The following is a 114,630-nucleotide window of genomic DNA, read 5'->3' as shown; positions in this document are numbered from 1 at the left end:
CTTTAGTTGATGGAAAAACGGCAGATTATGTACAAGGTCTGATTGACGATGCTGTCAACAAAAAGGCAACGGTCGTTTACGGCAATAAGCGTGAAGGAAACTTGCTACATCCGACGTTACTCGATCACGTGACGACAGAGATGCGTGTCGCATGGGAAGAACCGTTCGGTCCAGTCCTTCCGATTATCCGCGTGAAATCACTCGACGAGATGATTACACTCACGAACGAATCGGAATTCGGTCTCCAGGCAAGTGTCTTCACACAGAATGTAAATAGCGCCTTCACGGTCGCGGACAAGTTAGAAGTCGGTACGGTCCAAGTGAACGGACGCACGGAACGCGGTCCAGACCACTTCCCGTTCATCGGTGTGAAACAGTCGGGACTCGGCGTTCAAGGAATCGGGCGTAGCCTCGAGACAATGACGCGCGACAAAGTGACGGTTATCAACTTATAATATTCACCATTCGTGAGGGGGAGATATCCCCCTCTTTTTTGTTTGATTGAAAACGCGTCTTTCAGACAGGTATAATGGAGAAAGACAGGAAGAAGGGGTGGTGATGACGTGGCGGACTGGATTTCTAGCCAACTGGCAAGACTCGATATCCCGACACCGTTCGAAGTGGGGAACGTGAACGTATATATCGTTGAACATATGAATCGCTTTTTCATGGTCGACTGTGGACCAGATACGGAAGAGGCGTGGACCTCGTTGAATCGGCAACTTGAAGAGCTTGAACTCTCATTGGCGGATATCGACTTTTTATTTTTGACGCATCATCACGCTGACCATGCGGGGCAGGCGTGGCGACTTCGTGATGCCTCGATTCCGGTGTATGGGCACGAGAAGCTCGTTCGATACTTAGAACAAACTCCAAACTTCTTGAAGCGGGGCAACCACTTCTTACATGAACTGGCCGTCTCGTTCGGGGCACCGGCGCATCTCGTTGAAAAATTACCGGACTATCGGGAAGCATTACGCTGGATTGGGCCGACGACTGTCACGATGACGTTTGATGACGGGCAATCGTTGACACCGGACGGGGCGTGGCAAACGATTCATTTACCTGGACATGCGAGTGACCAACTCGGCTTGATTGGACCCGGTGGAGTCTTGATTGCCGGAGACCATCTCATCGACAAAGTCGAACCGAACCCACTCATTGAACAGCCGTACGATGACGAAGGCTTCGCTTCACCGGTCATCCTCTATATCGATTCGCTAAAAAAATTACGTGGGATCGATTTGAAGCTCGTCGTCAGTGGCCATGGTGAACCGATTCATCATCCGGAGGAACTAATTGAGAGCCGGATCCGCCAACGGTATGAGCGCAGTGAACAATTGCTTGCCGAATGGGAAGACGGGCTCAGTGTCTTCGATTGGTCGATGAAGTTATATGGAAGAAAGATGAAACGTGGAATGCCACTCGTCTTCAGTGAGGTGTTCGCACGGCTCAGTTTACTCGAAGAACGTGGTGACATCGAAAGGGTTCGTAATGACCATAAATGGATTTATACAAAGAAAGAAGTGATGTCGTGAAACGGGTAGTCATTACTGGTGCGTCAAGCGGGCTCGGTGCCGCATTGGCGCATTCTTTTTATGAAAAAGGATGTAGCGTGATCCTCATCGGAAGACATGAAGAACGTTTGAAAACCATTGCGTCCACGTGTGAAGGTGAATGGATGCGCGCAGACGTCACGAAGACGGATGCTCTTGTCGATGATGTGATCAAGCAATTTGGGAAGTTTGACGTTTGGGTCAATAATGCAGGCATGGCCGAATTTGATTTTGTGATTGATCAGTCGACCGATGTGATGGAAGAGACGATGCGTGTGAATGCCATCGCGCCGATGCTGTTATCGCGAGATGTTGCTCGCGTAATGGAGCATGATAGCGTCATCGTCAACATCTGTTCGCAAGCAGCGAAAGTGCCAACACCGAAATCGGCCGTTTATGCTGGGTCGAAGGCGGCGCTTTTACAGTTCTCGAACGCGCTCCGACTCGAGTTGAAGCCTCATGGCATTCACGTCATGACGGTCAATCCGGGACCGATTGCCACGCCGTTTTTTGATCGGGCTGACAAAAGTGGTACATATGCGCAAAGTGTTAAAGGAATCATGCTCGATCCGAAACGATTGGCCGATGCGATTGTCAAAGGAAGTTTTACACGCAAACGCGAAATCAATGCCCCGTGGTGGATGAATATCGGGGCGAATGTGTACGCAATCTGCCCAACCATGTTCGAAATGCTCGCAAAACGGGGATTTGAGAAAAAGTAAAAGGGGGAGAACGATGAAGAAATGGAGAGTATTGTTCGCCACGTTCATGCTCACTTTCGTGGCAGCATGTGGGAATGAACAGGCGGTTGAGTTTTCGGACTCATTTGAAGCCGCGGCTGAGTCAGCGAACGGGTCGACCGTCAACCTATATATGTGGGGTGGGGACGAGGGAATCAACAGCTACATTGATGACTACGTGGCACCACGACTCGAGAAATCTTACGATGTCGAATTAAATCGTGTCGCAATGGATACGGCCGAATTCATTCGACAATTATCACTCGATAAAAAAGCGGACAGACAAGTCGGAACAATCGACGTCGTCTGGATCAATGGCGATAATTTCCGAAATGCGAAAGAAGCTGGACTCCTTCGGAATGGACTGACGGAACGTGTCCCGAATGCCACGTTGTTAAACGAAACGGCACAACAATCAGATGCCGGCACCCCGACAGAGGATTTGGAGCTCGCGTGGGGGAATGTACAGTTCATCTTACATTACGATGCAGCGAAAGTAGACAATCCTCCAAAATCGTTTGAGGAATTACGTCGCTGGACCGAAGACAATCCAGGTCGTTTCACGTATCCTGAAGTCACAGATTTCACGGGGAATGCTTTCGTCCGCCATCTTTTATATGAACGATATGGTGACGAGTTGAACCAAAATGTGACCATTGAAGATTCGTTCTGGGACGATTTAAAAACGTGGTCCCCGAACTTATGGAAAGAGGGACAGACGTATCCAAAGACGCTTGAACAACTCGATCAACTCTATGCATCCGGGGATGTTTGGATGACGATGGGATTCAATGAACGTCGAGCCGAAGGGGAAGTGGTGAACGGAATTTTCCCGAAAGAAACACGCGCGCTTCTTTTAGATCACTCGATTGCCTCGACACACTTCTTAGCAGTCCCTTTCAATGCACCAAATCCAGATGGGGCGCTCGTCCTCATTCAAGAACTGTTGTCGCCTGAAGCGCAGCTCGTGAAACAAGGTCCTGAATATTGGGGAGATGGGACATCACTCGATTTGACAAAACTTGATGCCAACGACCAAAACGCCTTCGAAGAGCTTGGAGACGGCGTGACGTATCCAAATTCAGAACAGTTACTCGAACGTTCGATTCCAGATTACGGACCGAACGTGATTGATACCGTACGCGAGGAGTGGCCACGTGTTGCGAAGTAGTGTCGCATTGACCATACTTGTGTCACTTTTCCCGCTTACAGCGCTCTTATTTCTCGGTATAGAGGCAACCGGGACGGATTGGGGAGCACTGTTGACGGACGAAACGTGGCGAGATAGTTTCGTCACGACGCTATATGTCGTTAGCGTGTCGACCATGTTATCGCTGGTATTCGGGACATGGCTTGCACGAACGGTCGTCAAACAAAGATGGCGATTCACATCGACAATCTTGAAAATCCCGATGTTCGTTCCTCATATCGCTGCGGCGTATTTGTTTTGGTTATTATTCAGTGGGGCGAATGGCTTTGGTGGGATCGAGGCGAACGAGCGAGATTATGTGACGGTCATTTTGACCTACATATGGAAAGAAATACCGTTCGTCTTTTTGATGATGCTCGGGACGTATGAACAATTGAATCGGGGTTACGTTGAAACGGCGAAAACGCTCCAACTCTCTCCCTATGCACAATTCAAACATGCAGAATTCCCGTTCTTGATTAAGCCGTTGCTCGATTCGACCTGGATTTTAGTCGCTTTTATCTCATTTGCGTATGAGGTTCCGGCACTGCTCGGTGTGACTTATCCAAAATTACTCGGGGTCCTCGCATACGAACGACTCTCAACGGGGCTCTATTTGGAAGCGACCGCACCGTATGCCGTCGCCCTTATTTGGACATGTCTCGTCGGATTCGGTGTATTCGTGTCTTACTTAATGACTGCATCCTTAAGACGACGGATTGAACGGGGGGTGAGGCGATGATTCGTCAAGGATTCATCCTATGTCTTACGTTACTCCCGTTTATCAGTCTCTTTTTTATCGCCCCGTCAATGGGAATCGAAAATAATGAGGCCATTGTTCATACGGTTGGATTGACGATCATTTTATCCGGGATCAATGTGTGGCTCGCGACGACGTTTGCCTGGTGGCTCTTATGGACAGAATCAAGATGGAAACATGTCTTAGAATGGCTCGTGTTTTTACCATTGTTCATTCCGATGCTTGCCACTCTCTTCGGACTTTACCTCATCTTAGCGGAAGTTGGACTGATTGGGACATATGTCGGCGTCATGCTTGCCTTGCTCGTCGTGACGATTCCATATTCAATCCGTCTCGCTTATAACGGAATGGCGGTCATCGGTCGTCCACTTTTAGAACAGGCACGACTATTGCCCATGAGTCGACGGGTCGTCTACGTCCTATATCCGCTCTTCTCGAGAACGATGCGTACCATCGCATTATTCTCGACCGTCATTTTACTCAGTCAATTCGCACTCATTCAGCTGATTGGTGCAGGGTTGATCCCGACGGTGACGACAGAATTGTATCAATCTTATGCGGGAAACAATAGAAGTCTCGCGCTCTCGAACACATGGATGCTCATTTTATTTCCCGTAGTCATCTATTTCCTACTTTCCGGATGGAATCGGTGGATGGTGCGCATGTTGAAAGGACGTTTGCAATGAGTTTGAATGTAGTAGATTTACGTAAACAATTTGGTTCAAGGCAAATACTAGATGATGTTGATTTTGAGGTCGCACTTCACGATATTCACGCAATCGTCGGGGTGAGCGGCTCAGGGAAGTCGACGATTCTCCGAATCATCGCGGGTCTCGAGACGGCTGATGGAGGAGATGTGCGGTGGAATCATCGCTCCTTAAACAAAATTCCTGCTCATAAACGTCGCGTGACGATGCTATCGCAGACTGCGTTGTTGTTTCCACATTTGACGGTAGGAGAGAACGTCACACTCGCGACACGTAAGCGTTCACGTAAACAAGCAGAACATTGGTTACAAGTCGTTCGCCTCGGTGACCGTTACGATGCTGAAATACATGAACTATCGGGTGGCGAACAGCAACGCGTGAGTCTTGCCCGGGCTTTAGCGGCAGAACCGGAACTTCTGTTATTGGATGAACCGTTCACAAACCTGGACCCAAAACTAAAACTTGATTTGCAACGCTTCATCCGGGACTTAGTGAAAGAGCTCAACCTAACGGCAGTATTGGTCACCCATGACCGAGAAGAGGCGATGCTCATGGCAGATCGAGTGACACTGCTTGAAGCTGGCAAAGTGACACGGACAGGAACGGTAGAGGAATTGTATGACTCTGAACCTGGATTTGGGGACTTTGTCATGATTGATGGCGAACTTCGACCATTGTCCGAGGTGGAAATATCCGAAACGATTGGCGAACCGGTACAACTGATGAAAAAGATTTATCGGTTTGGTCAGTGTTTCGGCGAATATCATTTTGAAGATGGAAGGTCGATCATGTTACCGACACATGAATGGTTCCAAATCGGAATGATGTATCGAATGAAACGAAAGGAGGAATACCATGCTTGATACGTATGGGAGTCGTTACGTCCAACCCGTCATCGAACGAGTGGCGAATCGACTGCTCAAATGGAACTTCACACCGAATGAGGTAACCATTTTAGGCGGAATCATAGGGGTTTCGACAGGAATCTTTATTTATAATGACATGCACTGGACGGCCGTCATCTTATTGTGGCTATCCGGCTTGTTTGATGTTTTAGATGGGACGATGGCACGTAAATCCAAAAGGACTGGGTTTGGAACGGTGCTCGACCTCGTCCTCGACCGATTTGTTGAATTATCGGTCGTGATTGCCCTCGCACTCCGATACCCGGAATATATGCCGGTTTTTCTCGTTTTGATTGCCTCGTTTGTCATTGCGATGACATTATTTTTAGCTGTCGGAGCGAGTAGTTCAAGGCGATCAGAGAAGACGTTTTATTATCAGCCTGGAATCATTGAACGGACTGAGTGTTTCATCTTGTTCACAATGATGATTCTCTTCCCGAACTGGGTCGGCGGGATTGCCCTCATCTTTTTAGTACTTGAAGTGATGACAATCACGCAACGATTCATCGAAGCACGGAGAATTTTGCGATGAAACCACGATTGGTGTTGGTAGGACTCGGTCATGGTCAGCTTGAAATTCTTGATCGTTTAGAGGAGATTCGAGAGCATTACGACGTTCAATTCATTGGAGGGAACCAGACGGTGTATACCGGTGCGTTTCCTCAAGTGATTGCCAAACTCATGAATTCCGCAACAGTGCAACTGCCCCAACTTGAACCGGTCGCAGAACGCGTGCTATCAATTGATCCCCGTCAACAGACCATACAAACGGAACGGGGATTGTTTCACTACGACCAACTCGTGCTGGCCACTGGTGCAAAAAGCCGAGGGATTGGGACGCCGCTCAAACCGATGTCACAAGCTTTACTTGACCACATCGATTCGAGTCCAGTAGTGACAATCGTCGGTGGGGGCAAGGCCGGCGTGGAATTGGCGTTCACGTGTGCAAGGACGAAAGACGTGACGCTTTATGCGAAAACAATTTTGCCAGACGTGCCACTCCATAGACAGAAGCAAATCGAACGTCTTTTAGTCAAATCAGGCATTATGGTCGTGAAGCAACAGTTTCAAGAGGATGGATCAGAGGGCCTCTTGTTAGATGCGACGGGCGTTGTTCCCGTAGCATGGTGGGCTGAATCTGGGCTGACAAAACCTGACCGTTTTATTGAAACGGATGAATATTTACGTCATCATCAGTTTACAAATATTTATGTAACTGGGGATATGGCATCCTGCTTAAATGGTGGTGTCGATGCTGTCAGGTCGGGACGCTATGTCGCCAAGCGGTTACTCGGTGAGACGAGTCAACCATTTCGAAGACGTCAATCGATGAATATATTACTGACGACACCAGGTCGTGCCATGCTGACATTTGGACAGCTCACGTGGCATGGACGACTTCCATACTACATGAAGCGATTCATTGACTCACGGTATGTACGTCATTATCATTAAAAAATTCCTGCAGCCGATTGGTCTGCAGGAATCAGGTTATGCTTGAATCGTATCGAGGAATGAACGAATTTGCATCTCCGTCTTGGCGTTTGCCGAGTGGAGGTGTTCTTGTTTTACCCCGTCTTTATAGTAAAGAAGTGAAGGGATGCCGCGAACTTCTTGAGCATCCGATAAATCTGGGAGTTCGTCGCGGTCGACGACATGCCAGTTAAATTGTGGATAGTCCTTGACGAGCTCGTCGACATACATGTCGAGACGTTTGCAGTCTGGGCACCATGATGTAGTGAAGACCACCATTCCATGATCTTTTGTGGCTTCGTCAAATTGTTGTGATGAATGAATCGGTTGCATAGACAACTCTCCTTTCTTCTATCTATTTTGTCGGGTTTTACACGAGTCGTCAACAGATTGGCATTCATAAATCCACAGAAGAATGTGATACACTTATAAAAATAGCATGATAAGGAAAAGGTGATGGATATGGCGTTACGTCACGCATTGCTCGGGTTATTGACCCATCAGCCTGCGACCGGGTATGCCCTGAACGCAACGTTCAAGGTGCAGATGATTCATTTTTGGAACGCACATCATACACAGATTTATCGGGAACTGTTAAAGATGGAAGAAGATGACCTTGTCTCAGCGGAGCATATTTCGCAACAGGAGTTGCCAGATAAGAAAATCTACTCGATCACGGACCAAGGACGTGAGGAGTTGATCAACTGGCTACGTCAACCGACAACGTTTCAACCAAAAATGAAAGATGAGAACCTATTGCGAGTCAGTTTGCTTCAATTGCTTCCGGTCGAAGAAGCGGTCCGATATATTGAAGAGACAAAAGCCCATCACGAACAAGTTGCGCAACAAATTCGGATGTTTCAAGAAGAACATCAATCAGATGAAGATACGCTCGGTTATTTATTGACGAGTGAGTATGCAATTCGGATGATGGAAAACTATGCCGGATGGGCAGACTGGGCAATCGAACAGATTAAAGCGCGTAATGAAAAACACGTGACCTGAAACCGTTCAGGTCACGTATTTTGTATATGGATGGATTGGCAGACGGGCAAGTAGTCGGTCTAGCGCTTCTTCATCCACTTCACTCTCAAACGCTCGAATCGTTTCATTTAACTGAGTGACAGAAGATGTACCCGGTAAGACGACGTCACATAACCGTTTCGCGGCAGCGAGCGCGTAGGCTTGAATTGGCTGAGGCATCATCGTGAGCTCACTTGAGAGTTTGTCGTTCGACCACGCCTCAAATCCTTTATCCCCGAGACGCTTCTCCCATTCATCCGTTAATAGTCCTTTGGCAAGAACACCTCGACCAACAATAGGAATTGAAACGTCAAGCGTCTCTGGTCGTCGATCAAGAAGCGAATACGGCGTCATAAGCACATCGAGAGCTCCGGAAGCGGCCCAATGTTTGATGACGTTCGGTCGAATCGACGAAAGTCCGATTTGTCGGATGAGACCTTCACGTTTTTGTGTTTTCGCCCATTCAATCGTTGCATCGAGGTCGTCCTCGAGCGTACCGCCGTGAATATAATACAAATCCAGATATTCGGTCTGCAATCGCTCAAGAGATCCGTGTAACGCTTCCTCTAAATAGGACGGATCAGGATTCCAACGCATCCCGTCCTCAGTCAATTCATTCCCGCCTTTACTCGCCAAAAAGAGCTGTTTTCGTTCCTGACCTAACGTTTCACCGATGATACGCTCGACAGCTTGTCGCGCATAGACGTCTGCTGTATCGATATGGCGAATCCCAGATTGAACGGCTGTCTCTAGGATCTTCTTCGCCTCAACCTCTCCATGTTTCAAAATCGTCATCGTTCCGAGTCCGAGTTCACTCATATAGATTCCTCCTTGTTCGAAATGTTGGTTTGACTCATAATCAGAGTATATCGAAAAGTGAGGGGTAATCATATGGAAGAAAAAACGATTGAGCGGGAAGTTATCTATCAAGGAAAAATCTTCGATGTGGAAAAGCATGTCGTTTCCCTTCCGAATGGAAACACATCGGTACGTGAACTTGTCTACCATAACGGAGCGGTTGCTGTGCTCGTCATTGATGAATCGGACAAGATTGTCATGGTGGAGCAGTACCGAAAAGCGTTTGAATCGATGTCGCTTGAAATCCCAGCAGGCAAACTTGAAAAAGGCGAAGAACCGGTATCGAGTGCTGAACGTGAGTTAGCTGAAGAGACGGGATATACGGCAGAGTCGCTCGAGAAGATTTTCTCTTTCTACGGAGCCCCAGGTTTTTGCAGTGAGCGAGTCGATGTGTTTGTCGCGAGAGGATTATCTGCCGGCGAGATGAACCTCGATGAAGATGAATTTTTAAACGTGAAGCGATATTCTTTTGACGAGGCGGTCGATTTGCTGAACAGAGGTGTCATCACCGATGCGAAGACGATTATGGCGATTCAATGGTGGCAATTGTCTAGATTGAAATAATTCTAATCTAGAAACTTATATGGTAAACTTACATAGTAATGATTTTAAATTGAAAATTGCGTAAAACTTCGGTATGCTTTGAGTAGTGAACTATGTAAAGAGGGGGCGCCTTATGGAAACGCGAATTGAACGAATTAAACAGCAATTGAGCGCCAAAGGATATAAATTAACACCACAACGTGAATCAACAGTACGCATCTTACTTGAGAATGAGACGGACCATTTGAGTGCAGAGAATGTATTCATGCTCGTCAAGAGCATTGCACCTGAAATTGGACTCGCTACGGTCTATCGTACATTAGAGTTGTTGACAGAACTCGGTGTCGTCGATAAAGTCAACTTCGGTGACGGGGTCGCACGCTTCGACCTGCGACCAGAAGGCGCGAATCATTCGCACCACCACCTCGTCTGTGTCGAATGCGGCTCGGTCGAGGAGATTATGGAAGATTTGCTCGTTGATGTGGAGAAAAAAGTCGAGAGCAAATACGAATTTTTGATTAAGGACCATCGCTTGACGTTTCATGGTATCTGCAAAGTATGCCAAGCAAAAGGCGTCACGCTCGAAGGTCATAAAGCAGTCATCAACGGTTAATGTATAAAGGACAGACGACCTATTCAGGTCATCTGTCCTTTTTCAATGTGTAATATAACGTTCAAGAATCTTCGAAATCCCGTCATCATTGTTTGATGTTGTGACTTCAGTCGCTATGTCGATCAATGCATCGACGGCATTTCCCATGGCAATCCCAATTCCCGCATATTCAATGATTGAACGGTCGTTATGACCATCTCCGAAAGCGATGACCTGGTCACGGTCAATCCCTAATTCCTTGAAGACATGACGTAACGCTTTCGCTTTATCGATGCCTAAATCGGTGAATTCATAATACATCGCCGCTGTGAACATGCTCGTGACCCGCCCTGTGAATGGGGCAGCTAGGGCTGGGGCATTTTCTCGTAAGTATGACGGTTCACCAGCAACCAGAATCTTGTGGACTGGAAAGTCGATGATGTCGATCAGGCTCGGTTCTTCTCGCAATTGGAACTGACCTCCTCTTGATTCATATTCGATGATGTTAATCAATTTTCCATTTACGTCAAGTTGTCCTTCGAATACGTCTCGAACATACATATACGTATCATCGTTAATCATTGGGATGACCTCGTAATTCTCTAAATGCTCTAAAATCGAGCGGACATCATCGATTTGCATCGCTTGTTCAAATAACGTGTCGCCTGTTGAAGCGTCCGTGACACACGCCCCATTTGAGGAGACAATCAGTCCATCGAACTCGTTCAGTTTTAACTCTTCAGCATAGCGAATCATGCCTCGTTTCGGACGTCCTGACGCAAGCACCACTTTCACACCTTGTGCTTGCAATGCTAGTAGCGTACGCTTCGTTTGTTCCGTGATCATTTTATCGTCATTTAAGAGTGTGCCGTCTAAATCAAGTAAAATTGCCTGGATCATGTGTGTTGTCTCCTTTTGATTAAATGGTCAATTCGACAGTGTTACCCTCTGGATCAAGGATGACACTTTCATAATAGCCGTCACCGGTCATCCGTGGACCGTCGACATGTGTGTATCCATCAAGTTGAAAACGTTCCGTCAATGCATCTACCGTTTGCGTACTCCCGAGCGAGAAGGCGATGTGTGCATAGCCAATCGTTTCTTTTGGATGCGATACGAGATTTGGCCGTTGCATTATCTCGAGTCGGCAACGTGAATCTGGAAACGTCAAAAAGTATGATTCAAACTGTTTCTTCTTGTTTTCATATTTATCATTGGACTTTGCGCCAAAATAGACTTCATAAAATCGGCGCATGTTTTCGATGTCGTTCACCCAAATCGCGACATGTTCGATTCTCATATATTCTCCTCCTGTGGTGTGCGTCTAAGGATTAGATTCAATCGTTCTGTATTGAAGAGCATCCCGGTCATAATCAAGATGATCACGACCGGTAAAAAGCGGAGTGAGGTCATAGATACAATCAATCCGAATAGTGGGGGGAGAAACGTACTCCCTGAGTAGGCAAATGCCATTTGAAAACCCATCAATCGCTTCGATTGTGCCGAGCCGAACCGACTCGGCGTATCGTGAAGCATGCTCGGATATATCGGTGCCAATCCAAAACCGATCAACATTAATCCGATTAGCATCGTCGCGGACGTCGGGATGAAGAAAAGGATGCTACCGAAGAGAGCGAGCATTTGTCCCATCCGAATCATCTGTCTGTTCGTGAAACGGAAGGAGAGGAATCCGCTCAGGAATCGTCCGATTGTGATGCTGCCATAGTAGATGGACACCCATGCTGCTGCTGTCGCAATCGAAAACTGTTTCAGCTGAACGAGATAACTACTCGTCCATAACCCAATCAACGCTTCGACCCCGCAGTAAAGTAAAAATGTGACCAACGCATAGGAGACTCCTGTCGGTAGCTTACGATTGAGTGTTGTTACGGCTGTTTCTTGAAGTTGTGAAATGGACGTCTCTTTCTGTTTCCAAAGTGGAAAGGATAACCACAATATGAGAGCTAAGCTGAACTGAACGGCAGCGATGATCAAATAGCCGTCCCGCCATCCATTCTCCGTCAATACACTCGCCATAACGAGTGGCCCTCCGGTAGCGCCAATCCCCCAAAAACAATGTAGCCAGTTCATGTGGTGCGCCTTATAATGTTCCGCCACGTAATGGTTCAGTGCGGCATCGACGGCACCCGCTCCGAGTCCGAGCGGGATGGCGACCACAAATAACCAACCGATTGAAGGCGCGATGTAAAATCCAAATAGACAGATCGCGGTGAGCAACGTTGAACCGAATGTAACTTGTTTCGTGTCGAAACGTTCCAACAGCTTCCCACTTAATAGGCTTGAAAGAATCGTTCCCCCGGCTATCGTCATGAAAATCCATCCGAGCATCGATACAGGTGCTGAGAATTCTCGATGCATAAGTGGCCACCCGACACCGAGCAATGCATCTGGAAGACCAAGGCTGATAAACGCGATATAAATCACGGCCAATAATAAAATCGTCATACGCCACCTCGCTGAATCGTTTCGAGCATCAATTCAATACCAAGTCGTGCTAGTCCAGAAAAATAATCTTCTTCCCATTCCCCTATGTGAAGAACAGGAATATGACGAGAAGGGAGATATCGTTCACATGCACGATTAATGTGAGGCAAATCTTCTAGAACGAGATCGACATCTGAAAAAATGAATGCATGTGGGTTGAGTGTCGCAGCGAACGTAGCGACTAGACGTCCCATTGCATCAATCTCTTCTTCTTTCAGGACGTTCGGTCCATAAGACTTGTTTTTAATTCGGTCATAAAAAGATGCATGATCATAAAGCGGAAGAAACGAAACCTCGCCGCTGAATCCGGATTGTCCCCTGACGACATGTCCATCGACTAAGATGCCGGCACCGGGACCGTTCTTCCCAAGCCCGAGATAGACGATAGACTGATGTGTTGAGGTCTCATCCCGTTTAGAGAATCCGTAGACGGCAGCGTTCATATCATTTTCAATGACGACCGGAAGGCCGGTCCGGTCCATCAACCAATTCTTCAAATCTAAATGAGCCAGAGACGGATATTCTGGGGCGAAAACAATCCGACCCCTATCTACTGCAGCGGCGACGCCGACAGAGATGGCGCCAAGCTTTATGGTGTGTTGATCGAATGCATCAACGAGGGTGCCTAACGTCTCTAAATGAGTTCCCGTGACGAAAGACACGCCTTCCTCTGCAATCTGATTTTGACAGTCAATCAAGCGATAGTGAATCTCGTTCGCTTCGATATATAAGGTCAGGCAATGTCGGAAGGTTGAATTGTAACGATAACTTTTTGCAGGACGTCCACCTTTAGGAGCGTGTTGCCCATGTTCGATGACCTCACCATATTCAATCATGTCATCGATCATTTTTTTTACGGTGGGGAATGAAACGTGTGTGATCTTACTTAACTCAGAGACCGTCGATACGTCGTGGAGGACGATTTGCTTTCGGATGTCGACGAGTAATTCATGTTGTGGATCTTTCATCACAATCAAACTCCAATCTACTTTTTAAAATATTTTAATAAGTCATACGTAGTATATCGCTTCTGTGTTGGATATGCCAGAAAAATAAGAAAATAGAGCTGTAGATTCCTCACGTTTATGTTCACAAAAAATTGAATAAAAAATGAGGTCAGACATCTTCACAACAGTTTACATAAGTGATATGCTGTAAGCGTATTCAGGTGAAACAAGGAAGGAGGAGGGTATGATGCGTTCGCATATTGAGTCATTTCTTCAATACATGACGGTTGAAAAGCGGATGTCCGCAAATACGAGACAAGCGTATGCGAGCGATTTGACGCAATACGCATCGACCTTGACCCAACTTGAGGTGGAAGATTGGAACGAGGTGACACGATCACACATCGTCAAACATATCGAAGAACTGTCACAAGCAGGACGAGCCTCATCGTCGTTGAGACGGGCTGTTAGTTCAATCCGAATGTTCCATCATCATCTCAAACTGACCGGGGTAACGACGACCGATCCGTCTCTATATTTAGAGACACCAAAAGCAGAGAAACAACTTCCCGATACATGGTCACAAGCGGAAGTCGAGCGACTCTTGGACAGCGTGCCGACGTCCGACCCACTCTCGCTTCGAGACCGTGCCATGCTTGAACTGCTATATGGGACGGGAATGCGAGTCAGTGAACTTTTAGGTCTGGATTTGGATGATTTGCAGTTTGAATTGGGGTATCTACAATGTGAAGGGAAAGGTGAGCGCGCCCGAATCATCCCGGTTTCCTCCGTCGCTCAAGGCTTTGTCGAGCGCTATATCCAGCAAGCTCGTAACGGGCTCGGCGGAAGAGAAACAGAGGCGCTCTTTTTAAACGGAAGAGGGGGACGGCTCAGTCGTCAAGGATTTTGGAAGATGATCAAACGACGTGCCAAACTTGCGGGTATCGATAAAGAGATTACTCCGCATGTGCTCCGTCATTCGTTTGCGACACACCTGCTTGAAAATGGGGCGGATTTACGCGCCATTCAACAGATGCTCGGTCACGCGGATTTGGCGACGACACAAGTGTATACGCATGTCAACAAGTCGCGATTACAGGATGTGTATCGCAAGCATCACCCTCGTGCCTAACTATCGAAAAGGAGGATTTTTTTGTGAAAAAATTTAAACGTATTTTCTTAGTGGTCATGGACTCGGTCGGAATCGGTGAAGCACCGGATGCCGAACAGTTCGGTGACAAAGGAGCGGACACGCTCGGGCATATCGCACGTGAACATAACGGATTGAACATGCCGAACATGGGTAAACTCGGACTTTCGAACATCAAGCCGATTCAAGGCATCGATGCATCGGATGCCCCAAGTGCGTATGGTCGTATGGAAGAAATCTCAGCTGGTAAAGATACGATGACGGGACATTGGGAAATCATGGGTCTTCATATCGAGACGCCGTTCCGTGTATTTGAAAAGTTTCCTGACGATTTGATTCACCGCCTCGAAGAGTTCAGTGGCCGTAAGATCATCGGAAACAAACCGGCATCAGGAACTGAAATCTTGGACGAACTCGGTGCAGAACATGTCGAGACGGGCGCCCTTATCGTGTATACATCTGCCGACTCGGTCCTGCAAATCGCAGCACATGAAGACATTGTGCCGATTGATGAGTTATACCGTATTTGCGAATATGCCCGTGAAATCACACGTGAAGATCCGTATATGCTCGGACGCATCATCGCTCGTCCGTTCATCGGGACACCAGGAGCATGGGTCCGTACGGCAAATCGTCACGACTACGCATTGAAACCATTTGGTAAGACGGTCATGAACACGCTCGAGGAATCTGGGAAAGACGTCATCGCATTAGGGAAGATCAGCGATATTTACGATGGTGAAGGTGTGACAAAAGCCGTCCGTACGAAATCGAACATGGACGGCATGGACAAATTGGTCGAGTCGCTCGAGGAAGACTTCGAAGGACTCTGCTTCTTGAACTTGGTTGATTTCGATGCCTTGTTCGGTCATCGCCGTGACCCAGAAGGCTATGCGGTCGCACTTGAAGAGTACGATGCGCGCCTACCGGAAGTGATGGAGCGTCTTCGTGAAGACGACTTACTCATCATCACAGCTGACCACGGAAATGATCCTGTTCATGCCGGTACAGACCACACACGTGAATACGTTCCGCTCATCGTTCATCATAACGGAGCGAAGGCGGTTGATTTGGGCATTCGCGGGACATTCGCAGATATCGGTGCGACCGTTGCTGATAACTTTGACGTCGCGGCACCATCACACGGAAAGAGTTTCTTAAACGAAATTTGAGGAGGCAATATTCATGGTAAATTGGAACGAAACAAAAGCGTTTTTGCAGGAGCGTATGGGTGATACACCAGAAATCGGACTCATTCTCGGGTCAGGTCTTGGAGTCCTTGCGGATGAAATTGAGAACCCGGTAGCCATTCCTTATGAGGAAATCCCACACTTCCCAGTGTCAACCGTCGAAGGACATGCGGGTCAACTCGTGTTCGGAGAACTTGAAGGTAAACGTGTCGTCGCCATGCAAGGACGGTTCCACTTCTATGAAGGATACTCGATGGAACAAGTGACGTTCCCGGTTCGTGTCCTCAAATTGATTGGTGTCGAGACGCTCATCGTGACGAATGCAGCAGGCGCATGTAACGAGTCATTCAACCCAGGGGACTTGATGATTATCACGGATCATATCAATTTCTTCGGAACGAGTCCGCTCATCGGGAAAAATGCGAGTGAGTTCGGGACGCGCTTCCCTGATATGTCAGAAGCGTACGATAAAGAGCTCGTGAAATTGACAGAACGCGTCGCGTCAGACCTTGGACTTTCTGTACAAAAAGGAGTCTATTTCGGGAACACAGGTCCTACGTACGAAACACCAGCTGAAGTCAAAATGGCACGTCTTCTCGGTGGAGACGTCGTCGGTATGTCGACGGTCCCTGAAGTCATCGTCGCACGCCATTCAGATATGCGTGTCCTTGGGATTTCGTGTGTCTCGAACATGGCGGCAGGTATTTTGGACCAACCACTCAACCATGAAGAAGTCATCGAGACGACAGAACGTGTTCGTCAAGACTTCCTTTCACTCGTGCGTGGCACGATTAAAAGCATGTAAGTAACTTAATTTCTAGGAGGACGACAGTTATGCGTATGGTCGATTTGATTTTGAAAAAACGTAACGGTGGAGAATTGAACGAAGAGGAGATTCGCTTCGTCGTCGAAGGATTCACGAACGAATCAATCCCTGACTATCAGATGTCAGCCTTGTCGATGGCCATCTATTTCAATGGGATGACTGAAAAAGAGACGGCTGCCTTGACGATGGAAATGGTGAAGTCGGGCGATACGATCGACCTTTCGAACATTGAAGGGAAAAAAGTCGATAAGCACTCAACGGGCGGTGTCGGTGACAAGATTAGCTTGATTGTTGCACCACTCGTCGCGTCGATCGGAATTCCGGTTGCGAAAATGAGTGGTCGTGGTCTCGGCCACACGGGAGGTACAATCGATAAGCTTGAATCGTTCCCTGGATTCAATGTCGAATTGACGGAAGAACAATTCACGAAACAAGTGAACGATATCAAGATGTCCATCATCGGGCAGACTGGGAACTTGACGCCTGCCGATAAGCGCCTCTATGCGCTCCGTGATGTCACGGCTACGGTCGAATCGATTCCACTCATCGCGAGCTCGATCATGTCGAAGAAAATCGCAGCGGGTGCGGACAGTATCGTCCTCGACGTCAAGACGGGTTCTGGTGCGTTCATGAAGTCGTTCGACGATGCGAAAGCACTCGCGGAAGAAATGGTCGCAATCGGGAAGAACGTCGGACGTAAGACGGTCGCTGTCATCACGGACATGGACCAACCGCTCGGCTTTGAAATCGGGAACGCGAACGAAGTGAAAGAAGCGATTGAAGTCCTTTCAGGTAAAGAAGTTGAAGACTTGAAGACGATCGCACTCACGATCGCTGGACATATGGCTGTCCTTGGTGAGTTCTATCCAACTTTCGACGAAGCATATGCAGACCTTGAAAAACGAATTGCTGACGGTCATGCACTCGAGGTGTTCCGTAAATTCGTTGAAGCCCAAGGTGGCGACGCGTCACTCGTCGATGATGTGACAAAATTACCACAAGCCTCTTACGAGACGACATTCGTCGCGAAAGAAGCAGGTTATGTCGAGTCAATCATCGCAGACGAAGTAGGTGTCGCAGCGATGCTTCTCGGAGCGGGCCGCGCAACGAAAGAAGACAAGATTGATTTCGCGGCAGGCATCACGCTTGAGAAGAAAGTCGGGGACCGTGTCGAAGCGGGCGATGTGATCGCGGTGCTCCGTTCGAACATCGAAGACATGTCTTCAGCCGTTGAACGTTTAGACCATGCCTATACAATTGGTGCAACGAAACCAGAGGCTCGCCCACTCGTTCACGCTGTCATCCAATAAGACAGAACGTCTGTTTCCACAAAAAAAGTGGAGACAGACGTGTTTTTTTGATAAGATGGGTAATGTGAGTGTCAAACAGCAGGATACATACCATAAATAAAGGGGTTGCTTGAAACATGAAAAAAGGTTCTATGAAACTTGAAAATGGCGAAATGATTGAATTTGATTTGTTCCACGGTGAAGCACCGATTACAGTCGAAAACTTCGAAAAACTTGCAAACAGCGGGTTTTACAACGGATTGACGTTCCACCGTGTCATCCCTGGCTTCGTGAGCCAAGGTGGTTGCCCACAAGGAACTGGAATGGGTGGCGCAGGCTACACGATTCCTTGTGAAACATCGACATCTTTCCCACACAAGCATGAAGCGGGCTCACTTTCAATGGCCCACGCAGGTCGCAATACAGGGTCTTCACAGTTCTTCATCGTGCACGAGCCACAACCGCATTTAGATGGCGTCCACACGGTATTCGGTAAAGTGACATCTGGTCTTGAGCATGCCGTCAAACTTCGTCAAGGTACGAAGATGGCAGAAGTGAAGGTTTGGGACGAGAATTGATTTTTGCCTGAAGGTTATGGCACAATGAACCATGTCTCTCACGTGTTCACGTTGTGAAACTTGAATGACAAAAGGTGGTGAACCCAGCGATGCTGGTCAAATATAAACGTTCTTATGAAAAGACGGCGATGGGTCTACTCGCATTCTCATGCAGTGACAAATCTCCGCTCAGCTTGCTTGAACTCGTCCGATCGTATGACGAGGAGGAGTCGAAGTTCCTCTACTTATGGAAAGTCGACGAGGACTTCGTTGGCATCATTGGAATGGAGCAACAAGGAACGACGATGGTCATCGACCATATCGCCTTGTCGCCTTCATTCCGTGGCGAGAAACGTTCTTACGAGCTTCTTGATGAGGTAAGAAACGTCCTTCCACTTGATTTGACGTTAACCGGTACAGGCAAGACAGGCGATTTATTAGATAAATGGAATCAATTAGTCGTCTGATGACAAAAACCCCCGTAATCACGATTGTGATTATGGGGGTTTTACATATTGATAGAGTAAATCACAAACCCGTTAAATGAGGTGGATTCATGAATCGAGTAACAATCGATGAACTGATCAATCGATTGGAGCAAGTGCTCAGGCAAGAACGAACGAGAGAAGAAATCTCTGACTGGGCATATCAGTGGATGGAACAATATGAAAATATAGATGGATTTGATTGGACAGCTTCTGACGAGGTGGTTTGATCCTGCTTACAAACGATAGTTGGCATGGATTTACTTGAAACCCCTTCTGAATATTTACATGATCGGAGCGATCTCGAGAGTTGGGTGATGGCGTTTAAGAAGTTAAAAAATCATCATTGATCATGAAAAGAAGACTTCTTGAATCTTGACGTCAACTTCTTGCACGTTGCCTTTTTAAAAGTGCCAACTCCCGTTCCGTGATCACCTCACTCCGGTCACGGCGCAGATGCTTGTGGACCAATTCCTCGAAAGATAGTTCCGTCGATGGAAACGTCGGTTTCAATGATTCGACCGTCTCACGAACGTTTTGTTGTAATGGGAGCTTCGTTTCTAACGGCCATTTCTCAAGCTGTGCGATGAAGGAGTCGACATCAAGACCAAGTTCGTTTAAATAGGGGGAAGCGACGTCAATCTTTCGACGCAACAGTCGTAAGCTCTTGTTCGCACCGATGAGATTGTCTCGTCGTAGATGGTAGTGAATAACAGCGTATTGGATAAGTGCCGCATAGCCGTGATGTTGTCGTCCACCTTCTTGCCATGCCTCCTCTAATACTTCGTGACATTCAAAATAATCGGCATGACATTCAAAGAGCAACGTATAATGAATAAAAGGGGTCATGAATCAATTTTCTCCTTTCGTGTCCACGGTGTTATAAAACATGTTATACTAAAGCGCAAAAATGTAAAATGGCAGGTGTCTCTATGGAAGCCTATAACGTTAAAATTGATACGTTCGAAGGTCCACTCGACCTGTTGCTCCATTTGATTGGAAAAATGGAGATTGATATCGTCGACATTTCCGTGGCAGAAGTCACTGACCAGTATGTCGGCTATATTCGCACGATGCAAAAATTTGAACTCGATGTGGCCAGTGAGTATCTGGTCATGGCAGCGACGTTGCTCCAATTGAAGAGCAAGCAATTGTTACCTCCGGTGCCAATCGAGGATGAAGAGGTACCAGACTTTAGTGATGAACCGACGCGTGAGGGTCTCATTCGTCAATTGATTGAATACAAAGCCTATAAAGAAGCCGTCGTTTTTATGCGCGAACAGGAAGAGCATCGTCTTGAATTGTATACGCGGCCAGGTGAAGATTTAACGACGTATATGTCTGAAGAAGTGTCGAAGTACGACGGACCACTCAACTTTTCAGATTTACTTCACGCCTATTCGAAGATGATTGAGCGAAAACGTTGGAAAGAGCGACGCAAAAAGACAATCAAGCGAGAAGAACGGACGCTTGAAGAGCAAATGACACGACTTCATGAACACGTTTCTTCTACGCGACAGACATCATTTTTTGCCTTTTTTGTCGAACGTCCGAACGTCTCGGATCTCGTCGTGACATTCATGGCACTTTTGGAGTTGATCAAGTTACGGGTCGTCGAAACGAAACAACTTGACCAAGATATTCAAATCTCGTTCATCGAATCATCAAAGAAAGGGGATGAAGCGGTTGCTGTCCTATGAGACGATTATCGAAGGATTGCTGTTCGTCGTCGGAGACGAAGGAATGGAAGTACGAGCGCTCGCCGAGACGCTCGACATTTCAGAGGCTGCGGCACGAGAACAGCTCAGTAAATTAGAAGCTTCGTTTAAAACATCGAAGCGACCGTTTCAACTCATGGAATCGGCAGGGGTGTATAAGCTTGTGACGGTACCGGACGTCTCTCCGTACATTCAAAAATACGTCGGGACGATGGCTGAGCAGGCTCTTTCACGCGCGGCGATGGAGACGCTTGTCATCATCGCGTACAAACAGCCGGTCACACGAGCGGATATTGAAGAGATTCGAGGAGTCAAAGTCGAACGGGTCATCCATACGTTGTTATCGAAAGGATTGATCGAATCGGCTGGACGTGCGAAGACGATTGGTCGTGCCAAACTATACCGTACGACAGAGCATTTCCTCGACCACTTCGGGTTCAACTCGCTCGAGGAACTGCCGCCATTAACATTTGAAGATGAACTGACAGACGAAGGCGATTTGTTCTTCGGTCAGGAACCATCGAAGCAAGAAGAGAGATTGGAGAAGGATTAATCATATGGAACGTTTGCAAAAAGTAATCGCACAAGCGGGGATCGCCTCGCGCCGGAAAGCGGAAGAAATGATTTTAGATGGTCGCGTTCGCGTCAATGGGAAAGTCGTCCGTGAACTCGGGACGAAAGTCGGACCGAAGTCAGAGATTGAGGTCGATGGCGTCAAAATCGAACAAGAAGAGCATGTCTACTACGTACTCTATAAACCGAGCGGCTATGTGTCGACGGTAGAGGACGATAAAGGACGTAAAGTCATTACGGACCTCGTTCCACCAGGAGCGCGTGTCTTCCCGGTCGGACGTCTTGACTATAACACGACGGGACTCATCATCTTGACGAACGATGGCGAGTTCTCGAACATGATGACACACCCGAAATATAAAATTCAAAAGCGCTACGTGGCAAAAGTGAAGAATATTCCTTCTTACTTGGCCATTAAACAACTAGAGTCAGGCGTTCAGCTTGATGACGGTTTTAAAACGGGAAGTGCGAAAGTGAAAATGAAGTCTGTGGATCAGAAGAAGAACACAGCGATTCTCGAAATCGTTATCTCGGAAGGGCATAATCGCCAAATTCGTCGAATGGTTGAGGCGATCGGTTCCGAGGTCATCAAACTGAAGCGTGAACAGTTCGGTTTCTTGACGCTCGACGGTCTCAATACAGGCGATTGGCGTGAACTTTCACACAAAGAGATTAGTAAACTCCGTGAACTCGCGAATCCGACCGTCCCACCGAAACCACGAGGCAAAAAGAAGAAAAAATAACAATAAAAAATCGTCCTGAAATGGGATGATTTTTTTGATTGTGGAGATTGTGTGACAAAAAAATGAAAAAAGTCTGTTAATGTGCGTTTTTAATGTTTTTTCAGTACAATAGCAACTGAAGGATGGTGTGAAAACGATGACAAAAGATCAACAGAAAGACGATCGGATGGAACAAGCGGTCGCGAAAAAGAAAAAAAGATCCTTTTCGCGATTGATGATTATGACGGTAGTGCTCTTTGCGGGAGCGATCACCCTCATGCAACTATTTGACCAAGCAGGGAACGACGGGCGCATCGAGGCAGGAGACGAGGCACCGAACTTCAAGCTCGTCACACTTGATGGTTCGACACTATATGAACGAGACAACTATGAAGGGAAAGGGATGCTCCTGAACTTCTGGGGGACATTCTGTGAGCCTTGTAAGAAAGAAATGCCGGTCGTACAAGAAAACTATGCGGCACTTCAAGACATGGGCGTCGATTTTTGGGCGGTGAATGTCGGTGAAACGCCGCTTCGCGTCGACAACTTCATCAACGACCTTGGTGTCAAACTTGATTATCCGATTTTGATGGATACGAAGAGTGAGGTCGAAGGAGCCTACGGCATTTATAACTTGCCTGTCACATTCGTCATCGATGGTGAAGGCAACGTAATTGAAAAATATGAAGGTGAACTTTCAAAAGAGAAATTGATGGAGTTAGCCGAGAAGTCATTGTAAGCGAACGGGGGACGCACAGATGCTAGATATGAAATATGATGGCGCTGATTTACGGTCGAAGCGTCGTCCTAGATCGATCATTGACCGCGTATGGAGCTTTTTCGCTTCGGTCAAAGTAGGTTTATGGTTGATTGGTCTGATTATTGTCGGTTCGGCAATCGGAACAATCTTCCCTCAAGAGATGTATATCCCACAACAGTTACCTCCTGAACAGTACTATCTGGAGGAGTATGGAACACCGGGTTCGATTTATTATGCCCTCGGATTCCATAACCTATATACATCGTGGTGGTATATCAGCCTGATTGTCATGTTGACGCTCTCGCTTATCGTTGTATCCATTGACCGAGGTGTCCCGCTCTATAAGGCACTTAAACATCAACCGGTCAGACGTACAGAACGCTTTATGAAAGGGCAACGTCTTTTCGGACAAGGTGAAGCAACTGATGCCCAAATGGATGAGATGGAGGTTGCACTCAAGAAGAAGCGGTATCATGTCAAACGGGACGGAGATGCGCTACTGGCGGAGAAACACCGTTTCGGACGTTGGGGTCCATATGTCAACCACGTCGGACTCGTCATCTTCTTCCTTGGGGCGATGCTCCGCGTATTCCCTGCATTCCATACGGACACGCTCGAATGGGTGCGCGAAGGAGATACGGTTTCGTTAGAAGCGACGGACGGTGAATATTATTTGCGGAACGATCAGTTCATCCTGGAGATGTACGACCCGGAAAACAATGAAGAAGATGCGAAATTTGCAGCAGCCATTGAAAAAGCGGGAGCCGTTCCTAAAAACTATGAGACCGAACTGACATTATTCAAAAAAACGGGAATGAACGAGGACGGATCGCCGCAACTCGAACAAATCGATACTGGTTCGACAAAAGTCAACCACCCGTTTAAATTCGATAAGTTTGAAGTGTATCAGGAGCAATATTCGAGTCGTCCGGAGTTCTTGTCGATGTCGTTCATGCTCGCTGATAAGCAAACAGGTGATGAGTATGGTCCGTTTAAAGTTGATTTGGAGAATCCGGAACAATCGTATGATCTCAATGGAGTCACGGTTTCGCTGAAGGATTTATATCCCGACTTTGAAGTAAAAGACGGACAACCGAACACGAAATCGCCGCGTGCACTTAATCCTGCATTCTTCTTCAATGTCGAAACGCCAGATGGCGCGACAGAATCGAATTTGATTGGAATTCGACTCAATGTAGCCGATGAAGACAACCGCTATGAAGTGAAATTTGCGGGTACCGAGATGGCGAGTACGAGCGGACTTCGAGTGAAGAGTGACTCGACATATCCAATTCTCATCGTCGGTGCAACGATTTTCATGATTGGGATCGTGATGGGAATGTATTGGCCACATCGACGTGTCTGGATTCGTCGTCATGAAAACGATGTGCTCGTTGCGGGCTTCACGAACAAAAACCCGTCCTCGCTCCGTCGGGAGGTTTCACCGTTACTAGAGCAAACAGGACTGCCGATGTGGGAAGACCAGGCAAGGTTCACATCGAAATCTGAGAACGAGTCAATAGATGAAAGAGGGGAATCTTGATGGAATGGATTGAATGGAGCAGCCGTATGCTGTTTATCGCGTTCTTCCTTTACGCAATCTCAACGGTGCTCTTTACCATTGCTGTGAGTGGCATGCGTAAAGAACGGAACGTCAACCGGATTGCTTACGGGAAGTATGCATATATCTTGGCAATTATCGGTTTTATCGCTCAATTGACATATTTCTTTATGCGTTGGGCAGGTGTCGGTTATGCACCGGTATCGAACTTATACGAGTACACGACGTTCTTTGGTATGATGATGGTCGTTGGATTCCTCGTTGTGTACGGAATTTATAAGAATGACGTACTTGGCTTGTTTGCGATGCCGGTGGCGTTACTCGTTATTGCCTTCGCATCAATGTTTTCAAGCGAAGTCGCGCCGCTCATTCCAGCATTGAACAGCGTGTGGTTAAAAATCCACGTTACAACGGCGGCGCTCGGACAAGGGATTTTGGCAATCAGTTTCGCCTCGGGGCTCATTTTCTTATTGAATGAAACATCAATGAAAGAGCAATCGAAATCACGGACGTGGCTCGAAGTGACGATGTTCGTCCTCATGTGTACGCTCGGTTTTATCCTCGTCTCGATGCTCTTTAAAGGGATTGGCGCTGGTGGTGTCGTCGAGTTCACGAACGACCGAGGACAAGCCGAATCGTATGAATACTTTATGCCGATTTTGTTCGTACCGGAGGGTGCTCAGTTATTGTCTGGTGCGAGTGGTTTGTCACTCGAATTGCCGAACTGGATTAACACGCTCAAGTTGAACACACTGATTTGGTCAATCATCGGTGGAATTGTGATTTATGTGCTACTTCGATTCGTCATTTTGCGTAAACGAGTCGCTGAGGCACTTCAACCGCTTGCGAAAAAAGTCGATCTCGACCTTGCTGATGAAATCAGCTATCGTTCGGTTGCGATTGGTTTACCCGTCTTTATTCTCGGTGGTCTCATCTTCGCGATGATTTGGGCGCAGATTGCCTGGAACCGTTTCTGGGGATGGGATCCAAAAGAGGTATGGGCATTGATTACGATGCTCACCTATGTCTACTACTTGCATATGCGGATTCAGCGCGGATGGACAGGTACGAGAGCGGCATGGCTATGTGTCGGTGGATTTGGAATCATCATGTTCAACCTCGTCTTCGTAAACTTGGTCATCGCGGGTCTTCATTCATATGCATGATCCAAAAGAAGTCACAATTGTGACTTCTTTTTCATTTGGTCCACCAAATCATCGTTGTGAAGCGAAATAATAGAGTGGTATAGTTATGGCAGAGAGTGGAATGTTCACAATTGTGCAACATTCACTACAACTCGTAATGGGTCTTAGGAGGGTTTCACATATGGCTGAGAAAACGAAGATTTTAGTAGTTGACGACGAGGAGAGAATTCGTCGACTTTTGAAAATGTACTTAGAACGTGAACAGTATGTGATTGAAGAAGCCATCAACGGCGAAGAGGCACTTGCGCTCGCCCTTGAAAACGAATACGACGTCATCTTACTTGATTTGATGATGCCGAAAATGGACGGAGTCGAAGTATGCACAGAACTTCGGAAAACGAAAGCGACACCGGTCATCATGCTTACAGCGAAAGGTGAAGAAATTGATCGCGTTCAAGGATTTGAAGTCGGAGCGGACGATTACATCGTTAAACCGTTCAGTCCTCGTGAGGTCGTTCTTCGTGTCAAGGCACTCCTTCGTCGTTCTGGCTCGACTAAATTCATGCAAACGAGCGAGAAATCGAAAGACTTGATTGTTTTCCCACATCTGACGATTGATAACGATGCACACCGTGTCACGGTTGACGGAGAAGAGATTGCACTCACACCGAAAGAATACGAATTGTTATTCTTCCTAGCCAAACAGGTGGATAAAGTCTTTTCTCGTGAGCAACTGTTAAAAGAAGTATGGAACTACGAATTTTTCGGAGACCTTCGGACCGTCGATACACACGTGAAACGCCTACGTGAAAAATTGAACCGCGTCTCGCCAGATGCGGCGCACATGATCACGACTGTATGGGGTGTCGGGTACAAGTTCGAAGCTGCTAGTGAATGATGCTTCGTCGAAACAGCATCGTCACGAAACTATGGCTGACGATTCTCGTTTTAGTCAGTGTCATCTTATTCATCGTCTCGGTATTGATGCTCGAATTTTTCAATTCGTTTCACATTGACCAAGAACGAGGACATCTCGCCAAACTTGGAGGACAGGTTCAATCGGTATTATTGAATGAAGGTGACACGTCCCAAACGATTGATCAAATTATCGAAGTTTATGGGGCCAACTACATCTTGGAGAATGGGACCGTTCGTTCCAACTTCGGGAATCAAGTGGATGAGTTGATGGTCGAACTTGGTCGCCAAGATTGGGAAGCGTACCAGGCAGCAGGAGAAACGGCGATCGGCAACTTTTCCTCTTTTGACGATCAGGCGGCTCTTGCTTACCGAACCACATTTACGTTGTCGAGTGGTCAATATACGCTTTACTTACTAGAACCACTCGATGCCATCTCAAGTGCGAACGCGGGGGCACGAACCATTATTCTTTGGACCGTTGCTTCGGCCATCATTGTCACGACCGTCTTCGCGTTCTTCCTATCGACTCGAATCACGGCGCCGCTTCGAGCAATGCGTGATGCTGTCAATAAGACGGGGGAAGGCCAGTTCGATTTACGTCTCGAGACGAAAACACGAGATGAGATTGGCGAACTCGCTGCTTCCTTCAACGCAATGAGCAGTCAGCTGGCGAAGTATGTCGATGCGCTCGACCGGGAACGGTTGCAACTTGCGTCGATTCTTCGTTCGATGGCGGACGGTGTCATCACACTCGATCGTCATGCGAACGTGATTGTCACGAATCCTCAAGCGAGTCCGTTGCTTCATGAGGGGCAACCACATGAAGTCGTCTTGTCACTCTATGAAGAAGTGATGGAGGGGGCATCCGAAAAGACGATTGAAGTGAAGCAGGACGATCGGTACTATACACTCACGGTCACACCGCTCGTCGGTGAAGATGATTTCGAAGGGGCTGTCGTGGTCCTTCGTGATACGTCCGAGAGCCATCGTCTCGATAAGATGCGGACCGACTTCGTGGCGAACATTAGCCACGAACTTCGAACGCCGCTCGTGACGCTACAAGGATATTCAGAAGCCATCATCGATGGAATGACAGAGAGCGACGAGGCGACGAAAGAGTTCGCCTCCATCATCTATGACGAATCGCTCCGTTTGGCACGACTCGTCAATGACTTATTGGATTTGGCACGCATCGAATCGGGTAAAGAGACGATGAAATTCAGTACGTTTGATATCGGTGATTTCTTGCCTCGTGTCATGCGGAAGTTTAATCAAATGGCATCTGAAAAAGAGATTCATTTACAGACGGACGTACCGCACCGTCTCATCGAAGCAGACGGGGACCGTCTCGAACAAGTGTTCACGAACTTGATCGGCAATGCCATCGCCCATACCGACTCTGGTGAGATTCGGATCGTGGCAACGGAAGAAACCGATGGGTTACGGATTCAATTGACTGATACGGGACACGGAATTCCTAAAGAAGACTTACCGTTTGTTTTCGAACGATTCTATAAAGCCGATAAGGCAAGAACGAGTGGTTCGAAGACAGGGACAGGAATCGGCCTTGCCATCGTAAAAAACGTGGTCGATGCCCATCACGGAAAAGTCAGTGTATCAAGTACCCTCGGTGTCGGTACGACCTTCGATATTTACTTACCATTTGAACAACCACACATCTCATAATGGTGACTCGTTTGAGTCACCATTTGTGGCATTTTATGGGGGGAGACGAATGAAACGATATACACGTACCGGTGACACCGGTGAGACCTCATTGATTGGGAGTCGGGTCGAGAAGCATCATCCTCAAATCGAAGCGATGGGTCATCTTGACGAATTGAATAGTCAGATTGGGCTCGCCATCGCTCATCAGGAGGATGCGACACTTCGAGAACAATTGACGAAGATCCAGCATGATTTGTTCGACCTTGGTTCGGAACTGATGTATACGGAAGAACCTCCGAAAACGGTCGATTTATCGATTGTGACGGAGCTCGAACGCTGGATGGATGAGTGGGAAGAGTCTTGTCCAGAACTCGTGCGCTTCATCCTTCCGGGTGGCAGTGTTGCCGCATCTAGCTTACATGTGGCTCGCGCCGTCTGTCGCCGGGTCGAGCGTGACTTAGCGGCTCTCGGTGTCGCTGACCGGCAGTTGCCTTACTTTAACCGCTTGAGTGATTACTTATTTACAGTCGCCCGTTACGCGAATGTCGTGGCAGGGGTGCCGGACCAAGAATATGCACGCGGCGCTGCCGTGTTTCAACCAAAACGAAAAAAGGAGTGATCGGCTGATGAAAGGGATCGTTCAGTTCCAACATCAATTGCACTATTCGGTCTATCCGACCAAAAAATTTAAAACGACGACATGTCTCGTGTCATTCGCCGCACCGTTGTCGGCAGAGACGGTTGCAGATCGGGCATTGCTCCCATTCATCATGGAGAAGTCGACGGCGACGTATCCGTCCATCGAGTTGTTTCACACACCGCTAGAAGATTTGTTTGATACGAATTTGTACGCGGGAGCATCTAAAATCGGTAAAGAACATGTCATCCAATTCCAACTTGAAGTCGTCAACGATCATCTTGTCGGAGAAGATGTGTTGAGTCAGGCAATCAAGTTACTTGAAGACGTGTTGCTTCGTCCAAATGCCTATGATGGAGCATTTCAACCACTGATCGTAGAGCAGGAGCGTCGGTTACAGCGTCAACGCATCGAATCGGTCTATGATGACAAAATGCGCTTCGCCCAACAGCGTTTGCAAGAGATGCTTGGAGGAGAGCTTGCGATTCCGTCACTCGGTACGCTCGAACAACTCGACCACGTAACACCAAAGTCGTTGTATGAGGCTTATGAGTCGATGATTCAAAACGATCGTGTTGACATCTATGTCGTCGGTGACGTCAGCCGTGAGCAAGTCGAACTGGCCTTCGAACCATTAGAACCTCTCGGCACACGTCGCTCGCGTCTGTTACCTGAAGCAAGTCGGGCAGAGTTCAAACGTTTAGAAGAACATCAAGATATTAAACAAAGTAAGCTTCATCTCGCTTATGCCCTTGATGTCGATCCAAGGACCGAAGATGCGATTCGCATGCAGGTCCTGAATGGACTATTCGGCGGATTCCCTCACTCGAAACTGTTCATGAACGTCCGAGAAAAGGAGAGTTTGGCGTACTATGCCGCCTCTCAATACAGCTCCCTAAGTCGGAAATTGTTCGTCTATGCCGGCATCGATGCGTTGAACCAGCAAAAGACCGAACAGATCATCGAGGAACAATTGAAGGCATTACAGGCAGGGGAGTTTGAAGATGAGACGTTACAACAGACGAAAGAAATGTTGTTCCATCAACGTCGTCAACTCGGAGACAGTCCACGTCAATTGATTGGCTGGATGAGTGGGTCAGACATTCGCCCATTCTCTTTAGATGAAGAGATGGCGATCATTGAAAATACGACGCGAGATCAAGTCGTCGCCCTTGCAAAAGAAATTGAGCTCGAAGCCGTGTATTGCTTGAAAGGAGGAGAAGCATGAAATTAGATTTTCCTAATGTCGGGGAGACCTTACATCATCATGTTCTCGAAAATGGCCTCTCCGTTTACTTACTGAAAAAAATCGGATATGAAAAAACGTTTGCGACGTTTACGACCAAATATGGCTCGATTGACCGGCGCTTCAAACTAGAGGACTGGGTAGAGGTTCCCGATGGTATCGCCCATTTCTTAGAACATAAGATGTTCGAGAAGGAGGACGGTGACGTCTTTCAACAATTTGGTCGTCAAGGGGCGTCAGCGAACGCCTTCACTTCCTTCACGCGGACGGCTTACTTGTTCGGTGCCACATCGAATGTCAAAGAGAACGTGCAAACGCTTCTTGACTTCGTCCAGACTCCTTACTTCACGAAAGAGTCAGTGGAGAAAGAAAAAGGAATCATCGGACAAGAGATTCAAATGTATCAAGACAACCCGGGATGGCGATTGTATTTCGGTTTGATTGATGCGATGTACGAGACGCATCCTGTCAAGATTGATATCGCCGGGACAATCGAATCGATCGCTGAAATCACTGCGGAAGATTTATATACTTGTCATCAAGCGTTCTATCATCCGAGCAACATGGTACTGTTCGTTGTCGGGAATATCGGGCCGGATGACATGCTCGAACTCATTCAGAACAATCAGTCCGCCAAATCATTTGACGAACCGACGTTACGTACCCGTGAATCGATTGATGAACCGCTAACGGTTCGTCTGTCAGAACGCATCATCGAAATGGATGTCTCTGTACCGAAAGTCATGATTGGGTATAAAGATGTCCCGCAAGCAGGGGAAGCGGGCCTCAAGCAAGAGTTGACAGTGGAGCTGCTCATGCATGCCCTCTTCGACACGACAGCGCCACTCTATACAGAACTGTACGCGGAAGGCTTGATTGATGATGCCTTCTCGTTCGACTACACGTCAGAAGAAACGTTCGCCTTCGCCGCCTTGTCAATGGAGACACCTGAAGTTGAGACGTTTGTAGGACGGGTGACAGAGGCGTTGGAACGTCCCCTTCAACTCACTCAAGAGACACTGGACCGGAAGAAACGCATGATGCAAGGGCAATTTTTAAAAGCTTTGAATTCACCAGAGTTCATCGCTAATCAATTTTCTCGCTATGCGCTGAATGATGGGAATCTGTTTGATATTCCGAACTTGATCGATGCCATCACACGAGATGAGCTATACGAAGCGTACAGTCGATTGTTCCGTACTGAACAACGAACGGTATGCATCGTCAAAAAACCATGAAGACGTTGATTGTTGGAGCGAGCGGTGCCATTGGTCGCGCCGTCTCGCTCGCTTTTCGTGACGACGAGCTAATCTTACATGCGAATCAAGGTCGTGATCGACTTGCGCGATTGATTGAGACGGAAAAGGTACAAGCCGAACTGATCACCTGCGACCTGTCTGACCGAATCGCCGTTGAGGAATGGGTATCCTCTATCGATATCGTCGATCGCATCGTTTATGTGGCGGGTCACGCACAACATGGTCTAGTTGTTGACCAATCAATCAGTGAACTCGACCTTCTTTATGAAGTACATGTTCGCGCCATGGTGCGACTCATTCAGTCTGTCGTTGCGAAAAAACCGTATGCCCGTCAACTCGACATCGTGATCGTCTCTAGTGTATGGGGAGAAGTTGGAGCGGCGGCTGAGGTGTTTTATTCGACCGTCAAAGCGGCACAGCTTGGCTTTGTCAAATCGTTCGCGCGAGAGGCGGGACCGTTCAATGTTCGAATCAATGCGGTGACCCCAGGGTGGATTGATACGCCGATGAATGATACGGTAGAAGAGACGAAACAAATGGTGACGGATGACATTCCGCTTGGTCGTCTTGGGGATGTTGAGGATGTGGCCAAGACAATCCGATTCTTATGTTCATCAGATGCCTCGTATATGACAGGCGCCGTGTTACGCATCGATGGCGGATGGCAATGATTGTATCCGCACAAACCTGTTCTTTTCAATTCTTCTAAAATAATTTAAAATAGGCTAGGTAGCGAACTCGCTCGAAAGGATGGTTGGGGATGGAACATAAATTCGAAGAGTGGTATCTCGAATATGAATTGTGTCAAAATCGACCGGGTATCCTCGGAGACATCGCGTCTCTCATGGGAATGCTCCAAATCTCCATCGTGACCATCAATGGGGTCGATCTTCAGCGTCGCGGGATGTTGCTTAAAGCTCCGGCTGCTGATCACGTCCATCGTCTCGAGCATATTTTAAAGCGAATGGAAGCCATCGCCGTCATTAAATTGCGCCGTCCGAAGTTGCGGGACAGGATTGCGATTCGGCATGGTCGGTATATCGATCATGACAGTGATGACAAGAAGACGTTCCGCTTCGTCCGAGAGGACCTAGGAATCCTCGTGGATTTCGTCGCAGAACTGATGAAGGAAGAACGTCATTTGTTGATTGGGGTACGCGGTAATCCGCGTGTCGGAAAGACAGAATCGATTGTCGCAGCAAGTGTATGTGCGAACAAACGATGGTTGTTTTTATCCTCGACATTGATGAAACAGACCGTTCGGACCTCCTTGTTTGAAGAGGAGCGGGAAGGCGATCACGTATACATAATCGATGGTGCTGTCTCTACCCGTACGATGGATGAGCGACATCGACAGCTCATCCGTGAAGTCATGCGGTTGCCTGCTGTGAAAGTCATCGAACACCCTGACCTATATGTCCGAAACACCGATTGCGTGTATGAAGACTTTGATTATATTATTGAATTGAGAAACAATCCGGATGAAACGATAATCATCCCACAAGAAACGCATCGTGAGTCAGAATGGTTTGAATAATTATGTGAATGGAAGGTGTGGACCCCTGTGACAGAACTAGGGACTTTTTTGAAACAAAAGCGTGAAGAGAGCGGATTGACGCTCGACCAAATCCAGCAGACGACAAAGATTCAAAAACGCTATATCATCGCGATTGAGGAAGGTGATTACAAAAATCTCCCTGGCTCTTTCTATGCACGGGCGTTCATCAAAACGTATGCGGAGTCGCTCGGTCTTGATGTGGATGAACTGTATGAGACGTATGCTAAAGATTTACCGGTCATCGAGGCACAGCCAACCGTTCAACTTTCTCGGAAGAAGACGTATTCAAAAGCTTCAGAGTCGACGAGTCGAGTCTCGCGTTGGGTCCCGAAAGTGCTTCTCGCCCTCACGGTGTTCTTGCTCATCACGGCCGTTTATTTTGCAGTGAGAAGCATCGATTTTGGTGGTCAGGATGCCAGTCCGGCCGAACCGCCAAGTTCAGGGGTCACGGTCGATCAAAATAAAGATGTCCCGTCAGATGAGCCAGCCGAAGAAGAACCTGCTGAAGAAACACCTGCCGAAGAAGAACCGCCAGCGGAATCTGGTCCGATTGCGGTAACCGAATCGAACGGAGCAGACATCACATATGAACTCGCGACAAGTGATAAACTTTCGACTGAGATTTATGTAAAAGATTCACCTGCTTCCTATGTTGGTGTTCGTGATACGTCGTTAGAAGGGGCTTTCCTTGCACCGGAGTATCCGAACCAGTCGAAACAGAACCCGATCGTCATTGAAGACGCCGAGACGGACACGCTTCGTATTCGAATCGGACTCATTGCAGGCGTTGAGAAAATCGTCGTCAACGGTCGTGAGCTCGAGCTTCAAGAGTCTCCGGTCACACAAAATATTTTTGTAAAGAGAGTCGACGCCGAATAAGTCGACTCTCCTTCTAAGAGGAGGCGTTCTACATGAACCTACCTAACCGATTGACGATGCTACGCGTGGTCTTGATCCCCGTATTCGTCGTCTTACTCGCTGTTGATTTTGATTGGGGAAGCATTGCCTTTTTAGGTGCCGATGTCCCTGTTCACCAATTCATTGCTGGTGTGATTTTTACCATTGCGGCCATTACGGACTGGTTGGACGGTCATTTGGCACGTAAGCATAACTTAGTCACGAACTTTGGTAAATTTATGGACCCGCTCGCAGACAAATTGCTCGTCACGGCAGCACTCGTGTTGCTTGTGGAGATGGATCTCGTCGCAGCGTGGGTCGTCGTCGTGATTTTGTCACGTGAATTCGCGGTCACGGGCTTACGCCTCGTCGCTGCCGATGAAGGAATTGTCGTCGCGGCCGGAAAGTCTGGAAAAGCAAAGACGTGGGTGCAACTTTTTGCGATCATCTTCTTACTGTTCGGTAATCCGATTTTCAGCTATGTCGGCATTCCGTTCGGTGAGTGGGCGATGTGGTTGGCCCTTGCCCTGACAATTTATTCGGGTGCCGAGTATTTCGCACAAAACTATAAAATTATTGTGAAGTCGATGTAAGTCGACAGAGACGAGTTGGTTGATCTAGCTCGTCTTTTTTTTGAAGTCGAGGAGGAATTGAGATGAAACGAGCCGAAATCATTGCGGTAGGAAGCGAGTTGCTCTTAGGGGAAATCGTCAATACGAATGCGAGTTACATATCAGAACAACTGTCGAAGTACGGCGTGCCAGTCTTGTATCATCAAGTTGTCGGGGATAACGCGGCACGAATGAAAGAGATTTTCGATACCGCCCGTCGCCGTTCCGACTTTGTCATTGTCACGGGAGGACTCGGACCGACGGCAGATGACGTCACAAAAACGGTCCTTTCAGACTTACTCGAACGTCCAATCGTAAGGGATATGGAAGCGTATGAAACGATTCAACGATTCCTTCTGTCACGCGACCGGGAGATGAATGACGGGGATGCTCGTCAAGCCGATGTGCTTAGCGGTGCCGATGTGCTACAAAATCCAGTTGGACTTGCTCCGGGGATGTGGATTGACGGGGAGACGACATGGATGCTTTTACCGGGCGTGCCACGAGAGATGAAGGCATTGGTCGAGGCTACGTTTCCAAAGAAACTCTCAGGTGCGACACTCGTCTCGGAATCGTTACGCTTTTATGAGATCGGGGAATCCGCTCTCGACGATGCCGTGAAAGACTTATTGGACGGTTCGAATCCGACCGTCGCCCCTTATGCCGAGACGGGCGAGGCAAGGCTTCGAATTAGTGCCCGTGCGACGGACGAAGCGACCGCACGCCAGATGATTGAAGAAGTGAAGACCGAAATTCTGAGACGGGTCGGCTCGTACTACTTCGGTTCTGACGATGAAACAATCGCATCACATCTCATTCAATCATTGTCACGTTTGAATCAGACGCTCGCTGTTGCCGAGTCGTTGACCGGTGGTGAAGTTCAGTCAATGATTACATCGACACCTGGTGCGTCAGCTGTTTTTCTAGGGGGAGTCGTGACGTATTCGAATGAGCTAAAAAATAGGTATTTAGGGGTCTCTCTTGATACAATTGAACAACATTCGGTCGTCTCAAAAGAAGTAGCCTATGAGATGGTGAGCGGATTGTCCAAGGGGACACATGCCGACTATGCTCTATCTTTTACTGGTGAGGCGGGACCGACATCGAATTCAGGTCGTCCGGTCGGTACGGTCTACATCGGAGTGAAGACACCGGACGGAATTGAGGTCATCGAACGGAATTACCCCCATCAAGAACGGAATATCATCCGCATGCGAGCTGCAAAGGATGGATTATGGACGCTCATTCAACAAATGAAAAAAGGCGAATAAATGTTCGTAAAAAACTTGTGTATCATGAAATGTTCACGTATAATAAGAGTATCAATTAAAGGAGGCTCATTTATCTATGAGTGATCGTAAACAAGCGTTAGAAATGGCATTACGCCAAATTGAGAAACAATTCGGTAAAGGCTCAATCATGCGCCTTGGTGAAAATACAGACCAGCAAGTATCGGTCATCCCTTCAGGGTCAATCGCCCTTGACGTCGCACTCGGAGCAGGTGGATATCCACGTGGTCGTGTCATCGAAGTATACGGACCGGAATCTTCTGGTAAGACAACTGTAGCGCTTCATGCGATTGCGGAAGTTCAAAAGCGTGGCGGTCAAGCAGCATTCGTTGATGCCGAGCATGCGCTCGATCCAAAGTATGCTAAAAACCTTGGAGTCAATATCGACGAGTTGCTTCTTTCACAGCCAGACACTGGGGAACAAGCCCTTGAAATCGCAGAAGCCCTCGTTCGTTCAGGAGCGGTCGATATCCTCGTCGTCGACTCGGTCGCGGCACTCGTACCGAAAGCCGAAATTGAAGGGGAAATGGGAGACTCGCACGTCGGTCTTCAAGCTCGTTTGATGTCACAGGCACTTCGTAAGTTGTCTGGTGCGACGAACAAATCGAAAACGATTGTCATCTTCATCAACCAAATTCGCGAGAAAATCGGGATCATGTTCGGTAACCCAGAAACGACTCCTGGTGGCCGCGCCTTGAAATTCTACTCATCTGTACGTCTTGAAGTTCGTCGTGCGGAGACACTCAAACAAGGTCAAGATATGGTCGGGAACCGTACGAAGATCAAGATTGTAAAAAACAAGATCGCGCCACCGTTCAAAACGGCGGAAGTCGATATCATGTACGGTGAGGGGATCTCACGTGAAGGGGAACTCATCGATATCGGTGCCGACCTCGACATCGTTCAAAAGAGCGGAGCTTGGTACTCGTTCAATGAAGAACGTCTTGGTCAAGGTCGTGAAAACGCCAAGCAATACATGAAAGAAAATCCAGCGATCGCGGCTGAAGTTGAACAACAAATTCGTGATCACTATGGATTGAACGGCGAAAAAACGGTCACGGTTGAAGGTGAAGACGACGAAGTCCTCTCGCTTCTCGATGACGAATAAGCACATCGTCTCACTCGAATTCTTTCGAGTGAGATTTTTTTAGTATAATTTTTTAGGCAATTGGTAGTTCTATCCTGTCCGTGCATTGCATTCTCCCTCTTAAATAAGTACAATAAAGTTATGCGCGGGCTAGCCCGTGTATCTCACTTATTAAAAAAATAAAATAACCTTGCGAAAGGGAGGTGAACATGATGGAATGGCTATACTGGCTTATTCTGATCCTCCTTTTGCCGATAGCTTTTGTTGCAGGTTTTTTTGTGCGTAAATCGATCGCCGAAGCGAAGATTCAAGGTGCCGAGACGGAAGCGACTAAGATTGTAGAGCAAGCAAAACAACAATCGGAAGCGATGCAAAAAGAAGCACGGCTTGAAGTAAAAGAAGAGATGATTCAACTTCGTAATGAGACGGAACAAGAATTACGTGAACGTCGCGAAGACCAGAAAGTAAAAGAGAATCGCCTCGTTCAAAAAGAAGAGCTTCTCGACCGCAAAGCAGACATGCTCGAGCGGAAAGAAGATTCACTAGATGAACAGGAACGAGGACTCGAAAAACGCAAGCGTGAAGCAGAAATGCTCGAAAGCAAAGTGGAGGAGTTATACGAAGAGGCACGCCAAGAACTTGTACGCGTGGCATCCCTCTCGAAAGATGAAGCACGTACCATCATCATGGACGAAGCGAAGCAGGAAGCGCTTCACGATGCTGCTCTCCTTCAAAAAGAAATCGAGCAAAAAGCAAAACAAGAAGCGGATAAAAAAGCGAAACACCTCTTATCTCTCACGATGCAACGATATGCTGCTGAACATGTCGCCGAAACGACGGTATCCGTTGTCAACTTACCGAGTGACGAGATGAAAGGTCGCATTATCGGTCGCGAAGGGCGTAATATCCGGACGCTTGAAACGTTGACTGGGATTGACCTCATCATCGATGACACGCCAGAAGCTGTCATCTTGTCAGGATTTGACCCGGTTCGTCGTGAAATCGCGAAGATGACGCTTGAAAAACTCGTTCAAGACGGTCGAATTCACCCAGCTCGCATTGAAGAGATGGTGGAGAAGTCTCGCCGTGAAGTGGATGAACGAATTCGTGAGTACGGAGAAGAAGCAACGTTTGAAGCCGGCATTCATGGACTCCATCCAGATCTCGTCAAGACACTCGGTCGTATGCGCTACCGTACAAGTTACGGTCAAAACGTCTTGTCTCACTCGGTCGAGGTGGCTCACCTTGCCGGGATGATGGCAGCCGAACTCGGGGAGGACGTCACGCTCGCGAAACGGGCAGGACTCTTACACGACATCGGTAAAGCGATCGACCACGAAGTCGAAGGTAGTCACGTTGAAATCGGTGTAGAACTTGCGACGAAGTACAAAGAACATCCGGTCGTCATCAACTCGATTGCTTCCCACCACGGGGACGTCGAGGCGACATCGACGATTGCTGTCCTTGTGGCGGCGGCTGATGCCCTATCGGCAGCGCGTCCTGGAGCTCGCCAAGAGACGCTTGAAAGCTACATCCGTCGTCTTGAACGTCTCGAATCAATCTGTGAGTCGTTTGAAGGCGTCGAAAAATCGTATGCGATTCAAGCAGGACGAGAAGTCCGAATCATCGTTCGCCCTGATGTCGTCGACGATGTCGTCGCCGGTAAGATGGCACGCGATATTTGTAAGCGAATCGAGGATGAACTCGACTATCCTGGACAAATTAAAGTGACGGTCATTCGTGAAACACGTTCCGTCGATTATGCGAAGTAAACGAAGCGGAGAATTTCTCCGCTTTTTCTGTTTGAGGGAGAATTTTATATGAAAATTTTATTTATCGGTGATGTGGTCGGGAAACCCGGCCGTGATATATTAACGAAACAAATTAGTCGCTTGAAAGACAAATACAACCCGACGTTCATGCTCGTCAATGGCGAGAACGCGGCGAACGGTCGGGGTCTCACGAAAAAAATCTATCAACAATTTTTAGAACTCGGCTTTCACGGGGTGACGATGGGGAACCACACGTGGGACAACCGTGACATCTTTGATTGGATCGACGACGCCGACCGGATTGTCCGTCCGGCTAACTATCCAGACGGGACACCTGGGGTCGGGATGATGAAGTTGAAACAAAACGGAAAGAAATTGGCCGTGATCAACGTCATGGGAAATGTCTTCTTGCCGTCTCTTGATTGCCCATTCCGTACGGTAGACCGTCTCGTCGAAGAAGTACGGGATGAGGTCGATGCGATTTTTGTCGATGTCCACGCCGAGGCGACAAGTGAGAAAATCGCTATGGGCTATCATCTCGACGGACGCGCTCAAGCCGTCGTCGGGACACATACACACGTGCAGACGGCAGACGAGCGTGTCCTACCGAACGGCACTGCCTACATTACAGACGTCGGCATGACCGGTCCACTAGACGGGGTGCTTGGGATGGATGCGTCGACTGTTTTAAAAAAATTTATGACACAACTCCCAGTTCGGTTTGAAGTTGCCGAGGGACGGGAACAACTTAATGGAGTTTTCATTACAATCGATGATCAGACGAAACGAGCGACAAAAATCGAACGAATACACCTAGATGATCAGACCGTCTGGTTTGATTGAACAACCTACCCGAGGGGGAAACAAGAATGGACGTACTCAAAGTTTCGGCAAAATCGAACCCTAACTCCGTTGCGGGTGCTTTAGCGGGTGTGCTACGTGAAAAAGGAACGTGTGAGATACAGGCAATCGGGGCAGGTGCGCTGAATCAGTCCATCAAAGCCGTCGCGATTGCCCGAGGCTTCGTCGCGCCAAGTGGTCTCGATTTGATTTGCATTCCGGCCTTTACTGATATTATGATTGACGGAGAGGAACGTACTGCCATTAAGCTCATCATAGAGCCACGATGAGCGGTCGGGACATAGGTCCTATTCTTGTGAAGAGGAGCCATCGGCGCGGATGGCTCCTCTTTTTAATGTAGAGAGGAAAGGGAGATTAAGATGTTAACGTTGTATGTCGTCAGGCATGGACAAACAGAGTGGAATAAAGCAAGACGTTTACAAGGCCGGCAAAATTCGCCGTTAACAAGCGAGGGTGTCTTGAATGCGGAAAAGTTAGGAAACCGACTTCAAACGATTGCTTTTGAGACCGTGTATGTGAGCCCCAGTGGTAGAGCCATTCAAACTTTAGAAGCGATGGACGTATCATTAGATTCACCGGTACATATCTTAGATGAGTTGGATGAAATTTCATTTGGTGTCTGGGAAGGGAAGGCGGAAGACGAAATCGAACGAATGGATGTATTTGAAACATTTTGGTCAAATCCGAGTCAATATGATCATCGGTTGAATCATGGAGAAGCCATGTTGACATTCACGAATCGGGTTTCATCTGCAATGCAACATATCATTCAAGCGAATATGAGTGGCAATGTTCTGGTTGTGACACACGGAATGGTCATTCAAGCGATCTTACGAGAAATCAGGGAAGCAAATATATCTGAGTTGTGGTTTGATGATGAGATTGAAGGGACGAGCTTGACAGTGATTCAGTATTCGAACAATCAATATAAGGAAGTGGCGATTGGTGATATCTCACATCAGTTAAGTGAGACGTGCTAAGACGAACTCTCAGAAGAATGTCATAAAAAAATCATGATGCATCTTCTCAGTTTCGTCATTTTATGACAAGATGATAAGGAACGTATCGTTCGATCATAAGAGACAAGAGGGGGACGTTTTCAATGGAACAACTTGTGTCAACCAAAGAGACGGAATCAACGACACCAGTAATGAAAGCGATTCAAAAACACACGGCCGGGTTTGGGGCAAAACTGGTCGACGTACCAGTTCCGACACCAGGACCTGGAGAAGTACTCATTCAAGTCAAAGCGACATCGATTTGCGGGACCGATGTCCACATCTATGAATGGGATGAATGGTCACAGAGCCGCGTCAAACCACCATACGTATTTGGTCATGAGTTTTCGGGGGAAGTCGTGGCGCTCGGAGAAGGGACGAAGCGAATCAAAGTCGGACAGATGGTGTCTGCTGAGACGCATATCGTCTGTCATCAGTGTAAACAATGTTTGCGCGGGCAGTACCACATCTGTAAGAACACAAAAATCATCGGTGTGGACACACAAGGTTGCTTCGCAGAATATGTCGTCATGCCTGAAGAAAATCTATGGGTGAACCCGGAGTCGATGCCAGCGAAACTTGCCTCGATTCAAGAACCACTCGGGAATGCGGTCCATACGGTATTGGCAAGTGACGTGTCGGCCAAATCGGTCGCCATCGTCGGTTGTGGACCGATCGGACTCATGGCGGTCGGCGTCGCCAAAGCGGCAGGGGCGAGTCGTGTCTATGCGATTGATGTCAATCCATATCGCTTAAAACTCGCCGAAGAGATGGGGGCAGATGTCGTCATCAACAGTTTAGAGGAGAATCCGCTCGAGTTGATCGAGCGTGAGACCGACGGAGACGGGATCGATGTCGTCTGCGAGATGAGCGGACACCCGATTGCGATCGATCAAGCATTCAAGATGGTCACGGCAGGTGGGGACGTCAACGTCTTGTCACTCCCGGCTCGTCCGGTCGCTATCGACCTCACGCGGGACGTCGTCTTTAAAGGCGTCCGCGTCCAAGGGATCACGGGCCGCAAGATGTATGAAACGTGGAGCCAAGTCTCGACGATGCTTGCGACGGGTCAGTTGAACGTCGAACCGATCATCACGCACGTCTTCAAGCTCGAAGAGTTCGAAAAAGGGTTCGAACTCATGCGGGCAGGGAAATGTGGAAAGGTCGTCTTAATACCTTAAAGGGGGAAACATCATGGCATTTGAACATATTACAGAAGCAATCAATGAGATGAAAGAACAGGGGACGTTCCGTAAGCTCGTCCCGCTCGAATCAGCACAAGGGAATGAAGTGACAATCGATGGGAAGTCACTCGTCCAACTGTCGTCAAACAACTATCTCGGACTCGCGAACCACCCGCGCTTGAAGCAGGCGGCGATTGAAGCGGTCGAAGAGTACGGTGCAGGAACAGGATCGGTCCGTACGATTGCAGGGACGTTCGAGATGCACGAAGCGTTCGAGCGCGAACTCGCGGAGTTCAAACATACGGAAGCCTCACTCGTCTTCCAATCAGGATTCGCGACGAACCTCGGGGTCTTGTCTGCACTTCTCGGACCAGAAGATGTCGTCATCAGTGATGCCCTCAACCATGCATCAATCATCGATGGGATTCGCCTCACGAAAGCGGCACGTCGCATCTATAAGCACGTTGACCTTGAAGATTTGGAGAAGGCGTTGAAAGAGACGCAGGACTATCGCACACGTCTCGTCGTGACGGATGGCGTCTTCTCGATGGATGGGAATATCGCACCGCTTCCTGCCATCGTCGAACTCGCAGAGAAGTATGACGCTGCGGTCATGGTTGATGATGCCCACGCATCCGGCGTCCTCGGGAAGAACGGGCGTGGAACGGTCAACCATTTCGGTCTTGACGGTCGTGTCGCGCTACAGGTCGGGACGCTCTCGAAAGCGATTGGGGTATTAGGTGGCTATGTCGCCTGTTCACAAGACGTACGCGATTACTTGATCCACAAAGGTCGCCCGTTCCTCTTCTCGACATCACATCCACCGGCAGTCGTAGCGGCGAACCGTGAAGCGATCCGTGTCATGAAAGAGGAAGAAGAGTTGTTCGACAAGCTGTGGGCGAACACAGAATTCTTCAAGAACGGTCTTCGTGACCTCGGTTTTGATATCGGACATGCGACGACACCGATCACACCGGTCATGCTCGGTGAAGAGACGCTTGCACATACATTCTCGGACAAGTTGAAGGGACATGGCGTATTCGCACAGAGTATCGCCTTCCCGACGGTCGAGCGCGGGAAAGCCCGTATTCGGACTATCGTTACAGCGGAACATACGCGAGATGACCTCGAACGGGCACTCGAAGCGTTCAAAACGGTCGCGGAAGAGTTGAATGTGACATTACACGCATAAACGAGAACTGCAGACGATCTGTCTGCAGTTTTTTAGTGGATTTGCACGTGAAATCGAGTATATTCAGATAGGACACAGATAGAGTAAATCAAAGTATAACGGATTTTTTAATATTTCAATTACCGTAATTTTGTTTTGTGATTACATATCAGAAATGAGGAAAGGATATGTTTCAGCAAGAGATATTTCAAGTGGGGATGGTGTTAGATCGAAAAACGTTTTCGATTCTGACGATTTCACCACCATTCATTATAAATGTGATCTTTAGTGTCTTGATTGTGATGTATGTCTTGTACTTTCGGAGTGAAGGTTGGAAAGAGAAATTGTGGAATGTTGTACTGATGTGCTACGCGCTCTTATTCATCTCTGTCTATATAGGAGCCTGGTTTGTGAGGCTGAAATACAACCTTACACCGAGTTTCAGTGAGTCGTTCGCCCTCGAATCTTTTCCTGGATGGAAGGTTTTTTTCATGCAATGGATGGAGAACAAGATAGAAGAACCGAATTTGACAGCGAATGCGATTACGTTCGGTGCGTTGCTGTTCTACTTCAGGAAGTTCAAGGGTAAATATACGTGGATATTAAGGCTTTTCGCAGTGATTCCTGTCGGCTTATTTTTCATCATCTATATTCCGAAAGTCTTGAGTTGGTTCTTTCAATAAAAAAGAAGCAAGGCGCAATGCCTTGCTTAGATCGTGACCATTCCTCTAAATCCTCGAGCGGCATAATAAGAATCTGCACCGTTGTGGTAGACGAAGATGTGATCATAACGACGGTCGCAAAACAGGGCGCCACCTTTTTGACGAATAACATCCGGTGTCTGAATCCAACTCGACGTTTTCAAGTCGAATGCCCCGAGCGTTTGTAAGTGACGGTACGTTTCTTCATCGAGAAGGCTGATTCCCATCTGTTCAGATAAGGCGAGCGCGCTTCCGACTGGCTTATTCTTTTTACGTGCTTCGAGCGCCGGCTCATCATAACAGAGGCTTCGGCGACCACTCGGACTCTCGGCTGAACAGTCGCAAAAAGCGAGGTCTCCGTTAGGGAGTCGAATCACGTCTGGTTCTCCGCCGGTCTCTTCCATCAAGGCGAGTGAGGTCAACTTATCCTGATCAATTTGAATACGCTCCGATATGTCTGACCAGACGACGTCAGAATGTCGTTCAACGTTTTCAGTGAAACGAGACTCGAGGGTATTAAGTAATTCGAGGGTTTCTTCGTTTGAAAGCTTCGACATGGGAATCACTCCGATCACTTGTTTCTTTAAGTATATGATATGAAGCGCTATTGTTTGTCTTATTTATTGTGAAAATGGGGAATTTGGAATCATTTAAATAAGGCGCCCTCTCTCTTAGAGAAGGCGCCTCTTGTTTATACAGAAGATGCGGTCAAAATGGACTGTTCGGTCAATCGCCCAATCCAGATCAACGGAAGGGTCAAGAGTGCACCGAGAAGGTATACCGAATCAATCGGTAGCCCATCCGCAAGAAGACCAAACACCAAGCTTCCCACACTGAATGCGAAGGCATAGCCCGTTTGCTGCACACTATATACATAAGGAAGCTGTGCAGTCGGGATTTGTTCTTGAATGACGGTGTTCGTTTGGATGATGCGAATTTGTGTGGCTGCCCCTTGGATCACTAACGCCAAAATTGCGAACGCGAGATGCGCGGTCATACCGAATAAGATGGCGGCGACAATGGATAGGATGGCAGTCGACGGTAGCGAGGGTGCTCTTCGAGACCGATAAAGATAGGCACTCGCCGCAATCATGCTAATCAAAAATGATGCGTTAAGCGTTCCCCACCAGCCTGTATCGACTTGCAGATGTCGCTCGAGATAGACGAGAAGCAACGCTGAAATCCAGAGCGTGCTGACAAATGATTCATACGCCACAAACCAGGTCACACGACGAGCGAATGGTGACGTTCTTACATAAGCGAGGCTAACGCGTAAGGTAATCGATTCATCCGTTCCATCATCAACAATGTCTTCCGTAAGCGATTGATAGAAGTAAATCGACACAATCGTCGAAAGGCTGAACAGGACGAGTGACACGATTAACGCAATGGCGCTCGACGTGAGAGAGACAAGCATCGTCCCGAGCGGCCACATCGCAAGTTGGATGAACTGATTGGAACCTTGAACGAGGCTGTTCGCTTGTTGACGATTCGTCGTCAATCTTGGGATAAATGACGCTTGAATCGGACTCGCGAACCCATCGAGGAATGCAATAATCATGACGAGCGCGAGAACAAGAATCGAATCCGTAAAGAGGACGAGAACTAGGCTGATCGTCTTCATCAGTTGTGACAGGACGAGCGTTTTCCCTAGCGAGTAGCGACTGAGGACACGGGCGAAAAAGAGTCCGCTGAGTGTCATACCGGCAGTCACGGCAATCGGGAAGCTGGCCGCCATGAGAGCGGACCCAGTTTGTTGATACAGCAGGGCAATGAGCGCGACAATGTATAGGACATCGCCAATATTTGCGAGCCATTGGCTAACGAGCAATGTGTAAAACGATTTCATCACAAATCTCCTCCGAATCTATTCAATTGGGTGGGTTGGACGAATCGTTATTACATATTTTCACCTCTTCATAAAATGATATAAAAATAATTATACAAAATTTGATGAATTCTGTAAACTTGTCATATGGGTGAAATTGTCATAACAGGAGGATGGAATGATTCAACAAGCTTTGAAACTAGTAGGTAAGAAGGAATTGGAGTGGGCTGAAACACGAATATCAACTCTTGAGACGGATCAGGTTTTAATTAAAACCATCGCCACTGCCATTAGCATTGGTGCAGAGCTTCCCCAATATGAAGAAACGGATTTGACAGACTCAAGTCCGGTCTACCCTCGTAAAGTGGGATATGAGAGTTATGGGATCATTGTAAATAGAGGGGAAGGTGTGACTTCGCTCAATATCGGAGATCGGGTAATCGCTTTCTATGGACAACAAACATACGGAATTGTCTCTGAACAAAAAGCGTTTTACGTTCCGCCAGAAGTGGATTATAAAACAGCATTGTTAGCGATTTTGTCTTGCGATGCAGCAAAAGGGGTTAGAAAGTTAGCACCATCCTCTAGCGACTCGGTCATTGTGTCTGGTTTGGGGACGATGGGGTTACTTGCCACCTATTATCTACGAACCTATTATGGTGTAACAATGATTGATGCGATTGAGCCAGATTCGAATCGAAAAGAACTAGCTCATACGTTTGGTGTTGGCCGGGTGTATTCCTCGAACGAGATGAAGGAGAGCTTCTATGATTACGGCATTGAATGTTCGGCTCGCAATGATGGATTCATCAACCTTCAACAAGCCGTTAAGCCGAATGGGTCGATCTGTATCTTATCAGACGGCAATCGAGAAGAGTTAGTGCTTCAATCTCAATTTTACGAAAAAGAACTACATATCGTCGGGTCTAGTGATGGTTGGGATTACAGTGAACATTTCAGCTGGTATTTTGAAGCGAGCCGACAAACACCATACGTAAAAAAGGTATTTGAGTTGGACATTGATCAATATAGCTTGATTGATACATTTGAAAAACTAAGCGAACGGACCATTAACCCATTGAAAATTGCAGTAACATATGAAAGTGAATTGAAAAAAATATAAATGATAAGGATGAATCTACATGCTGGAATATAAACTAAATGGCGATATCACACTGAGAATGTTCAATACAGACGATGCGGACGCATTATTCAAGCTGACAATTGCATCGAAGCCATACCTTCGAGAGTGGCTTGGTTGGCTCGATTATATTGAAACAGTTGAAGACTCAAGGAAGAATATTGAAGGACGTATCAAAGGATTGATTGAAACGGGTGGATTTCCGAAGTCTTTCGCATTGATGTATAAAGGTCAACTGGCTGGAACAATTGGATTTAACGAAATCGATCGCGGAATCCAATGTGGCACAATCGGGTATTGGCTCGGACAAGAGTTTCAAGGGAAAGGGATCATGAGTCAAGCACTCGAGACACTCATCGAGTATGGCTTCAAAGATCTTAAACTAAATAAGATTGAGATCCGAGTCGCGACAGAGAATTCGAAGAGTCGAGCACTTCCGGAACGATTCGGTTTTACAGAAGAAGGGGTCATTCGGGATGCGGAATGGCTATATGACCGTTACGTCGATCATGTCGTCTACGGGTTGTTGCGACATGAATATTTGCAGCTAAATCATCACTCTAAAGCTTATGATGAGACTGGGAATCGTATGTAAACAACGACGAGAAAGATACGTATTTTAAAAAGGGGACTACTAGATGACAACTATATACTTTGTCAGGCATGCACATTCTACCTTTACACCAGATGAATTCGCTAGACCGTTATCTGAAAGTGGGATGCGGGATGTTGCTGAAATTACGAATCTCCTAATCGGTGAGGGAATCGATATTGTGACTTCGAGCCCTTACAAACGAGCCGTTCAAACCGTCCAAGGCATCGCGGATTATCTTGAACAAGACATTGTAGTGATGGATGATTTAAGAGAGCGAACCTTGACTTCAGCACCGGCTAAAGATTTTAAAAGTGCCATGGAAACCGTTTGGCAGAACCCGTCGTTCGCATGGGAAGGTGGAGAATCGAACGTTCAGGCTCAAGCTAGAGGAATAGAGGCTCTACAATCACTGCTCCGTATGTACGAAGGGAAAAAAGTGGTGCTCGGCACACATGGAAATATCATGGTTCTCATCTTGAATTACTTTGATGCGCGATATGGATATGAGTTTTGGAAAGAACTCGACATGCCGGACCTCTATAAAGCGACTTTTGAGAACGACACATTGATGAGTGTCGATAAGTTATATAAACCTCAAGGTTAGAAATCTATTGACTACTGATAACTGGTAAGACTAAGATACGTATAACTATATGAAAATGCGTTGAAGAGAAAAGTAAATCGAGTTCGTTTTTATACAGAGAACCTTGTAAGCTGAGAAAAGGTAAAAGACACTCGTTTGAAAATGGTCTCTGAGCTTCGTCCTGAACGTGCGGATTCACAAGTAGGAGGCGACGGGATTTGGCATCCGTTATCCATGTCACGGTATTCGTGTATAGCATGATACACAGTACTTGTAGAGGCATCTGATGTGAATCAGATTGCGAATTAAGGTGGTACCGCGAGAATTCAAACCTCGCCCTTAACTGTTGTAATTGACAGTTGAGGGCGAGGTTTTTTCAATTTTAAGGATGGGAGAGGATTTAAGAATGAGTATATTTATTGGTGGTGCTTGGGTTTATGCAAATGGTTCATTGCATTTAGGGCATATTTCTAGCCTACTTTCAGGTGATATCTTAGCAAGATATTATCGGAGTAAAGGGGAGGACGTTCTATATGTTTCAGGAAGTGATTGTAACGGAACACCAATCACTGTTCGTGCTAAACAAGAAGGTGTATCGGTTACGGAAATTGCTGACCGATACCACGATGAGTTCGTAGCGTGTTATTCATCTTTAGGTTTCTCTTATGATGTGTATGCACGTACCGATCATCCCCAGCATCATGAAGTGGTACAAGACATATTTACTGAACTCTACTCAAAAGGTTTTATTTATAAAAAAGAAGTGGAACAAGCCTATTGTGAAACATGTAAGCAATTCTTACCGGATCGCTATGTTGAAGGTACTTGTCCGGTATGTCATGGTTCCTCTCGTGGCGATCAATGTGATCACTGCTCAACAATTTTGGAACCCTTAGATTTATTGGAACCTCGATGTAAGCATTGCTTGAACAAACCGTCCACGCGCTCAACTGAACATTTTTACTTATCATTGAGTTCGTTTCAAAAATTTCTTGAGAAATATACGGAATATGCGGACCGTCAATCGTTATGGAGAGAGAATGCGATTTCTTTGACGAAGCGTTACTTACAAGAAGGTCTTCACGACCGTGCGGTATCACGTGATTTATCTATCGGTGTGAATGTTCCAATTATTGGATATGAAGAGAAAAAGGTATATGTATGGATTGAGGCGGTTTCAGGATATTTCTCAGCAAGTCGATTGTGGGCACAATCAGTAGGAGCTGATGAGGCTTCTTTCTGGTCCAACTCAACTCGAGCTTATTACGTTCATGGAAAAGATAACATCCCGTTTCATTCCATCATCTGGCCAGCGATTTTAGAGGCTCTTGGAGACAAAGCACTCCCGACTCATATCGTATCTAACGAATATCTGACGCTAGAAAAAAGAAAGCTCTCAACAAGTAAAAATTGGGCAGTGTGGCTTCCTGATATGTTAGAACGATATGATCCAGACTCTATTCGCTATTTCTTAACGATCAATGCACCTGAAAATCGGGATGCAGATTTTTCATGGAAGGAGTTCATATATAGTCACAATGCAGAACTCTTAGGGGCCTACGGGAACTTCGTGAATCGAACATTAAAATTTATCGAGAAATCTTTTGAAAATCTCATTCCGAACGAAAATATTTCAAGTGAGATTGAAGAACGGATTAGCAACTTATATGCAGAAGTAGGTCAGTTAATCGAAGATACGAATTTTAAACAAGCGCTGGAATTGATTTTTGAAGCGATTCGATTTTCGAACAAATATTTTGATCAAACGCAACCATGGAAAACGATTAAGGAAAACCCAGCGGACTGCAGACAAACGTTAGCGAACTGTACGTTTTTAATCGTGAATTTTGGTAATGTATTAAAGCCGTTCTTACCATTTTCGAGTCAAAAAATACGAGATGCAATAGAGGTGGACAAGGAAGGGTGGGAGGTATTGAAAGTGAAATCTTCGATTCTTCAATATGACGGTCCATTATTTACAAGAATCGATACCCGTCAAATTGACGATGAAAGGGAAAGACTATTTCAGCATGCGATAGAAGCCAAATAAAGTAGAATCGGAATAATCATTAATTATTTATGAGTGTCCTTTATGCCAAATTTCGATAACACTTATAAACGGACAAAACAAGACCCGTCCTTCACGAGAGGGCGGGTCTTTCGTCTGACTCGAACAGTTCAGTTCCAAACTCTTCATAAGCCTGTTCGTAACGGCGAAGGGAAGACTCTTTATGCATACAGGTGATATTCATTCGATCGGATGGTGTCATATCTTCCGCATATGTCTTTAACACGTGGGCGTTTCGAAGCATCGATGGAGTGACGGAGCGCGCAAGTCCACTCCGTTCGTTCAATTGCCGCATCATTTTCGTGATCATGACAATCGTCAGTTGCTTCGGTTGATTCTTCGCATATACCCAGCGGAACGTCATTCGGGCGAAATCAAATGAGACGAAGACGGGGTCTTCAGAGTACCAGCGTGGCCGCACCGGAGTCGGGATATCAGCCAAATAATTCATGAGTAACGATTGGTCTTCCTGCGAGAGCTTCAACGTGAACCGGTTTCCGAGACGGTCATACACGTCGAAGGTGTGATCAGCCAGATGCAAGTCGCTCATTCGCAAACGAATGATGTGATGGACGCGCAATCCATATTTATAGAAGAGCGTCACGATCATTTCGTTCCGATTGACGAGATATGGATGCGCTTGCAATTGATTCTCGCTCAGTCCTCTCGTCGAACGAATCGTTTGAACGAGTCGGTCAAATTCAGATTCGAGTGCGACTTGGTCGATTGTCAACGTATGTGCCGGTTGCGAATAGGCAAGCATCTTTTTACGAAGTGGATTTAAAAAGTGGGTCAGGCTATTGATGACCGTGACGATTCGTGCGACGGTCGCCTGTTGATAGTGCTTCTCTTCTATTAAGAAGTCATTCACGAATGTCTTCCACGATTCGAGCGGAACGTCTAACCAGTCTGTCGGTTCGTTCAGTTCGACGTTGTGGTCGTGAAAGTATTTATGCACGTCGATCAAGTCGTAGCGATATCGTTTAAGCGTCGAGGGTTGACGACCGCTGGCGCCGAGATGATAAAGATAGGTTTCAATAAATTCCGGGAGCGGATAGTCTTTTCTACGTTTCGTCATGGTCGAGCCTCCTTCTTCTTTTATCCTACCACAAACGGACGTTCTCTATACGTTGATTCGTGGTAAGATGAAAGGTGAGACTTTATGGAATGAGGGATTACATGATAGAACGTGAAAAAGTTGTCATCGTCGGCTGTCAGTTACCGAATGTCGATGATTGGACATATGAACAGTCGATGGGCGAGCTCGTCGAACTCGTGGATACGGCGCAAGGTGAGGTCGTCGCACGACTCGACCAAAAGCGTCAACAAGTCGACCGTCGTACCTTTATCGGGAAAGGAAAAATTGAAGAGCTCGCGATGCTCGTCGAACAGTTCGAGCCGGACTTGTTAATCTTCAACGCCGAATTGACTCCGGCGCAGTCGAAGAACATTCGCATCGCCTTGAACGACCCGGATGAGATGAAGCTAATCGACCGCACGCAGCTCATCTTGGACATCTTTGCGAGCCGTGCGCAATCGCGTGAAGGGAAATTGCAGGTCGAACTCGCGCAGATGAACTATTTACTACCACGTCTCATCGGACAAGGGACACAGCTCTCGCGACTCGGTGGTGGAATCGGGACGCGTGGACCGGGTGAGACAAAACTTGAGTCGGACCGTCGCCACATCAAGCGTCGTATCGATGAGATATCGAAACAACTTGAAGGAACGGTCGCACACCGGGACCGCTACCGGGAACGTCGGAAAGAAAATCGCGTATTCCAGGTCGCGCTCGTCGGGTATACGAATGCTGGGAAGTCGACAATCTTTAACCGATTGACCGATGCCGACACGTACGAGCAGGATGAACTGTTCGCGACGCTCGACCCGTTGACGCGTGAACTCGAACTTCCACGCGGCGGAAAAATATTGATTACCGATACGGTCGGATTCATCCGTGACTTGCCGACGAAACTCGTTGCAGCCTTCCGTTCGACGTTGGAAGAAGTAGTCGGTGCCGACTTGATCCTTCATGTCATTGATGCGTCGAACCCACATTATTTGAACCAAATCGATACGACGAATGCGGTATTGGAAGAACTCGGTGCGAGTGAGGTGCCTCAGCTCGAGGTATATAATAAGAAAGACCGTCTCACGGAAGACTTCGTCGGCGGGCCGCTGTTGATTTCGGCAATCGCATCGGAAGATATCGTGACGTTGACAGGTGCTCTCGAGGATAAGATTGCGGACATTTTGACAAAAGTCCACGTCATTCTCCCGGTGACGGCTTTTGAACATTACCACCCGGCCAAAGAGGCAATGTATCGTCTTGAAGAGAACTTTTTAGATGACGGATCAGTCGAATTAGTAGGTTACATGAGAGAAGACACGCGTCTATACGCGACGCTAAAACAATTTGAGGTGTAAGTATGTGGCAAGAAAAGATTGAACATTATGATGCACTCGCGCCGTTCGTGAAAAAAGCAGAGGCGCGGGTCAAACCGTTTTTTGAAAAGATAGAAGAAACAGCCGAATTCAACCAGTATCGCGTCCTGGAATCGTTTAAAAAGCATAAAGTATCGGACTTTCATTTTAATCCGACGACGGGATATGGATATGATGATCTCGGTCGGGACACGCTCGAATCGATTTATGCGGACGTGTTCGGAGCAGAGCTCGCATTATGTCGACCGCAAATCATCTCGGGTACCCATGCAATCGGGATTGCCCTGTTCGGTGTCCTGCTACCAGGTGATGAACTGCTCTATATCACAGGGAAACCGTATGACACGCTCGAGGAGATCGTCGGCATCCGAGGCGATGGTCGCGGTTCTCTGAAAGAACTCGGTGTCCTTTACGATACTGTCGAATTAAAAGAGGAACGTGAAATCGACATCGACCGCGTCATCGAACGGATTCGTCCGGAGACGAAACTCGTTGGGATTCAGCGCTCGAAAGGATATGCGAATCGTCGCAGTATTCCAGTAGAAGAAATCAAGATTGCCATCGAACGCATCAAAGCGGCGCATCCGCATGTGTATGTGTTCGTGGACAATTGCTACGGTGAATTTGTCGAGACGATTGAACCGACGCACGTCGGAGCCGACTTGATGGCCGGTTCTCTCATTAAAAATCCGGGTGGTGGATTGGCGAAGACAGGCGGTTATATCGCTGGTACGAAAGAGTTGATTGAACGCTGTTCGTTCCGAATGACGACTCCAGGGATCGGAAGTGAAGCCGGACCATCACTCTATTCGCTTCAAGAGATGTATCAAGGCTTCTATATGGCACCTCATACAGTCGCACAGGCATTAAAAGGGGCGCATTTGACGGCAAGTCTATTGTCGTTGATTGGATTTGAAACTGATCCACACTATTCGACTCCAAGAACGGACTTGATTCAGTCGGTGACGTTCCGTGACCGTGACAAGATGATTGCGTTTTGTCAGAGTATCCAAATGGCATCACCAGTGAATGCCCATGCGTTGCCAGTACCGGCCTATATGCCAGGCTATGAAGATGACGTCATCATGGCGGCTGGGACATTTATTCAAGGGTCTTCCATCGAACTGTCTGCCGACGGTCCGCTTCGGGCACCGTACACAGCTTACGTCCAAGGTGGTCTGACGTATGCTCACGTAAAAGTCGCTCTTATGTTGGCGTTGAGCCAATTACACGGTAAAGGATTGGTCGAATTCAAAGACCAAAATCAGCCGACACATTTGTAACCAATCTGTCATGTTAACTTTCTTAACATCTATTGACAGGATTGTTGTCATATATTATTCTCACATTGTGAGACAGAAAAGGAGGGGTAAGGATGGCCGATCAATTTCGTCGCTCCAACCCGTTGTTTCCGATTGGAATCGTCCAAGATCTGACGCAATTGACAGGTAGGCAGATTCGGTATTACGAAGAACAGGGTCTGATTTCGCCTAGTCGGACGGAATCGAAACGACGACTTTATTCCTTTAATGATGTCGAACGTCTACTCGCAATCAAGGATTACATTGACCAAGGCTTTAATTTGGCGGCGATTCGCCACATGTTAGAGCAAGAAGGTGAAAAAGAAGCGGAAGCATCTGCTCCTGCCGCACCGGTCAATGAAGCACCGAAGGTTTCGGAAAAAGAGTTACATCATTTGTTGAAAACACAGCTTCAAGAAGCCGGTCGTTTCAATAAGACGTCGCTCATTCAAGGTGAGCTTTCACGTTTTTATCGATAACGCCGCACACATCAACCATTACGCAATGTGAGAGGGGACATTTTACCATGGCCAGAAAAACGTTCACAAAAGAAGACATTAAACGCATCGCACAAGAGGAAGACGTACGCTTTATTCGTCTTCAATTCACGGACATCCTCGGAACAATCAAAAACGTCGAGGTGCCGATCAGCCAATTGGACAAAGCACTTGATAACAAGATGATGTTTGACGGATCGTCAATCGAAGGATTCGTCCGCATCGAGGAATCAGACATGTACTTATATCCAGACCTCAACACATGGGTTGTCTTCCCGTGGACAGATGGCAGCGGAAAAGTCGCTCGCTTAATTTGTGATATTTATAACCCAGACGGTACACCATTCAGCGGTGACCCGCGCGGTACTCTCAAGCGCAACCTTGAGAAGATGCAAAAACTTGGCTTCTCAGCGTTCAACGTTGGACCAGAGCCAGAATTCTTCTTGTTCAAGAAAGACGCATCAGGTCGTCCGACACTTGAGCTCAACGACCAAGGTGGATACTTCGACTTGGCGCCAGTTGACCTCGGTGAAAACTGCCGTAAAGAAATCGTCATCGAACTTGAAAACATGGGCTTTGAAATCGAAGCATCACACCACGAAGTTGCACCAGGACAACACGAAATCGACTTCAAATACGCGGATGCTGTCACAACGGCAGATAACATCCAAACGTTCAAGCTCGTCGTCAAGACGATTGCAGCGAAGTATGGTCTTCACGCGACATTCATGCCAAAACCACTCTTTGGTGTAAACGGTTCAGGAATGCACGCGAACATGTCACTCTTCAAAGGTGACTCAAACGTCTTCTACGATCCAAATGGTGACATGGAACTTTCGGACACAGCACGCGCGTTCACGGCTGGTATCTTGGAGCACGCTCGTGCGTTCACAGCAGTATGTAACCCGACTGTGAACTCATACAAGCGTCTCGTACCTGGTTACGAAGCACCTTGCTATGTTGCATGGAGTGCACGCAACCGTTCACCACTCGTACGTGTACCAGCGGCACGTGGTCTCTCGACTCGTATCGAAGTACGTTCGGTTGACCCAGCAGCGAACCCGTACCTTGCACTTGCTGCTCTCTTGGCTTCAGGTCTTGACGGAATCGAAAAAGATTTGAATGCACCTAAACCAATCGACAGCAACATCTACGTGATGGACAAGCCAGAGCGTGTTGCGAACGGAATCGACGATCTTCCAGCAACGCTCTTCGACGCACTCGAAGTCCTTCGTGCGGACAAAGTCGTGATGGAATCACTCGGTGAGCATATCGGCGAACACTTCCTCGAATTGAAAGAAATCGAGTGGGATATGTTCCGTATGCAAGTAACGGAGTGGGAACGCGATCAGTACATGACGCTCTACTAATCTATTAGATTCATCGACTCTTGTCGGACACTTCATTCAGAAGCAGTCGGCAAGAGTTTTTTGGTTAAATGAAAAGTTATAATTGAAAATTAATGAATTGAATCGTATAATTATAAAAAAATATTGTTAAAGTTCTCTAGGGTTCCGCATTTTGAAATGGTTCTGGTCCGAGAGGGAACGTACAGTAGCATATACTGTATACACGGAAGGATAAAAGCCTGGGAGATATCTGATTGAGATATCTCCCAGGCTTATTTTTTTTAAGGAGTGAAAGGGATATGAAGCAATTTGAGAGTGAATCGGTCAAAATCTATCAGAGTGCTCTGTGGAAAACGACGAGCACGATTGTTGAAGGAGAGGATTTTATACTTCTTGTCGATCCGACATGGTTACCGATTGAAATTGAGGAAATAAAAAAAGATATTGAAAAGAGTCGAGCAGGACGAACGCTATACTTGTTGTTCACGCACGGGGATTTCGATCATATTATTGGTTATGGTGCCTTTCCGGATGCGATTGTAATTGGAAGTGAGGGCATGAAACATCATCCGAGAAAGCAATATAAACTCAATCTCATCAAACAATTTGACAATGAATACTATATCGATCGCCCGTATGATATTCAGTTTCCAGAACTTGATTGTGTCATTAGAGAAGACGGTCAACAATTGAAGTTGGGTGAGACGACGATCACGTTCTATTTAGCGCCCGGTCATACGCACGACGGATTGTTTGCAATCATCGAACCTCAAGGGATTTGGATTGCGGGAGATTATTTATCTGATTTTGAGTTGCCATATATATTTGATCAATCATCTGCATACTTGAATACGTTAGATAAAGCCGAAGTGATTATAAAAAATCGCAACATTACACTTCTCATTCCGAGTCACGGTGAATTCACAACTGACACGGGTGCTATGTTGGCTCGACTTGAGATGGCGCGTAGCTATATAAAACGTTTGGTTCGTTCGGTAGAACAAAACGATAATGAGGCAATCATCGCATTAGGAGAAGAGATGAAGTATCCATCGTCATTTACGAGAGAATGTCATGAAGGGAACGTGGATATTGTAAGGCAGGAGTGTCTTGAAAGAGGTGTACAACTATGAAAGTAGTTGATTTGAAAAAGTTAGGGAGATCCCTTGAAATTGATCAAGATTATGAATTAAAGAAAATAGATGCAGGTAGCTTGATTATGATTCATTTGAGAAATCAATCTTATCCATATGAAGTGCATGACTCTAATGAAGAAATCATTATCGCATTTCAGGGTGGTTTTTCAATCGAGACAAAGACCGAGTCTCTGATCGTTCCAGAGGGTCATATGGTGACGATTCCAAAAGGGGTTGAACACCGGTTTGGAGCAGAGAGTAATGCCGTTGTACTAGTGGCGTTCGGATAAACAATGTACGATAAAAGGCGATTTTCTCCGTATGAGGGGAAATCGCCTTTCGATTGTTCAGAATGCTTTTTTTATAAATGTCGATGTATAGTCGAGCATTGTATGCAGCGTTGTCGCAAACACGAGCCCTAAAAAGAAAGACAAGCCATGAATGTCAACCCATGAGCGGATTGCCTCTTCGTATGCCGTGAAGGGCAAGGTCAGCACGAGTGGAAAGCCGATATATGCAATCCGAATCACATCACTCAAACCAGGTAAGTGCGAGAAGAGCGAACGGTGCGGCATAAACTTTACGTAAGGGAGCCAGATCAATTTGAGTGGTCCCCATCGATAATAGGCGTCTGATTTTAAATCAAGGTCCGGGGAGAGCCAGAGTGTACCGATGATGGCACCGATGATTAATGCGAACGGAACATCGATTTCAAGAAAAGGCGTGGCAACCGCAAGTGCGCCGGTTGCCACGAGATTCGTTCGGGTATGGGTCTTGCCACTAGCCATTAATGAATCGTCCGGTATACACCGATAACCTTCCCTAAAATCGAGACGTTGTCAAAATACATCGCTTCTAACTCGTCGTTCTCCGGTTGAAGGCGGACCTTTGAAGCTTCCTTGTAAATCCGTTTCACGGTCGCTTCGCCTTCTTCCGTCATAGCAACGACAATCTCTCCATTGTCGGCCGTGCTCTGCTGGCGGACGAGAACCCGGTCCCCGTCCAAGATGCCTGCGTTGATCATCGAATCCCCAGAGACAGACAACATGTATACATTATCTGAACCGACGATATGTGCCGGGAGCGGGAAGTGTTCTTCCACGTTCTCGATGGCGGTGATCGGTGTCCCGGCAGTGACTTTCCCGATGACCGGTACGTACATGACGGACTCTTGTTCTTCCATTGACGGCATGTCGTCAGTTAAAATTTCAATCGCGCGAGGCTTCGTCTTGTCTCGACGAATCAAACCGCGCTTCTCTAAACGATCTAGGTGACCGTGGACGGTCGAACTAGATGCTAGACCGACGGCTTCACCAATTTCACGAACAGAAGGCGGATAACCTTTTGCCCGTACTTCGTCTTTGATGAAATCAAGAATCTGTTGTTGTCGCGCTGACATTTTCTTCATTATGTTCACCTCGATATAATCGAATAACCTGCAATCGCATCCTATTCTTTATGTGTCTAGTGTAACACAAGAACACATGAGCGTACAAACATTCGTTCGTTTTTTTATGTTGACCGAACACGGGTTCTTGTTTTATGATGAGAACAGATAAACGAACAAACGTTCTAACGAACATATATTCTTATACAGGAGGCAATGCAATCATGAAAGATACACTCAACGGAATCATTTTAGTCGGGATGCTCTTGGTCGGGATGTTCGCCTTTTATTTGGCTGGGGAAATGCGAGGGGAACCAAAGGTTGTCGATCCGGTCGTCACGACAGAGCGGACGATTGAAGAAGAGGTCGCATACGTCGAAGCGGAATCACTCGAAGCACAGATTATGGCTGAGCGCGAAGCGCATAATGAACGAAAAATGAAATGGTATGCCGCTGAGTGATCGTTCTTCATTGCGAACGGTTTACGAACTGTGTATCGTAAGAAATGAATGCGATGAAAGGGAGTGATGCGATGCGAGTCGTCATCTATTGTCGGGTATCGACGAACAAGTCTACCCAAGAGACATCACTCAGTCGGCAAGTCGAAGAATTACAGGAATTGGCTTCTCGATTAGGGGCCGACGTTATTGATGTCATCACTGAGCAAGAAAGTGGCTATGAAGTGAACCGACAAGGGTTACTCGATTTGCTTGACCATGTATCCACTTCGCAACTGGATGCCGTTCTCGTCACGGACGACAGCCGTTTAGGACGAGGCAATGCCAAGATTGCGATTTTGCATACATTAATGAAGCATGACGTTCGATTGCTGACGATGCAGTCGACGTCGGACTATGTCGTTTCCGATGCCGAGAAAATGGTATTGGAGATTGTCAGTGTTGTCGAAGAGTATCAGCGTAAGATTCATAACGCAAAAATTTCTCGTGGGATGCGTCGTGCGGTCGCTAACGGATTCAACCCACAACGTAACATTCAAAGTAATGATCAAGGCGGGCGACATCGAATCGAAGTTCCGATCGAAGAGATTATTCAATTGCGCGAGCGTGGCTTGACGTTCGCTGAGATTGCGGCGACACTTCGAGGATTTGGCTATGAAGTCTCGAAAGCAACGGTCAATCGACGATATCTCGAACACCAGTCAGTTGCTGAAACTTGATTCTTCCTCTCTGATTTTGTAAAGTATAAGAACAAATTCACTAGAGAGGGGGCGAGTCGGATGTTAGCACCAGGACAATTGGAGCGAATCAATTTCCTCGCCAACAAAGCGAAGACAGAAGGACTGTCTCAAGAAGAAATGAACGAACAACAGGACTTGCGTCAAGAATATTTGAAAGCGTTTCGTCAGTCGTTCAAATCACAAATGATGGGGATGAAAGTCGTCGACCCAGATGGAAACGACGTTACCCCAGAGAAGTTGAAAGAAGATCAAAAACGCTATCGCGGTGAGTGATACTGAATGCACATCCTATTTCGTATAGGATGTGCATTTTTGTTATACACGAACACGCATCAGACGAACGGATTACACGCTATTTTATTCAATAGAAGGAAACGATTTCATCAAATGTGTTATACTAATTAATTAGTTGTGACACACGATTGAGTGTGATAAAATATGACGGGTAGAAAACCTTCTTAACACAGAGAGGATGAAATTAGTGGAAACAACTACTAAAGAATTATTAGCGATTAACTCGATTCGGACGCTCTCAATTGATGCGGTCCAAAAAGCGAACTCTGGTCACCCAGGGATGCCGATGGGGGCTGCCCCGATGGCGTTTACACTTTGGACGGATAAAATGCGTCACAACCCGAAAAACCCGAACTGGTTCAACCGTGACCGTTTCGTGCTTTCAGCGGGTCATGGATCGATGCTCTTGTATTCGCTCCTTCACTTGTCTGGCTATGATTTGTCGATGGACGATTTGAAATCATTCCGTCAAATGGACTCGAAGACACCTGGTCACCCTGAATACCGCCACACGGCTGGGGTAGATGCGACAACGGGACCACTTGGACAAGGGATTGCGATGGCTGTCGGGATGGCCATGGCTGAGAAACATTTAGAAGCGACTTACAACCGTGACGAGTTCAACGTCGTTGACCACTATACGTTCGGTATTTGCGGAGACGGAGACTTGATGGAAGGTGTATCTGCTGAGGCGGCTTCACTCGCAGGTCACTTAAAGCTCGGTAAACTCGTCGTTCTTTACGATTCAAACGACATCTCTCTCGATGGCGACCTTCATAAGTCATTCTCTGAAAGCGTAGAAGACCGTTTCAATGCGTACGGATGGCAAGTCATTCGTGTCGAAGATGGAACAGATATTGATTCAATCGCAAAAGCAATCGATGCAGCAAAAGCTGAAACGTCAAAACCGACATTGATCGAAGTGAAAACGGTCATCGGATTCGGTTCACCGAACAAATCAGGTAAATCGGCATCACACGGTGCTCCACTTGGAGATGCTGAAATCGAATTGACGAAACAGTTCTATAAATGGGAAGGCGAGTCATTCTACGTACCAAGCGAAGTATATGACTTGTTTAACGAGAAAGTTGTCGAGCCTGGCGCGAAATATGAGTCAGACTGGAACGAGCTCGTAGAAGCATATAAAGCGGCACACCCAGAACTCGGTGCACAGTTCGAGCGTGCAATGAACAATGAGCTTCCTGAAGGTTGGGATAGCGAGTTGCCGACATTCGAAATCGGTTCGAAAAAAGCAACACGTCAAACGAGCGGTGAAGTGTTGAACGCGATCGCAAAAGCAGTACCGACACTCTTCGGTGGGTCGGCTGACCTTGCCGGGTCGAACAACTCGATGATCAAAGGTGCAGTGGACTTCGATGAAGATCCAGCTGGCCGTAACATCTGGTTCGGGGTTCGTGAGTTCGCGATGGCAGCGGCTGTGAACGGTATGGCCCTTCATGGTGGTGTGCTTCCTTACGGTGCAACGTTCTTCGTCTTCTCAGATTACCTTCGTCCTGCAGTTCGTCTCGCAGCACTTATGGGACTTCCATCAACGTTCATCTTGACGCACGACTCAATCGCAGTCGGTGAAGATGGTCCAACGCACGAGCCGGTCGAGCATTTGATGAGCTTCCGCGCGATGCCGAACCTCTCAGTTCTTCGTCCTGCTGACGGCAAAGAAACGATTGCAGCTTGGAAACAAGCGGTGACATCGAAAACGACTCCTTCACTTCTCGTCTTGACTCGTCAAGCGTTACCAGAACTCGAAGGCACATCTGTTGAAACGGCAGCAAAAGGAGCTTACGTCGTTGCAGGTGAATCGAAAGATGCAGACGTTCTCTTGCTCGGTACAGGTTCAGAAGTACATGTCCTCGTCGAAGCGCGCGAGCAACTCGCGTCAGAAGGCGTGAAAGCGGCAGTCATCTCGATGCCATCATGGGAACTCTTCGAAGCGCAATCTGCAGAATATAAAGAGTCTGTCCTTCCATCTTCAGTGACGAAACGCGTATCGCTTGAAGCGGGTGCGACACTTGGATGGTACAAATATGTAGGATTCGGTGGTAAAGTACTCGGAATCGACAAGTTCGGAGCATCTGCACCGGGAGACCTCCTCATGAAAGAGTACGGCATGTCAGTCGACAACGTCGTCAATGCAGTAAAATCACTTTAATCTCATGTTAGATTGTTGTGACGGCCATTCATTTGGCCGTCACTTTTTTTCTGGACGACTAGCGAAGTTGCGCAATTTAGTGTATAGTAAAAAACGATGTTTCATATGGTAGAGGAGGTAAAGCCTTGAGTACATTATTCTGGATTCTTCTTGTCGTGGCAGCACTCATCGGGGGGATCGCGATCGGATTCTTCATCGCGCGTAAATACATGATGAACTACCTTGAACAGAACCCGCCAATCAATGAAGATATGATTCGTACGTTGATGATGCAGATGGGTCAAAAGCCATCACAGAAGAAAGTCAACCAAGTGATGCGCGCCATGAACGTGCAGATGAAAAACGAAAAGAAATCATAATCAATCACGAAAGCACTTCGGTTCCCGAAGTGCTTTTTTGTTTCCTCTTTTTGTTAGACAATCGAACAAACTTTCGCTACGATTAATGAATAATCTTTATCTAAAGACAAAGGGGGGCGTTTCACATTCGTGTATTTAAACAGTTATCTTGGTTTTTGCGTCTTGAGTGGAAGACCTACGCGCTCGGCATTGTCTTACTGATCTTCGTGGCTGGCCTAGAACTGATTCCACCACGCATTATCGGACGGATCGTCGATGAGATCAACCGTGGTTCGCTATCGTCAAACACGCTTTGGTTGTTACTCGGGGGACTTGCTGCCGTTGGGGTTGGTAATTATATCGCTCGCTTCTTTTGGCGCTATTTTATCTTCGGCGCGTCGATTCGACTAGGAAGAATGCTTCGGAGCCAACTATACCGACATTTCACAGATCTTGATCAACGGTTTTATAAAAAGTCACGGGTCGGGGATTTGATGGCCCACGCGACAAATGATGTACAAGCCGTATCGATGACGGCGGGGGCGGGGATTTTGACGCTCGTCGATAGCGTGACACTCGGGACGTTCGTCATCATCACGATGATTACGACAATCAGTTGGAAGTTGACGCTCGTCGCTTTGCTACCGTTACCAGTCATGGTCGCTTTGACGACGCGGTATGGAAAGATGTTACATAGCCGATTCGGGGTCGCCCAAGCGGCATTTTCAGAATTGAATGACAAAGTACAGGAAAGTGTCAGTGGTGTCCGTGTCTTAAAGTCGACGGGGGAAGTCGACCGGGATGTGGAATCGTTTGAGAACTTATCGAGTGAGGTGATGGCAAAAAACGTACGAGTCGCGAAGATTGACGCCTTATACGATCCGACCATCTTTGGAATTGTCGGACTCTCTTATATCCTCTCGGTTGGGTATGGAGCCGTCCTGATTGAACAAGGTGAATTGACGATTGGACAGATTGTCAGCTTCACAGCTTATTTGGCACTTTTGACGTGGCCGATGTTAGCGTTTGGATGGTTGTTTAACATCGTGGAGCGTGGTCGCGCGTCTTACGACCGGATTGAGCGGATGCTCGCCGTCAAACCTGAGATTCAAGACGACCGCATGGCTGCGACGACCCTTTCTCATTCAGAGGTCGAAGTCGATATTCGAAACTTCGCCTATGACGAGACCGTTGTGCTCCATAATGTCCATTTTCGGATTGAACGTGGAAAAACAATCGGGATTGTCGGCAGGACAGGTGCAGGGAAGACGACGATTGTCCGTCTGTTGACGCGTGAGTATGATGTGAAAGATGGAAAGATTACAATCGGCGGGATCAACATCCGCCAAGTGAAAAAGTCGCTTCTGATGGATAAGATTGCGGTCGTACCACAAGACCACTTTTTATTCTCGGATTCGATTGCGAACAATATCGCGTTCGGAAGACCTGAAGCGAGCATGGAAGAAATCATCGAGGCGGCGAAAGTCGCTGAAGTACATGAAGACATCATTCGACTTCCGGAAGGATATGCGACACTCGTCGGTGAACGCGGGGTCACATTATCAGGTGGTCAGAAACAACGGATTTCTATCGCGCGGGCGCTCATGACAGCGGCTGATGTCTTGATCTTAGATGATGCGTTATCTGCGGTCGATGCGAAAACGGAAGAGTCGATTATCGAGCATTTCCGAGTCGGCAATCCGGACCAGGCGCGCGTCATCGTCGCCCATCGACTTTCCGCCGTGGAACATGCTGACGAGATTCTCGTGATTGAGGACGGAAATATTATTCAACGTGGTCGTCATGAGACATTGCTTCAAGAGACAGGCTGGTATCGAGAGACATATGATCGTCAGCAACTTGAAGCGATTGTAGAAGGGGGTGGACACGATGAAACATGATGTCCAAGAATGGCAAGTCATCAAGCGTCTGCTCAGTTACGCGAAACGTTACGGAAAACCGCTAAGTGTTGCCTTCGTATTTCTCTTGATTGCGACAGGTGCAAAGTTGGCAGGACCGTTTCTAATCAAAGTATTCATCGATGAATTCGTCACACCGGGTGTCTATCCGACGAACTGGGTCATCGCTCTATTCGCCGTCTATATGGTTCTTCATGTATCTGCAATCGTGTTTGATTATCTACAATCGATTTCGTTTCAAAAGATTGCGCTAAAGATTGTCCAAAATATTCGGATGGATATCTTCCGTCATGTCATGGGGATGCGACTCGCCTATTTTGACCGCACACCAGCGGGCGTCCTTGTATCCCGTATTACGAATGATACGGAGGCGGTAAAAGAGCTATACGTAGGGGTAATGAGTACGTTCGTTCAGTCCGCTGTTCAGTTGATCGGGACGTATATCTTCCTCTACATCTTGGAGCCACCGCTCGCGACGATGGGACTCATCCTGTTGCCTCTCTTCTGGCTCATCATTTGGGCGTATCGTCGTTTCTCGACGAAATATTTCGCACAAGTGCGTGATTTGTTGTCACAACTCAACGCCCAGTTGAATGAATCGATCAATGGGATGGGTATCATTCAACAATTTCGTCAAGAAGAGCGCCTCATTCGTCAGTTCGAAGAGACGAATGAGGCACATCAGGAGGCACGATATCGGAACTTAAAACTCGATAGCATGTTGCTCCGCCCGATTATCGAATTGCTTCTCGCCTTCTCCATCATCGGTCTGCTCGGTTATTACGGGGTACTCTCGATGAGTGAACAGGTTCAAGTTGGGGTCGTATATGCGTTTATCAGCTATATTGAACGTATTTTCCGTCCGGTGCTTGATATCATGCAACGTTTGAGCGAATTTCAACAAGCGGTCGTATCGGCAGACCGTGTCTTCAAAATTTTAGATACGGATGAGCCGGCTCCTGGTAAACAGTTGCCTGGTGAAGCGCTCATCACCGAAGGAGAAGTTCGATTCGAAGATGTGACGTTCAGTTACGACGGAGAAGTTGACGTATTAAAACAGATTTCGTTCGTTGCGAGACCTGGAGAGACGGTCGCCCTCGTTGGGCATACGGGGAGTGGAAAAAGTTCAATCATCAATTTGTTGACACGATTTTATCCTTATGAATCAGGTCGCATCACGATTGACGGGCAACCGCTCGAACAGTTCGAGGAGCAAGAGCTTCGTCAACAAGTCGGGCTTGTCCTACAAGACCCATTCTTATTTACCGGAACAATCGAAGAGAATTTGAAATTGTTCAATCCAGACATCGATTCTGAGCGCGCACGGGAAGCTGCTGAATTCGTCCAAGCGCATTCGTTCATTGAGAAGTTGGACGCTGGCTATGGTCATGTCGTCGGAGAGCGTGGAGCGACGTTCTCGAGCGGAGAGCGACAATTGCTCGCCTTTGCCCGTACCGTCGCGCGTAATCCGAAAGTACTTATTCTCGATGAAGCGACGAGTTCCATTGATACCGAAACGGAAGAGCGTGTACAGACCGCGCTCGATCGGATGCGCCGTGGTCGGACGACGATTGCAATCGCCCATCGCCTGTCGACGATTCAAGATGCGGATTTGATTTTGGTTTTGCATCGCGGTGAGATTGTGGAACGGGGCAATCATCAACAGCTATTAAAGCAAGATGGACTGTATAAAAAGATGTATGAATTACAATCCGGTCAACGTCTGATGTCTTGAATTGGAAAGGATGCCTATTCAGGTATCCTTTTTTCCATGGGAAAAGCTCGCCACACAAGGTGACGAGCCGTCAAGTTTCAAGAATGAAGTTGATTTTTTTTATGTTTTGATAGGACATGACGAGTGATTAATGAGTCAAGCTCTTGGCTAACTGAAATGACTTCAGGTGAGGTCCAAGAATGCTTTGACGCGATTTTATACAGTTCATCACGTTTTTGTTCAATGGCCTGGTGTAGAGTATCTGCTGCGGTGACTGCCACGTTCGTTCCCCCATCATGTAAAATAGAATATTGTGAACTAGAATATCCAAATCTTAGCACCTCCGTTTACAGATGACAAGTTTCATTTCCATTTCAAAAATTACAAAATGATGTTGGAGTCTGAAAGAAAAGATGCGAGCAATTTAAATAGGTTTTCGCTATAATGGTCGTGAAAGGTGGAAATCGTCATGGAAGTCACATTATGGCTCGCATTTGGGGCGGGCGTCTTATCGTTTTTGTCACCATGTACGCTCCCGTTATATCCGGTTTTTCTTTCGTATATTACAGGGGTTTCCGTATCTGAATTAAAAAATGAAGGATTGAAACAGCGTACAGCCTGGTTCCACACATTTTCTTTCTTGTTTGGATTCTCAATAGTCTTTCTTGTCCTCGGGTTATCGACCTCATTGATTGCAGACGTCTTTATCCAATATAAGGACAGTCTTCGCATGATCGGCGCCATCTTGATTTTCGTATTTGGTGTCTTTTTAGCAGGTCTATGGCAACCAGAGTTCATGATGCGTGAAAAGAAAATGAATATCGGCGAAAGAAAAAGCGGGTATTTTGGAACTGTATTAATTGGGATTGGATTTGCAGCCGGCTGGACACCTTGTACGGGTCCGATTTTAGCGGGTGTGATTGCACTGGCCGCCACTAACCCGAGTCAAGGTCTTGGTTATATGTTGGCGTACATCATCGGTTTCGCCATTCCCTTCCTTGTAATGGTCGCGTTTGTAGGTAAAATTAAGTACTTAGCGCGAAACAGTGCAAAAGTTGCAAAAGTCGGGGGCTATTTGATGATGGCGTTCGGCGTACTATTATATTTTGACGGTATGAATCGGTTCGCTGCTTGGATGAGCGAACTTGTCGGATTCACCGGATTTTAAGGAGTTGACCGAGATGTCAATGTTGTGGGGATCAACTCTCATCGCGTTATTCATGGGGATCGTGGCAAGCTTCGTACGTGTGAAAGCCTCTGCGAAACCGACCAATGCAAAAAAAATCTTAATCCCACCGCTTGCGATGTCAACGGGAATGATTCAATTTTTGATTCCCGCGTTTCGCCTGACATGGGTGGAGGTCGCTGAGGCACTCGCGGTAGGATTGATTTTCAGCCTGTTCTTAATCAAAACTTCTAATTTTGAAAAACGGGACGGTGAAGTCTATCTGTCACGATCGAAAGCATTCTTCATCGTTGTCTTTGCACTTCTTGCCATTCGTACAGCGATGAAAGTGTGGATTGGACACGATGTCGATCTCTTTTCTACAGGCGGACTGTTTTATTTGATTGCCTGGGGGATGATTGTACCTTGGCGAATCGCCATGTATCAAAAATATAAACGAATCGTTACCGCATAAAAATGGAGTGGCCATGAGCCACTCCATTTTTATTGTTCGGTAGTAACGGCAACTTCTGTCTCGGCATCGATTCCTGTGTTCGCCTTGACGAGTATGCGTTCGTAATTCCCTGAAACTTCATCCGATTTCGAGAGATACGTACCGACTATGGCAGCGATAAAGCCGAGCGGAATTGATACAATCCCAGGATTCGATAATGGGAATAGGGCTTCTCCAACAAAGATGGCTGACCCATCTGGTGCCCAAAGGTTCGGGCTGAGTGCGACTAGAATTAACGAAGAGAATAGACCGACAACCATTCCCCAAATCGCACCACCTGTATTGAAGCGTCTCCAGAAAATTGTGAAGAGAATAACGGGCAAGTTCGCACTCGCTGCAACAGCGAAGGCGAGAGAAACAAGAAATGCCACGTTCATCGATTGAGCGAAGAAGGCAAGCCCCATCGATACGAGTGCGACTGCTACAGATGCAATTCGAGCAGCTTTCACTTGCTCTTTCTCAGTTGCTTCTCCTTTTCGGATAATATGACCGTAAAAGTCATGAGCGAATGCCGAAGCAGCAGATAAGACGAGGCCAGCCACGACAGCAAGAATCGTAGCAAATGCAATAGCGGCAACGAAGGCAAACAAAAGATCACCACCAAGTGCTTGAGCAAGAAGAGGAGCCGCCATATTACCTGCAGGGTTAGCAGCAAGGATGGCATCTCGTCCGACAAATGCGGCAGCACCGAAACCTAAGAAGATTGTGAGGATATAAAATGCACCGATAATCCAAGTTGCATAGACGACTGATTGACGTGCGGTTGGCGCATCTTTGACGGTAAAGAAGCGAATTAGGATATGCGGAAGTCCTGCTGTACCAAGAACGAGTGCCATATTCAAGGAAATCGTATCAAGAGGGAGCTTGAACTTGTTCCCAGGATTTAAGAAGTCACTACCAAGCGGTGTCGCTTTACTGACTTCACTGAACATCGTCGCAATTGAGAAATCGAATCGTGCGAACACTAAAAATGAGATAATGGCCGTTCCAATCATCAGCAACACGGCTTTTGTGATTTGAACCCAAGAGGTGGCCGTCATCCCGCCGAAAACGACATAGACCGTCATTAAGATCCCAACGACGACGACACTTGTCGTATAAGGGATTCCGAGTAACAGCTCAATCAAGGCACCTGCTCCAACCAGTTGAGCGATCATATAAAAGATAGAGATGACAATGGCATTCATCGCGGCGACACCGCGTACCCTTGGCTTGTTGAAACGTGCCGCGATCATATCGGCCATCGTATATTTTCCGAGATTTCGTAACGGCTCAGCAACGAGATAAAGTACGACGAGATACGCTACGAGAAAGCCGATTGAATAAAAGAAGCCGTCGAATCCGGCGAGTGCAATCATGCCCGCGATTCCAAGGAACGATGCGGCGGACATGTAGTCACCTGCAATAGCGAGACCGTTTTGAAAACCGGTCAAACCGCCGTCTGCCGTATAAAAATCACTAGCAGTTTTCGTTTTTCGTGCTGCAAAATATGTAATCACAAGCGTGAGTCCGACAATTGCGGTAAAGAGACCGATGGCTGTCCAATTCATGATTTCACCTCTTCTTTTAATTGTTGGACGAGCGCGTCAAAGCGCCGGGCACGACGACTGTACAGTACACAAAGTGTCCAAGTCATGATGAACTGTGAAAAGGCGAACGCCCAAGCCCAGGTGATGTCTCCAATGAGCGGCGTGTTTAAAATAGTCGTATAGCTTGTCAAAATAGGGAGTGTGAAATAGAACAATAGTGAAAAAATAATGGCTGGGACGATGAAGCGATTTTTTTCACGCATCAGTCGATGAAACGTCTCGTGTTCGGTGATCGAGTGAGCGGAACGGTGGCTCGTCGTCTGTGCTGCTTGTGTGACATCATGCATAATGATTCCTCCTAATCTACAAGATAGACTTATTATGCGGTGTGAAAATAAGGAGAGTCATTCCTTTTTTTTATGTCGAAATGAGAGAAATTATATCAATATTGGTCATACCAATTTATTGTAAGCGTTTTCAATATTGTCTAAAAATTGAACATTATTCTGATATTATAAATAGTGAAATAAAAGGTACTTTTTACCTATTAGGCAAATCGCACAATTCGACAAATAAAAAACTCTATCTGAATGAGATAGAGTCTACTGCTGAAAATAATGTTCATAAGGTGTCCAATCAATCTGTTCTTCAGATAACGCCTTTTTTAAAAATTTGTGGTCTCGCTTTGGTGTTGCGGCAATGTACCCTTTGACGACAAGTTCGGTTGTCATTTTTTTCGCACGCGATTCGAGTGCAAACTGACCAATCTTTCCTGCTATTTTTCGGATGGCGACGTCACGGAACAATTCGGGAACCGGCGAGACGAGCCGATCTAAAAGCGTCCGTGTTTCTGGCGTCCATAGGTGCCGGGTTCTCTCTATATAATCATCTTCAATGTCAAGTAGGGAACGTCCATCTTCTTTCGGCATGCGTTTTAAAAACTTGCGAAACATGAAGTACCCGCCAATCGTCATGAGACCAATCATGACGAATCCCCAGAATACAATGAAATACATCATCCAGTTTTCTGGCATCGTCTTTCCCCCGTTCTATTCTTTCACTTGCTATCAACGTTAGTATACAAAAAAGAATCCATTTGCAAAAGGCGCACGTCTCGTTAGGATAGACGAACTCAATCGATTTCGATAGAATAGATAGCGTTGCTACGAGAATAAGCATGAACTGAGTCGAGAAAGGAAAGGTCTATCTTATATGAGCCAATTGAAACAAGAAGTCGAGAGACGTCGAATATTCGGCATCATCTCTCACCCGGATGCGGGTAAGACGACATTAACAGAGAAATTACTTTTGCACGGTGGTGCGATTCGTGAAGCCGGTACGGTCAAGGCACGCAAAAATTCAAAGCACGCTAAATCAGACTGGATGGAAATTGAGAAACAACGTGGAATCTCGGTTACATCGTCTGTCATGCAATTCATCTATCAAGACAAAGTCGTATCCATTATGGATACACCAGGACACAACGATTTTGGAGAAGACACGTATCGCGTGTTGACATCGGTCGATAGCGCGGTCATGGTCATCGATGCCGCGAAAGGGATCGAGACACAGACGAAAAAGCTATTCCAAGTTTGTCGGATGCGCGGAATCCCAATCTTTACGTTCATGAACAAGTTGGACCGTCAGGCGAAAGACCCGCTTGAACTAATGGAAGAGCTTGAGGAAGTACTCGGCATGCCTTCTGTTGCCATCACATGGCCAATCGGGAGCGGGATGCAGTTCGAGGGCGTCTATGACCGAATGAAAAATGAAGTTCATTTGTTCCGCGGAGACAAGTCGACACTTCAACTAAGTGAGGACGGGGTAAATGATCCGGTGCTCGCTGATCATCTTTCTGAAGAGAACTTGACGAATCTTCGTGATGAGATCGACCTCCTCGACGGAGCAGGGAATGAGATTGATGTGGAAGCGATTCAAAGCGGTAAATTGACGCCGGTATTCTTCGGAACGGCGCTCGTTGACTTTGGTGTGACTGCGTTCTTGAATCATTATTTGGAGATGTCTCCGGCTCCAGAGGCACGTAAATCGAACGTCGGCCCAATCAATCCGACATCGGAAGATTTCAGTGGGTTCGTCTTTAAGATTCAAGCGAACATGAACCCAGCGCACCGTGACCGAATCGCATTCGTCCGAATCTGTTCAGGTGTGTTCGAGCGTGGGATGGATGTGACGCTCACCCGAACCGGGAAGAAAATTAAATTGAGCCAGTCGACTCAACTCATGGCCAATGATCGTGAAACGGTCGACCAAGCGTTCGCCGGTGATGTTATTGGGATCTATGACTCTGGGACGTATCAAATCGGGGATACGATCACGACATCGAAGCAAAAGATTGCCTTTGAAGCATTGCCGACATTCCCACCTGAGTTATTCATGCGTGTATCACCTGTCAACTCGCTCAAGTCGAAACACTTCCACAAAGGTGTGGAGCAACTTGCCCAAGAAGGAGCAATCCAAGTCTATCGCAACGAATACAATGAGATTTATCTCGGTGCGGTCGGCCAACTCCAGTTCGAAGTGTTTGAATATCGTTTGAACAATGAGTATGGCGTAGACATCCGGATGGAACCTGTATCATACAGCGTTGCACGTTGGGTAAAAGACAAGGAATTGAAAGCGTTGAAACCATTCCAAGATTCACGTAACATGCTCGTTACGGACCGCTGGGAGCGCCCGGTATTCTTGTTCGCGAACGAGTTCACGTACGAGCGGTTCGCAGAACGTCACGCTGACGATTTGACGCTCGTAGAGGCTTTAGATGTCAACGAAGAGATTGGAACGGAAGAATAAGTAAGGAACACCTCATTTTTGAGGTGTTTTTTATTGATCGGAGAAGGTTTCAGATAATGATAAGTTTTACTTATGACTAATTTGTGACGGAATGTATTTTACGTCACGCTATACTTGTATTATGATAAATATGTGAAAAGTAAGCGATTACGCATTGTCGTGTGGTCGGCGCTTTCAAAAAGGGGGAAATTGCAATGGAACAGACGAATGTTTTAGACGCCTTCGCATCTCGGACGACGTTCGAGGCGAACGGGCAATCGTATGATTTTTATCGTTTGAAAAAGTTAGAAGAAGAAGGGTTAACGAACATCAGTCGTTTACCTTATTCGATTCGCGTACTTCTCGAATCGGTACTCCGTCAACAAGACGGTCGCGCGATTACAAAAGAGCATGTCGAGAACTTGGCAAAATGGGGTACTGCCGACGTCTCGAAAGACATTGACGTTCCGTTCAAACCGGCACGTGTTGTTCTTCAAGACTTCACGGGTGTCCCAACGGTCGTAGACCTCGCTTCACTTCGTAAAGCGATGGCGGACCTTGGTGGAGACCCGAACAAAATCAACCCAGAAATCCCTGTCGACCTCGTCGTTGACCACTCTGTTCAAGTAGATGCCTACGGTTTCGCTGGCGCATTGATGAAAAACATGGACATCGAGTTTGAACGTAACGAAGAACGATACAAGTTCTTGCGTTGGGCTCAGACGGCATTTGACAACTATCGTGCCGTACCACCGGCAACGGGGATTGTTCACCAAGTAAACTTAGAGTACTTGGCATCAGTCGTCCTCGAGAAAAATGATGCTGAAGGTACAGTTGCTTATCCGGATTCACTCGTCGGAACGGACTCACATACAACAATGATCAACGGACTCGGTGTTCTCGGTTGGGGCGTTGGAGGAATCGAAGCGGAAGCAAGTATGCTCGGTCAACCATCGTACTTCCCAGTGCCAGAAGTAGTCGGTGTCAAAATCATCGGTGAAGTCAACCCTGGTGTAACAGCGACAGATGTGGCACTCGTCGTAACAGAGATGCTCCGTCATGAAAAAGTTGTCGGGAAGTTCGTCGAATTCTTCGGACCGTCGCTTCATACAATGCCACTTTCAGACCGTGCGACGATTGCAAACATGGCTCCTGAATATGGTGCAACATGTGGATTCTTCCCAGTCGATACAGAGACATTGAACTACATGCGTACAACTGGCCGCTCTGAAGAGTTGATCTCACTCGTTGAGGAATATTCAAAAGCGAATGATCTCTTCTACACGCCAGACCAAGCGGATCCAACATTCACGAAAGTATTGACGCTCGACTTGTCAAAAGTTGAACCTTCACTTGCAGGTCCGAAACGTCCACAAGACCGAATCAATCTCTCAGACGTTCAAACGTCGTTTATCGACAGCTTGAGCGCTCCGGCAGGAAACAGCGGATTTGGACTTGACCGTTCGGAACTTGAGAAGAAGGCGACTGTCAACTATGAAGACGGTGCGGTCGACATGAGCACAGGAGATGTCGCGATTGCTGCCATCACAAGTTGTACGAACACATCAAACCCATACGTCATGGTCGGTGCTGGACTCGTTGCGAAGAAAGCGGTAGAACGTGGTTTGACGGTTCCAAAATACGTGAAGACATCTCTCGCACCAGGTTCAAAAGTTGTAACGGACTATCTTGATAAGGCCGGCTTGACTTCTTACTTGGATGAGCTCGGCTTCAATACGGTCGGTTACGGCTGTACGACATGTATCGGAAACTCAGGTCCGCTTGACCGTGAAGTCGAAGAAACGATTACGGAGAACGACTTGCTCGTATCTTCTGTCCTTTCTGGGAACCGTAACTTTGAAGGACGCGTTCACCCGCTCGTGAAAGCGAACTTCTTGGCGTCACCACCACTCGTCGTCGCTTACGCACTCGCAGGGTCAGTCAACTTCGACATCATGAATGATTCGTTCGGTACGGATAAAGATGGAAATGAAGTGTACTTCAAAGACATCTGGCCATCAAACGATGAAATCAAGATGGTTGTACAAGACGTCGTCTCACCTGAAGCGTTCCGTAAAGAGTACGAAACGGTCTTCACTGGTAACGAGCGTTGGAACGCACTCGATGTTCCAGAAGGAAACTTGTACGATTTCTCAGATGAGTCGACATATATCCAAAACCCACCGTTCTTCGAACAACTTGAGCCAGAAGCGGGTGAGGTTCATGCATTGAATGGCTTACGTGTCATCGGTAAGTTCGCGGATTCGGTCACAACTGACCACATTTCGCCTGCGGGATCGTTCTCGAAAACGACACCTGCTGGTCAATATCTCCTTTCAAAAGGGGTAGAACCAATTGACTTCAACTCATACGGTTCACGCCGTGGTAACCATGAAGTCATGATGCGTGGTACGTTTGCGAACATTCGTATTCGTAACCAAGTTGCTCCAGGTACAGAAGGTGGCTTCACAACGTACTGGCCAACTGGTGAAATCATGCCGATGTACGATGCGGCGATGAAGTATAAAGAACAGGGAACAGGACTTGTCGTCCTCGCTGGAAACGATTACGGAATGGGATCATCTCGTGACTGGGCAGCGAAAGGGACAAACCTCCTTGGTATTCGTGCCGTCATCGCACAAAGCTTTGAGCGGATTCACCGTTCAAACCTTGTCATGATGGGTGTCCTCCCGCTTCAGTTCTTAGAAGGTGAATCAGCAGAATCACTCGGATTGACTGGAGAGGAAGCAATCGATATCCAAGTAGACGAGTCGGTTCGTCCACGTGATATCTTAAATGCGAAAGCGACACATGAGAACGGAACGGTGACTGAATTTAAAGTCATCGCACGTTTCGACTCAGAAGTTGAGATCGACTACTATCGTCATGGTGGAATCTTGCAAATGGTTCTCCGTAACAAATTGAAATAAGTCTCAGACAATCATACCTTCCTTTGAAAAAAGGAAGGTTTTTTTCATGAATATGCAAATTTATGGTGAAAGTTTTAAAGGAATCGGGAACAGGAAGACATGGAGGGGTGTGCTTATGGAGCGAGAGGAGAAAGGGAAAAGTAGTTGGTGGAGACGTTTGACGCAACAAAAAGAAGTGGAATCCGATCGCGAGATCGATGTGACGCTTTCCGAATTGCGACAAGCCATCCATGAATATGAACAGACGTTACCGAAAGGGGTCAATCGTACCGTCTTGTTAGATGACACGCAAGAAATCGACACCAAACGATTAAAACATCATTTATCCGGTGTCCCGAAACAACGTTTCTATATGTCAAAAGAGACGTTTCATATCGTACCGGAAGAAGAGCGAGATGTCATTTATGAGATGGATCAAGTTCAACGTGCCCTCGATTTGTACATGGATGAAGAAAAAAAATTACCGTTGCGAAAATTTCAAGATGCACTACAGCTCGATTTGACTCGATTACGTGAGGGTGGTTATTTAAAGACGTTACCAACGAGGCCGTATTATGTGGTGGATGAGACGTTGATTGTATCCCTTGAACCGAAAGAATCAAATTCATGACAAGACACCTATCTGTTTTACAGTAAACGACACATTTGTAGACAGTTAGGGTTGAGACTTGTTTAAAAAGTATGTTAGGGTGGAAAACGTATATGAAAATAGAAAATTAAATAGGAGTGATTTTTCATGGAACGAAAAAGCCGTGTGACGACCGTGTTCGTCGTATCTGCAATCATAACTGGCTTATTCACAATCTGGGGACTCTTCCCTGAGAGCGTATTAGGAAATGCTAGCCTCATCAATGTGACGAGCACATTACAAGGGTGGCTTTCAAACGGGATGGGTTGGTTCTATCTCTTGAGCGCGACTGGTTTCTTACTAGTTGCCATCTTCTTAATCTTTTCACGTTACGGTTCGATTCGTCTCGGAAAAGATACGGACCGACCTGAATTTAGCTATTTGACGTGGTTCGCTATGTTATTCAGTGCTGGGATGGGGATTGGTCTAATCTTCTGGGGAGCAGCAGAGCCGTTGCTTCACTTCCATTCACCACCATTCTCTTCACTGACACCAGAAGGGGACGCACGAACAGCAATGCGCTATGCGTTTTTCCACTGGGGTTTCCATCCGTGGGCCATCTATGCCATGATCGCACTGGCCATTGCCTACTCGACATTTAGAAAAGGACGCCCTGCAACGATTGGGGAAACAATCGGTTCATTGGTACACAATCGTTATGAGCAGCCTGTTAAACAGACGGTAGATATTCTTGCGGTTATCGCGACAGCATTCGGGGTGGCGACATCACTCGGATTTGGTGCTCAACAGATTGCCGGTGGCCTTCATTATCTCATCCCTGGGGTACCGAACGCCTTCATCACACAATTGATCATCATCGCCGTCGTCACAGTCCTCTATATGATTAGTGCTTCAACCGGTCTTGAAAAAGGGATTCGAATCCTGAGTAATACGAATATTTTCCTTGCCATCGTGTTACTTGTCGCGACAATGTTCGCCGGACCGACAGCATTCATTTTCGACTTATTCACACAGACAGTAGGGACATACTTGCAACAACTCCCTGGTATGAGTTTCCGTACCGCTGCATTCGAGCCAGTTGAACGTGAATGGATCAACGGTTGGACGATCTTCTACTGGGCTTGGTGGATTTCATGGTCACCATTCGTCGGAACATTTATCGCCCGTGTCTCAAAAGGACGTACGATTCGTGAGTTTATCATTGGAATCATGCTTGTACCAACGTCATTTGGTCTGTTATGGTTCTCTGTCTTTGGTGGATCGGCCATTTGGGCTGACTTGTTCGGTGGCTACGATTTGATTGGTAAAGTAAATGAGATTGGGACTGAAGTTGGCCTCTTTGCCCTCTTTGAAACGTTTGGCGGATTCGGTACTGTGCTCAGTATCGTCGCCATCTTCTTGATTTCTACTTTCTTTATCACATCTGCCGACTCCGCGACATATGTACTCGGTATGCTTACTTCGAACGGGAAGCTCGTTCCGCCGATGGGAATTAAATTGACTTGGGGTGTCATCCAGTCTTCCATCGCTGCCGTACTTCTTTACGCGGGTGGGTTGGATGCGTTACAAGCTGTTGCCATTCTTGCGGCGTTCCCATTCATATTCGTTCTCATCTTTATGATTGTTGCCTTGTTCAAGGACTTGGCCGACGAACCAGACGAACGAGATAAATGGATTGAAATGCAAAAGAAAGACGACGATAAACTAGGTTAAATTGGGAAGGGTCTCATTAGAGGCCCTTTTTTAGTTGAAAATATTTTGATTGTCCTCTTCGCTAGTGTAGGATAGTAAGTGAAGAAACGAGGAGGATAGGCTATGAAACAACAGATAAAAAAACGGTTAAGCTGGGTGATATTGGCCGGCATCCTCATTGTCGGGGCATTACTCGCTTACAATTTCTATGTACTCATGAATTTCAATGCTGGAGAAGAAGAACAGGTCGAACCTTTCTATTCAAATGTCGTCATCGGATACAAGGAGCGTAAACTTCCGAAAGAAGGGGAAGAACTTGAGGAACGAGAATATGTCGTCACGTATGACGAAGACGGGCATTTCGTCTCAGAAGTCGTAACGGGTCCAAACGTTGGCGCCAAAGCAGAATGGGACGGAAAAACGTATTTAGAATTTGACCCGGATGGAGAAGAGATTCTTCGTCAGGAAACTCAATCAGGAGCCGTAGCCCCTCATCCATTCTTATCACGTGCCACGAACGAACAGATTCGTAAATGGTTAGATGATGGAACACTCGGTTCGAGTGAAGGGGAAACAGACATCGTCGGTAGAACGGCACAAGCCTACGTGAAATCTGAATCTGCCGAGACGGTCCCGGAAGAATGGATTAAAAACTATCCATCGATTTTTAGTGAAGAAGAGAATAAAGAGACAGTCACATACTATGTCGATGCGCATGAACGAATCTTGCTCGCGGCAGAATCGCGGAATAACGGGAAGTTATTCCATTCGATTCGGATGACATCTTTTGAATCAAGATAATCCGATGGGGAGCAGACATGATGTCGGCTCCCTTGTCGTCTGAAAGGGAGAACAGTATGAAACAAATTCAAGTGGAACAAGTCCAAACGGATTTGACGAACTGGGAAGCTGGAGAAAAGATTGATGAGGCAGCGTTACTATCCTATGCACATTGGTCTCGTGCCACGCATCACCAGGAAGAGTTGATTCGTTCACTGACGTTACTTGCGACACACCGTCTCGAACACAAAGGGACAATGGATCCGTTGCTCAACCGCTGGGTGAAAGAATTAGAGTCGATGAATGCGTTACCTCCAGAGTTGAGGTTCTTTCAGTTGAATGAACAGTTACGTCGAGCGAAGCAGGCGCTTCAAATCGATTGGCCGACACTTCGGGAAGCAGACTATGCTTCGATGAAGGTGCAAATTTTGACTGAATACGAATCGAAGACATCTGCGTTACTCGATCAGCTCGATCAACTTCACGATGAAGTGGAAGCTGCAAAGTCAGATTTGCGTGATTCAGAATGGCGAGGGCAGCTTGAGAATCTGTTTGAGGCGATTATCGAGGCAATGCAGGAAGTCGCTTCCCTTGAGGATGATACTGCTTCCTTATTGGCATCGATGCAAGGGAATTATTTTAGTCGGGAAGCGTTCCGTCGATTCGGGGAACGGGTCGGACTCGTTAAAGAACGACTAGATACGATCTGTGAACTGTTACCGGAACGTAATATCGAAACTCGTTCGAGCGCGATTGAGTCGCTTGAGGAAATGATCGGTCTCGATGATATTAAAGAACGTGTGAAGGCGTGGTATCGTTTTCTACTATTCCAAAAAGAAAGAGAAAAAGCTGGATTTTCTTCTAAGCATCAGCCTTCTTTACACCTCGTCTTCACTGGTAACCCAGGAACCGGTAAGACAACCTTGGCACGGCTCATGGCAGAAATCTACTTTGAACTCGGACTTCTCAGCCGTCCAGACCTCGTCGAGGCGGATCGGTCTAGCTTAGTTGGCGCGTATGTTGGACAAACAGAAGAGCAAGTGATGAACAAAGTGAAAGAAGCGGAAGGTGGCGTCTTGTTCATTGACGAGGCATATGCGTTGAAGCGACAAGATGCAAGCGGAAGTGATTATGGGCAAGCGGCAATTGATACACTTGTCGCAGCGATGACGAGTGGGGAATATGCGGGCAAGTTTGTCGTCATTCTAGCGGGTTATCCAGAAGAAATGCGTCATTTTCTATTGGCAAACCCTGGATTACGTTCACGCTTTCCTGAATCGAATCACTACGAGTTACCGAACTATCGTGATGAGGAATTGGTCGCTATTGGTGAAAAAGTGGCACAGGAGAATAATTATGTGTTGACCGAGGGAGCGAAGCGCGCACTCCTTACTCGAATTGACCGGGAACGGGTCGACTCATCGTTTGGTAACGCCCGTACGGTTCATAATATTTTACTCGATGCGATGTTCAAAAAAGGATCTCGTTTCGGAGCAGACGCCCCACTAGACGAGATGGCATTATTAACAGAAGAGGATTTCGAGCAGGCTTCGGACGACTCGGGCGAAACTTCCTTAGACGATCTTGTAGGCATGGAAGAGGCGAAAGCACAACTAGCAGAAATCGAAGCACTCGTTGAGATTCAGAAGAGACGGAAGGCGCTCGGCTTAAAAACGGCACCAGTCCAACTTCATATGACACTCACTGGAAACAGTGGGACTGGGAAGACAACATTTGCCTATTTGTATGCTCAGATGTTGAAACGAACAGGTTATTTAAAGCGAGGACATGTGAATGTCGTCAGTCGTGCGGATTTGGTCAGTGGTTATGTAGGGCAGACAGCTCAAAAAACGAAAGCAGCGATTCGTGATGCGCTCGGTGGTGTCTTACTGATTGATGAGGCGTATAGTCTGAACGGTGGGGCAAACGACTACGGTCGGGAAGCGATTGATACGCTCGTGGATGAGATGCCAAAGCACGGTGAGAACTTGGTGGTCGTCCTTGCAGGATATGAAGGGCCGATGCGCAGATTGATTGAATCGAATCCAGGGCTGAGCAGTCGAATGAAACGAACTATTCATTTCAATGATTATTCTCAGGAACAGTTAGTTGAAATCGCAAAAAACTATGCGAATCAATTTGGGTATGAGATGAATGAAGAGGCGACTGATGCATTGGCGAGTCGATTAAGCGATATCCAACATGCGAATGCACGGACTGCCCTCTCCGTCATCGATGAATCGATTGCCCGACAGTCATATCGACTCGTGAATGAAGAAGAGGATGAACTAGCTCTTCAACAATTATTAGTAGTAGATATTAAGAGTAAGTTATAATATACTAGGAGTAGGAAAGAAGGATGATTCAATGCATACGGTTCAAATTCCAGTAAGGTACCAAGAAACGGACATGATGGGAATCGTCTATCATGCCAACTATTTAGTTTATTTAGAAATTGCGCGTACCGAACTGTTGCGACAACTCGGTGTCGAATATAAAGACATGGAAGAGGCAGGATTCGTATCACCCGTCACAAACGTGTCTATGGATTACAAACGAAGCGTAACGTATGGTGATACGGTTCATGTTCGTGTTTGGGTCGATCAATACTCCAAAATCAGAACGATTTATGGTTACGAATTGACGAATCAACACGGAGAACTGGTCGGCACAGCGACGACGACGCACGTAGTCGTCAAACGTGGTGATTTCAAACCGATTCGTCTCGATCGGGAATTCCCGAAATGGCATGAGATGTACTTGAACGTCATGAATCCTGTCTAAGAATCTTCTGTCTTCGTACCGTCAGTATGGTATCATATCTTGACGGTACTTTTTTGTTATCTAGAAAGGGGAAGATCGCATGCGTTATCCATCACTTTTGATGGTTTGCGGCGCCTTGACGTTCATGTTAGCCGGTTGTACCACAAACGAGCAAGTTGAACCGAAAGAACCAACGACACAGTCACCAACAATAGATGAACCAGAGACTGAACCAAATGAACCGAATGTTGATCAGGAAGATGTAGGGGACGGGGAGTCACCTACTGAAGAAGAACCTACAGAGGATGCGCCAATAGTTGAACAACCAACAGAACCTGCAGAAGAAGAGCCTGCGAAAGCTGTTCAACCGATTGAGGTAAATGGAATGGCTAATTTGGATTTAGATGAATTGATTCTAGTAAACAAGCAAATTGCATTGCCTTCTGATTACCAACCAAGCGATTTGGTGGAAGCGAAAATTGATTTTGTCGATTCAACAGTCGGCGAACGTCGAATGTTACGAAAAGAGGCGGCACGCGCAATTGAAGCATTAATGAAAGGTGCGAAAGCGGATGGAATCGATTTAAAAGGAACGAGTGCGTTTCGTTCTTACGATTATCAAGTCAACCTATTTAATGCATATGTCGAACGGGACGGAAAAGAGCAAGCTATGAAATATTCCGCACCGCCTGGCCATTCGGAACATCAAACAGGTCTTGCCATTGACGTATCGAGTGCCTCTGTGAATTATCAACTCACTCAAAATCTGGGTGAGATGGTTGAGGGCAAATGGCTAGCGGATCATGCACATGAGTATGGTTTTATCATTCGTTATCAGAAAGCGTTTGAGAATGAGACCGAATATATGTATGAGCCGTGGCATTTACGGTATATCGGTACTGAGCATGCGAAACGAGTGCATGAATTGAATCAGCCATATGATCGGTATATTGCAGAATTTATGACGTAAGGGGTATTGCGATGCCATATATGACAGAAATTTTGATTGTGATTTTAAGCTATTTACTCGGGTCCATTCCATTTGCACTCATCATCGGAAAGCTCGGATATCGAGTGGATGTGCGTGAACATGGGAGCGGCAACCTCGGGACGACGAATACGTTCCGTGTCCTTGGAAAGAAGGCTGGCATCTTGGTCCTCCTCGGCGACATGGGAAAGGGTCTTATCGCCGCCTTATTGCCGCTGCTATTTGGAAGTGAGATGAGCTTGCTTCTCGCCGGTATTCCGGCCGTGATTGGTCATTCTTATCCGATCTTTGCGAAATTCAAAGGCGGGAAATCGGTCGCAACGAGCGGTGGCGTTCTGTTGGCCGCGTTCCCTTGGTTCTTTGTCGTTGTTGTTGGAACATTTATCATAACGCTATTGATTTCGCGCATGGTATCCCTCTCCTCGATGGCTGCTGCAGTTGTGGGGCTCATCACGGCGACGACATACAGTTTGCTGACGAAAGACTGGTTACCACTCATTGTCATCGTACCTTTGGCATTATTCATCATCATTAAACATCGTACGAATTGGCAACGAATTCGAGCGGGAGAAGAACCGAAAGTTCCACTTTTTCAAAACAAGACGAAATGAGAATGGAGAGGTACGTCAAAGATGACGTGCCTTTTTTTGTGCATTGTCGTTGATTTACACAAAAAAGAAACAAAAACATGTTGGATTTGCTCGTTCTTTACTTTCAATTTACGTTAAATTTACATGCGTTCGTTACACTAGAAAAGGAAAGATTTTTGTGGAGGAGGCAGGGACGTGTCTTTAATCGGTGAAGAACGTAAACAAAAAATTGTCGAATGGATCGAACGGGAAGGAAAAGTGAAAACGAGCGAACTGATCGAACGATTGAACGTGTCAGGGGAATCGATTCGACGTTATTTAGAAGAATTAGAGAAAGAACATCGCATTAAACGAGTGTACGGGGGAGCGGTCCTTCATCAAAGCATGTCCTTTCAACCAATCGTGATTGCGAACATGGACGGCATTCGTCGTATTGCTTATACGGCTTTTCAATTAATTCCAGATGATACGCTTCTTTACATTGGACACGGTGTCGCTGCTGAACAAGTGGCAGCACGGCTTCGTGGTAGGAATGTCACAGTGGTCACTCCGTCGTTAACTGTTGCGAAAGCTTTGTTTGAACAACGGGCGAAAGGTGTCCTTGGTGGCGAAATTCAATTACTAGGTGGTACAATCGACCCGAAGCATCTCGTGACGACGGGTGAACAAGTCCTTGGACAACTTAAAACCTATATGTTCGATCTTGCGATTTTGTCCGTTGAAGGGGTCGATTCGTCGCTTGGATTAACTTGTGATGCGTTCGGTTTAGCGAGTATCACACAATCGGTGATGTCACAAAGTCGCGAGACGTTCTTATTGACAGACCATACGCAATTAAATCAACAGAAGCGGTATCGTGTCTGTGACTTTTCGAAGGTGACGGCGATTATCTCTGATTTTCCGGAACCTCAAGACTTTAAAGGCGTTCTAGCCGAACATGGTGTGGACTGGAAGTTCGCGCCGTAAAGGGAGCGATTAGATGAAGATTGAAGTGATTGTCACAACACTATCAGAAGCCATACGGGCAGAACAACTCGGTGCAGATCGGCTTGAGCTGATTGCCGACATGGATAACGGAGGAATTACGCCAAGCTTCGGAACGATTCGGAATGTGGTTGAACACGTTTCGATTCCCGTACATGTGATGATTCGCCCACATACACGCTCGTTCTATTATAACGAGGATGACGTTGAAACGATGCTTGCGGATATCGGTCTGTGCCGTGAGTTAGGTGTGAACGGCATCGTATTCGGTGCGCTGACACAGGACGGAGCAATCGATGAACGCATTTTAGGAGAAGTCATTAAACATAAAGGGGAAATGACACTCACATTCCACCGAGCGTTTGATGCATCACGTGATGTGTTGGAAGCGATTGAAGTGTTGAACGAATATCCAGAAGTGGATATCTTGTTGACGTCAGGTGGTGCTGACACCGCGTTGGACGGAATCGACTCATTAGCCAGACTACATGAAGTAGCCGAGATGACCCTCTTGCCTGGCGCAGGAATCCATGTGGAAACATTACCTGTCCTACAAGAACGATTGGATGTTGAAATGGTTCATATCGGAAATGGGGTACGAACGGACGGAGAGCTCGATGAAGTGAAATTCAAACAACTTCGAGGGTGAACCAAGGCGAAAAACAGTCGAAAGACTGTTTTTTTGCTATAATGAGAGAAAACAACAAATGTAGGTGAATTCATGCAATCTTCCGTTTACAAACAATATGCGCTACGAATGCTATCAGGGAAGTGGGGCATCTCATTACTCGTTGTCTTAACGGTCATGGTCATTCAAGCGATGATTACGACACGTCTTGATCTCTCGACGGACGACCCTGAAGTTCTTCTTACTTCAGTGGCACTCTTGTACGGGGCAACGGTATTGCTCGCTCCCATCGAGCTCGGGAAAAATTGGGTGTTTCTTCAGGTAGCGAAAGATGAAAAGCCGACGTTCGGATTGTTGATTGAATCGTTCGGGTCCCTGAAAGACTATTCACGTGCCGTAGTCTATTATGCGGTATTTTATCTAGGGCTAAACGTACTGATGCTCCTGCTGATCGTACCTGGTGTCTGGTTTTATTTGACGTATCGGATTGTTCCGTTCATCATGCGGGATGAGCCTGACCTTTCAGCGTTTCAGGCAATGCGTAAGAGTCGACAGATGATGAAAGGGCACAAGCAAACGATGTTAAAACTATTTGCAAGTTTTATCGGTTGGTACGCGATTGTGCTCCTCACTGGTGGCCTGGCATACATCTTTGTCACGCCATATCTTCAAACGGCAATCTCAGGTCTCTATTTAGAGATGAAAGCCTCTTATCAAGCAAAACAACCGGTCGGATAATCCGACCGGTTGTTGACGTTTAGTGCTGATCTGACTTTTTCGGATTTGGGGCGTCTTCAAAATCTTGTTTTTCCTCCTCCGACGCATCCGCATGCCACTTTTTCGCTTGCTCGGTGGCAATGGGAATCGCTTTCGTCTCGGAGTAACCTTGCGCGAGTAATGCGTTCGCAATATCAATCGCTTTCTTTTTTACAAGTGGATCGAAGTTTTTCAGTGATTCCGGATAGTCTTTCATATTCCATGGCACGAAAATCGCCTCCTTCATTCCTACTAATTCCACAAACGTCCTGTTTCAAACGTCTTGATGGAGATAATACTCGATCAGTGCTTGCGTGCCATTCTCTCCATACCCGTTCTTTTCAAGAATTGAATACAGGCGATGTGCGAGCTCGAGACCTGGTAATGTCACTTGTAGCTCACGAGCACTCTCGATGGCGAGTGTCATGTCTTTGATGAAGTGTTTGATGAAGAAACCAGGTGCATAATCCTCGACAATCATGCGTGGAACCAGATTTTCAAGCGTCCAACTACCAGCTGCCCCGCCACGAATCGTACGAACGAGTGCCTCTGGGTCAATCCCAGCCCGTTTACTGAACGCTAGCATCTCAGCATTCCCCATCATGATTCCAGCAATGGCGATTTGATTGGAGAGTTTTGCGTATTGTCCGCTTCCAGCGTATCCCATTCGTTCAATCGATTGTCCCATCGCCTCAAATAACGGTCTCGCTTTATTGAAGGCGAATTCACCCCCACCGACTAAAATCGAAAGCGTTCCATTTTTTGCTCCGACATCGCCTCCCGTGACCGGTGCGTCAAGTGGGAGGAGACTTCGCTCAATGGCAGTCTCGGCAATTCGTTCAGCCAGTTTCGGTGAGGACGTCGTCATGTCAATCAATAATGTACCTGGTTCTGCCGAATCAAGAATGTTCCCTTCGCCAAAATAGATGGATTCGACATCGGACGGATAGCCGACGATCGTGATGACGGCATCGGCATCTCGGCAAACGTCCCGTACCGAATCACACCATGTCACACCTTCCTCTAACAATGCAGCTGCCTTCTCTTTCGTCCGTGTGTATGCTTGTACTTCAAATCCGTGTTTCATCAAATTACGTACCATCGATTGGCCCATGACCCCGAGCCCGATAAATCCGATTGTTTTCATGTCGCTTGTCCCCCTAATAATTGTTGTGAAACGAGTCGTTGATATAGTTCATTCTCCGTTAAAAGTTGCTCGTGTTTCCCGATCCCGCTGATTCGTCCGTCTTCTAAGACGACAATCTGGTCAGCATGTCTGACAGTCGAAAGTCGGTGGGCAATCACAAGCGTTGTTCGCCCGACCATCAGGCGGTCTAACGCTTCTTGGACCACACGTTCTGATTCGGAATCTAGACTTGATGTTGCTTCGTCGAGTAATAAAATTTGAGGATTGCGTAACAAAGCTCGTGCAATGGCGAGACGTTGCCGTTGTCCACCGGATAAACGGATGCCTCGCTCCCCGATTTCCGTATCGAGCTGATGTGGCATCGTTTCAATGAACGACCATGCGTTGGCCATCTCACAGGCCTCTCTGATTTCATCATCGCTCGCTCTATGTTGAAGTCCATATAGGATGTTCGTCCGTACAGATCCAGATAAAACAGGTGAATCTTGAGCGACATACCCGATGATTTGCCGCCAAGTGTCACGTCCGTATGACTGAATGTCCCGATCTCCATATCGAATCGTCCCTGCCGTCGGTATGTAGAATTGTTCGACAAGCGAAAAAAGTGTCGTTTTGCCGGCACCACTGCGCCCGACGATGGCGGTGGTCGCCCCTGGTGACACTTGAAGTGTCAAACCTCGGATGACGGGTTCAGTGCCATAGTGGAAAGAAACGTCATCGAACGAAAGTGTCGTTTGATGAATCACTTCTTCATGGGTGCTGTAAGGTTCTCGGCTGACTTCGAGCAGCTCGGCAATTCGTTCCGTTGCACCACGCGCCTTTTGAAGTCTCGTCAGGAATTCACTCATCGTGATGAGCGGCGTAATGATTTGGAAGAGATAGAGCATGAAAGCAAGTAGTTCTCCCGTTGATAAAGCCCCGGTCGAGACGCGATATGCGCCGAATCCGAGAATCGCAATCAACATCCCGGTCAAGGTGACATTGAGAAGGGGGATGAGGATCGCTTGAATTCGTCCTTCCTTCACCCCGTAATCGAACAGTGTCTCGATTTTTGTTTTGCCGGTTTTCACTTCCGTTTGTTCCGTCGCTTGTGATTTGACGAGGCGAATCTCACCGAGCAGTTCGGCAAAGAAGCCCGAAAGATTCCCGAGTTCTTGTTGTGTCTCTTTTGCGATAATCCGTAGCTTTCGTCCGAGCGGTATGACAATGATGAGAGTGGTCGGGACAGAAAACAAAATGACGAGTGTCATCTGCCAATCGAGTGTGAACAAGATGGCGACGGCACCGATGACGGAGACGATTGAGGTCAACAACCTGACACTCTGTTCGGACAAGAGTTGTTGAAGTGTCGTCGTATCATTGTTCAATCGAGACACTAGTTCACCCGACTTGATGCCGTCATAGAATGGAATTGGCAATTTGACGAGATGATCCCATAAGGTCGTGCGTAAATTGGCGACGACCCGTTGGCCGACAATATGTAACCAATAAATCGACACGGCACTCGTGACAACCTGAATCAGAAATGCAACGACGAAATATGCAATCCATTCGGGTGTCAACAGATCACTGCTCCATCGATCGACCACCCGTTGCAAGATGAGCGGAATGGCCAGTGAGGCGACGGCTTGAAGGAGCGAGATGAGAATAGCGCCGACAAATAATCCTTTCGGAGGATTTGCGATTTTGAACAGTTGAAAAAAAGTTTGCCATGTTGATGATTTCATTTTGACAATCCTCCTCTCTTCTTACTTTCGCTGTTTCAAAAACGGGTGTCAAGACGTCGAATCATTCGAATGACTCATGCTAGAATAGGAAAGAGAGGTGATACGTGATGAAATGGATTCATACGGCCGACTGGCATCTTGGTAAGATTGTCCACGGTCGTCATATGACAGAAGATCAACGGAATATACTATTCCATTCATTTTTAAATATTGTGGATGAAGAACAACCGGATGCAGTGATCATCGCAGGGGATTTGTACGACCGTGCCGTCCCCCCCGTGGAAGCGGTCGATCTACTTGATGAAATGTGGCGAGAACTTGTTCTGAAACGGGAAATCCCCGTCATTGCCATCGCTGGAAACCATGATTCTGCAGAACGTCTCGAATATAGTTCGAAATTGCTGAGACAAGTGGGGCTCCATATCATCGGGAAACTAGACCCCGCTATTGGTCCGCTCGAGGTCGCGGGCATCCCGTTCTATCCAATCCCGTTTCTTGAACCGGCCAGGGTGCGACACATTCTCGGTATCGATACGATTCGCACACATCATGACGCACTTGAGGCTGTGATTGAAGCGTATGGAGACATTGAGAAGAACGCGGTCTCGGTCGGTCACAGTTTTGTGGCAGGTGGGTTGGAGACGGATTCAGAACGTCAACTATCTGTCGGCATGGCAGGACAGGTCGCGAAAGGGTTGTATGAGCCTTTTTCGTATACGGCACTAGGTCATCTACATAATCGTGATGCAATTCAATCTGAAACAATCGCATATAGTGGCTCGCTCATGAAATATTCGTTTTCCGAGGTCAATCATCAGAAATCTGTGGATATTCTAGAGTGGGACGGGCGATGGAACCGTCGTCGCCGTGTGTTGACACCAGAGCGAGATATGCGACAACTTACCGGAACGCTAGATGAGCTCCTTTCCCCAACTTTCTATCAGCAACAGAAAACGGATGATTACCTCAAAATTGTGTTGACGAATGATACAGCGTTACACGATCCGATGGCGAAACTCCGAACCGTCTATCCGAATATCCTACATCTTGAATTGGAAATGTTGCGCCGTCAGGAACAGACGTCCACGTTTGAACGTGAGATGCTCGAGAGACAGTCGGTCGAAGAAGTATATGTACAATTTTTTGAAGCCGTTCATGATCGCACTGCACCAGATGCTGTGAAGCAAATGATAGAAGAAGGTGATGTCTGATGAGACCGGTCGAATTGATGATGCAAGCGTTTGGGCCATACGCAGAACGAGAGACAATTGATTTTACACAGTTGTTGGGTCGTTCCATGTTTGTTGTAAGTGGTCGGACAGGTGCCGGAAAGACGACCATCTTTGATGCGATGACATTTGCTCTTTATGGACGGGCGAGTGGTTCGCTCCGAAACGCGAGCGACTTCAGAAGCCAGTACGCGACACCTGAAACGATAACAAAGGTCGATTTCTCATTCACGATTCGAGGAGAACGCTATCGAATCGTTCGACAACCGCAGCAACCCCATCCTGTAAACAAGACGCCAATCCCTCATGAGGCGGTTCTATATGAATGGGAGGACGGTTGGAAACCGCTGGCTACTAAAGTCAATGAGGTTCAAGAACAAATTGAATCGATTTTACAACTTTCATATGAACAATTCAGTCAAATTTTGTTACTGCCGCAAAATCAATTTAGACAACTGCTTGACTCTAATTCGAATGAAAAGCAACAAATCTTACAATCTATTTTCAAGACGGAAGCGTATCGGTCGTTTCAAGAAAAATGGGCAGAACGATATAGCGCATATCGAAAACAAGTCGAGTGGTCGGTGGAACGAACACGCCTCAAGTTACTCGAACTCGAAGACGAGTCAATTGAAGAAGTCTCGGTCAAACCGATTGATGAGATTATTCGATGGCTTGAAGAACGGGAAGAGCGTTTAATTGAAACGTGTGACACGGTGGATCTCAAGAAACGAGAATATCTCAAAACGCTCGAAGAAGTTCGAGATGAACTTGAAGTTGCGAAGTCTCTGATCGGACTGTTCAACGAACGAGAAGAAACGAATCGGGCACTCGAAGCCTTTTTAGAAGGTGAAGTGTTACGAAACGAACGTCGAGACCGACTACAACTGTTAGAGGCGGCAGCCAATATTCGTCCTGTGTTTGATCGTCTCGTTGAGATGGAACGACAACTACAGCGATTGACGACTGAAAAACAAACTTCTTTGACTAAGTACGAAGAATTGAAAACGACGCAATCAAAATTGGAAGAACAGCAGTCGTCGATGGAAGCGGGCAGACAAGAGGTTGGGTCACTCCGTGAGCGGCTTCGAGTGATTGATGAATTGATGCCTCAAATCGAAGAACGTGCTTCATTCGTTTCTCGTCGTCAACAATTAGAAACGAAATCGAAGGCATTAGCGGACTTCTCAAAAGAATCAAGATTGAATGAACTACAAGTACATGAACATGAACTCGTTGAACGCTTGAAAACTGAGCCGACTGAACGTTCTGTCGATGTCGAACGTTATGTCGATCGATTGATTCAACTGAAAACGCTTGAAACAAAAATCAGTGACCTCTCAAAACAACTTGCAGCATGTGAACGCTCTGGAAAAGAGATTCAGCGACAATATACGATACAGCAAGAGATCGTTTTAACATATAAACAACAAGAGCAACTCGTTTTAGCGACACAGCTACGTGACACACTTGAAGAAGGTGAACCGTGTCCTGTATGTGGATCTCGTCACCATGAAATGTCACAACCCGAAGCCGTGATTGAAGACATTGCCGCTCGAGAGGAAGCGTTATTACGACTTGAGGAATTGTCGACACGCTTGATTGAGGCGAGGGCAGATTATCGTTCTCTTCATCAACAACTCGAAACAACACGCTTGGAGTTTGAACAGGCATCTAAAGACGTTCAACACAAGCATGACATATCGGATGAGATTGAAAGATGGCAGTCCCATCTAAAGTCGCTACAGCGTGACGAACAGCTTCGCCAAGAGAATGAGCGAACATTGCGTCAACTGACCAACGAGATTAGACAATTGGAACAACAGCGTCGTGACCAGTTTGAGGAACGTCAGCGTGTTCTCTCAGAACTTGAAGGCATTCAACAAAAACTGCATAGCCTCGGTCAGACGGATGATGTGACGTTGGAGTCCCTGCAATCAGAACGAAATGAAAAACATCATCGACTGACACTACTTTTAAAGAAACTCGAATCATTTGATGAGCAATTGGAAACAGTGAAGAAAGCGTTGTGGAAAGAAGAAGAGCGTCTTTCCGTGACCCGTGAACAATTGAGAGAGTTGGAAAAACAATACGAGTCGCACCAATCGATTTGGACCGAACAACTTGCGTCGACCAATCTGACGCGGGAACGCTATGAAGAAATTGCGAGTCAAATCAATCAGCGACAGACGATTCGCGATCAACTGCTCGAAGAGGAACAAGAAGGCATTCGCCTTCGTCATCGGAAGCAAATAATCGAGGATAAACTTGGGAATGTTAGCCGGCCAAATCTTGAGCTGGTGGAAGCAAAAGTGAGGGAAGCTACTGCGCAATATGAACAAGTTTCAAAAGAGTTGATCACAGCACAAGACGCGTTAGCGAGACATCGCCAAATCACCTCAGAATGGTCTGCCCTTCGTGAGAGTACAGCCAACGAAGAGAACCAGTTACAAACCATCAAATTGATTGCTGATACTGGGAAAGGGATCAATCCACAAAAAATGACGTTTGAAACCTATGTCCAAACAGCATTTTTTGATCAAATCTTACATGCTGCTAACATTCATTTAGATCAAATGACGAGCGGACAATTCCGACTCGAGCGCAAAATTGAAACGGCAAAAGGGAACGCCAAATCAGGACTTGAACTTCTCGTCTTCGATGCATATACAGGACAATCCCGTCGTGTTCAAAACCTTTCCGGAGGCGAAGGATTTAAAGCGTCGCTTTCGCTTGCACTTGGACTTGCGGAAGTCGTGCAACAATTAAGTGGAGGCATCAGTCTTGAGACGATGCTGATTGATGAAGGATTCGGGACACTCGATGCCGAATCATTAGACCAGGCGATTGAATTATTGATGTCTCTCCAGTCGACAGGTCGACTCGTAGGGGTCATCAGTCATGTTCAAGAATTGAAAGACCGTGTGGATGCACGGATTGAAGTCAGTAAAACTAGAAGCGGGTCGACGATCCAGCTGATTGTGGAGTGATAGTTGTGAAACAGATGGTGACAAAGTCAAGTCTCATCAATGATTTAAAAGAAGCGGGAGTTCAAGCAGGAGAATCGCTGTTTGTCCATACATCGTTATCTAAACTGGGGTGGGTATGTGGTGGTGCCCAAACCGTCATTGAGGCATTACAAGAAGTTGTGGGACCATCAGGACTTCTCATGATGGCAACACAAACAGGAGACAATTCAGACCCGGCCGAGTGGGAGGCACCACCAGTCCCAGTAGAATGGTGGCAAACGATACGTGAGGAAATGCCACCTTATGAAAAAGAAAAGACATTGACTCGAGGTATGGGACGTGTACCCGAGCTGTTTCGGACTTATCCAAATGTGTATCGGAGTGATCACCCGATGTGGTCTGTGGCGGCATGGGGGAAGAATGCGAAGGAAATCGTTTCCGGACATACGGTTGAAGTCGGATTCGGACCGAGCTCTCCGATCGAACGAATGATTGAACGTGACGCACGTGTCCTTCACCTCGGTTCTCCACTCGATGCGACGACGCTATGGCATTTTGCGGAGTACGGAATCGAAGGTCCGGTGAAATCGTTCGGATGTGCCGTTTACGAAGCCGGAGAGCGTAAATGGATAACATTTGATCACGTCGATGTGAATAGTGATCCGTTTGGTGCAATCGGTGAGAATATTGTGAAACAAAAAGATGTTCGTACGTTCACTATTAACGAAGCAACATGTTATCTGATACCCGCTAGTACGTGGGAACCGGTTCAACATGCGCTCATCGCATTACGAAGCTGGTTGAGATAATTATTCAGAAACGAGGGGAAGCATCAGATGAATCGTTGGATAAAAATTGCTAGTATGACGGTACTGATCATGTTGCTTGTGGCCGGATTGGCGATTGCAGGAATCTCGGCTCATATCGGAGATCAATTGACGTCACCTGAACGAGAAACATTGACATATACGCCGAAATCTCTTGGTTTGAAATATGAAAATGTGACAATTCAATCGGAAGAAGGATACGACTTGTACGGATGGTGGATTCCGCATCCGACGCCTCGTGCGACCATCGTGTTTGCTCACGGTTATGGGAAGAACCGAGAACAAGATGATCTTCCACTTAAAGACTTGATTCCAGAGTTCCACGAACAAGGATATCAATTCTTAACGTTTGATTTTCGTGGGTCGGGTATTTCAGAGGGAGATCGTGTGACGGTCGGAGCTAAGGAACAATCGGATTTACAGGCCGCTATTCAATATGCGAAAGGAAGAACAGATGGTCCGATTGTCTTGTACGGCATTTCGATGGGAGCCGCAACGGCTCTCTCTACGGCAGATGACGTCGAAGTGGCTGCCGTGATTGCAGACAGTCCATTCAGTGATTTACGAAACTACCTTGAAACGAATCTTCCGGTATGGAGTGATTTGCCAAACGTTCCGTTCACTCCTGTCATTATGACCGTGACACCGTGGTTCACCGGTCTCGATGCCGATGTCGTTTCGCCGATTCATGATATCAAAGCAATCGATGCGCCGATCCTCTTGATTCATAGTAAAGGGGATGATGCGATTCCTGTATCGGAAAGTGAAAAACTTGCTGATGCACAAGCAAATGTCGAACTATGGGTGACGGATAACGATGGACATGTCGGGTCTTATCACGCGTTCGAAAGCGAATATCAACAGCGAATCTTTGATTTTCTAGAAAAATCATTGTGAGCAAAGGGGCGCATTTGACGCCCCTTTTTGATATGATTGCACACGAGACCAATGAAAGAAGGGTAGAACATGGACGTATTACAAGTATTACAATTTTTACTTCTCGGGACGTTAATCGGGATCTTGAGCGGTTTCTTTGGAATCGGTGGTGGTATTTTATTGACGCCACTCCTTCTCGTCTTCGGGTATGAGGCGAGTGCAGCGATTGCACTGAGTCTTATGTTGACACTCGGTTCAACGACTGCAGGTACGATTTCACACATTCGCTTGCGTAACGTAAACGTATCCCATGCGCTATGGATTGGTTTGTTTGGCGTACTCGGGACATGGATTGCGACGCCACTTGTCTTTTATTTAGAAGGAGTAGATGGGGCGACACTCATCATCTCACTTGTTTACATCGCGTTACTCACTTACTTTGCGATTTCATTCTTTCGCTCGAAACAGCATGTCGAGGGGAGTGTCGGTACAGATTCTGTTCCACGTCTCGGGATCATCGGAGTCTTCGCTGGATTTATCTCTTCTTTGATGGGGGTGAGCGGTGGGTTCGTCTTAACTCCACTCCAAGTAAAGTTATTGAATACTGAAATGAAGCGAGCGGTTGGAACGAGCATTTCCGCAGCGCTCCTCATCGTCATTTCAGGTGTCATCAGTTACGCTGTCGCTGGTGCGGACACGAACTATTGGCACGGTCTTGCCTTGATTGCGGGTGCAATGATTGGGTCGCCATTTGGAGCAAAACAGTTGCAACGCTTTAGTTCACAACACGTTAAAAAAGCACTCGGAGGATTTTATGTCACCGTCGCTTTCAGTGTGGCGCTTAACCTGATTGGATGGAATACGGCTTCCCTCGTATTACTTGTCACATTGGCACTATTGTTCATCATTACACTCGTTGTTCGACCACGCAAAAAATAAACCCCGTCCATGGACGGGGTTTTAACGTCTAGCAATATGGTCAATGTTTTCTTGAATCTCGCCAACCTTACCTTTCGCCTCACGGAGTCTGCGCTCAAACGCTTCAGTGTCACGTTTTTCATGAGACGACTTGTCTACTCCTTGACGTTGCCCTTTGTCAGAACGTTGATAAAAATGGGTCGCTTTTTGCAAGCGTTTCTTAAACGTCGAGTCGCTCATAGAGACACCCCCTTCCATACTATAAGTATTCCACAGGGGGGTACAGGTGAAACGTCAGAACGTTTACGAAGCAAGAGAGCGTCGAACTTGAACGTTCTCTGAAATTTTAACTGCAAGAATAGCGGCAATCACTGCTTTGAGTAAATCACCAAAAATAAACGGGATGTTCACTTTTAGCGCATCAATGAAGGACATGCCGACAACAATTTCAAGACCGATGCTTCCAAGTAAATAGACGAACCCGAGTCCAAAAACAACGTTATACCCAATCAATCCTGGAATCGAACGATGCTTTTCACTAAACCAACCAATCAATAATGCCGCAATCGGGAAAGCGATTAAATAGCCGACTGTCGGTCCGACAAATGGTGCGAAACCGCCTTGTCCGCTTAATACTGGAAGACCGATTAACCCAAGAAGTAAATAAACAAGGACCGCTAAAAATCCTTTACGTGCCCCAAATACTCCGGCAATCGTCATGATGGCAAGTGTTTGCAAGGTGATTGGAACAGGTCCGATCGGTATTTCAATAAAGCCGACACTGGCAATGAGTGCTGCCCCAAAAGCGATTTGTGTCATATCCTGAATTTTCATATGTAAACCCCTTTTCAGTTAACGTTAACAATATAAAAGTTAACATGTTCGAATAGGGATGGCAAGTAGTTTTTCGCCTTTCAAATTTAATCAATGATGTGATCGTTTCCGGTTCGACGTAATTCCTCAATCGATGAACGCATCTTTTCAATCATCTCTTCTGAGTGACGTTCCCATGATTTTAAAACGCCTACTACGAGGAGCGGTTCGATTGTCCGATAGGATCGAGTAGGATTTCCAGGGAATCGTTGATCCGTTAAATTTGGATCATTTTCAAAATTGCCAACCGGATGCACAATATAAATTTGCTCAGGACCGTTTCCTTTTGCTAATTCAGCCCCCCATTTTGCGGCATCCAAAGTCGCCGTAAAATAAAGGTGACGTAGCGGCTCATGGCGATGATTCGACATATGGCCAACTTCTAAAAGATCTCCAACAACAAGTTCTGCTTTCGTTCCATGAAAGAATGGACCTGGGTCCAACTGAACAGAAGATTTCATGTGAATGCCTCCTATTTGCATCGTATTGAGACCATTATCGTACGTGAACACATTAAAGTGTAGTCTGTTTGTTGAGCAGGATTCTTGTTATCATTAAGAGGGGGAACTAGACGACGAGCACTGATTTATGTAATTTTTATATTGAATGGATGAACATAAATACGCGTCCTCGTTAACTGACGAGGACGCGTATTTGTTATGAATGGGTCAGCTTGCTCATGCATTCTGAAGCTTCTTTCAATTGTACGCGGACGGCATCAAATCCTGTTCCACCGTAACTGTTTCGACGTGCGACTGCCTGTTCAGGGGTCAAGGCATCATACACATCGTCTTCGATCAATTCGGAGTGTGTTTGGAACACCGTGATTGGGAGCTCGCGTAAATATAATCGCTCATCCACGCAATATTTGACGAGTTTACCCGTCACTTCGTGAGCTTCACGGAAGGGTACTCCTTTTGCTGTCAAATAATCAGCAAGTTCAGTAGCGTTAGAAAAATCACGCTCGGTCGCTTGTTTCATGACGTCAGGATGGAACGTCAATTCATTCATCATCCCCGCCATGATACTGAGTGAGCCTTGAACGGTCTTGACCGTATCAAACATTCCTTCTTTATCTTCCTGTAAATCTTTATTATAAGCGAGAGGAAGTCCTTTCATGAGCGTCAATAATCCCATCAAGTTTCCAATCACACGACCCGATTTTCCACGGACGAGTTCGGCCATGTCCGGATTTTTCTTTTGTGGCATCATGCTCGAACCGGTAGAGAACGTATCCGACACGGTAATGAAACGATATTCTTCACTGGCCCAAAGAATCAACTCCTCACAGAAACGGGAGAGATGCATCATGAGGATCGATGCGTTCGAGAGGAATTCAAGAATGAAGTCGCGGTCACTGACAGCATCGAGGCTGTTCGGGTAAACCCGATTGAATCCAAGCAATTCGGCTGACCGGAAGCGGTCGATTGGGAACGTTGTCCCAGCGAGCGCGCCTGCTCCAAGAGGGGACCAATCGATTCGCTTCAAACTGTCTGTAAAACGTTCCTTGTCCCGCTCAAGCATCCAAAAGTAGGTGAGTAAATGGTGCGCAAGTGAAATTGGTTGTGCACGCTGAAGATGCGTATAGCCAGGCATGATCGTCTCGACGTTTTTTGAAGCGTGTGCATGCAATTCTTGTTGAAGTGATTCAATCAAGTGAATCACTTCTTTCACACGTTCTTTCAAGTAAAGATGCATGTCTGTCGCGACTTGATCGTTTCGGCTACGTGCTGTATGCATCTTTCCGGCGATGGGACCAATTTCCTCGTGCAACAAGGCCTCAAGATTCATGTGAATGTCTTCATGATACACTTCAAATTTCAATTCACCGGCGATTGCTTTTTGTTTTAACAGATTGAGTCCTTCGAGTAGTTGAGTCACTTCATCGTTAGAGAGGATATTTTGGTCTCCTAACATCGTCACGTGAGCCATGCTACCCTCTAAATCTTCCAAGACGAGTTGAGCGTCAAATTCTATCGATGCACCGAATGCATCGACCCAATCACTCGCTGTCTTCTCGAAGCGACCACCCCATAATTTACTCATTGATAAAAGCTCCCTTTTCCATTAAGACTTCTGATTGAACTTTTGTAGGTAAGCCCCATAGTTTAATAAATCCAACAGCTGCTTGTTGATCGAACGTATCTGCTGATGTATATGTCGCCAGTTCCTCGTCATAGAGTGAAATCGGTGATTTACGTCCGTCAACGATGGCTTGTCCTTTAAACAGCTTCATGCGAACCGTTCCTGTGACGGTTGCCTGAGTTTCATCGATAAAAGCAAGGAGTGCCTTCGTAAGTGGTGAATACCAAAGTCCGTTATAAATGGTCTCCGTTAACTTCTGCTCTACAATCGGTTTGAAGTGTGCGACTTCACGGACGAGGGTCAACGCTTCGAGTGCCTTGTGCGCAGTAATCAATGTCATAGCCCCTGGAGCTTCATAGACTTCACGTGATTTAATACCGACGACACGGTTCTCGATGTGGTCGATTTTTCCTACACCGTGTGCACCTGCAACGATATTGATTTCTTTTAAAATATCTGTGAATGATTGACTCTTACCATTGATTGCAACCGGCACTCCATTTTTGAATTCAATTTCAAGATAAGTCGGTTCATGTGGTGTATCTTCAAGTGCTGCCGTCAATTCATAAGCACTCTCTGGTGGTGCCGCCCAAGGGTCTTCTAAAATACCGCATTCGATGGCACGTCCCCAAATGTTTTGGTCAATCGAGAAAGGTTCTTCTTGAACGATTGGAATCGGGATATCATGTTTCGCCGCGTAAGCAATTTCTTCCTCACGTGACCATTTCCATTCACGAACGGGTGCAACGATTTCAAGTGAAGGGTCGAGTGCATGAATGGACACTTCGAAACGCACTTGGTCATTTCCTTTCCCTGTACAACCGTGAGCCACAGCGACGGCACCTTCGGCTTGTGCGACCTCGACCAATTTTTTCGAGATGAGAGGGCGTGACAGAGCAGAAACGAGTGGGTAGACACCTTCATATAACGTGTGCGCTTGCATAGAGTAACGAGCGAAATCTGTAACGAATTCATCAACCGCATCGATCACGATTGATTTTTTTGCCCCGACTTTCATCGCTTTTTGCTGAATTTTTTCTAAGTCTTTCCCTTCCCCGACATTCAAACAGACGGCAATGACATCATATCCTTGTTCATCCAACCATTTAATCGCAACCGATGTATCCAAACCACCTGAGTAAGCCAATACGAGTTTCTGTTTCAAAATATGAACACCCCTTATGAATAATTATTAATCTTTGTTTATAAATATACGACTTAGTGTAAGGGATAACCGAAAGCGTGGCAACCTTTTTTTTGAAAATAAAAAGACCACGAGCGATTTCGTGGTCATCATTGTTCGATTGTAAGCTCTGGTAACCACTGTGACATATGATCGCTGACAGTGGAAAGAAGTTCAGGTTTGACTGAATTTAACGGAACAACCTCATAATAACCATCAGATGACTTTTGCGTAAAGGTTGGATAGAACATCGGTTGTTTGAGTTCAAATGTGGTTGCCTCATCAGTGGTTGTTTTGACAACATCGATTCCGATGATGCCCCCCGTGTTCCGATCATCTCCTTTTTGACCAGAGAAGAAATTACCAAGAGAGTAAACAACAAATGTCTGATTGCCATTTACACCTTCAAGCATGATTGGAGGTTGCAACACGTGAGGGTGATGACCGATGATGATGTCGACTCCGAGGTCTGCTAATGATTGGGCGAGCTCAGTTTGGCTCTCATTCGGTAGCGGTTCATATTCCGTACCGAAATGGAGAGAAACGACTGTCAAATCAGTGGACTGTTCTGCCTTCTCGATCTCTGGTTGCATCTGTGCGAGGTCGATATAATTCACGTGATATGGTTGCTTCGGTACGACGCCATTCGTTCCATACGTATATGCGAGGAAGGAAAAAGAAATATCATTGGTCGTCAACGTACGAATATTCGCCTTGTCCTCAGCGGATAGAAATGAACCTGTGTACGGCATTCCGATGGCGTTCCAGTGTCCGATAGAGTTCTCGATGGCTCGGACGCCACGATCAAGTGAATGATTATTCGCTGTCGTAACTAAATCAACACCAGACCGTTTGAGTGCATCTCCAATCTCAAAGGGACTATTAAAGGCAGGATAACTTGATAATCCGATCGCACTCCCGCCAATCATGCTCTCTTGATTCGCAATGGTGATATCAGCGCGCTTCAAGACTGGGGCTACTTGTTCAAAAGCGGTATCAAAGTCAAATCCGTCATCGGTACGAGCGGCATCATACACGTTGTCATGTAACAACACATCCCCGATTGCATATATTGAGGCAGACGTGACAATCGGCTTAGGTTCAGCAGGTGGCGTTTCTTCAGGAATATCAACAATCGGTTTTTCGACTTCTTCTGGTACTGTTGGTACTTCTTGATTTGTTGCCGGAGTCGTACCACAAGCAATTAATAAAACAAAACTAGACATGAAGGTAAGGCGAGATACAATCTTGATTGGTTTCATCCCGATTCTCCTTTTCATGACAGAGTAGTTCGATAACCCTAAAGTTCGTCGATAATTAAGAAAAATCCTTCTTATATAAAAAATGACAGGTCATTGTTGACCTGTCATGAGAATTATTTGATTTGCTCTCTAACCATATCTTGCATTTGGTCAAACTCACGTTGCATGACCTCATTTGGTGGTGGCGTCATCAAACTCACGGTATAGATGGCGAGTGCCGACAAGAAGAATGCGGGAATCATTTCATACAATGTCCCAAACGTACCGAAAAGAGATGCGGCATAGTTCTTCCATAAAATGACGACAAAGGCACCCGTCAACATTCCAGCTAGCGCTCCTTGGCGAGTCGTCCGTTTCCAAAACAGACTGAACAAGATGAGTGGTCCGAAGGATGAACCGAAACCAGCCCATGCATATCCGACTAGATTTAGGATGGTGTCATCTGCATCGAGTGCGAGAATAATCGATACAATCGAGACGAGGATGACCGTAATCCGACCTACCATGACGAGTTCTTTGTCGCCAGCATCTTTACGGAAGAATTTTTGATAAAAGTCTGTCGTCGCAGCACTTGATGAGACGAGTAATTGCGACGAGATAGTCGACATGATGGCAGCAAGGAGTGCGGCCAACAGAACGCCCGTCACCAAATCCGGGAATAATAAGTCAGATAAGTTGATAAAGACGTTTTCCGGATTATCGATGGTGAGGCCTTGCTGTGTGTAATAGGCAAGACCGAACAACCCGGTCGCCATCGCCCCGACAACGGTGAAGACCATCCATGAGATCCCGATTCGACGTGCCGTCTTAATGTCCTCGAGTTTTCCGATTGCCATAAAACGGACGATGATGTGCGGCTGGCCGAAATAGCCGAGACCCCAGGCAAATAATGAAACAATACCGATGAGTGATTGACCTGTCCACGGGTCAAGCAATGCTTCATCAATATTTCGTACCGTGTCAAGAGCGGTCGAAACCCCATCAGTTGCCGTAATGGCGATGGCAGGTACAAAAATAAGGGCGAACAACATGATCAATCCCTGAACAAAATCTGTCCAGCTGACGGCTAAGAAACCACCGATAAACGTATACAGAATAATGATGGAAGCGAGAATGACGACTCCCGTGACAAATTCAATGTCAAAGACGGCATTGAATAGGCGACCGCCGGCGACGAATCCGCTTGTCGCATACAGAGTGAAAAAGATTAACGTGACGGCAGCTGAAAATGAACGCAATACGCCTTTTGTGTCTTTAAAGCGTTTCTCAAAGAAATCTGGGATTGTGATCGCATCATCCGATATGTATGAATAAATGCGTAATCTTGGTGCGACCAATAACCAGTTTAAATAAGCACCGATTGTCAACCCGATGACAATCCAACCACTCGAGATTCCTGTGGCATACATGGCTCCCGGTAGGCCCATTAATAGCCAGCCACTCATGTCAGAAGCGCCAGCAGATAGTGCGGCTACTCCAGGACCAAGTCCACGTCCGCCTAACATGTAATCTCCGATACTGCTTGTTCTCCGATACGCGATGATCCCAAGTAAGATCATCAGTGCCATATAAAGAACAATGGACACTAAAATTCCGTTCATCAACATCCCCCCGAATAAAAATAAATGAAAACGATTTCAGTGATAGAATATCACTTTGTCAAAATATTGTCACAACAAGAGGGGAAATGTAAAGATGTTTTTGAGAGCTGGTCCTAAATTAACGGAATGCACAAGACACGAGATGGTCATTGACGAGACCAGTCGCTTGTAGGTGGGCATACACCGTCGTTGGGCCTAAAAACTTAAAGCCCCGTCGCTTGAGGTCTTTACTCAATCGTTCAGACAGTTCTGTCGTGGCAGGAACTTCATCCAAGCTGTCCCATCTGTTGATAACGGGCTCATGGTCGACGAATGACCAAATATAGGAATCGAACGTACCGAATTCCTGTTGAATCTTGATGAATTGCTTCGCATTATTGATGGATGCCTCGATTTTCTTTCGATTTCGGACGATGCCACTATCTAACATGAGCCTTTCAATATCCTCTTCTGTAAACATGGCAACGTCTTGTACCTCAAAGTTTGCGTAAGCATGTCGATAGTTTTCACGTTTTCTTAAAATCGTGATCCAACTCAAACCAGCCTGTGCACTCTCGAGTGTCAAACATTCAAAGTGCTTCTGGTCGTCGTGAACGGGCTTTCCCCATTCCTCGTCATGATAACGAACGTATAACGGATCGGTTCCGCACCAAGGACAGCGTAATGTTTCAACCAAAATTCTCAACTCCTTTTATAAGAAGTGTAGCATGTCTCGGTGGTTATGTACGGAAATGGACGGGTATATGGAGTGGGAATGGAGGAATTGACATGAGTGACTGGATGATTTCAGTAATCGAGCAATATGGGTACATAGGGATCGCATTCATGATTTTTATTGAAAACGTATTTCCGCCCATACCGTCTGAAGTGGTTCTCTTGTTTGGCGGATTTTTTGCTGTGAAGACAAACTTGTCCATCACGCTTGTCATCGTGGCATCAACAGTTGGTGCCATTTTAGGAGCGGTATTGCTGTATGGCCTCGGACTCTTGTTTGATGTTGAGCAAATTGAAAAATGGACAAAGCGATACGGGAAATGGCTCCGACTCGACATCGAAAATGTACGAAAAGCGGATGCCTGGTTCGATCGATACGGAGGGTGGATGGTATTCTTCGGAAGATTGATGCCAGTCGTTCGTAGTCTCATCTCCATTCCGGCAGGTATGTCCAATATGCCATTCTTGAAATTTCTATTGCTCAGTACGGCTGGGACAGCTTTATGGAATACCATTCTCATCGTCATCGGGATGAAAGTCGGGGAGAACTGGCAAGATATTCTCGCATACCTCGATGCGTATTCTTATGTAATCTATGGGCTATTGTTGATTGGGGTCATCATCTATCTCGTATGGCGAAAGAAAAGGCACAGTAAACTAGCGAAGGATTAAAGCATAAAACAGGCGGACCCAGCGTATGGGTCCGCCAATTCATTTTTCTTTTTTCTCGTCAGGTAACACTTTCGTGAGGGTTTTCTCCGTTTTTTCTGCCAAGTACTCTGAGAAACGGAACAGAATGATTCCAACAATGGCTGACACGAAAATATAGAGACCGACAAACAAGTTGATGGCCCCGTTCGAAAGGGCGGTGAATAAAATAGAGAACTCCCCACGTGGCGCGAGTGAGAACCCGGCTTCATTCGCCTGAACACGCGTCAAGCCATAGATTCTGCCCCCGACGCGTCCGACAATCCATTTGGATAATACTCCCCACACAATCAAGACGAAGAAGAGTGCATTTACGATGACACCTTTCTCGAGGTTGATCGAGATACCGAACGAGATGAAAAAGATCGGCAAGAACAAATCTCGGACGGGTACGGTCAAACGCTTCAGCGGTCTCACATCGTGGATATCTGCGAGCATGATTCCAGCGATAAACGCGCCTAATATCTCAGATAATCCAAACACCATCCCAATTCCTGCGAAAAAGAGAATGAGTCCAATCAGACCGATACTCGCATCATCTTGTCGCAATAAGTGCTTCGAAAACTTTTGTTGTTTCGATACAAAGCTTGAACCGATGAACAAGAGTACTCCAAAAATAAGAAATCCTGCGAAGACTTTCCCGATATCGGACAATGCAACCGGTTCCTCTTGAATGATGAAAGGAGCGACCGTTAAGAGGAGTGGGGCGAAAATATCCTCAAAGATGAGTAAGGCGAGCACAAACTCTTTAATATCTTCATGTTTTTCGGAATGCCGCTCAAGCAGTTTCGCAGAAATGGAAGAGCTCGTCGCATATAAGACGGCTCCAATTAGAAATGCGCGAGGGAAATCGAGGCCAAATAGTAAGGCAATCCCGAACGATACGCCGAAAGAGAGAACGATATCGAGTACGCCTGCTTTCCAAACTTTTCGCATACGCTTCCATAATTCTCGCAAGGGAAACTTAAGACCAAGTAGGAAAAACAAGAGGACGATTCCGATCTCACCTGCGACTTTAAATACTTCATTTCCGTCCCAAAAGAAGCCTACGCCTACACCAATCGCAATAAATGCTAAAATACTAGGGAAGTAAAGACGTTCAATAAGAAGACTGAAGACGGAGATGAGCGTGAGCGCCAATCCGAGCAACACGATGATATTTAATCCATCCATACGTCATCCCCTTTCATGATTTGTTTTCAGCTTTCTTTTTGTCCCCATTGATACTCCATCCCCACAGATTCCGGTCGTGAGTAATCAAACCCGAATTGTCGATACAATCCATCTGCTGGAATGTCTGCGATTAGACTAATGATGGCTGTCTCATCTGCCTCGTTTAATATCCATTCCATCAAATGTTCCATGATTAATTTTCCGAGTCCGAGTCCCTGACATTCCGGATCGACAGCAATGTCGACCAAATGAAACACCATCCCGCCATCACCGACGACACGCCCCATCCCGACAATTTCATCTTCTAAGTATAAACAGACCCCAAACAGAGTATTTTTAAGACCTTTCACCGTACTTTCATCGGAACGGCGTGGCATCCCCGCTTTCACACGCAATAGTTGATGTTGTTCCGGTGTCGGTGTTTCAACTTTTACAGTCACTTCATTGACCATACTAAAATCCCCCTCTACACAAGTTGATTTTATTTTCCCGATATATTGAATAGGTAAACCTTGATTTCTGAAAATGGCTGTCTACATAATTGAAACAGGAGACAGGGGGAGTAGTCGATGTTAAATGAACAATCCATTTTGCCGGCGATTCGGGATATGCGGGATTTAGAACGGTTTTTATCGAGTGATATGGAACTAGGTGTGTTACTAGAGATTCATATGAGCCGATTGGAATCTATCTTTAGACTGTTGAAGAAACATCATAAGAAAGTGTTCATTCATATGGATTTGATTCAAGGAATGAGGGCTGACGAGTATGCAACGGAATATGTTTGCCAAACATATAAACCGTTCGGGATCATCTCGACGAAAGGAAACGTCATCGTCAAGGCGAAACAAAATGATGTCGTGACGGTGCAGCGACTTTTTTTGATTGACTCGACATCGCTTGAAAAGAGTATCAAGCACATTGAACGATCAAAACCAGATTATATCGAAGTACTGCCGGGGATTGTACCAAAGTATATTCAACAGGTGAAGGAGAGAACGGGAATTCCGGTATTCGCCGGAGGTCTCATTGAGACACGAGAAGAAGTCCAAGCAGCCCTCGATGCCGGGGCGAGCGTCATTACGACTTCGAATCGAAAACTGTGGACTGTCTAATCCGTATTTGGGTATACATTTCTTGAGGAGGGATGAATCATGACAGACGTGATGATTGTAACAGGAGTCAGTCAAGGAATCGGATATGCGATTGCTCGAGCTTTTGTCAATCAGTATGAAGTGATTGGACTAGACATTGGAGATGACCCGGAAATCGAAGGTTTACGTTTTTATCAAGTGGACCTTGGGGATACTTCTGAACTTGAGCGTGTCTTTGAAGAGATTCATAACGAGATTGGTCGAGCCCATGTGTTGATCAACAACGGAGGCATCGCTTCATTTGTTAAACCGATAGATGACATCGAAATCGAGACATTTAAACGAGTGATTGATGTCAATCTAGTCGGGACATTTAGTTGTGCGAAATACTTTTTAGAACTGAATCAAGGTGAGTCGTACGGAAGAATCGTTAATATGGCTTCGACTCGTGCCATTCAAAATGAGCCACACTGGGACGCATATGGGGCTTCGAAAGGCGGAATCGTCGGTTTGACCCATTCACTCGCCATCTCATTGGGCGACCGCCCCGTGACAGTGAATGCAATCAGTCCGGGATGGATTCATACGTCCAATGAGGCGTTACGTGAGATTGATCATGAACAACATCCATCGGGTCGTGTCGGTGAACCGGAAGACATCGTCCGCGCAGTGCGCTATTTAATTGATCAACAGAACGAGTTTGTGAATGGACAAAACCTCATCGTTGATGGTGGCATGACGAAGAAAATGATTTATGAAGAATAATGTGACTAAATACCTAAAATAGGATGGAAATTAGGTTATTTTTACCTAATTCCGGGTAATAAATAAAGAGATTTTTATCCGGATGAAGGGAGCGAGTGACATGAATCCGCTTGTCGAAGAAGCGCTACGATTTTCTTCTGTACGTCACGGAGGCCAGTCTAGAAAGGGCTCATCGATTCCATACTTGTCACACCCATTCTCTGTCGCCATGCTACTTGAAACCGATCATCAACCACCTGCAGTCGTGGCGGCAGGGTTACTTCATGATTTGATTGAAGACACAAAAACAGAACCACAGGAGATTCTATCGAAATTTGGATCTGATGTGCATAGGCTGGTGCTAGCGGTTTCGGAGAAAAATCGTGATGAAACGTGGGAACAACGAAAACGGATGACACTTCAACAGGTGAAGTCACTCCAATTTGATGAAATTGCACTTCTCGTGGCGGACAAGCTACATAATCTCCGCTCCATCCGCTATGATCTTGAGATGGAAGGGATGAAGGTGTGGCAACGATTTAAACGACCGATGCGTGACCAATCGTGGTATTACCATGAGCTGTCGCTTGCATTTGAACCGTTTCGTAGTTCAACAGACCTGATTGGCTTGTATGAACAAGAACTCCATCTGTTGTTTTACGGTGAGAAGAATGCGAAAGATCGAAAAGTGGCAAGACTCCTCGAATCCATGTTGACTCATTTCATCGAGGACGAATGGTTGCAAGAATCGGCACCACTATGTCAAACAGCATATGAGTTAAGAGAGATTGTTGCACGAGAGACGATTGATGAAGTAGAGATTGCGTGCTTCCGACAGCGACTTCACGAAGCGGGCTGGACCACGCCATTGTCACCCGAGAAGCTCGCGGGGATGCAAGAACTCGCATATCGGACGGCTCTCGAGCCACAAGAACTTCTCGCACTCATACGTCGCTCGATTGTCAACTAGTTCTCTTCATGCTATAGTCAAAGGGAAGATAAAAAGGGGAGTAGCGACCACAATCGTGGTCGATGGGTCGTCATTACAGTGCGTGCGCACTCGGTCCATCGAGCTTTTATAAGTCCGCAAGACCTTTTTATGGGCGTTTTTGTCGTCCATAAAAAGGTCTTTTTTGTTTACCCAAGGAGGAGAAAAAATGGTATTTGTTTATTTCTTACTGGCTGCGGCCATCACCGTCTACGCCGCCATTAAATTATCGACGTACGCCGACGTCATGACTGAAAAGTCGAAAATGGGCGGGATGCTTGTCGGTACGGTTTTATTGGCAGGAGCGACTTCGCTCCCGGAAGTGACAACAAGTATATCGGCTGTCATGATTGACAACCCAGACATCGCCATCGGAAACATGCTCGGAAGTAACCTGTTCAATATCTTTATCTTAGCGATGTTCGACCTATACTTCCGACAGAAGCAATTGTTCAACTATGCGAGCCGGGACCATCTGTATACGGCCGGACTTGGGTTACTCTTGACCGTCACGACGTTGATTGCCTTGATCGTTCGCGTCGATATGACGTTTATCGGAATCGGTGTCGACGCACTCCTCATTGCGATCCTTTACGGCATCGGAATCTATTATATCGGGAAACAACCGAAAGATCCGGTTGCAGAACATGAGGTCGAAGAAGAAGTGGTTGTCGGGAAATATGAAGACATCACGCTCAAACGTGCGGTCTTTGGATTCATCATCGCTGCAATCGTAATCATGGCGGCAGGAACAGCCCTATCGATCACGGGAGACCAGATTGCCGTCGTCACAGGACTCGGTTCTAGCTTTGTCGGTAGCTTCTTGATTGCGGCATCGACGTCACTCCCGGAAGCGGTCGCCGTGTTCATGGCACTCAAACTTCGTAATGTCAACTTGGCGTTCGGTTCGATTCTCGGTTCGAATATCTTTAATATGCTTATTATCGCCATGTCTGATGTCTTTTATCGGAATGGATCAATCCTCGCAGATGTCTCGACATCACACCTCGTATCTGCGGTCGGGATCACCATCCTATCGATCCTCGTGATGTACAGTGTGCTCAGACAAAATGTCACGTCGAAGGTACGTTATGTGATTCCTTCGTTACTCGTTGTCGTCGTCTATTTCGTTTCGTCTTACTTGATCTTTATCGGGTAAACTCATGCATCAGCCTTAGGGCTGATGTTTTTTTAATTGGGAATGCGAATTCATTGCTTCGGGTATAGGGGAATGGAAGGAGGGGTGGCGATGCAAATGCAAGAAGTGGAGACACGCCAAGCGTATACGATTTTGATTCCGGCCTATAACCCTGATGCTGCACTCGTCACACTCGTGGAGAAATTGAGGGAGAGCGGGTTTTCGACCATCATTGTAGTCAATGACGGTAGTGACGAGTCGACGGTAGGGATATTTGACAGCGTGGCATCCTTTGTCGACGAAGTGCTAACGCACGAACAGAACCAAGGGAAGGGTGCTGCAATCAAAACGGGATTACGGTACGTGATAGATTCGTACCCGGAAAAAATAGGGGTGATCACGGTCGATGCCGACGGGCAGCATTTACCGCAAGATGTCGTCAACGTGTATGAGGAAGGGTTGAATAAACCACATCATCTCATCATGGGATGTCGAGATTTTAGCGGAGATGCGATTCCGCTCCGGAGCCGATTCGGCAATCAGGCGACACGGCTCGTCATGTTGATCGGGAGTGGGTTGAAGTTAAAAGACACGCAGACGGGGCTTCGTGCCATCCCGATGCGATACGCTAGGCAACTGATTGACATTCCGGGGAATCGATATGAGTTCGAGATGAATATGCTTACGTTCACGAAACGATTGCAGGTCCCGATTCAACAAACGACCATCCAGACCGTATATGAGAATGAAAATGATTCATCCCATTTCCGACCGATTCTCGACTCGATCTTAATTTACCGGATGTTTTTGATGTATTCATTATCGTCTGTCGCCTCGTTCCTTGTCGACGTCGGGATGTATGCGCTCTTCATTTATTTATTATCTCCATACTTCGACACGGCTCATGTCGTCATTGCGACGGTCATCGCTCGAATCATTTCTTCTCTATTCAATTATCTCGTGAATCGAAAAGTAGTCTTCGATTCGAAGGCGCGGCGGTCCCTTCCGAAATATTTTAGTCTCGTCGTGCTTCAAATGGCCGTTTCGGCAATCCTTGTCTATCTCTTGTTTCTCTTGTTCAGACAGGGCGAGGTTATCTTAAAAGTAGCGGTCGATAGCTTTCTCTTTTTCGTCAGTTATTATATTCAAAAAAGATGGATATTCAAAAAATGACCGGTCATGATTGCATGACCGGTTTAATATGCGAGTGTTCCTGTTTTGACGGACGTATAGCGATGTAGTTCTTTAGGACTTGTAATTCCGGTTTTCTGCATCATGTCACGCATGAGTAACGCGCATACGCGAGCATCTTCCGCGGCGTCATGATGAATGAACGGCACGTTCAAGTGTTCTGCCATCGTGTTCAACTTGTGGTTTGGCAGCCCTGGATACAGTTTACGCGACAGTTTGACGGTGCAACCGTACTCGATTGTCGGGAAATCGAATAGATCATATTTTACAATCGCCTTTTTCAAAGCACCCATATCAAATGAGGCGTTATGTGCGATGACGAGGTCCACTTCCCGTAAAATCGGGTAAAGAGAGGAAAGCACTTCCGGTAAGTCCGGTGCATCCCACACGTCACTAGGACGAATGCCATGGACGCGGATGTTACCCATATCAAAGTCTTCCTCCGGGTTGACGAGTCGCTGGTCTGTTTCGACCACATCTCCGTTTTGAAGGATGCTCCATCCGACAGAACAGATGCTACGGCTATCGCGGTTAGCGGTCTCCACGTCAAGTGCGAGAATGGAATGATTCATAGTTTACCTTCTTTCCTGTGCAATAAAAAAAGTCTAACAGAAAGTTAGACGAATGTCGTGCTTAAGCGGCAACGAGGGTACGGCAAGCTTCCGCACAACGCTCACATGCTTTGGCACAGGCTTGGCAATGGTCATGCTGATGGCGTCCGCACTCAACCGCGCACGTATCACAGACTTGGGCGCATAGAGCGACGATTGGTTTTGAAAAGGCTGAATCTGTTTCTAAGGCATTTAAAGCCAATGTGCAGATGTCAGAGCATTCCCGTGTCAATCGGATGCATTCGGTGAACATGTGTAAATCTTCTTCTTGTAAACTTTTTGAGAAACAATGATTACAAGCGCGCATGCATTCAATCACGCTCGTCAAAGTCTCTTCAACAGATGTGCGTTCCATCAAAAATTCCCCCTTATATGAAAAAGTCTATCTAACATTACCCGTTCAGAAAGGGGTTGAATCGCATCATGCCAATAAAAAAGCCACACCTCATTCGAGATGTGACAAATTAATGGAGCATAGGGGGCTCGAACCCCTGACCTCTACGCTGCCAGCGTAGCGCTCTCCCAGCTGAGCTAATGCCCCGTTCGAAATCATTATATCATCGTAGTATTCGACATGGCAATTCCCTTTTTGAATTTAGGTTTATAAAATTGGAGACGTGGGAATTTCATGTTAGACGTTATATTAAGAAAGCAGGTGTGCTTCATGGAAATGATTCTTTTGGCACTCTTACCGGCACTTATGTGGGGGAGTATTCCACTCATCGTGTCGAAAGTGGGAGGAAAACCGATTCAGCAGTTAATCGGAACGACCATCGGGGCGATGATCATGGCGGCCGTGATTGCCCTCGTCTTCCGACCGGAGTTCACGACACTCGCCATCGTGACCGGATTTATCTCAGGAGCGTTCTGGGCGCTCGGTCAATATTTGCAGTTCCAATCGTTCCAAATCTTAAGTGTCTCCAAAGCGATGCCAATCAGTACGGGGATGCAGCTCGTCGGGACGTCTCTCTTTGGGGTCATCGTTCTCGGTGACTGGCAAACGACGACGGAGCTATGGTTAGGGTTTTCAGCGCTCGTCTTGATCATCATCGGGGCGACCATGACCTCATACCAACAGAAGAAAGATCAGGACAGTGCCGGAGCTTTGAAAAAGGGACTACTCGTCCTCTTCGTCTCGAGTATCGGTTACGTCACGTATGCCGTCTTGACGAACTACTTTGAAGTAAAAGGAATTACCGCGATTCTTCCACAATCCGTCGGGATGTTCATCGCGGCACTGCTTTTCAGTCTTCGTGAGAAAGACGTTAAGAAGCTGGATCCACGCACGTTCAAAAACATCTTGGCGGGGATTGCCTGGGGAATCGGGAACTTCGGACTTTTCGTCTCAAGCGGAGAAGTGGGGATCGCGACCTCATTCGCCTTATCCCAATTGAACGTCGTCGTGGCGACACTCGGTGGAATCTATCTCTTGAAAGAAGAGAAGACGACAAAAGAACGTGTCTTCGTCTTTATGGGAATCGGTTTGATTGTCGTTGCCGGATTTATGCTTGGGATTGCCAAGAGTTAAATTTTTAATGATGGACTGAAAAGAACCTTGAATGCGCACTCGTGCTAGAGTGCCATTCAAGGTTTTTGTTTTGAGTAAATTTTAATCGTTGACGTGAGGGCAGGAGAAGATGTAATCGATAGGGAAGTAATCTCATGTTGCCTTCGTCATATAGGTCGGGCAGCGCATTCGTGATTGATTAGAAAAATGTAGAATAAAGGGGAAACGAATCATGGAATCAAATGTAGTGACGATATCAGCTCTCGTCGATGCACCAATCGACACAGTCTGGAAACTCTGGACAGACCCTGACCACATCAAACAATGGAATCATGCGTCTGACGATTGGCATACGATTGAAGCGGAGAACGACTTACGGGTCGGTGGGAAGTTTCGTAGTCGGATGGAAGCAAAAGATCAGAGTATGGGCTTTGATTTTGAAGGGGTATATGAGGAAGTTGAAGTAAATGAGCTCATTCAGTATCGCCTTGAGGATGAACGGAGAGTCAGGATTTCATTTGCTTCAGAAGGTGATCAGACAAAGATCGTTGAGGTGTTTGATGCAGAATCGATGAATCCGGTTGAAATGCAACGACAGGGCTGGCAGGCCATTCTCGACAACTTTACTCGATATGCGAATGGGAAGAGTGTATAAAAGATAAACGGAAGGTTTGAACAGCAGGTCCCTTTTCCATTAAAGTGGACGCTGCTGTTTGTCATGTTAGGCTAAATGATTGTCTTAGTGCGAGACGAAAATGAGTAAAAGGTGCTGGCTATATGTATGACTACACGTTACTAGAGAGAGTCTTATTTCGATTTCCTTCCTTCAATCATCAGAAAATGAAATCAGTGTTAGATCGGAAAACGATATTGATTACTGGAGCGAGCTCTGGAATCGGGCAGGCGTTCGCTTATCTATTAGCGGATACAACCGCACATCTGATTCTCGTAGCCCGGAGAGAATCAGACATGAACGTCATGAAGTCTAAAATCGAGAAAGGGTCAGCCACGGTGACCGTGTTCCCGGCAGATCTTCGAATCGAAGAGGAACGGAATGGTTTGCTGGCGTATCTCCATCAATTACCGGAAGGATTGGATGTTTTCGTCAGCAATGCAGGAATCTCCATCAATCGTCCCATCATCGAGTCGCTCGATCGAGACCATGACTTCACTCGGACGATGGCGATCAATTATTTTGCTCCCGTACAATTGATTTTATCGCTCATACCGGTGCTCGAAAAGAAGAACGGACAGATCGTCAATGTGTCGACCATCAATGTGTTACTTCATCCTTTTCCCCACTGGGCGGCCTATCAGGCATCAAAAGCCGCGTTCGATACGTGGTTTCGCTCCGCGGGTCCGGAACTCACAATCAAAAATATATCCACGACGACTATATATCTACCGCTAGTAAAAACTCCGATGATTAAACCGACGCTGGCTTATCAGCATTCTCCTGCCATGTCACCGGTACATGTGGCAGAATTAATCGGACATGCCTTGTATACGAAACGAACAGTATATAAGCCGTGGTGGTTGTTCCTCGGTCAAGTAGCATCACTTGTTTTCAGAAGACTGATAGACTGGATGGTCCCTGCATTCCTTAAGAGAAAGGAGCGTGACAGTAGGAATGGTTAAGTTATTGAAAGTCTTGTCGCAGCTCCATTTTCTATCACCATCGAACCTAGGCCGTCTGTTCGTCGCAATCCGTCAAAACGGAATCAACTTGATGCTTCTTTTTACATTGACGGAAAGAGCAGGGAGTCAAAAAACGGCTTTAGTGGATAGCCGAGAAACAGTGACGTATCAAGAGCTAAAGACACACTGTGAACACCTTGCTCATCATTTGGCTGATCAGTATGGGGTTAAAAAGGGACAAAAAGTGGCGTTTCTTTGTAAAAACCACGCGTCTTTCGTACAAGGGATGTTTGCGGCTTCACGACTCGGTGCAGACATCTACATGCTTCATTGTTCGATGAGTCAACTGCAGTTTAACCGGCTCGTAGAAGAACAATCATTCGATCTTTTAATTTATGATGAGGAGTTTGAAGACTTAATTGAAAACTCGTCTTACGAACATTCGACCCTCGTCAGCTATCATGAGGAGAAGGTATCAATCAACCGTTTATCGGATTCGAAGCGACATAAAAAAGGAAAGCTTCCGGCCGCATCGAGCGGGAAAATCGTGCTGTTGACCGGTGGCACTACGGGTAGTCCGAAACAAGTGACTCACAAACCATCCCTCTTTCACTTTCTAGCTCCATTCACGGCTTTATTGAATCGGTTGCAGTTGCCGTCATTCAACACTGCCTATATTGCCACGCCGATTTACCATGGCTACGGTATCGCCATCCTTTTATCTTTTCTGGCACTAGGGAAAAAGGTCGTCATTCAGGAGAGCTTTGATGTGCAAAGAGCCTGTGACCTCATTCGGCGACACAAGGTAGAAGTGGTCACGGTCGTCCCGCTCATGATCCACAAAATGTTACGACACGATCCAACATCACTTCATTCTCTCGCTTGTATCGCGTCCGGTGGTGCGAAGCTTCATCCCGTTTTAGTCCGTGAAGTACATAACGAGTTAGGGTACGTCTTATACAATCTATATGGAACATCGGAAGCGGGCTTGAATCTGATCGCCACACCAGAAGATTTACAGTATAATGCGAACACACTCGGGAGAAGGATTCCGGGAGGGGACTTGCAGGTAGTGAAAGATGGAATGGAAGTCGAGGCAGGCGCCATCGGAGAATTTTGCATACGAAATAAGTGGTCCATGCAAAGCAGGAAGAACCGCTGGATTCGAACGGGTGATGTCGGATACCGGGATGAGAACGGCTATTATTTTTTGTGTGGACGAACAGACGACTTGATTGTCTCGGCAGGAAACAATATTTATCCTGGGGAAGTCGAAACGGTTTTGCGCGACCATCCGAATGTCGAGGACGCCGCCGTCGTCGGGATAGAGGATGTGTACGCCGGTCACATTTTGAAGGCATATGTACAGGTGTATGATGAAGTACTGACAGAAGAGGCATTAGTGAGCTGGTTGCGTGAACGAGTGACAACATATCAGATTCCTCGAGAAATCGTGTTCGTGGAGGAGTTGCCTTATACAGCGGTTGGAAAATTGGATAGGAAACGACTTTATATAATAGATTTGTCATAAAATATTAAAGTCGATTAAGATTAAAAAATCTCATTCGACTTTATGAAGGATTATGAAATCTGTCGTAAACTTAATTTTGGAAATTTATGTTAATATGTTTAAGTCAGGAACTTGGATGTTCAAAACATAATTCATTATTATACATAGATATAGTTAATGTATCACTAAATTTTTTAACTGCTTACTCTGAGTAAAAACTCATGAATGACCGAGTGAATTTTCTTTTCGTAACAATTTAGTGACTTCGAGTGTAATCAGAAAATATGATTTATGTTGTTTTAAATTATACCTATTAATTGCATAAATATTAGTATTAATACAATTAGCAGGTATGTATTTTTAGTTGAATGTAGGAAGTAGTTGATTATAATAAATCAAAATAGTATAGAGGGTGGACAAAATGAAAAGCTGGATTATAAGAATATTAACAAAAATAATTGATATGCTTTCTGAGCCTTCAACAAAATCAATTAATGATGACAAAAAAACTGAAAATTTATTTGAAGACTTAACTCCAAGCAAAGATGTCGATGAAGATGGGAAGTATTCTGAAGCAATCACATGGGGTTTGAAGAACAAAAGTGTCAAAAATATTGCTTTGACT

At 46.6% G+C, this 114,630-nt stretch carries 121 protein-coding genes, 1 tRNA gene, 1 riboswitch and 1 other annotated feature (2 of these 124 only partly in view); of the genes, 90 read left to right on the top strand and 32 right to left on the bottom strand.

Annotated elements, in window-relative coordinates; all coding sequences use genetic code 11:
- From KNO66_RS05035 to KNO66_RS04995, 9 genes are all read left to right on the top strand, one after another.
- Positions 1-455, top strand: the 3' portion of a protein-coding gene (locus KNO66_RS05035) for an NADP-dependent glyceraldehyde-3-phosphate dehydrogenase (RefSeq protein WP_214741004.1). 982 nt of this gene lie to the left of the window's left edge; the window shows 455 of its 1,437 coding nt (coding positions 983-1,437); its start codon lies beyond the left edge, outside the window; its stop codon occupies positions 453-455.
- 108 nt (positions 456-563) lie between these two features.
- Complete coding sequence (locus tag KNO66_RS05030; RefSeq protein ID WP_214741002.1) at positions 564-1,538, top strand: MBL fold metallo-hydrolase; 975 nt, start codon at positions 564-566, stop codon at positions 1,536-1,538.
- Positions 1,535-2,278 (top strand): SDR family NAD(P)-dependent oxidoreductase, encoded by a 744-nt coding sequence (locus KNO66_RS05025; RefSeq protein WP_214741000.1) that lies wholly within the window; start codon positions 1,535-1,537, stop codon positions 2,276-2,278. The genes KNO66_RS05030 and KNO66_RS05025 overlap by 4 nt, the downstream gene beginning before the upstream one ends.
- A gap of 13 nt (positions 2,279-2,291) precedes the next feature.
- Positions 2,292-3,467 carry an ABC transporter substrate-binding protein gene (locus KNO66_RS05020; protein WP_214740998.1) on the top strand — a complete coding sequence of 392 codons (1,176 nt, stop codon included), beginning with the start codon at positions 2,292-2,294 and terminating at the stop codon, positions 3,465-3,467.
- Entirely contained in the window at positions 3,454-4,227 is a 774-nt protein-coding gene (locus tag KNO66_RS05015; protein WP_214740996.1) for an ABC transporter permease, read from the top strand. Before KNO66_RS05020 ends, KNO66_RS05015 begins: the two co-directional genes overlap by 14 nt.
- Positions 4,224-4,931, top strand: a complete 708-nt coding sequence (locus tag KNO66_RS05010) for an ABC transporter permease (RefSeq protein WP_214740994.1) — start codon at positions 4,224-4,226, stop codon at positions 4,929-4,931. Before KNO66_RS05015 ends, KNO66_RS05010 begins: the two co-directional genes overlap by 4 nt.
- Complete coding sequence (locus tag KNO66_RS05005) at positions 4,928-5,815, top strand: ABC transporter ATP-binding protein (RefSeq protein WP_214740992.1); 888 nt, start codon at positions 4,928-4,930, stop codon at positions 5,813-5,815. Before KNO66_RS05010 ends, KNO66_RS05005 begins: the two co-directional genes overlap by 4 nt.
- Positions 5,808-6,389 (top strand): CDP-alcohol phosphatidyltransferase family protein, encoded by a 582-nt coding sequence (locus tag KNO66_RS05000; RefSeq protein ID WP_214740990.1) that lies wholly within the window; start codon positions 5,808-5,810, stop codon positions 6,387-6,389. The genes KNO66_RS05005 and KNO66_RS05000 overlap by 8 nt, the downstream gene beginning before the upstream one ends.
- Positions 6,386-7,312, top strand: coding sequence for an NAD(P)/FAD-dependent oxidoreductase (locus KNO66_RS04995; RefSeq protein ID WP_214740988.1), 927 nt, complete (start codon positions 6,386-6,388; stop codon positions 7,310-7,312). Before KNO66_RS05000 ends, KNO66_RS04995 begins: the two co-directional genes overlap by 4 nt.
- Positions 7,313-7,348: 36 nt before the next feature.
- Here KNO66_RS04995 and KNO66_RS04990 read toward each other — a convergent pair whose 3' ends face one another.
- Positions 7,349-7,663: a thioredoxin family protein gene (locus KNO66_RS04990; RefSeq protein ID WP_214740986.1), complete on the bottom strand. Its 315-nt coding sequence runs from the start codon at positions 7,661-7,663 to the stop codon at positions 7,349-7,351.
- Between the two features lie 129 nt (positions 7,664-7,792).
- Here KNO66_RS04990 and KNO66_RS04985 point away from each other — a divergent pair, with 129 nt between their 5' ends.
- Complete coding sequence (locus KNO66_RS04985) at positions 7,793-8,335, top strand: PadR family transcriptional regulator (RefSeq protein ID WP_214740983.1); 543 nt, start codon at positions 7,793-7,795, stop codon at positions 8,333-8,335.
- A gap of 6 nt (positions 8,336-8,341) precedes the next feature.
- Here the strand turns inward: KNO66_RS04985 and KNO66_RS04980 are convergent, their stop codons facing one another.
- Positions 8,342-9,172 (bottom strand): aldo/keto reductase, encoded by an 831-nt coding sequence (locus tag KNO66_RS04980; RefSeq protein ID WP_214740981.1) that lies wholly within the window; start codon positions 9,170-9,172, stop codon positions 8,342-8,344.
- Between the two features lie 72 nt (positions 9,173-9,244).
- Between KNO66_RS04980 and KNO66_RS04975 the strand changes: the two genes are divergently transcribed.
- Positions 9,245-9,775 carry an NUDIX domain-containing protein gene (locus KNO66_RS04975; protein WP_214740979.1) on the top strand — a complete coding sequence of 177 codons (531 nt, stop codon included), beginning with the start codon at positions 9,245-9,247 and terminating at the stop codon, positions 9,773-9,775.
- Between the two features lie 112 nt (positions 9,776-9,887).
- A complete protein-coding gene (gene fur / locus KNO66_RS04970; protein WP_016509373.1) occupies positions 9,888-10,367 on the top strand; it encodes a ferric iron uptake transcriptional regulator in 480 nt (159 codons plus the stop codon).
- A gap of 42 nt (positions 10,368-10,409) precedes the next feature.
- Here fur and KNO66_RS04965 read toward each other — a convergent pair whose 3' ends face one another.
- Genes KNO66_RS04965 through KNO66_RS04950 form a run of 4 tightly spaced genes read right to left on the bottom strand, consistent with a single transcriptional unit; the run spans position 10,410 to position 13,819 of the window.
- Positions 10,410-11,246, bottom strand: coding sequence for a Cof-type HAD-IIB family hydrolase (locus tag KNO66_RS04965; RefSeq protein WP_214740977.1), 837 nt, complete (start codon positions 11,244-11,246; stop codon positions 10,410-10,412).
- Positions 11,247-11,265: 19 nt separating this feature from the next.
- On the bottom strand, positions 11,266-11,646 hold the full coding sequence (locus KNO66_RS04960) for a VOC family protein (RefSeq protein ID WP_214740975.1): 381 nt from the start codon (positions 11,644-11,646) through the stop codon (positions 11,266-11,268).
- A complete protein-coding gene (locus tag KNO66_RS04955) occupies positions 11,643-12,812 on the bottom strand; it encodes an MFS transporter (protein WP_214740973.1) in 1,170 nt (389 codons plus the stop codon). Before KNO66_RS04955 ends, KNO66_RS04960 begins: the two co-directional genes overlap by 4 nt.
- Positions 12,809-13,819, bottom strand: coding sequence for an ROK family protein (locus tag KNO66_RS04950; protein WP_214740971.1), 1,011 nt, complete (start codon positions 13,817-13,819; stop codon positions 12,809-12,811). Before KNO66_RS04950 ends, KNO66_RS04955 begins: the two co-directional genes overlap by 4 nt.
- 226 nt (positions 13,820-14,045) lie before the next feature.
- On the opposite strand from KNO66_RS04950, the gene xerD reads away from it, so the two are divergent.
- The 7 genes from xerD to KNO66_RS04915 all read left to right on the top strand — a co-directional run bounded on the left by xerD (position 14,046) and on the right by KNO66_RS04915 (position 19,525).
- Positions 14,046-14,930 carry a site-specific tyrosine recombinase XerD gene (xerD, locus tag KNO66_RS04945; protein ID WP_214740969.1) on the top strand — a complete coding sequence of 295 codons (885 nt, stop codon included), beginning with the start codon at positions 14,046-14,048 and terminating at the stop codon, positions 14,928-14,930.
- Between the two features lie 23 nt (positions 14,931-14,953).
- Positions 14,954-16,120: a phosphopentomutase gene (deoB, locus tag KNO66_RS04940; protein WP_214740967.1), complete on the top strand. Its 1,167-nt coding sequence runs from the start codon at positions 14,954-14,956 to the stop codon at positions 16,118-16,120.
- Positions 16,121-16,133: 13 nt separating this feature from the next.
- A complete protein-coding gene (locus tag KNO66_RS04935; RefSeq protein ID WP_214740965.1) occupies positions 16,134-16,943 on the top strand; it encodes a purine-nucleoside phosphorylase in 810 nt (269 codons plus the stop codon).
- Between the two features lie 29 nt (positions 16,944-16,972).
- Entirely contained in the window at positions 16,973-18,274 is a 1,302-nt protein-coding gene (locus KNO66_RS04930; RefSeq protein ID WP_214740963.1) for a pyrimidine-nucleoside phosphorylase, read from the top strand.
- A 116-nt stretch (positions 18,275-18,390) separates the two neighbouring features.
- Positions 18,391-18,831 carry a peptidylprolyl isomerase gene (locus tag KNO66_RS04925; RefSeq protein WP_012726499.1) on the top strand — a complete coding sequence of 147 codons (441 nt, stop codon included), beginning with the start codon at positions 18,391-18,393 and terminating at the stop codon, positions 18,829-18,831.
- An 89-nt stretch (positions 18,832-18,920) separates the two neighbouring features.
- Positions 18,921-19,277: a GNAT family N-acetyltransferase gene (locus tag KNO66_RS04920; protein WP_214740961.1), complete on the top strand. Its 357-nt coding sequence runs from the start codon at positions 18,921-18,923 to the stop codon at positions 19,275-19,277.
- A gap of 89 nt (positions 19,278-19,366) precedes the next feature.
- Positions 19,367-19,525, top strand: coding sequence for a hypothetical protein (locus KNO66_RS04915; protein ID WP_214740959.1), 159 nt, complete (start codon positions 19,367-19,369; stop codon positions 19,523-19,525).
- Positions 19,526-19,676: 151 nt separating this feature from the next.
- Here KNO66_RS04915 and KNO66_RS04910 read toward each other — a convergent pair whose 3' ends face one another.
- Complete coding sequence (locus KNO66_RS04910) at positions 19,677-20,144, bottom strand: DUF309 domain-containing protein (RefSeq protein WP_214740957.1); 468 nt, start codon at positions 20,142-20,144, stop codon at positions 19,677-19,679.
- Positions 20,145-20,227: 83 nt separating this feature from the next.
- Between KNO66_RS04910 and KNO66_RS04905 the strand changes: the two genes are divergently transcribed.
- The 24 genes from KNO66_RS04905 to KNO66_RS04790 all read left to right on the top strand — a co-directional run bounded on the left by KNO66_RS04905 (position 20,228) and on the right by KNO66_RS04790 (position 43,613).
- On the top strand, positions 20,228-20,995 hold the full coding sequence (locus tag KNO66_RS04905) for a segregation/condensation protein A (protein ID WP_214740955.1): 768 nt from the start codon (positions 20,228-20,230) through the stop codon (positions 20,993-20,995).
- Positions 20,973-21,566, top strand: a complete 594-nt coding sequence (scpB, locus tag KNO66_RS04900) for an SMC-Scp complex subunit ScpB (protein WP_214740953.1) — start codon at positions 20,973-20,975, stop codon at positions 21,564-21,566. The genes KNO66_RS04905 and scpB overlap by 23 nt, the downstream gene beginning before the upstream one ends.
- 4 nt (positions 21,567-21,570) lie before the next feature.
- On the top strand, positions 21,571-22,329 hold the full coding sequence (locus KNO66_RS04895) for a pseudouridine synthase (protein ID WP_214740951.1): 759 nt from the start codon (positions 21,571-21,573) through the stop codon (positions 22,327-22,329).
- A 136-nt stretch (positions 22,330-22,465) separates the two neighbouring features.
- A complete protein-coding gene (locus tag KNO66_RS04890) occupies positions 22,466-23,047 on the top strand; it encodes a redoxin domain-containing protein (protein ID WP_214740949.1) in 582 nt (193 codons plus the stop codon).
- A 19-nt stretch (positions 23,048-23,066) separates the two neighbouring features.
- Positions 23,067-24,611: a cytochrome c biogenesis protein ResB gene (gene resB / locus KNO66_RS04885; RefSeq protein WP_214740947.1), complete on the top strand. Its 1,545-nt coding sequence runs from the start codon at positions 23,067-23,069 to the stop codon at positions 24,609-24,611.
- The gene (ccsB, locus tag KNO66_RS04880) at positions 24,611-25,795 is read left to right on the top strand and encodes a c-type cytochrome biogenesis protein CcsB (protein ID WP_214740946.1); all 1,185 of its coding nucleotides are present in this window, start codon (positions 24,611-24,613) and stop codon (positions 25,793-25,795) included. The genes resB and ccsB overlap by 1 nt, the downstream gene beginning before the upstream one ends.
- A gap of 160 nt (positions 25,796-25,955) precedes the next feature.
- On the top strand, positions 25,956-26,672 hold the full coding sequence (locus KNO66_RS04875) for a response regulator transcription factor (RefSeq protein WP_214740944.1): 717 nt from the start codon (positions 25,956-25,958) through the stop codon (positions 26,670-26,672).
- Complete coding sequence (locus KNO66_RS04870; RefSeq protein ID WP_251128057.1) at positions 26,672-28,378, top strand: sensor histidine kinase; 1,707 nt, start codon at positions 26,672-26,674, stop codon at positions 28,376-28,378. Before KNO66_RS04875 ends, KNO66_RS04870 begins: the two co-directional genes overlap by 1 nt.
- A 49-nt stretch (positions 28,379-28,427) precedes the next feature.
- Positions 28,428-28,979 carry a cob(I)yrinic acid a,c-diamide adenosyltransferase gene (locus tag KNO66_RS04865; protein WP_214740940.1) on the top strand — a complete coding sequence of 184 codons (552 nt, stop codon included), beginning with the start codon at positions 28,428-28,430 and terminating at the stop codon, positions 28,977-28,979.
- 7 nt (positions 28,980-28,986) lie between these two features.
- Positions 28,987-30,225: an EF-P 5-aminopentanol modification-associated protein YfmF gene (yfmF, locus tag KNO66_RS04860; RefSeq protein ID WP_214740938.1), complete on the top strand. Its 1,239-nt coding sequence runs from the start codon at positions 28,987-28,989 to the stop codon at positions 30,223-30,225.
- A complete protein-coding gene (gene yfmH, locus KNO66_RS04855) occupies positions 30,222-31,481 on the top strand; it encodes an EF-P 5-aminopentanol modification-associated protein YfmH (protein WP_214740936.1) in 1,260 nt (419 codons plus the stop codon). The genes yfmF and yfmH overlap by 4 nt, the downstream gene beginning before the upstream one ends.
- On the top strand, positions 31,478-32,173 hold the full coding sequence (gene ymfI, locus KNO66_RS04850; protein ID WP_214740934.1) for an elongation factor P 5-aminopentanone reductase: 696 nt from the start codon (positions 31,478-31,480) through the stop codon (positions 32,171-32,173). Before yfmH ends, ymfI begins: the two co-directional genes overlap by 4 nt.
- 89 nt (positions 32,174-32,262) lie before the next feature.
- Positions 32,263-33,039 carry a YmfK family protein gene (locus KNO66_RS04845; protein WP_012726484.1) on the top strand — a complete coding sequence of 259 codons (777 nt, stop codon included), beginning with the start codon at positions 32,263-32,265 and terminating at the stop codon, positions 33,037-33,039.
- Positions 33,040-33,087: 48 nt separating this feature from the next.
- Positions 33,088-33,939, top strand: coding sequence for a helix-turn-helix domain-containing protein (locus KNO66_RS04840; protein ID WP_251127344.1), 852 nt, complete (start codon positions 33,088-33,090; stop codon positions 33,937-33,939).
- 32 nt (positions 33,940-33,971) lie between these two features.
- On the top strand, positions 33,972-34,550 hold the full coding sequence (gene pgsA, locus KNO66_RS04835; protein ID WP_214740930.1) for a CDP-diacylglycerol--glycerol-3-phosphate 3-phosphatidyltransferase: 579 nt from the start codon (positions 33,972-33,974) through the stop codon (positions 34,548-34,550).
- A 62-nt stretch (positions 34,551-34,612) separates the two neighbouring features.
- Positions 34,613-35,839 (top strand): competence/damage-inducible protein A, encoded by a 1,227-nt coding sequence (locus tag KNO66_RS04830; protein WP_214740928.1) that lies wholly within the window; start codon positions 34,613-34,615, stop codon positions 35,837-35,839.
- 76 nt (positions 35,840-35,915) lie between these two features.
- Positions 35,916-36,965, top strand: coding sequence for a recombinase RecA (recA, locus tag KNO66_RS04825; RefSeq protein WP_012726480.1), 1,050 nt, complete (start codon positions 35,916-35,918; stop codon positions 36,963-36,965).
- Positions 36,966-37,153: 188 nt separating this feature from the next.
- Positions 37,154-38,716: a ribonuclease Y gene (gene rny, locus KNO66_RS04820; protein ID WP_483299182.1), complete on the top strand. Its 1,563-nt coding sequence runs from the start codon at positions 37,154-37,156 to the stop codon at positions 38,714-38,716.
- Between the two features lie 48 nt (positions 38,717-38,764).
- A complete protein-coding gene (locus KNO66_RS04815) occupies positions 38,765-39,559 on the top strand; it encodes a TIGR00282 family metallophosphoesterase (protein WP_214740924.1) in 795 nt (264 codons plus the stop codon).
- 26 nt (positions 39,560-39,585) lie between these two features.
- On the top strand, positions 39,586-39,846 hold the full coding sequence (locus tag KNO66_RS04810) for a stage V sporulation protein S (protein WP_012726477.1): 261 nt from the start codon (positions 39,586-39,588) through the stop codon (positions 39,844-39,846).
- Positions 39,847-39,936: 90 nt separating this feature from the next.
- On the top strand, positions 39,937-40,557 hold the full coding sequence (locus tag KNO66_RS04805; RefSeq protein WP_214740922.1) for a histidine phosphatase family protein: 621 nt from the start codon (positions 39,937-39,939) through the stop codon (positions 40,555-40,557).
- Positions 40,558-40,679: 122 nt separating this feature from the next.
- Positions 40,680-41,756, top strand: a complete 1,077-nt coding sequence (gene tdh / locus KNO66_RS04800; protein ID WP_214740920.1) for an L-threonine 3-dehydrogenase — start codon at positions 40,680-40,682, stop codon at positions 41,754-41,756.
- A 13-nt stretch (positions 41,757-41,769) separates the two neighbouring features.
- Positions 41,770-42,951: a glycine C-acetyltransferase gene (locus KNO66_RS04795; RefSeq protein WP_214740918.1), complete on the top strand. Its 1,182-nt coding sequence runs from the start codon at positions 41,770-41,772 to the stop codon at positions 42,949-42,951.
- Between the two features lie 470 nt (positions 42,952-43,421).
- Positions 43,422-43,613 (top strand): hypothetical protein, encoded by a 192-nt coding sequence (locus KNO66_RS04790; RefSeq protein ID WP_214740916.1) that lies wholly within the window; start codon positions 43,422-43,424, stop codon positions 43,611-43,613.
- 26 nt (positions 43,614-43,639) lie between these two features.
- On the opposite strand, the gene KNO66_RS04785 is transcribed toward KNO66_RS04790, so the two are convergent.
- Positions 43,640-44,188, bottom strand: coding sequence for a DUF4256 domain-containing protein (locus KNO66_RS04785; RefSeq protein ID WP_214740914.1), 549 nt, complete (start codon positions 44,186-44,188; stop codon positions 43,640-43,642).
- A gap of 134 nt (positions 44,189-44,322) precedes the next feature.
- Positions 44,323-45,480, bottom strand: coding sequence for an MFS transporter (locus KNO66_RS04780; protein WP_214740912.1), 1,158 nt, complete (start codon positions 45,478-45,480; stop codon positions 44,323-44,325).
- A 157-nt stretch (positions 45,481-45,637) separates the two neighbouring features.
- Here KNO66_RS04780 and KNO66_RS04775 point away from each other — a divergent pair, with 157 nt between their 5' ends.
- From KNO66_RS04775 to metG, 4 genes are all read left to right on the top strand, one after another.
- Positions 45,638-46,582, top strand: coding sequence for an alcohol dehydrogenase catalytic domain-containing protein (locus KNO66_RS04775; RefSeq protein WP_214740910.1), 945 nt, complete (start codon positions 45,638-45,640; stop codon positions 46,580-46,582).
- Between the two features lie 19 nt (positions 46,583-46,601).
- Positions 46,602-47,195, top strand: coding sequence for a GNAT family N-acetyltransferase (locus KNO66_RS04770; RefSeq protein ID WP_214740908.1), 594 nt, complete (start codon positions 46,602-46,604; stop codon positions 47,193-47,195).
- Positions 47,196-47,238: 43 nt separating this feature from the next.
- Positions 47,239-47,799, top strand: a complete 561-nt coding sequence (locus KNO66_RS04765) for a histidine phosphatase family protein (protein WP_214740906.1) — start codon at positions 47,239-47,241, stop codon at positions 47,797-47,799.
- A 51-nt stretch (positions 47,800-47,850) separates the two neighbouring features.
- Positions 47,851-48,122: a binding site (T-box leader), on the top strand.
- A gap of 62 nt (positions 48,123-48,184) precedes the next feature.
- Entirely contained in the window at positions 48,185-49,828 is a 1,644-nt protein-coding gene (gene metG, locus KNO66_RS04760; RefSeq protein ID WP_214742382.1) for a methionine--tRNA ligase, read from the top strand.
- A 91-nt stretch (positions 49,829-49,919) separates the two neighbouring features.
- On the opposite strand, the gene KNO66_RS04755 is transcribed toward metG, so the two are convergent.
- Positions 49,920-50,924: a tyrosine-type recombinase/integrase gene (locus tag KNO66_RS04755; protein ID WP_214740905.1), complete on the bottom strand. Its 1,005-nt coding sequence runs from the start codon at positions 50,922-50,924 to the stop codon at positions 49,920-49,922.
- A 101-nt stretch (positions 50,925-51,025) separates the two neighbouring features.
- Between KNO66_RS04755 and hflX the strand changes: the two genes are divergently transcribed.
- The 6 genes from hflX (at position 51,026) to KNO66_RS04725 (ending at position 56,864) form a co-directional block, all read left to right on the top strand.
- A complete protein-coding gene (gene hflX, locus KNO66_RS04750; RefSeq protein ID WP_214740903.1) occupies positions 51,026-52,273 on the top strand; it encodes a GTPase HflX in 1,248 nt (415 codons plus the stop codon).
- Positions 52,274-52,275: 2 nt separating this feature from the next.
- On the top strand, positions 52,276-53,574 hold the full coding sequence (locus KNO66_RS04745; protein ID WP_214740901.1) for a methionine gamma-lyase family protein: 1,299 nt from the start codon (positions 52,276-52,278) through the stop codon (positions 53,572-53,574).
- A 92-nt stretch (positions 53,575-53,666) separates the two neighbouring features.
- Positions 53,667-54,071 carry a MerR family transcriptional regulator gene (locus KNO66_RS04740; protein ID WP_214692728.1) on the top strand — a complete coding sequence of 135 codons (405 nt, stop codon included), beginning with the start codon at positions 53,667-53,669 and terminating at the stop codon, positions 54,069-54,071.
- Positions 54,072-54,118: 47 nt separating this feature from the next.
- On the top strand, positions 54,119-55,459 hold the full coding sequence (gene glnA / locus KNO66_RS04735; protein WP_214740899.1) for a type I glutamate--ammonia ligase: 1,341 nt from the start codon (positions 54,119-54,121) through the stop codon (positions 55,457-55,459).
- Positions 55,460-55,584: 125 nt separating this feature from the next.
- Positions 55,585-55,686: riboswitch (guanidine-I (ykkC/yxkD leader) on the top strand.
- A 51-nt stretch (positions 55,687-55,737) separates the two neighbouring features.
- Positions 55,738-56,571, top strand: a complete 834-nt coding sequence (locus KNO66_RS04730; protein WP_214740897.1) for an MBL fold metallo-hydrolase — start codon at positions 55,738-55,740, stop codon at positions 56,569-56,571.
- Positions 56,568-56,864 carry a cupin domain-containing protein gene (locus tag KNO66_RS04725; RefSeq protein ID WP_214740895.1) on the top strand — a complete coding sequence of 99 codons (297 nt, stop codon included), beginning with the start codon at positions 56,568-56,570 and terminating at the stop codon, positions 56,862-56,864. The genes KNO66_RS04730 and KNO66_RS04725 overlap by 4 nt, the downstream gene beginning before the upstream one ends.
- Before the next feature lie 57 nt (positions 56,865-56,921).
- Here KNO66_RS04725 and KNO66_RS04720 read toward each other — a convergent pair whose 3' ends face one another.
- Both KNO66_RS04720 and lexA read right to left on the bottom strand, forming a co-directional pair.
- Positions 56,922-57,362, bottom strand: coding sequence for a metal-binding protein (locus KNO66_RS04720; RefSeq protein ID WP_214740893.1), 441 nt, complete (start codon positions 57,360-57,362; stop codon positions 56,922-56,924).
- Positions 57,362-57,982: a transcriptional repressor LexA gene (gene lexA, locus KNO66_RS04715; protein ID WP_214740891.1), complete on the bottom strand. Its 621-nt coding sequence runs from the start codon at positions 57,980-57,982 to the stop codon at positions 57,362-57,364. The genes KNO66_RS04720 and lexA overlap by 1 nt, the downstream gene beginning before the upstream one ends.
- 203 nt (positions 57,983-58,185) lie before the next feature.
- Here lexA and KNO66_RS04710 point away from each other — a divergent pair, with 203 nt between their 5' ends.
- From KNO66_RS04710 to KNO66_RS04680, 7 genes are all read left to right on the top strand, one after another.
- Positions 58,186-58,422, top strand: a complete 237-nt coding sequence (locus KNO66_RS04710; RefSeq protein WP_214740889.1) for a hypothetical protein — start codon at positions 58,186-58,188, stop codon at positions 58,420-58,422.
- Positions 58,423-58,493: 71 nt separating this feature from the next.
- The gene (locus tag KNO66_RS04705; RefSeq protein ID WP_214742381.1) at positions 58,494-59,138 is read left to right on the top strand and encodes a YneB family resolvase-like protein; all 645 of its coding nucleotides are present in this window, start codon (positions 58,494-58,496) and stop codon (positions 59,136-59,138) included.
- A gap of 60 nt (positions 59,139-59,198) precedes the next feature.
- Positions 59,199-59,432 carry a DUF896 domain-containing protein gene (locus KNO66_RS04700; RefSeq protein ID WP_031423491.1) on the top strand — a complete coding sequence of 78 codons (234 nt, stop codon included), beginning with the start codon at positions 59,199-59,201 and terminating at the stop codon, positions 59,430-59,432.
- Positions 59,433-59,631: 199 nt separating this feature from the next.
- Positions 59,632-61,623 carry a transketolase gene (gene tkt, locus KNO66_RS04695; protein WP_214740887.1) on the top strand — a complete coding sequence of 664 codons (1,992 nt, stop codon included), beginning with the start codon at positions 59,632-59,634 and terminating at the stop codon, positions 61,621-61,623.
- Between the two features lie 125 nt (positions 61,624-61,748).
- The gene (locus KNO66_RS04690; RefSeq protein WP_012726454.1) at positions 61,749-61,982 is read left to right on the top strand and encodes a YneF family protein; all 234 of its coding nucleotides are present in this window, start codon (positions 61,749-61,751) and stop codon (positions 61,980-61,982) included.
- 125 nt (positions 61,983-62,107) lie between these two features.
- Positions 62,108-63,862: an ABC transporter transmembrane domain-containing protein gene (locus KNO66_RS04685; RefSeq protein ID WP_214742380.1), complete on the top strand. Its 1,755-nt coding sequence runs from the start codon at positions 62,108-62,110 to the stop codon at positions 63,860-63,862.
- Positions 63,852-65,615: an ABC transporter ATP-binding protein gene (locus KNO66_RS04680; RefSeq protein ID WP_214740885.1), complete on the top strand. Its 1,764-nt coding sequence runs from the start codon at positions 63,852-63,854 to the stop codon at positions 65,613-65,615. Before KNO66_RS04685 ends, KNO66_RS04680 begins: the two co-directional genes overlap by 11 nt.
- 77 nt (positions 65,616-65,692) lie before the next feature.
- Here the strand turns inward: KNO66_RS04680 and KNO66_RS04675 are convergent, their stop codons facing one another.
- Complete coding sequence (locus KNO66_RS04675; RefSeq protein WP_214740883.1) at positions 65,693-65,875, bottom strand: aspartyl-phosphate phosphatase Spo0E family protein; 183 nt, start codon at positions 65,873-65,875, stop codon at positions 65,693-65,695.
- 188 nt (positions 65,876-66,063) lie between these two features.
- Between KNO66_RS04675 and KNO66_RS04670 the strand changes: the two genes are divergently transcribed.
- Together KNO66_RS04670 and KNO66_RS04665 are read left to right on the top strand one after the other, a co-directional pair.
- Positions 66,064-66,762 (top strand): cytochrome c biogenesis CcdA family protein, encoded by a 699-nt coding sequence (locus tag KNO66_RS04670; RefSeq protein WP_214740881.1) that lies wholly within the window; start codon positions 66,064-66,066, stop codon positions 66,760-66,762.
- 19 nt (positions 66,763-66,781) lie between these two features.
- A complete protein-coding gene (locus KNO66_RS04665; protein ID WP_214742379.1) occupies positions 66,782-67,234 on the top strand; it encodes a CcdC family protein in 453 nt (150 codons plus the stop codon).
- Between the two features lie 29 nt (positions 67,235-67,263).
- Here KNO66_RS04665 and KNO66_RS04660 read toward each other — a convergent pair whose 3' ends face one another.
- The 3 genes from KNO66_RS04660 to KNO66_RS04650 all read right to left on the bottom strand — a co-directional run bounded on the left by KNO66_RS04660 (position 67,264) and on the right by KNO66_RS04650 (position 69,836).
- Positions 67,264-68,823 carry a solute symporter family protein gene (locus tag KNO66_RS04660; RefSeq protein ID WP_214740879.1) on the bottom strand — a complete coding sequence of 520 codons (1,560 nt, stop codon included), beginning with the start codon at positions 68,821-68,823 and terminating at the stop codon, positions 67,264-67,266.
- Positions 68,820-69,149, bottom strand: coding sequence for a DUF485 domain-containing protein (locus KNO66_RS04655; RefSeq protein ID WP_214740877.1), 330 nt, complete (start codon positions 69,147-69,149; stop codon positions 68,820-68,822). The genes KNO66_RS04660 and KNO66_RS04655 overlap by 4 nt, the downstream gene beginning before the upstream one ends.
- A 255-nt stretch (positions 69,150-69,404) precedes the next feature.
- Positions 69,405-69,836, bottom strand: a complete 432-nt coding sequence (locus tag KNO66_RS04650) for a DUF2621 domain-containing protein (protein WP_214740875.1) — start codon at positions 69,834-69,836, stop codon at positions 69,405-69,407.
- Between the two features lie 178 nt (positions 69,837-70,014).
- Here KNO66_RS04650 and KNO66_RS04645 point away from each other — a divergent pair, with 178 nt between their 5' ends.
- The 12 genes from KNO66_RS04645 (at position 70,015) to KNO66_RS04590 (ending at position 84,274) form a co-directional block, all read left to right on the top strand.
- Positions 70,015-71,613 (top strand): peptide chain release factor 3, encoded by a 1,599-nt coding sequence (locus tag KNO66_RS04645; protein WP_074033192.1) that lies wholly within the window; start codon positions 70,015-70,017, stop codon positions 71,611-71,613.
- Between the two features lie 194 nt (positions 71,614-71,807).
- A complete protein-coding gene (gene acnA, locus KNO66_RS04640; protein WP_214740874.1) occupies positions 71,808-74,522 on the top strand; it encodes an aconitate hydratase AcnA in 2,715 nt (904 codons plus the stop codon).
- 46 nt (positions 74,523-74,568) lie between these two features.
- Positions 74,569-75,132 (top strand): DUF3939 domain-containing protein, encoded by a 564-nt coding sequence (locus KNO66_RS04635; protein ID WP_251128055.1) that lies wholly within the window; start codon positions 74,569-74,571, stop codon positions 75,130-75,132.
- 126 nt (positions 75,133-75,258) lie between these two features.
- Positions 75,259-76,824 (top strand): BCCT family transporter, encoded by a 1,566-nt coding sequence (locus KNO66_RS04630; protein WP_214740872.1) that lies wholly within the window; start codon positions 75,259-75,261, stop codon positions 76,822-76,824.
- A 102-nt stretch (positions 76,825-76,926) separates the two neighbouring features.
- Positions 76,927-77,604, top strand: coding sequence for a hypothetical protein (locus tag KNO66_RS04625; protein WP_214740870.1), 678 nt, complete (start codon positions 76,927-76,929; stop codon positions 77,602-77,604).
- A 56-nt stretch (positions 77,605-77,660) separates the two neighbouring features.
- Positions 77,661-79,919 carry an AAA family ATPase gene (locus tag KNO66_RS04620; protein ID WP_214740868.1) on the top strand — a complete coding sequence of 753 codons (2,259 nt, stop codon included), beginning with the start codon at positions 77,661-77,663 and terminating at the stop codon, positions 79,917-79,919.
- A 31-nt stretch (positions 79,920-79,950) separates the two neighbouring features.
- A complete protein-coding gene (locus KNO66_RS04615; RefSeq protein WP_012726439.1) occupies positions 79,951-80,367 on the top strand; it encodes an acyl-CoA thioesterase in 417 nt (138 codons plus the stop codon).
- A 79-nt stretch (positions 80,368-80,446) separates the two neighbouring features.
- On the top strand, positions 80,447-81,316 hold the full coding sequence (locus KNO66_RS04610; protein WP_214740866.1) for a M15 family metallopeptidase: 870 nt from the start codon (positions 80,447-80,449) through the stop codon (positions 81,314-81,316).
- Positions 81,317-81,327: 11 nt separating this feature from the next.
- Positions 81,328-81,945, top strand: a complete 618-nt coding sequence (plsY, locus tag KNO66_RS04605) for a glycerol-3-phosphate 1-O-acyltransferase PlsY (RefSeq protein ID WP_483299161.1) — start codon at positions 81,328-81,330, stop codon at positions 81,943-81,945.
- 174 nt (positions 81,946-82,119) lie between these two features.
- A complete protein-coding gene (locus tag KNO66_RS04600; RefSeq protein WP_214740864.1) occupies positions 82,120-82,890 on the top strand; it encodes a DeoR/GlpR family DNA-binding transcription regulator in 771 nt (256 codons plus the stop codon).
- Positions 82,891-82,903: 13 nt separating this feature from the next.
- Positions 82,904-83,557 (top strand): copper homeostasis protein CutC, encoded by a 654-nt coding sequence (locus KNO66_RS04595; protein WP_214740862.1) that lies wholly within the window; start codon positions 82,904-82,906, stop codon positions 83,555-83,557.
- A gap of 72 nt (positions 83,558-83,629) precedes the next feature.
- Positions 83,630-84,274: a DUF975 family protein gene (locus KNO66_RS04590; RefSeq protein WP_214740860.1), complete on the top strand. Its 645-nt coding sequence runs from the start codon at positions 83,630-83,632 to the stop codon at positions 84,272-84,274.
- 19 nt (positions 84,275-84,293) lie between these two features.
- Here the strand turns inward: KNO66_RS04590 and KNO66_RS04585 are convergent, their stop codons facing one another.
- From KNO66_RS04585 to KNO66_RS04575, 3 genes are read right to left on the bottom strand one after another with little or no spacing between them, the layout of a single operon-like run.
- Positions 84,294-84,521 carry a DUF2188 domain-containing protein gene (locus KNO66_RS04585; protein WP_214740858.1) on the bottom strand — a complete coding sequence of 76 codons (228 nt, stop codon included), beginning with the start codon at positions 84,519-84,521 and terminating at the stop codon, positions 84,294-84,296.
- Between the two features lie 45 nt (positions 84,522-84,566).
- Positions 84,567-85,439, bottom strand: coding sequence for an NAD(P)-dependent oxidoreductase (locus KNO66_RS04580; protein WP_214740856.1), 873 nt, complete (start codon positions 85,437-85,439; stop codon positions 84,567-84,569).
- Complete coding sequence (locus KNO66_RS04575; protein WP_214740854.1) at positions 85,436-87,166, bottom strand: ABC transporter ATP-binding protein; 1,731 nt, start codon at positions 87,164-87,166, stop codon at positions 85,436-85,438. The genes KNO66_RS04580 and KNO66_RS04575 overlap by 4 nt, the downstream gene beginning before the upstream one ends.
- Before the next feature lie 107 nt (positions 87,167-87,273).
- Here KNO66_RS04575 and KNO66_RS04570 point away from each other — a divergent pair, with 107 nt between their 5' ends.
- The 5 genes from KNO66_RS04570 to KNO66_RS04550 all read left to right on the top strand — a co-directional run bounded on the left by KNO66_RS04570 (position 87,274) and on the right by KNO66_RS04550 (position 94,006).
- The gene (locus tag KNO66_RS04570) at positions 87,274-88,377 is read left to right on the top strand and encodes an exonuclease SbcCD subunit D (protein ID WP_214740852.1); all 1,104 of its coding nucleotides are present in this window, start codon (positions 87,274-87,276) and stop codon (positions 88,375-88,377) included.
- Positions 88,377-91,385 carry an AAA family ATPase gene (locus KNO66_RS04565; RefSeq protein WP_214740850.1) on the top strand — a complete coding sequence of 1,003 codons (3,009 nt, stop codon included), beginning with the start codon at positions 88,377-88,379 and terminating at the stop codon, positions 91,383-91,385. The genes KNO66_RS04570 and KNO66_RS04565 overlap by 1 nt, the downstream gene beginning before the upstream one ends.
- Before the next feature lie 14 nt (positions 91,386-91,399).
- Positions 91,400-92,173, top strand: a complete 774-nt coding sequence (locus KNO66_RS04560) for an AAC(3) family N-acetyltransferase (protein WP_214742376.1) — start codon at positions 91,400-91,402, stop codon at positions 92,171-92,173.
- Between the two features lie 27 nt (positions 92,174-92,200).
- Positions 92,201-93,088: an alpha/beta hydrolase gene (locus KNO66_RS04555; RefSeq protein ID WP_214740848.1), complete on the top strand. Its 888-nt coding sequence runs from the start codon at positions 92,201-92,203 to the stop codon at positions 93,086-93,088.
- Positions 93,089-93,157: 69 nt separating this feature from the next.
- Positions 93,158-94,006: a sulfite exporter TauE/SafE family protein gene (locus KNO66_RS04550; protein ID WP_214740846.1), complete on the top strand. Its 849-nt coding sequence runs from the start codon at positions 93,158-93,160 to the stop codon at positions 94,004-94,006.
- 21 nt (positions 94,007-94,027) lie between these two features.
- On the opposite strand, the gene KNO66_RS04545 is transcribed toward KNO66_RS04550, so the two are convergent.
- From KNO66_RS04545 to KNO66_RS04510, 8 genes are all read right to left on the bottom strand, one after another.
- Positions 94,028-94,225, bottom strand: coding sequence for a hypothetical protein (locus tag KNO66_RS04545; protein ID WP_214740844.1), 198 nt, complete (start codon positions 94,223-94,225; stop codon positions 94,028-94,030).
- 63 nt (positions 94,226-94,288) lie between these two features.
- Entirely contained in the window at positions 94,289-94,819 is a 531-nt protein-coding gene (locus KNO66_RS04540; RefSeq protein ID WP_214740842.1) for a biotin transporter BioY, read from the bottom strand.
- 86 nt (positions 94,820-94,905) lie between these two features.
- Positions 94,906-95,319: an NAD(+)--rifampin ADP-ribosyltransferase gene (arr, locus tag KNO66_RS04535; protein WP_251127296.1), complete on the bottom strand. Its 414-nt coding sequence runs from the start codon at positions 95,317-95,319 to the stop codon at positions 94,906-94,908.
- A 196-nt stretch (positions 95,320-95,515) separates the two neighbouring features.
- Positions 95,516-96,904 (bottom strand): argininosuccinate lyase, encoded by a 1,389-nt coding sequence (gene argH, locus KNO66_RS04530; RefSeq protein WP_214740840.1) that lies wholly within the window; start codon positions 96,902-96,904, stop codon positions 95,516-95,518.
- A complete protein-coding gene (locus KNO66_RS04525) occupies positions 96,897-98,111 on the bottom strand; it encodes an argininosuccinate synthase (RefSeq protein WP_214742374.1) in 1,215 nt (404 codons plus the stop codon). Before KNO66_RS04525 ends, argH begins: the two co-directional genes overlap by 8 nt.
- 125 nt (positions 98,112-98,236) lie before the next feature.
- Complete coding sequence (locus KNO66_RS04520; protein WP_214740838.1) at positions 98,237-99,388, bottom strand: CapA family protein; 1,152 nt, start codon at positions 99,386-99,388, stop codon at positions 98,237-98,239.
- A gap of 113 nt (positions 99,389-99,501) precedes the next feature.
- The gene (putP, locus tag KNO66_RS04515; protein WP_214740836.1) at positions 99,502-100,989 is read right to left on the bottom strand and encodes a sodium/proline symporter PutP; all 1,488 of its coding nucleotides are present in this window, start codon (positions 100,987-100,989) and stop codon (positions 99,502-99,504) included.
- 118 nt (positions 100,990-101,107) lie between these two features.
- Positions 101,108-101,665, bottom strand: a complete 558-nt coding sequence (locus KNO66_RS04510; RefSeq protein WP_251127294.1) for a DNA-3-methyladenine glycosylase I — start codon at positions 101,663-101,665, stop codon at positions 101,108-101,110.
- Between the two features lie 92 nt (positions 101,666-101,757).
- On the opposite strand from KNO66_RS04510, the gene KNO66_RS04505 reads away from it, so the two are divergent.
- Positions 101,758-102,375: a DedA family protein gene (locus KNO66_RS04505; RefSeq protein ID WP_214740832.1), complete on the top strand. Its 618-nt coding sequence runs from the start codon at positions 101,758-101,760 to the stop codon at positions 102,373-102,375.
- 39 nt (positions 102,376-102,414) lie between these two features.
- On the opposite strand, the gene KNO66_RS04500 is transcribed toward KNO66_RS04505, so the two are convergent.
- Positions 102,415-103,584 (bottom strand): cation:proton antiporter, encoded by a 1,170-nt coding sequence (locus KNO66_RS04500; protein WP_214740830.1) that lies wholly within the window; start codon positions 103,582-103,584, stop codon positions 102,415-102,417.
- A gap of 26 nt (positions 103,585-103,610) precedes the next feature.
- Positions 103,611-104,036, bottom strand: a complete 426-nt coding sequence (locus tag KNO66_RS04495) for a GNAT family N-acetyltransferase (protein ID WP_214740828.1) — start codon at positions 104,034-104,036, stop codon at positions 103,611-103,613.
- A 117-nt stretch (positions 104,037-104,153) separates the two neighbouring features.
- Between KNO66_RS04495 and KNO66_RS04490 the strand changes: the two genes are divergently transcribed.
- The 5 genes from KNO66_RS04490 to KNO66_RS04470 all read left to right on the top strand — a co-directional run bounded on the left by KNO66_RS04490 (position 104,154) and on the right by KNO66_RS04470 (position 108,721).
- Complete coding sequence (locus tag KNO66_RS04490; protein WP_214740826.1) at positions 104,154-104,699, top strand: glycerol-3-phosphate responsive antiterminator; 546 nt, start codon at positions 104,154-104,156, stop codon at positions 104,697-104,699.
- Between the two features lie 39 nt (positions 104,700-104,738).
- A complete protein-coding gene (locus KNO66_RS04485) occupies positions 104,739-105,443 on the top strand; it encodes an SDR family NAD(P)-dependent oxidoreductase (protein WP_214740824.1) in 705 nt (234 codons plus the stop codon).
- A 100-nt stretch (positions 105,444-105,543) separates the two neighbouring features.
- Positions 105,544-106,392 carry an HD domain-containing protein gene (locus KNO66_RS04480; RefSeq protein WP_214740822.1) on the top strand — a complete coding sequence of 283 codons (849 nt, stop codon included), beginning with the start codon at positions 105,544-105,546 and terminating at the stop codon, positions 106,390-106,392.
- Between the two features lie 187 nt (positions 106,393-106,579).
- Positions 106,580-107,569 carry a sodium:calcium antiporter gene (locus tag KNO66_RS04475; RefSeq protein WP_214740820.1) on the top strand — a complete coding sequence of 330 codons (990 nt, stop codon included), beginning with the start codon at positions 106,580-106,582 and terminating at the stop codon, positions 107,567-107,569.
- A gap of 90 nt (positions 107,570-107,659) precedes the next feature.
- A complete protein-coding gene (locus tag KNO66_RS04470) occupies positions 107,660-108,721 on the top strand; it encodes a bifunctional glycosyltransferase family 2/GtrA family protein (RefSeq protein WP_214740818.1) in 1,062 nt (353 codons plus the stop codon).
- Positions 108,722-108,744: 23 nt separating this feature from the next.
- Here the strand turns inward: KNO66_RS04470 and KNO66_RS04465 are convergent, their stop codons facing one another.
- The 3 genes from KNO66_RS04465 to KNO66_RS04455 all read right to left on the bottom strand — a co-directional run bounded on the left by KNO66_RS04465 (position 108,745) and on the right by KNO66_RS04455 (position 109,891).
- Positions 108,745-109,311, bottom strand: coding sequence for a 3'-5' exonuclease (locus KNO66_RS04465; RefSeq protein WP_214740816.1), 567 nt, complete (start codon positions 109,309-109,311; stop codon positions 108,745-108,747).
- A gap of 61 nt (positions 109,312-109,372) precedes the next feature.
- Positions 109,373-109,705 (bottom strand): four-helix bundle copper-binding protein, encoded by a 333-nt coding sequence (locus KNO66_RS04460; protein WP_012726406.1) that lies wholly within the window; start codon positions 109,703-109,705, stop codon positions 109,373-109,375.
- Positions 109,706-109,818: 113 nt separating this feature from the next.
- Positions 109,819-109,891: transfer RNA gene (locus tag KNO66_RS04455), tRNA-Ala, on the bottom strand.
- Positions 109,892-110,014: 123 nt separating this feature from the next.
- On the opposite strand from KNO66_RS04455, the gene KNO66_RS04450 reads away from it, so the two are divergent.
- The 5 genes from KNO66_RS04450 to KNO66_RS04430 form a co-directional block, all read left to right on the top strand.
- Positions 110,015-110,878: a GRP family sugar transporter gene (locus tag KNO66_RS04450; RefSeq protein ID WP_214740814.1), complete on the top strand. Its 864-nt coding sequence runs from the start codon at positions 110,015-110,017 to the stop codon at positions 110,876-110,878.
- Between the two features lie 211 nt (positions 110,879-111,089).
- Complete coding sequence (locus KNO66_RS04445) at positions 111,090-111,512, top strand: SRPBCC family protein (protein ID WP_214740812.1); 423 nt, start codon at positions 111,090-111,092, stop codon at positions 111,510-111,512.
- A 185-nt stretch (positions 111,513-111,697) separates the two neighbouring features.
- On the top strand, positions 111,698-112,495 hold the full coding sequence (locus KNO66_RS04440; protein ID WP_251128054.1) for an SDR family NAD(P)-dependent oxidoreductase: 798 nt from the start codon (positions 111,698-111,700) through the stop codon (positions 112,493-112,495).
- Positions 112,488-114,026 (top strand): AMP-binding protein, encoded by a 1,539-nt coding sequence (locus KNO66_RS04435; protein ID WP_214740808.1) that lies wholly within the window; start codon positions 112,488-112,490, stop codon positions 114,024-114,026. The genes KNO66_RS04440 and KNO66_RS04435 overlap by 8 nt, the downstream gene beginning before the upstream one ends.
- Before the next feature lie 400 nt (positions 114,027-114,426).
- Positions 114,427-114,630: the 5' portion of a YobI family P-loop NTPase gene (locus tag KNO66_RS04430; protein WP_214740806.1), read on the top strand. 3,423 nt of this gene lie beyond the right edge of the window; only the first 204 of its 3,627 coding nucleotides appear in the window; its start codon is at positions 114,427-114,429; the stop codon falls past the right edge of the window.

Source organism: Exiguobacterium sp. s48, assembly GCF_018617395.1.
Lineage (GTDB): Bacteria > Bacillota > Bacilli > Exiguobacteriales > Exiguobacteriaceae > Exiguobacterium.
This window is presented reverse-complemented; position numbering and strand designations above follow the sequence as displayed.

What these genes read in the sequence shown, in the direction of transcription:
- KNO66_RS04770 (WP_214740908.1), top strand. Translation starts at nt 46,602, where the DNA reads ATGCTGGAATATAAACTAAATGGCGATATCACACTGAGAATGTTCAAT.
- KNO66_RS04555 (WP_214740848.1), top strand. Translation starts at nt 92,201, where the DNA reads ATGAATCGTTGGATAAAAATTGCTAGTATGACGGTACTGATCATGTTG.
- KNO66_RS04495 (WP_214740828.1), bottom strand. Translation starts at nt 104,036, where the DNA reads ATGGTCAATGAAGTGACTGTAAAAGTTGAAACACCGACACCGGAACAA.
- fur (WP_016509373.1), top strand. Translation starts at nt 9,888, where the DNA reads ATGGAAACGCGAATTGAACGAATTAAACAGCAATTGAGCGCCAAAGGA.
- KNO66_RS04710 (WP_214740889.1), top strand. Translation starts at nt 58,186, where the DNA reads ATGAAAGATACACTCAACGGAATCATTTTAGTCGGGATGCTCTTGGTC.
- KNO66_RS04615 (WP_012726439.1), top strand. Translation starts at nt 79,951, where the DNA reads ATGCATACGGTTCAAATTCCAGTAAGGTACCAAGAAACGGACATGATG.
- KNO66_RS04590 (WP_214740860.1), top strand. Translation starts at nt 83,630, where the DNA reads ATGCAATCTTCCGTTTACAAACAATATGCGCTACGAATGCTATCAGGG.
- KNO66_RS04705 (WP_214742381.1), top strand. Translation starts at nt 58,494, where the DNA reads ATGCGAGTCGTCATCTATTGTCGGGTATCGACGAACAAGTCTACCCAA.
- KNO66_RS04990 (WP_214740986.1), bottom strand. Translation starts at nt 7,663, where the DNA reads ATGCAACCGATTCATTCATCACAACAATTTGACGAAGCCACAAAAGAT.
- rny (WP_483299182.1), top strand. Translation starts at nt 37,154, where the DNA reads ATGATGGAATGGCTATACTGGCTTATTCTGATCCTCCTTTTGCCGATA.
- KNO66_RS04765 (WP_214740906.1), top strand. Translation starts at nt 47,239, where the DNA reads ATGACAACTATATACTTTGTCAGGCATGCACATTCTACCTTTACACCA.
- resB (WP_214740947.1), top strand. Translation starts at nt 23,067, where the DNA reads ATGCTAGATATGAAATATGATGGCGCTGATTTACGGTCGAAGCGTCGT.
- pgsA (WP_214740930.1), top strand. Translation starts at nt 33,972, where the DNA reads ATGAACCTACCTAACCGATTGACGATGCTACGCGTGGTCTTGATCCCC.
- yfmH (WP_214740936.1), top strand. Translation starts at nt 30,222, where the DNA reads ATGAAATTAGATTTTCCTAATGTCGGGGAGACCTTACATCATCATGTT.
- KNO66_RS04445 (WP_214740812.1), top strand. Translation starts at nt 111,090, where the DNA reads ATGGAATCAAATGTAGTGACGATATCAGCTCTCGTCGATGCACCAATC.
- KNO66_RS04550 (WP_214740846.1), top strand. Translation starts at nt 93,158, where the DNA reads ATGGACGTATTACAAGTATTACAATTTTTACTTCTCGGGACGTTAATC.
- KNO66_RS04785 (WP_214740914.1), bottom strand. Translation starts at nt 44,188, where the DNA reads ATGTCGAAGCTTTCAAACGAAGAAACCCTCGAATTACTTAATACCCTC.
- KNO66_RS04610 (WP_214740866.1), top strand. Translation starts at nt 80,447, where the DNA reads ATGCGTTATCCATCACTTTTGATGGTTTGCGGCGCCTTGACGTTCATG.
- KNO66_RS04870 (WP_251128057.1), top strand. Translation starts at nt 26,672, where the DNA reads ATGCTTCGTCGAAACAGCATCGTCACGAAACTATGGCTGACGATTCTC.
- KNO66_RS04755 (WP_214740905.1), bottom strand. Translation starts at nt 50,924, where the DNA reads ATGACGAAACGTAGAAAAGACTATCCGCTCCCGGAATTTATTGAAACC.
- KNO66_RS04540 (WP_214740842.1), bottom strand. Translation starts at nt 94,819, where the DNA reads ATGAAAATTCAGGATATGACACAAATCGCTTTTGGGGCAGCACTCATT.
- KNO66_RS04935 (WP_214740965.1), top strand. Translation starts at nt 16,134, where the DNA reads ATGGTAAATTGGAACGAAACAAAAGCGTTTTTGCAGGAGCGTATGGGT.
- KNO66_RS04465 (WP_214740816.1), bottom strand. Translation starts at nt 109,311, where the DNA reads ATGAATCATTCCATTCTCGCACTTGACGTGGAGACCGCTAACCGCGAT.
- KNO66_RS04625 (WP_214740870.1), top strand. Translation starts at nt 76,927, where the DNA reads ATGAAACAACAGATAAAAAAACGGTTAAGCTGGGTGATATTGGCCGGC.
- argH (WP_214740840.1), bottom strand. Translation starts at nt 96,904, where the DNA reads ATGAGTAAATTATGGGGTGGTCGCTTCGAGAAGACAGCGAGTGATTGG.
- KNO66_RS04955 (WP_214740973.1), bottom strand. Translation starts at nt 12,812, where the DNA reads ATGACGATTTTATTATTGGCCGTGATTTATATCGCGTTTATCAGCCTT.
- tdh (WP_214740920.1), top strand. Translation starts at nt 40,680, where the DNA reads ATGGAACAACTTGTGTCAACCAAAGAGACGGAATCAACGACACCAGTA.
- KNO66_RS04830 (WP_214740928.1), top strand. Translation starts at nt 34,613, where the DNA reads ATGAAACGAGCCGAAATCATTGCGGTAGGAAGCGAGTTGCTCTTAGGG.
- KNO66_RS04890 (WP_214740949.1), top strand. Translation starts at nt 22,466, where the DNA reads ATGACAAAAGATCAACAGAAAGACGATCGGATGGAACAAGCGGTCGCG.
- KNO66_RS04630 (WP_214740872.1), top strand. Translation starts at nt 75,259, where the DNA reads ATGGAACGAAAAAGCCGTGTGACGACCGTGTTCGTCGTATCTGCAATC.
- KNO66_RS04470 (WP_214740818.1), top strand. Translation starts at nt 107,660, where the DNA reads ATGCAAATGCAAGAAGTGGAGACACGCCAAGCGTATACGATTTTGATT.
- KNO66_RS04580 (WP_214740856.1), bottom strand. Translation starts at nt 85,439, where the DNA reads ATGAAAACAATCGGATTTATCGGGCTCGGGGTCATGGGCCAATCGATG.
- KNO66_RS04790 (WP_214740916.1), top strand. Translation starts at nt 43,422, where the DNA reads ATGCAATGGATGGAGAACAAGATAGAAGAACCGAATTTGACAGCGAAT.
- KNO66_RS04910 (WP_214740957.1), bottom strand. Translation starts at nt 20,144, where the DNA reads ATGACCCCTTTTATTCATTATACGTTGCTCTTTGAATGTCATGCCGAT.
- KNO66_RS04975 (WP_214740979.1), top strand. Translation starts at nt 9,245, where the DNA reads ATGGAAGAAAAAACGATTGAGCGGGAAGTTATCTATCAAGGAAAAATC.
- KNO66_RS04560 (WP_214742376.1), top strand. Translation starts at nt 91,400, where the DNA reads ATGGTGACAAAGTCAAGTCTCATCAATGATTTAAAAGAAGCGGGAGTT.
- KNO66_RS04595 (WP_214740862.1), top strand. Translation starts at nt 82,904, where the DNA reads ATGAAGATTGAAGTGATTGTCACAACACTATCAGAAGCCATACGGGCA.
- plsY (WP_483299161.1), top strand. Translation starts at nt 81,328, where the DNA reads ATGCCATATATGACAGAAATTTTGATTGTGATTTTAAGCTATTTACTC.
- KNO66_RS05020 (WP_214740998.1), top strand. Translation starts at nt 2,292, where the DNA reads ATGAAGAAATGGAGAGTATTGTTCGCCACGTTCATGCTCACTTTCGTG.
- KNO66_RS04865 (WP_214740940.1), top strand. Translation starts at nt 28,428, where the DNA reads ATGAAACGATATACACGTACCGGTGACACCGGTGAGACCTCATTGATT.
- KNO66_RS04875 (WP_214740944.1), top strand. Translation starts at nt 25,956, where the DNA reads ATGGCTGAGAAAACGAAGATTTTAGTAGTTGACGACGAGGAGAGAATT.
- KNO66_RS05000 (WP_214740990.1), top strand. Translation starts at nt 5,808, where the DNA reads ATGCTTGATACGTATGGGAGTCGTTACGTCCAACCCGTCATCGAACGA.
- KNO66_RS04950 (WP_214740971.1), bottom strand. Translation starts at nt 13,819, where the DNA reads ATGAAAGATCCACAACATGAATTACTCGTCGACATCCGAAAGCAAATC.
- KNO66_RS04895 (WP_214740951.1), top strand. Translation starts at nt 21,571, where the DNA reads ATGGAACGTTTGCAAAAAGTAATCGCACAAGCGGGGATCGCCTCGCGC.
- recA (WP_012726480.1), top strand. Translation starts at nt 35,916, where the DNA reads ATGAGTGATCGTAAACAAGCGTTAGAAATGGCATTACGCCAAATTGAG.
- KNO66_RS04635 (WP_251128055.1), top strand. Translation starts at nt 74,569, where the DNA reads ATGAATATGCAAATTTATGGTGAAAGTTTTAAAGGAATCGGGAACAGG.
- ymfI (WP_214740934.1), top strand. Translation starts at nt 31,478, where the DNA reads ATGAAGACGTTGATTGTTGGAGCGAGCGGTGCCATTGGTCGCGCCGTC.
- KNO66_RS04520 (WP_214740838.1), bottom strand. Translation starts at nt 99,388, where the DNA reads ATGAAACCAATCAAGATTGTATCTCGCCTTACCTTCATGTCTAGTTTT.
- glnA (WP_214740899.1), top strand. Translation starts at nt 54,119, where the DNA reads ATGGCCAGAAAAACGTTCACAAAAGAAGACATTAAACGCATCGCACAA.
- ccsB (WP_214740946.1), top strand. Translation starts at nt 24,611, where the DNA reads ATGGAATGGATTGAATGGAGCAGCCGTATGCTGTTTATCGCGTTCTTC.
- KNO66_RS04670 (WP_214740881.1), top strand. Translation starts at nt 66,064, where the DNA reads ATGGAAGTCACATTATGGCTCGCATTTGGGGCGGGCGTCTTATCGTTT.
- KNO66_RS04905 (WP_214740955.1), top strand. Translation starts at nt 20,228, where the DNA reads ATGGAAGCCTATAACGTTAAAATTGATACGTTCGAAGGTCCACTCGAC.
- KNO66_RS04725 (WP_214740895.1), top strand. Translation starts at nt 56,568, where the DNA reads ATGAAAGTAGTTGATTTGAAAAAGTTAGGGAGATCCCTTGAAATTGAT.
- tkt (WP_214740887.1), top strand. Translation starts at nt 59,632, where the DNA reads ATGAAATTAGTGGAAACAACTACTAAAGAATTATTAGCGATTAACTCG.
- KNO66_RS04960 (WP_214740975.1), bottom strand. Translation starts at nt 11,646, where the DNA reads ATGAGAATCGAACATGTCGCGATTTGGGTGAACGACATCGAAAACATG.
- KNO66_RS04500 (WP_214740830.1), bottom strand. Translation starts at nt 103,584, where the DNA reads ATGGATGGATTAAATATCATCGTGTTGCTCGGATTGGCGCTCACGCTC.
- KNO66_RS04815 (WP_214740924.1), top strand. Translation starts at nt 38,765, where the DNA reads ATGAAAATTTTATTTATCGGTGATGTGGTCGGGAAACCCGGCCGTGAT.
- KNO66_RS04915 (WP_214740959.1), top strand. Translation starts at nt 19,367, where the DNA reads ATGAATCGAGTAACAATCGATGAACTGATCAATCGATTGGAGCAAGTG.
- KNO66_RS04925 (WP_012726499.1), top strand. Translation starts at nt 18,391, where the DNA reads ATGAAAAAAGGTTCTATGAAACTTGAAAATGGCGAAATGATTGAATTT.
- KNO66_RS04570 (WP_214740852.1), top strand. Translation starts at nt 87,274, where the DNA reads ATGAAATGGATTCATACGGCCGACTGGCATCTTGGTAAGATTGTCCAC.
- KNO66_RS04620 (WP_214740868.1), top strand. Translation starts at nt 77,661, where the DNA reads ATGAAACAAATTCAAGTGGAACAAGTCCAAACGGATTTGACGAACTGG.
- KNO66_RS04965 (WP_214740977.1), bottom strand. Translation starts at nt 11,246, where the DNA reads ATGATCCAGGCAATTTTACTTGATTTAGACGGCACACTCTTAAATGAC.
- KNO66_RS04920 (WP_214740961.1), top strand. Translation starts at nt 18,921, where the DNA reads ATGCTGGTCAAATATAAACGTTCTTATGAAAAGACGGCGATGGGTCTA.
- KNO66_RS04720 (WP_214740893.1), bottom strand. Translation starts at nt 57,362, where the DNA reads ATGGCTAGTGGCAAGACCCATACCCGAACGAATCTCGTGGCAACCGGC.
- KNO66_RS04650 (WP_214740875.1), bottom strand. Translation starts at nt 69,836, where the DNA reads ATGCCAGAAAACTGGATGATGTATTTCATTGTATTCTGGGGATTCGTC.
- KNO66_RS04795 (WP_214740918.1), top strand. Translation starts at nt 41,770, where the DNA reads ATGGCATTTGAACATATTACAGAAGCAATCAATGAGATGAAAGAACAG.
- KNO66_RS04440 (WP_251128054.1), top strand. Translation starts at nt 111,698, where the DNA reads ATGAAATCAGTGTTAGATCGGAAAACGATATTGATTACTGGAGCGAGC.
- KNO66_RS04700 (WP_031423491.1), top strand. Translation starts at nt 59,199, where the DNA reads ATGTTAGCACCAGGACAATTGGAGCGAATCAATTTCCTCGCCAACAAA.
- KNO66_RS04460 (WP_012726406.1), bottom strand. Translation starts at nt 109,705, where the DNA reads ATGGAACGCACATCTGTTGAAGAGACTTTGACGAGCGTGATTGAATGC.
- KNO66_RS04435 (WP_214740808.1), top strand. Translation starts at nt 112,488, where the DNA reads ATGGTTAAGTTATTGAAAGTCTTGTCGCAGCTCCATTTTCTATCACCA.
- KNO66_RS05010 (WP_214740994.1), top strand. Translation starts at nt 4,224, where the DNA reads ATGATTCGTCAAGGATTCATCCTATGTCTTACGTTACTCCCGTTTATC.
- KNO66_RS04980 (WP_214740981.1), bottom strand. Translation starts at nt 9,172, where the DNA reads ATGAGTGAACTCGGACTCGGAACGATGACGATTTTGAAACATGGAGAG.
- KNO66_RS04730 (WP_214740897.1), top strand. Translation starts at nt 55,738, where the DNA reads ATGAAGCAATTTGAGAGTGAATCGGTCAAAATCTATCAGAGTGCTCTG.
- KNO66_RS04805 (WP_214740922.1), top strand. Translation starts at nt 39,937, where the DNA reads ATGTTAACGTTGTATGTCGTCAGGCATGGACAAACAGAGTGGAATAAA.
- KNO66_RS04845 (WP_012726484.1), top strand. Translation starts at nt 32,263, where the DNA reads ATGGAACATAAATTCGAAGAGTGGTATCTCGAATATGAATTGTGTCAA.
- xerD (WP_214740969.1), top strand. Translation starts at nt 14,046, where the DNA reads ATGCGTTCGCATATTGAGTCATTTCTTCAATACATGACGGTTGAAAAG.
- yfmF (WP_214740938.1), top strand. Translation starts at nt 28,987, where the DNA reads ATGAAAGGGATCGTTCAGTTCCAACATCAATTGCACTATTCGGTCTAT.
- KNO66_RS04565 (WP_214740850.1), top strand. Translation starts at nt 88,377, where the DNA reads ATGAGACCGGTCGAATTGATGATGCAAGCGTTTGGGCCATACGCAGAA.
- KNO66_RS04490 (WP_214740826.1), top strand. Translation starts at nt 104,154, where the DNA reads ATGTTAAATGAACAATCCATTTTGCCGGCGATTCGGGATATGCGGGAT.
- KNO66_RS04655 (WP_214740877.1), bottom strand. Translation starts at nt 69,149, where the DNA reads ATGCATGATGTCACACAAGCAGCACAGACGACGAGCCACCGTTCCGCT.
- KNO66_RS04575 (WP_214740854.1), bottom strand. Translation starts at nt 87,166, where the DNA reads ATGAAATCATCAACATGGCAAACTTTTTTTCAACTGTTCAAAATCGCA.
- KNO66_RS04680 (WP_214740885.1), top strand. Translation starts at nt 63,852, where the DNA reads ATGAAACATGATGTCCAAGAATGGCAAGTCATCAAGCGTCTGCTCAGT.
- KNO66_RS04480 (WP_214740822.1), top strand. Translation starts at nt 105,544, where the DNA reads ATGAATCCGCTTGTCGAAGAAGCGCTACGATTTTCTTCTGTACGTCAC.
- acnA (WP_214740874.1), top strand. Translation starts at nt 71,808, where the DNA reads ATGGAACAGACGAATGTTTTAGACGCCTTCGCATCTCGGACGACGTTC.
- scpB (WP_214740953.1), top strand. Translation starts at nt 20,973, where the DNA reads ATGAAGCGGTTGCTGTCCTATGAGACGATTATCGAAGGATTGCTGTTC.
- lexA (WP_214740891.1), bottom strand. Translation starts at nt 57,982, where the DNA reads ATGAAGAAAATGTCAGCGCGACAACAACAGATTCTTGATTTCATCAAA.
- KNO66_RS04545 (WP_214740844.1), bottom strand. Translation starts at nt 94,225, where the DNA reads ATGAGCGACTCGACGTTTAAGAAACGCTTGCAAAAAGCGACCCATTTT.
- KNO66_RS04665 (WP_214742379.1), top strand. Translation starts at nt 66,782, where the DNA reads ATGTTGTGGGGATCAACTCTCATCGCGTTATTCATGGGGATCGTGGCA.
- arr (WP_251127296.1), bottom strand. Translation starts at nt 95,319, where the DNA reads ATGAAATCTTCTGTTCAGTTGGACCCAGGTCCATTCTTTCATGGAACG.
- KNO66_RS04505 (WP_214740832.1), top strand. Translation starts at nt 101,758, where the DNA reads ATGAGTGACTGGATGATTTCAGTAATCGAGCAATATGGGTACATAGGG.
- KNO66_RS04930 (WP_214740963.1), top strand. Translation starts at nt 16,973, where the DNA reads ATGCGTATGGTCGATTTGATTTTGAAAAAACGTAACGGTGGAGAATTG.
- KNO66_RS04985 (WP_214740983.1), top strand. Translation starts at nt 7,793, where the DNA reads ATGGCGTTACGTCACGCATTGCTCGGGTTATTGACCCATCAGCCTGCG.
- KNO66_RS04745 (WP_214740901.1), top strand. Translation starts at nt 52,276, where the DNA reads ATGTGGCAAGAAAAGATTGAACATTATGATGCACTCGCGCCGTTCGTG.
- hflX (WP_214740903.1), top strand. Translation starts at nt 51,026, where the DNA reads ATGATAGAACGTGAAAAAGTTGTCATCGTCGGCTGTCAGTTACCGAAT.
- KNO66_RS04475 (WP_214740820.1), top strand. Translation starts at nt 106,580, where the DNA reads ATGGTATTTGTTTATTTCTTACTGGCTGCGGCCATCACCGTCTACGCC.
- KNO66_RS04780 (WP_214740912.1), bottom strand. Translation starts at nt 45,480, where the DNA reads ATGAAATCGTTTTACACATTGCTCGTTAGCCAATGGCTCGCAAATATT.
- putP (WP_214740836.1), bottom strand. Translation starts at nt 100,989, where the DNA reads ATGAACGGAATTTTAGTGTCCATTGTTCTTTATATGGCACTGATGATC.
- KNO66_RS04645 (WP_074033192.1), top strand. Translation starts at nt 70,015, where the DNA reads ATGAGCCAATTGAAACAAGAAGTCGAGAGACGTCGAATATTCGGCATC.
- KNO66_RS04810 (WP_012726477.1), top strand. Translation starts at nt 39,586, where the DNA reads ATGGACGTACTCAAAGTTTCGGCAAAATCGAACCCTAACTCCGTTGCG.
- KNO66_RS04740 (WP_214692728.1), top strand. Translation starts at nt 53,667, where the DNA reads ATGGCCGATCAATTTCGTCGCTCCAACCCGTTGTTTCCGATTGGAATC.
- KNO66_RS04450 (WP_214740814.1), top strand. Translation starts at nt 110,015, where the DNA reads ATGGAAATGATTCTTTTGGCACTCTTACCGGCACTTATGTGGGGGAGT.
- KNO66_RS04775 (WP_214740910.1), top strand. Translation starts at nt 45,638, where the DNA reads ATGATTCAACAAGCTTTGAAACTAGTAGGTAAGAAGGAATTGGAGTGG.
- metG (WP_214742382.1), top strand. Translation starts at nt 48,185, where the DNA reads ATGAGTATATTTATTGGTGGTGCTTGGGTTTATGCAAATGGTTCATTG.
- KNO66_RS04660 (WP_214740879.1), bottom strand. Translation starts at nt 68,823, where the DNA reads ATGAATTGGACAGCCATCGGTCTCTTTACCGCAATTGTCGGACTCACG.
- KNO66_RS05005 (WP_214740992.1), top strand. Translation starts at nt 4,928, where the DNA reads ATGAGTTTGAATGTAGTAGATTTACGTAAACAATTTGGTTCAAGGCAA.
- KNO66_RS04485 (WP_214740824.1), top strand. Translation starts at nt 104,739, where the DNA reads ATGACAGACGTGATGATTGTAACAGGAGTCAGTCAAGGAATCGGATAT.
- KNO66_RS04995 (WP_214740988.1), top strand. Translation starts at nt 6,386, where the DNA reads ATGAAACCACGATTGGTGTTGGTAGGACTCGGTCATGGTCAGCTTGAA.